Origin of the sequence: Granulicella mallensis MP5ACTX8, assembly GCF_000178955.2 — a bacterium.
GTDB lineage: Bacteria > Acidobacteriota > Terriglobia > Terriglobales > Acidobacteriaceae > Granulicella > Granulicella mallensis.
On the sequence record NC_016631.1, the window covers coordinates 3,504,640 to 3,619,982 of the forward strand.

Below are 115,343 nucleotides of genomic sequence, written 5' to 3' on the forward strand. Positions count from 1 at the left end.
AGCGATCCCCTGCCGCTCAATCGGAAGACCTTCGACCTCCTGCTCTACCTGATCGATCACCGGGAGCGAGTGGTGGGCAAGGAGGAACTGCTGCAGACACTTTGGCCAGAGCAGTTCATCGAAGAGAGCAACCTGACCCAGCATATTTTTCTGCTCCGCAAGGCGCTCTCCCGGCACGAGTCCGGTCTGAAGATCATCGAGACCGTTCCCGGACGCGGCTATCGCTTTGCAGTCGTGGCCACTGCGGTCAAGGGGCAGCAGCACCCCGGTGATCAGAGGGTGATCAGTGCCAGCGAGTCCATCACTCGCATCACTCTTGAAGAAGAAGTGAACACGTCAGAGCCGGCTTCCCGAGGACTCGAAGTCACTCAGCCACTGCTGTCCACTCCTCTTGGAAAGCGCCGTCTCTATTGGGTAGTCGGTGGATCTGTCGTCGCCGTGGCGCTTTGCGTCGCAGGCTGGTTCGGCTGGCAGAACTGGCTCGACCGTTCGGGCGGTACGCCAGTGCAGGTTGTGCTCACTCCGATGGAAGGCACGACCGGCGACGCCATCCTCGATAAATCGCTGACTCAGGCTCTCCGCATGGATCTGGCACAGAGCCCTTACGTATCGGTGGTTCCGGACTCAACCGTTAAGGCGACCTTCACTCAGATGATGCACAAACCCGGCGATGTCATGACGCCGGCGATGGCACGCGAGGTCTGCGAGCGCACCAACAGCCAGGGTGTGTTGTCAGGCAATATCGCGAAGGTCGGGCGACACTTTCTCATCACGGAGGAAGCCAGTAACTGCGTCGATGGATCGGTGGTAGCCTCAGCCAAATACGAAGCGGACAAGCCGGAGGATTTGCCCCGCAGCATCGACAGAATTGCCGCGAGCCTCCGCCGGAAGCTTGGTGAATCGCGCCGCAGCATCGCCCGTTTCGATACGCCGCTCCTCCCAGCGAACACCGCCTCACTCGAGGCGCTCAAGGACTACACCCAGGCACTCCTCCTGGCGAACCAGGCGAAATTCGCCGAGGCCATTACGCTGCTGAAGAGCGCTCTCCAGCTCGATCCGAATTTTGCCGCGGCGCGCTATGGTCTTGCAGCCTACTACATCTCTTCGAACGATCTTGTGAACGGCCGCAACGCTATCGTGAAGGCCTATGAAGTAAGAAATACGGCGAGCGAAAACGTTCGTCTATCAATCACCGCGTTTTACGATACCTATTCCACTCAGGATCTCTTTGCAGCCGAAAGAAACTTCCATGCCTGGACCGAGCTTTATCCTCGCTCCGTCCAGGCATGGAATGGTCTCTACTTTGTCCAGCGAGACCTTGGCCACCATGCCGATTCAGTAACCTCTGGACTGAAGGCTTTGGCACTCATGCCGAATAACCAGACCCTGTATGAGGATGCTGCCTCCGCGCAAATGACTTCCGGGAACATACAAGGTGCGCGCGCCACGCTCGACAGCGCCATTGCTCACAATCTGGATGGTGATCGCATCCGCGCGGGTTATCTCGACATCGCCACCCTGCTCCACGACCCCGAACTTCTACGCACGGAGCTGGCATGGATCGAGGCCCACCCGGACGCTTCTTTTTGCCGGCTGGAGCAGGTGTATATGGCTGTCCAGGACGGCCGCTTCGCCGATGCCCATCGCCTGCTTCAACAGGAGACGGCTCTGCTCCGTCAACAAGGGCTTTCCGGACTTGCCGACGCTCTCACGAAAGACATAGGCACGAATCTTATTGAGGCTGGCGACAGGGAGGCGGGCATCGGCATCTTCCGCAGCGTCCCACTCGACCCTGAAGACGGCGACGATCTGACGGGGTTGGCAAAGGCAGGCGACTTCAAGACCGCAGAGGCGGATCTGGAGGCGGTGCGGTCTAAATACCCGCAAGGGACCCTATCCCAGCATTCCTTTGGACCACGCGTGGAGGCTAGCATCGCGCTCGCCAATCATCATCCCCAACAGGCGATTACCCTCATGGAAGCGACGCGGCCGCTCAATGACCGCGGCCTGGGCACGCGCAAGTTTCGCGGCGATCTGTATCTATCCGCGGGTCAGCCCCTTTTGGCGGAAAAAGAATACCGCACGGTCATTGCCCATCGCGAGATCGAATCGGAATCCGTGGACTACCCGCTCTCCTGGCTGGGCCTTGGCGAGGCTCTTGCCGCTGAAGGCAATCGCGCTACGGCTATCGATGCCTATCAGCATTTCTTTACCCTATGGGCTCACGCCGATTCCGATGCTATGTACCTCAAGCAGGCCAAACAAGAGTTCGCAGCTCTGCAAACGGTCCCGTTGACCCAATAAGTCGTCCAGGGACAAAACTGAATACCTTTCCGACACTAAGGGATAGCTAGCTAGGCTATTGACCGCGGTCGCGATCTCCTGCTCCGACCCAAGATACGGCTTAGTCGCCTGGATTGAGGAGTACCGAAGCAGGAACTTGATCTGCTCAAGGTCCCCGCGAGCCTTGCAGCGCGGTTTCGCGCAGATGCGCCGAAGGTCATTGGCTAGTGTGGTGTAGTTTCACATAGAGAAGTGGCCCACTCAAGCGAAGCTTGAGTGGGCCACTCTCGGTTTTGTGGTGATGGAAGCTATTTCTTCTGTAGCAGAGATCGTAACGTGGCGGGTAGCTCAACCTGGTCGAGTGTTACAGACGACTGGGAAGCGAGCTTTAGTTTTGGCTGTTCGGCGAGCCTCACCAACGGCGAGAGCGGTGTCGATGGATGCTCTTGTAGTTCGAATACGCTGAGGGTGACCTTCGCTGGATCGACTCCACGCAATGCGCCGATCGGCACCCGGACGACAAACTCGACGTTCTGCCTGACCGAGATGTGATGTCCCCCGGGCCCATGGCCCGGCTCCTGGAAGGAGTGCGAAACGCTCGCATCAGGATGAGCACCGACGGCGACTCGTTGGTCGTCGACCGACACCTCGGATACCAGGCCGTTCGTGAGTGTGTCCGGCTGCACGAGTGGTCCCTGAACCTCGTGGGCTTCCAGAATCGATAACTTGCCGTTTTGGAGGCTGACGTCCATTCTCATGTACCCATCACCTGGCGCGTTCGGGCTCACGTTTGGACCTCCTGCCGGCCTGGCTAGCAAGTACGGCTTCGTCTGCGCGCTCATCGCGGCGTTGCATACCGGGCAGAAGGGCGGAGTGTTCGAGTTCATCCGGCAATTGATCACGGGTCGATAGATTCCCGTAGAATAATCCGCCGAGCCCCCCTGAAAAAGTCCCACATCCTGGTTGTCGTCCCAACCTTTGGGCTTCGGCGGCGTGTAATCGTCGTTGCCGGTTGGAACGGGCGTCGTCGTTGCGACATACGAAGCCCACTTCAGTTTTGTACGGTCTGTGTTGATCGTCACGTTCGGCTGACTGGGTTCCGAGCCGGTGTACGCTTCGTTTTCTAAATGGTACTCGTCAGCGAGGGCCCCAAGCGCGTGACCACACTCGTGCGCAACGGTCGACCAGGTGACACCCAGTGGCAGCGTCAACCGGCCTCCCCCGCCACTCCCGCCGAATCCCGGATTATTGAGCAGCAGGAAGATGAGGCGGTAATCCGGCACCCACTGGTTCAATAGATCGGTTAGCAGTTTCGCGGTGTTAGGCCCATCCTCAACCCAGAAGTGATTCCAATCACCGTTGTAGATTGCTCCGAAATATGTATCGCTTGTGGTGGTGGAGACCACCTTGCCGGTAGAGTCGTCGTACGTCTTCGTGCTTACCCCCGATTGGTTGGAGTTCACATTCAGTCGCACAAGGTTGAAAGCTGACTTATTTGCCGCGTAGAAGTCCTGCGTAAAAATACCATTCGTAAGCAGAGCGTCTACACTGCTGTTGTAGTTATCCTGGTCCGCTACGGCGAACCCATCGCCGACGACAACCATCGTGACCTTCGAGCCGAATGGGCCGTTGTCGATCAGCCTCGTCATCGATACATCTGGCCCGGGCCAGTACGTGCTCCAAATGTGGCTATCGTTACCAATGATGAACAGGTCGAGATTGCCCGCAGCACGTGATACCGCAGCAACCTGCTGCGTGGCGAGATCGAACACTGCCTGCCCTGGTAGTGGAAACCAGTCGGCGCTCCAGCCGGCACTGTCATTCCAGAAGGTAGACCATACATGGCTGTCGTTGCCGACGATGAACAGGTCGAGATTGCCCGCAGCGCGTGATACCACGGCAACATGCTGCGTGGCGAGATCGAACACCGCCTGCCCTGGCAGTGGAAACCAGTCGGCGCTCCAACCGGTGCTGTCATGCCAGTACGTCGACCATACGTGACTATCATTACCCACAATGAACAGGTCGAGATCGCCAGCGCCGCGGGAGACCACGGCAACCTGCTGCGTGGTGAGATCGAACACCGCTTGCCCTGGTAGTGGAAACCAGTCGGCGCTCCAGCCGGCACTGTCATTCCAGAAGGTAGACCATACATGGCTGTCGTTGCCGACGATGAACAGGTCAAGATTGCCGGGCGCACGGGAGACAGCCGCAACATGCTGATGTTCTAGATCGAACACCGCCTGCCCTGGCAGTGGAAACCAGTCGGCGCTCCAACCGGTGCTGTCATGCCAGTACGTCGACCAAACGTGACTATCATTACCAACAATGAACAGGTCGAGATCGCCCGCGCCGCGGGAGACCACGGCAACCTGCTGCGTGGTGAGATCGAACACCGCCTGTCCCGGCAGTGGAAACCAGTCGGCGCTCCAGCCGGCGCTGTCATTCCAGTAGGTTGACCATACATGGCTGTCGTTGCCGACGATGAACAGGTCAAGATTGCCGGGCGCACGGGAGACAGCCGCAACATGCTGATGTTCTAGATCGAACACCGCCTGTCCCGGCAGCGGAAACCAGTCGGAGTTCCAGCCGCTGCTGTCATTCCAGTAGGTTGACCATACATGTCCGTCATTACCGACGACGAACAGATCAAGATTGCCGGGTGCACGTGAAACTGCTGTGACGTGTTGTTGATTGAGGTCGAATACCGCTTGACCCGGTAGCGGAAACCAGTCGTAGTTCCATGTCGACATTTCAGTACTCCTTTAAATAGGTGATTTTCAGGTTTCTAGTGGTGAGCGATCATGGCCGAGATGGCATGGGAATTCTCCCTTAGAAGATATGCACTAGGCCCAACCCTGTTCTCCCACAGCTGCCGGACTGGCGTCCTCAATTTCAGCTCAATCGCCACTCAATTGAGGCTCAATCGTCCTATGTTGAGAAAGGTAGGCTGAAGCGGGACAGCTGCGAATGGAATCGGCAATTTCGAACGTTGAGTACGAAAGACTGCTTGCTGAAATCAAGCAGCGATTCAGTTCAGCTCAAATGCGAGCAGCATTCGCCGTAAATCGTGAACTGCGGCTCCTACACTGGCAAGTCGGGCTACAGATAGCCGAACGTCAGGAAATTGAGGGCTGGGGAGCGAAGGTGATAGATCGTTTGGCCGCAGACCTGAGGAGAGAATTTCCCGGAATAGAAAGGTTTGGCGCTCGCAATCTTCGCAATATGCGAGACATAGTCAAAGAATGGCCGGACGCTTCAATTGTGCAACAGCTTGTTGCCAAATTGCCGTGGGAACACAATATTCAAATTTGCGTGTGCCTGCTGGGCCCGAGCGCGAATGGTACGCTCATGCAGCCATCGAGTATGGCTGGAGCCGCGCAGTACTAGTGCATCAGATTGATGACTAAGCTTTTCGAGCGCCAAGGCGAGGCGGAAACGAATTCTCCTTGAACTCTCCCTCAAGCCCAATCTGATATGGCGCAACAAATACTGAAGGCCCTCTATCATTTTGATTTCTAACCTCGGGAGCAACCACCTCATTCTGGGCACGACCTTCGACGGAAATACCTAGTTTTATCAACTACCCAGATGAAGCTACAAAAACTGCAAAACATTTATCCGTCGGTTCGATCCCGCCCCGCGTCTCCAAATTATCTCAACACCTTAGCGTGTTGCTTTGGGAATTATTTGGCTCGCAGTCGAAGTTTGCCTATGGAAGGCGCACTCAACCGCGGCGCACTTTTTGGAATGTAATCCCGAGAATCGCTGGACGCGGCGGTAGGTCCGCAACTCGAAGCCTGGAACCAACGTCAATTCTCCTGATTAGTCCAATTCAACTGTTGAATTAGGGCTTCCTGTGATGAGACTCAGGCAGCGTTGAGAGAAGTTTGTGGCGTTGGCTGTGGGCAGCGAGTCCGTAGGTCGGATTCTGGAGGAAGTCCTCGCCCCATGTAGTGAGCGATGTAAACGCGCCGTCCGCACTTAGCCTACGATCCGGGTTCTTATCAGGACCCCAAGACCATGCGAGCCATCCTATTTCGTGGTGAAAGGCGGCTGCCAGCAAGGCCTGATAGGTGAAACCATTTGGAGCGGGAGGCCAAGGGTTCCTGCCTTCAGCATCAAGCGAGTAGTAGGTGTCAGCCGTGTCACCGTCCTGAATATTGGAGATCTCGCCGAAGACGATGGGAAGGGCGGCGGAGACGCAGGACTCGATCCAGTCGAGTCCGTTGTATCCCGCCCAATAAGCATGTGCGCTTAGAAGGATGTTATGGAGAGGATCGACCTCGATGAGCTGCTCGCCGATGGTGAGGAAAACATCCAGTGACGAGCCGCAATCGGTGGCATCGATCATGAGGGGAACGTTGAGTCCCACAGCGCGGATGCTATTGATGGCCTTCGCATAGTCAGACACATACGCGGCAAGCACATCGGATGAGTTGCCAGCCCAATGATAGTAGCCGACCTCGTTGCCGATGTTGATGATGAGGTACTCTGCGTGTTTTTGCAGCACGGCGACCACGTCCGGATTGGTCCACCAGGCGACAAGCGTCGAGTTGAGCTGGCTCGTATCGGAAGAGCAAGTGAGATCGGCGAGCATAAGAATGGGAACCATCTGAGCTTGCGCACAACGATGGAGAAAGTTATCCAGCGCTGAAAGGGGGTAGGGCCCTCTTTGAGGGTTTGGAGGTGCTGGCTGCGGATATTGCTTGTACCACTGGATCCGGATGGCGTTGGCGTTGGATTGTGTTACCGCATCGAGGTAGTCCGAACCAGGAAACTCCCAATCATCCAGGAGCGGGAGATTGATGCCGCGAAGAATAAGCTTCGACCCAGAACGCGTATTTAAGAAACGTCCTGAGACGTAGAGATTTGAATTTGTTGTCATACTTCCCTTTCTTCAGCCAGAGATCCAGAGCCGTTCCGTCGCCGGAGTATTGACACGATCATGCCGCTTACTTGTGGGGCAGGTAGTGGATGCAACGACGGATTTTGGCACGACGCTTGCAGAATCACAAGATCAGGGGTGACCGAGCGCAAATTCAGGAGCTGAAGTGGAGGGAGATGTGCGTCCTTGAAGATCTCCTTAGGGAGTCGTTCCATCTGTCCAGCGGTCGCCTGCTTGCCGACGAGTGAGGTGCCGAAGCGGTTGACAGCGACGCAGTCCTCGGCATGGAGCCGCAGGATACCATCTGCGGCGTGAGCGTTCCCTGCAGCATCCCAAGCCGTGAGGAACTCCTGAACATCCGCATCGACGGATTGGCCCATTGGCGGAAGAGTCACGGTGAAGGTCAACAAGAGCAAGATAAAGGCAGTGGAGAGCAGAGAGTTGCGTGACCGGAAATGGCGGCTCATGGGGAAACTCCTGAAGTGGAAGTCAAAATTCGTGTCTGAGTGTGCGGATCAGCGGAATGACGCTCCGCCCCGTTTCGTAAAGGCCCCACGCCAACGGCAGCAGTACGACTGACCAGGCCAGGACTAACTTCAAACGCGATGCTCTCTTTGCTTTGGATGAGGAGCTGAGTTGCTCTTTAGTAGTGTTTTGAAAGTGTCTTGGAAGAAGGTTGTGTGAAGACCAATCAGCAAACTGGGCCTCTTTGGTATCCTTCTCGCGAGGCGTTCGCGGTTTCGCCGGGTTATGAGTCAGTGGCATACTTCGGTTATGCCACACGCCTCGCAATTCCGCCCTCAATCTGTTCTCAATCCCGGATCAATTCCCGATCAATCGACTTATGCTGCTGGAAATAAATCACCTAATTCGATTTGAAAACTATGTAATTGATCGCCCCGCTTGGACTCTTCAGTGGCGAGGAGAGCCGATTGCGTTGAATCGCAAAAGCTTCGATCTGTTGCTTTATCTCATCGATCACCGGGATCGAGTCGCCAGCAAGGATGAATTGCTGCAGTCTCTCTGGCCAGATCAGTTTGTGGAGGAGAGCAACCTGGCCCAGCATGTCTTTCTGCTGCGCAAAGCTCTCTCACGGCACGATTCAGGACGAAAGATCATCGAGACCATTCCTGGACGCGGCTACCGGTTCACTGCGGCATTGGAAATCGAGCGGCACCCGGATCCGCAGGAACAGGTTCAGCAACAGATAGTGTTCAACACCAGCGAGTCGATCACTCAGATCACCATGGAAGAAGAGGAGATCGAGACAGACGGCGATGTATCGGCTGATCTGCCGCTCCCTGCGGGGGCAACCAGCCGGGCTATCGCGATGCTGCCAAGTTCCTTGACGTCAAGCGCGGCGACTGTCGCTGGATGGTTCGGCTGGCAGCGCTCGCTCGACCGCACCGTTGGTCCGCCTGCCACGCGTTGGTTGCTCTGGGCTGCGGCAGGGGTGGTATTGCTGGCTGTGTATCTTGCGATCAGATCGAAGCATCCGGCCCATCTGCACATATCCACGTATACGCAAATCACAGATGACGGCCGCACTAAGTCCATCGGCGGAACCGACGGAAGCAGAATCTATTTCACCCAACTGGAAACGAGCGGTATCGAAGAAGTCTCAGTCGCTGGCGGAGCGGAGGCGCCCATCCACGTTGCGATAGAGGAACCATGGAGCGGGGACGTTTCGCCGGACGGATCCACTCTGCTGATCATCTCCCAGGCAGGCGGCCAGGGCCCCGCGTCTTCGCTGTGGAGTTTTCGCTTGGTAGGCGGCTCTCTTCACCGTCTTGGAAGTGCGGTTTCCTCAGCAGCCTGGTCGCCCGACGGAGAGAAGATCGTTTACGCCTCGGCGAGTGGCGATATAAGCGTGATGCGGCGCGACGGCTCGGAGGCACATCGAATCGCCTCATCCGGAGGCTATGTGAGGTCCATAGCATGGTCGCCCAATGGGGACACGATTCGGTTTTCAAAAGACGGTTTGTTATGGGAAGTTTCAGCGGACGGAGCCAATCTACGCCAGCTCTTGCCCGGATGGAGTAAGTCGTCCACCCAGTGGAGCGGAAAATGGACACCGGATGGAAGATTCGTCTTCGTAGCCGACGGTCAGATCTGGCTCCTTGAGGACCAACCAGGATTCGGTTCGAACCGACCTTCAAGTCCAGTTCAACTCACCTTTGGCCCCACCGTCTGGGATCGGCCCATTTCAAGCCCTGATGGGAAGAAAATCTTCGCATCAGGACTCACTAAACGTGGTGAACTTGTTCGCTTCGACATAAAATCCAGCCAGTTTAAGCCCTTTCTCTCCGGCATCTCGGCAGAGTTCGTCTCCTTTTCGAGCGACGGCAAATCGGTGGCATATGTCTCCTACCCCGCGGGCATTCTCTGGCGAGCCAATCTAGACGGCAGCAACCCCATTCAACTGACCGAACCTCCCGTGTACCCGAAATCGGTGCGCTGGTCCCCCGACGGGTCGCAGATTGCCTTTGTGAACCGCACCGCGGACGGCGTCGATGTCATTTTCGTCGTTCCCTCAGATGGAAGCGGAAAGCCGCAACGCATTTCGCCCGATGATCGCCAGGCGGAGACGGATCCAAGCTGGTCGCCCGACGGGCGAAGGATAGTTTTTTCCACGTCGCCCAATGTCGGCGCAAGCGCCAAGTCCGACCTGCGCATCCTCGATATCGCGAGCCACACAGCCGCGATCATTCCTGCTTCGGACGGTCTCCTAGTACCCCACTGGTCGCCCGATGGCCGTTCAATTGCCGCCATGACTCTCGACACTATGAGCATGAAACTTTTCAACCTATCGAGCGGAAAATGGACAACGCTGTATACCGGCGCCGTGGCTTTTCCCGAATGGTCCCACGACGGCCGGTGGATATACTACGTCCGGTGGACGACCGATCCGGCAGTCCTGCGCATTCGCGCCGAGGATGGGAAACAGGAAAGCGTTGCCGATCTGAAAGGCGCGCGGTACACCGGCACTTATACGTTGTGGATGGGCCTTGACCCAGCCGACGCACCAATGCTGCTTCGCGACGAAGGAACCGATGACATCTATGCCCTGACGTTGGAGCGGAAATGACGATTCTTGCCAGGAAGTCGATTCATGGTTGCCATATTCAGAGGAGAAGACCCTAAACGGAATTTCAAGCACGCTAAGCCCGTGCTGACAGTTTTGTTCATTTGGTGCACACGCCCAGTGGCCGAGGCTGGCCGACATTTTGACGATCCAATGTAACGTGGGTGCTACAAAAATTCCAAAATTATGGCATCCAATTGGCAGTCAATAAGGGACAAAACGGTATTAAACCCACCCTCTTCGGGCACTACTTTCGACGAAATTTCCCAGTTTTATCAACTGGTTAAATGAAACTACCAAAACTGCAAAACCTTTATGCGTCGGTTCGATCCCGACCCGCGCCTCCAAATATTCAGTAGCTTAGAACCCATCCTCTGCGGATGGGTTTTCTCTTGCAGGGGAAAGTGACGGGACTGCGAACTTTCAGTTTCTACACAAGATGCAGCTTCAAAAGAAAAAGCCCGCTCTGAAGAGCGGGCTTTCACGCATCGCAGCGACTATGACTTCAGCGCAGACTCGATCGCCGAGATCACCTCTGGCGAATCCGGCGTCACGGCAGGCTCAAAGCGAGCGATCGGCTGTCCGTTGCGCGCGATGAGGAACTTGGTGAAGTTCCACTTGATCTCGCCGCCAACGTTCGGCGCCGCAGTGAGGTATTGGTAAAGCGGCGTCTTATCGTCGCCCTTTACCGAGACCTTCGCCATCATCGGAAACTTCACGTGGAACTTGGCGCTGCAGAACTCCTTGATCGTTGCATTGGTGCCGGACTCCTGGTTGGCGAAGTTATTCGCCGGCACGCCGACGATCACCAGGCCCTTGTCCTTGTACTTCTCGTAGACGGCCTCGAGGGCCGTGTACTGCGGCGTAAATCCGCAGGCGCTGGCGACGTTGACCACCAGCAGCACCTTGCCCTTGTAGGCACCCAGCGTGGTGGGGTCACCATCGATGGTGCTCAGTTTGAACTTGTAGACGGGCGCGCCGCCATCGGCCACAGCCACGCCACTCAGGAACAACAACATCAGCATCAGGAAGATCTTTCGCACGGGCGCCTCACAAAAATCGTTACATTCCCAGTGTACCCGTGCGGCTGACTTAGGCGACAGCGCCGTCGCCGATGTTCGTACCGAGTGCCCTGCTCGGTCGGCAATTCCAGCGATGATCCATGCAGCGCGCCAGAGTTCTGCAGCGTCACCAGCAGCACTGCCATTAGGGCAGCCAATTGACGTTAAGTCCGGATTCATCAGCCGAGTAGGCCGCCTCAGACAAGAGGAGGAACTCGACGCCTGCCACTCAATCCGGCGAATGGGACCGGTAATTATTTGCCGAAGCCGGGCACATCGACACGGCGAACGACGTGGTCCTGAATCCAGTGCGCGTCCCACCACTCTTTGGGGTCGATCTGGACCCCATCGAGTTGCATGGCAAAGTGAATGTGGTCTCCGCCAGCCATCCCAGTCATGCCGCTCAGTCCCATGATCTGCGAGCGCTTGACCTCGTCGCCCACATGTACGTCGATCCGGCTCATGTGGCCATAGATGGTCTGCAGGCCATATCCATGGTCCACCACGATGCAGTTGCCATAGATGCCCAGAGGCGACGCCCAGACGACACGGCCATCATTCGACGCCTCAACACCAACATGCTGGGTAACGGCGAGGTCGTAGCCGAGATGCACCTGCTGATCGATTTTCTGGCCATGGTAGATGTAGCTGCGCACGTCAGCAAAGGTCGCCTCGGCCTGCGCGTGCGACTGACGCGCGAAGGGCTCGTGCCAGAGGAAGTGGTCGGCAGTCTTGAGACGCAGGTCGGACAGCGTCTTGTTATTGGCCTGCCGCATCTCGGTATTGATCTTCACGAACCGAGCGACAGGATCGCCCGTGCCATTGGGGTCCAGCTCGCCAAGCACCTTCTGCATGAACTGATCGGAGATCTGAATCTGGTGCTGCGTGTACACGGGCTGTTCCCTCTTCGGGAAGATGACGGTCAGCGGCGTAGTCACGTCGTTGCCGGAGCCGTTTGAAGCATAGGCCAGCGGAGTCGTACTGGCAGGCATATTCCACGCAAAGGCAAACAAGGAGAACAAGCCAGGTTTACCGCCAGGCATCGGCCACGCACGGAAGGTCTGGTCGCCGACCCGGATTCCAGCAGAGGTGTAGTTGCCGGTGATGTTCATGGTAGCCAGGTCGGCCATGCCCAGATAGAGATAGTGCTGGTCGGAGTCCGCGCTGACAAGAGGCGGCTGGGTGACCACGTTGACGTCGCGTTCCCAGCGAGAGGTGCCGTGGAGCAGGCCGCCGGACGTGGCTTCGAGGACCAGGTGGGCAGGGCCGTCATGCAACTGGGGAGTAGTCTTAACGCCGACCTGAAAATTGAAGGTCGTATCGATGTTTTTGGATGTGGCGTTTGTCTCCCATGCCTGATACTTCGCGCCGTTCTGCGTCACCGTGGCAGTGAGCCTGCTAACACCATGAGGATCGTGGATGTGGACGGCAATGGGAGTCGCCGGCCCAATAACGGTCGGGGAGGAGAGCACATCCAAAGAAGGCTTGCTGCAGCCAGACAGAGTCAGCAATAACGGCAGCAGAAGGATACTTGCATTGTTGATTGGAGTTCTCACAAGTCGATTCTAGCCTCAAAGCATGTCCGTGACATTTCTTAGTTTGTCAGCCCGAAATCCGTAGCAAACATCGAGATCTACATCCTTCAATAAAAGATTGAATGGCGAAATGCACATACCGTCTAGAAGGTGGTGTTAAGGCGGAGGCTGAAGCTTCGCGCAGGACCGATGGCGTTGCCGGAGAAGAGGCCGCCAAAGTCGATGACATTCAGACGGTTGTTGAGATTGTCTCCATCGATTTGAAAGCGGGAATTGATTTTTTCACTCTTATAGACGGTTGCGCCAAGCGATGCCTGAACGGAAAGAGACGGGTCTACGCGACCGCGATCGAAGTTGAGCCGATTGACGACATCAGGACCATATTGAGCCAGAGCGTCATCCGGTGAGCCTTCAAATTCGAAAGGAAGGCCAGAGCCGGAGAGGAGCCCGGCGGCAAGCCAGATGCGGGGCATAAGTTGGTATTTGAACCGTATGCGGAGAGTGTTTCGCTGGTCCTGAGAGTCGGGAAAGTGGCCGCTGAGCTGGGTAAGAGCCGAGTTAACGTCATCTCCGAGAAAGAGGCCTCCGGTTACCGGGAACCAGACGTTGCCCACCATGTACGAATAGCTGACATAGCCGGTGAGCTTGCCTAAGTGCACCAGATCCAGCTTGCCTTCCGCGCCGTAGATGACAGCCTTATCAAAAGCGATGGGATAGCTTACGCCGGTATTGAGAAGCTGGTCGTCGTCAGCATAGTTGCGGACGTCGCGGCGGTAGACATTCACGTCGAGCCGCAACCTTTCCGCCACAGACTTGCTTGCACCGGCCTCAAAGTAGTTGCCTTCGGAGGGTTTGACTGGAAGCTTCAGGACTTGAGGATCGACGGACTGAATGTAGCCTGAGCTCGAGATGAGAATGTTTTCGTTGGAGGGCGTCTGGAAGATGCGGTCGTAAGAGGCATGGACGACCGTATTGATCGAGGGAAGATAGCGCCCGATAGACAAGCGCGGACTGACGGCATTTTGGTTGAGGAGAAGCTGGTAATGGTCCCAGCGAAGACCACCGCTCAAAGTCCACTGTCCGAGACGAATGAGGTCTTCGACAAAGGCAGATTGTTCGAGGTCGGGCCTGCTCTGAATGAACGGCGGAAGTGTGGTGGGAGTGCCGTCGTCGAACTGTGTGGGGTCAGTGATGGTATAGCTGAAATCTTCATGCAGGAAGGTGGCGTCGGATTCGACACCCGCCTTGAACTCCTGATGGCCATGGTGAAAAGATACCGTGTCCTTGAAGTAGCCTTCACGGAAGTCGTTTTTCTGGAACGCGATGATCGGAGTAGACAACGGGTTGGAGTAGAGGTCGTTAGCATTGTCGCGAACCATGCCGACGAGGCTGGTGAGCAGGTTAGGCGAGAAGGTGTGCTGATAGCCAGCGGTGCCGATCGTTTCGAAGTTATCGCCGTTCTGGATCTGCCCGGCCTGTTCCTGCAGGAGTTCGTTGGGAACCTGAAAGCGCGACAACTCATGCCGGACACTCAGGTTGAAGCTGTCCCTGGGGCTAAAGTCACGCTCATATCTAACGGCGAAGTCTGCGGTCGTGCCTTTATTGGTGAAGTTCTCCAGAACGACAGGGTTGAGATAGTGACTCGTGACGCTACCTGAAGCAGAGGCGAAGAGAGAATTCTTACCCCAGGTGTCCTGTAACTGGCCGAAAGATTGAAGGGTGTCATAGCTGCCGCCACCAAGAACCAGCTGGCCATGCAGGCCGGAAAGCGGCTGGTGCGTGGTGTTGAGTTCGACTACGCCACCAAGTTTTCTTCCGTACTCAGCAGGAAAGCCTGCGGTATAGACACTGATGGAGTCGAGGTCATCGGCCTCAATCTCGGGACCGAAGCCGGGGGAACGGTTGTCCGTGAGAGGAACGCCGTCAACGATAAGTTGGGTTTGATACTCCGAACCGCGAGGGTGAAGGACGGCGTTGCCTTCATAGAGCCAGCCGGGTTGCGAGTTGACGAGATCCTGCACAGAACGGCCGGGAAGCGAATCCACTTTGTCTTCGATCTGCGCCGAGCCAATCCTCATGATGGAAGAGGGGCCGTTCGGATCGATGAGAGAGCTACTGGCGGAGACATGAATGACGGTGCTGACAGGAGAAATAACGAGCTGAAGAGTTTGTTCGACGGGAATTGCGGATCGTATCTCAAACGATGTCGCTACCGAAGCGAAGCTCTCTTTCTCAACCTTTAGACTGTAAACCCCATAGGGCAGGGTTTTGATCGTGATGTTGCCGTCTTTGTTCGTTACAAGCCGTCGAAAGTATTGGTTGGCTTCGTTGGAGAGCACAACAGAGCTTTCGACCCCATGTCCACTAGGGTCCGTAAGGGTAAGACGAAGTTCTCCGGTATTAACCTGGGCCAGAAGGGGGGCCGAGGCAAAACAAAACAATAAAACAAATAGGGAGATTTTCTTCATCATCAATAACCGGTCTAATTTTCAGATTTGTGCTAAAGCTTACCCCTCGGAAAAGCAATCATCTTCTGATCTTCGCTAATACCTAATCCTCACTCTTTTTCACTGGAGGCTGCTCAGGCGGAAGCTTTGCAAGCGCCGAGTTCACTTTAGTTAACCAGCTCGGAAAGGGACGCGAGAGAGATTTAGCGTATTCGAGAGAGGGACGGTCGCCCTTTGCGATAAGCAAGTTGACATAATTCTCGAGGCTCACATGACTCCATGGCGAAATGGGGCGCTGAGTAATATCAGTGAAATACCATTTGCCAAAGAGTGTCCATCGATCCGTGTCCTTGGAACTGTTCACCTTCACTCGAATCGCCTCTATCCTGGCGAGATCCGGCTGCATCGTGTGATCGAAGTTATTCAGTGTGGACGCAAAGTCGAGCAGATCGGCGACCCACGACGGAGCCTCTTCATTTGGAGGCAGATCGATCACCCAGCCAGACGAGCCGCCTGCGATCAATAGAGATAATCCATCCGGGCTAAATGAGAAATACGGAGGTCCGTCAGACAAAAGGGTCGGAAGCTGAATCTGTTCCCCGGTAGACGTATCCCAAAGTCGAACCGCCTTATCCCCTGCAACCGTAGCGACTAACTTGCTGTCGAGACTGAACGATGCCCGGCCTACAGGAGCCGGATGCTGCAAAGGAGGTACAGTCAATTTATCGCTACTCGTACTCCATATACGTACAGCATGATCCTTCGAGGCAGTAACGATAAGTGAAGCATCGCTGTTGAACTCCGCCGACCCCACTCCAAATCCATGACTCATGACGCTCCCGATTGGCGTCCCGTTCTGGGCGTCCCATATCTCCGCCGTAGAGTCCGCGCACGCCGTAACAATTCGCTTGTTATCGGGGCTGAATTGAGCGCTGTAAATATCGTTGCCACGACGCAATTGTCGGATACGTACCCCGGTGCGGGGATCGCGGAGATCGGCGAAGTTATCTCCTGTTGCAATCAAAAGTGCCTTTCCATCACTGCTAAAGCTCACATGGTAGGCTGCCTCATGATACTCGATCAGGGGGGACAGCGGCTTACCGGTCGCTGCATCCCAGGTACGCGCCTTCCCTTCATCGGACGAGGCAGCGACGATCTTTCCATCCGGGCTAAAGCTCACAGACCAGGCGGACCCGATGAACTGCATAGAGGTGGCTAATCTTTTGCTGGTGCTGGCATCCCAAACCGTCACCTTGCCGTCCTCTGTACCGGTCGCGATTTGTTTTGAATCGCTGCTGAAGACTCCAGAGACCACCTCATCATCGTGGTCCAGCGATGGCGTCAATTGAACTCCGGTACGAGCATCCCACACTCTGGCGGTATGGTCCTTTGAAGTGGTCAGGATTTTAGTTCCATCAGGACTGTAGCTGGCCGATGTGATAACTCCTGTATGCCCCTGAAGCCTGAGCGCGGTATTGGCTCGCTGTTCAGCAAGCAGACGAAAAGCGAAACGGGACGCTACCAGGTTGCCAGGTTGCAGACGCAGGCTCTCCGCCACCAACCGAAGCGCCGCAGGTTTGCTGCCGGTCTCAGCCAGTTCGAACGCTTTCAAATAATCGATATACGACTCGGTAACTGCCGCCGAAGTTTTTGTGGCACCGACAGAAACCGACGGCCCTTGATTGTTGTTTGCGATGGCCTGAGCAATCAGACTGCCACCTCCCTGGGACAGGACGAACATTAAGACAGGGATAGGAAGCAGTTCCTGACGCCACAACCACTTATAAGGAGAGAACATCCATTCCTCTTCGAGTATTAAGAGTTTTATAAATCAATTTGAGGGTCTGCGGGGATGAACTCCCCGCAGACCCTCGAAAGACAACAGCCCAAAACCGCCCAGGTGCTACCGGATCTCGATTCCGTTCACCATCGGCTGGTCGTGCGCACCATTGGTAAAGGCAATCACGATCTGGCCGTTGACCGGCGTGATGTTGGGGAAGGTTTGTACAACCGCCGTAAAGTTTGCGCCTCCGGCAGCGGCAAAGATATCGAAGTTCGGCAGTACCTGGGTTCCGTTGATCGATACATTGAACTGACGAGAGTTTGCGGTCGTAAAGAATAGTTCCGCAAAGTGCAAAATTACAGTGTAGGTCTTGCCTGCGGTGAGATTTGGAATGGTGTATGTCATAGCGCCCTGATGGGCGTCCGCATACACTGCAGCCGGTGCGGCGATCGTTGCAATCGCCGCCGGGATAGTGATGGCGTGGTTGGGAGCATCGTCGTTGCCGCCATTGAAGTCGGTGTCGCCGATGAAGTTGCCGACTACCGTAGAACTACCCGCATTAATGGCGATGACGTCCGCAGACGCAGCAGCCGTTGAAGTTGAAACCTGCTGCGACGACGGCGAAAGCACTCCGGTGCTGGTAGTCGCTTCAACAATGTAGTAGTACAGGGTTGAAGCAGTGAGTGCGGCATCGGGGAAGCTGGTTGCAGTGAGATTCTGTGCAATCCGATTCGCCGTCGAGGGAGTGAACCCAGCTACAGTGCTTCGGAATACAGAGTAGGTCACCCCTGGCGTGATGCTTGCTGTCCAGTTGAGATTGACCTGGGTCGATGAAGCCGTCATGGCTGTCAGCAGGGTCGGAGCGGACGGCACAGAGGCGCCACCCGTCTGAATCTCAATACCGTTCACCATGGGTTGATCGGCGATTCCGCTGGTAAAGGCAATGACGATCTGGCCGTTGACAGGAGTAATGTTCGGGAAGCTCTGAACAACCGCGGTGAATTTAGCGTTCCCGGCGGAGGCAAAGATGTCGAAGTTCTGAAGCACCTGAACTCCATTGATCGACACATTGAATAAACGGGAGTTCGATGACGTAAAGTACAGCTCAGCGAAGTGCAAAAGCACGGTATAGGTGTTACCAGCCGCCAGGTTTGGGATGGTATATGTAACGACGCCTTGATGTGCATCGGCATAGACCGCAGCCGGTGCCGCTATGTTTGCAATAGCCGCAGGAATGACGATCGGCTGCCCTGGAGCATCGTCATTACCACCAGCAAAGTCCGTATCGCCGATAAAGGTTGTATTCCCGGAAGCGCTAGTCACAGCTGCGGTGCTGCCGGCGTTGATTGCAAGCACTTCAGTGACCCCTGAGGCAGCCTGCGTCTGAGCCGAAGCCTGCAGCGAGTTTGTGAAACCAGCACCGTTGACTGCCTGCACGATATAGAAATACGTTGTCGCTGCAGTAAGGCCCGGATCGGAGGCGGTTGTGGATGTCAAACCTTGCGCGATCTGATTGGCTGACGACGGCGCAAAGCCGGAGTTTGTGCTCCTGAAGACGGAGTACGTTACACCCGGAGTGGTACTCGCTGTCCAGCTTAGGTTGATCTGGCTTGCCGATACCGCCGTCGGCGTGACGCCGGTAGGCGCTGCCGGCAGAACAGGAGCAGCGTTGCTGATGGTAAGGACCAGCGTTGCCGTGCCGGTCTGGCCAGTGGAGCTAGTCGCAGATAGAGCGACATTGAAGGTTCCAGCCACTGTCGGTGTGCCCGAGATCAATGCCCCGGTACGACCAAGACCTGCGGGTAAGCCGGTTGCATTGAAGCTTGCAGCGGCAGGATTCGACGTGATGGTGTAGCTGAAAGGCTGACCAACAGTTGCAGCCGCTGAGGTAGCGCTGGTAATCACCGGTGCTGCCGCGTTGACGGTCAGAATCAGATTTGCGGTACCCGTCTGGCCAGACGAGTTCGTGGCTGAAAGAGTGATGCTGAAGGAACCGGCCACCGTCGGCGCACCCGAAAGAACTGCGCCATTAAGGCTCAATCCAGTGGGCAAACCGGTTGCGTTGAAGGTCGAGGCGGCCGGGTTAGAAGTAATGGTGTAGCTGAAAGGCTGACCAACAGTTGCAGTCGCGGTAGTCGCACTGGTAATCACCGGCGCCGCTGCTTTGACTGTCAGGTTAAGAGTAGCCGTACCTGTTTGACCAGTGGCGCTGATGGCCGACAAGGTGACGGGGAATGATCCAGTCACCGTAGGCGTGCCCGAGATCACCGCGCCCGTCAGGCTCAGTCCCGCTGGCAAGCCAGTTGCCTTGAAGCTGGAAGCGGTCGGGTTAGAAGTAATGGTATAGCTGAACGGCTGACCGGCGATTGCAGTCGCAGTAGTAGCGCTGGTAATCACTGGCGCCGCCGCATTGACGGTCAGGTTAAGGGTAGCCGTGCCTGTTTGACCTGTAGCATTCGTGGCCGACAAGTTGATGGTGAACGATCCGGTCACCGTAGGCGTACCCGAGATGACTGCTCCCGTCAGGCTCAGTCCTGCAGGCAGGCCGGTTGCATTGAAACTCGAAGCAGCCGGACTGGAAGTGATGGTATAGCTGAACGGCTGACCAACAGTTGCGATGGCAGACGTAGCGCTTGTGATGGTTGGTGGCGTAGCACCTGCGGACGCGAAAGACCCAATGACCTCGAAGTCTTCTAACGAGTAACCGAACGTTGTCGTCCGGCTCGTGCCGCACATACGGACAAAGCGGCCATTGCCATTCAGGCCACTATAGGTCTTGATACCGCCACTCGTATTACCCGTAACGTTCACGAGGGTCGTCCAATTCGGCGAGCTGCAGTTTGGAGTAGCCGCTTCAGGGAAGACCGCAGGATTGTTGCTTACCTGCAGCACGTAGTTGGCCCCGGCAGCATTTTCCCAATCCAGAACAATGGAGTGGATGTTTGCAGCACTATTGAGGTCGATTACAAGCGATTCAGGATCGACACCCTGCGTGCTCTCCCAGCGGGAGTTCTCACTGGCGATGTTATCTACCGCAAGTGCGGCAATGTTGCCGCCATTAGAACTTGATGCACTGGTCTGCTTGAATGCAGCCAGAGACACGTCCGTCTGGATAGGCAAGCTTGGTCCAGCGAGGCTGGCCGCCAGGCTTGAGTCCGTTGCATTCACAATTCCATCAAGATTCAGATCGAATTGTGCATTAGCTGACGTGATCGCGGTGATGGGGTTGTTGTTATTGTCTGTGATAACAGTCGTAATGGCACTGGCATCGGCGTTATCGACGATATGATCGCCCGTAACGTCTCCCTCTAAAACATTGAAAGGAAGATCGTAGGATTCATTCTGCGCGGCCTCGCTCGTGACGCCGGTCAAATGCAACTGGAGCGCCTGGGCGTTTGCTACATTGGCAAGCACCACCGTAACGATCATCTTGGTTGGGTCGAGTGTGACCGAGCTCACGCTTCCCTGCACCGCCTGCGTGGAACCCGGCTGAGCGTTGAGCACGGCCGCGGGAGTGGATGAAAGCGGCTGCGCAAAGTTCAATTGGAGAGTGTAGGTGCGGTTAGGTGCAACGCGCGCCTCAGTCGTGGGAAGTCCAGACGGCCCGAACGGATAGAGTGGAACACCCACGGGAACTCCCGCGTGAGTCTGAATCGAAGAGGCCTGATAAACGGTATCCGAGAATTCATTTAGCAGTTGAGCCGAAGTGAGAGCGGTGTTATAGACACGGACCTCGTCAATATTGCCTTGGAAACCGTCCGTGGAGGTCTGGTCATTGGGGCCGTTTGGAAAAAGATTTTGCTGACCAAACCACAGATCACCGCCGCCATTGGCATTCTGCGCAGTTCCCTGTCCAGCAAGCTTGCCGTTTACATAGAGGTACCGCTTGTTATTGGGACCGTCTTGTACGAGTGCCAACTGTGTCCAGGCTCCAGCCGTTGCCGCCGATCCGGTGATGACAGTTCCAGCACCGCCCGGAGTTCCGCTGCGGGCCTCCCATTGGCCGTTGAGATTAATCCAAAGACCATACTCGCTTCCCTGGTCTCTTGACTTTACGATGATCGAAACACCATCAAGACCGTTCGTGCCTGACGGACCGCCGAAGCCCTGCAGGGTCGTGGGGTTGACCCAGGCAACAAGACTGAAGCTCTGGCTCGCAGTAAATTGCAGGTCGGAAGCATTCCTGACGACGAGCCGGTCGATGACCGTAGTGCCGTGATACTGCCAGGAACCACCGATATAGCCACTGGGAGTCGATTCAATCTCATTCGACCCACCGGTCTCATCCTTTAACGCGGTATGACCATTCCCGGTAAGGTCTACGGAGCTGTTCGCGCTCTCTCCCTGTAGGGTTCCTTCGTCCATCGGCCAGTAGGCAACCAGCCCTGGTTCAGAGTACTGCGGGAAGGTGGTGGCTGAAGCGATGTTGCTCGAGTTTGAAGAGCCTGCGTTGTTGGTCGCCTTGACCGTATAGAAATACGTCGTATTCGGCGTCAAATTAATCGTGGAGGTTGAACCGTTCGTCGCGGTAACGGTCTCAAGACCGGTGTCGACAAAGCTCAAGTCTGAGGTCGACGTGATCTGAACAGGAACGCATGTGGAGCACGTCGCGCGAAAGACATTAAAGCCGGTGTGCGCGGTCGCCTGGCCGCTATCCGGATCGGTCCAACTGACAGTAATCTGCGACTCCGAATCCGCCTGTGCAGACACATTGAGAGGAACCTGCGTCGGAGCTCCTGGCGCAACTGGCGCCTGGCCGTAAACGAAGAGATATCCGGGCTTATTGTCCGATGGCTGCACGAATGTTTCCGGAGCTCCGCTGGAAGAGGTGGTCGTTCCGGTCGTGGTTGGATTTTGATAGCAGGAGAAAAACACATTTCCGCCCGACACAATCGGCAGCGAGAATGTTGGAGTGATGCACGGATTGCCCGAGCCGTCATCCACCTGAATGTTGTTTTGCGAGAAGATAGCACCCTTGGCCAGATTGCTTGCATCCCAGGCACGTATGCCGTTTGCAGTCTGCCAGACTAGCCCGTTGGTCGTGCCATTCGCCGAAATGAATACTCCGGCATTCTTATCGACAGGGCCCTCCGGCGAAGCATCCTCCGTGCTGGAGATATAGGTGTTCGTAGTTTGGTTGAAGCCAACCGCACGTGATCGCGCTCCGGAATTGCCTCCCGAAAAGTAGATGCGATGATTGAAAAGGGCCGGCGTATTGAAGAAGCCTGTTCCGTTGGGAAAGGTGATCTCCTGGACAACATTGTCATCCTGAAAGTCGACCGGGATGCTGCTACTGACCGCGCCACCTTGCGACGTATCGATGCCGCCAAGATTCGTACGGTCGAGGACATACATAACGCCCGCCTTACCGCCACCGATCAATAACTGTTTCGTGCTGCCGTCAGGAGCGGGAGTGTCGAAGAGCAAGGGGCCGCCTGCACCGAGATCCTGATCTCCATTATTGAAAGAGTCCCATTGTGCCGGCGTAAACCACACACTGGTATCAGTAAAAGGAACCTGCAGTTCGTTTTGACCTCGGTACGCTACGGTTCCAGCCGGAGTCGTATCGAAAGCAAGCACGCTCATCGGCCAATTGGTTCCCTTTGAAAATACATTGCCTTGACTGTCCAGGCCCATGGCGGGCAAAGGCTTGTTATTAGAGTCCTTATTGTCCCAATTGCCGCCGTTGCCGGTAATTACATACATCTTGTTTAACGCAGGATCTATCGCAGGACTGGCGCCCGCCATCCAAATTCCGGCTTCAAAGGTATTATCCGGCATTGTCGTAAATTCAGTTGTCTGCTGCAAAGTAGTCGCGTTGTATCCAACGATGAAGCCGGAGTAAGGCTGTCCATCACTATGCGACGCGTAGGCCAGATAAAGCGTGTTATGGCCGTTGAAATTGTCCAGTGTCAGCGCTGATCGCAGATGCGAATGAAGAGGATAAAAAGGGATGGTTCCGGCGGGAGCGGCCGGCTCATTATCATTCTCGCAACCGTTGTCGCTAGGCGTATTGGGTACGTGGTTCGCCTGAGAGCAAGGGGTGCGATTGTCACCGCCAAATACGCCATTGAACTGAGGGTTGATCACAACGGGGCTACCGTTCACAGGCTGCCCTGTCTTCAGGTTGATAGCCCAAAGCAGTTGCTCATACGGATGCGAGGCCGGGAGAGCTCCGGTGTCCTTCAGCGCCGACACCACGTAGATGATTCCACCTTTGGGATCGATCACCGGTGTCGCGGTATCGCCAAACAACGGCCTGATGTCCAATGCGGAATCAGTGTCTATCTGAGGGATTGGCACGGCTGTCTTGTTACCCGCCGGAACAAGATGCAGGCTCCAGATCGGGTTTGAAAACCCAGTGTTAGGCCGGTAATTAGGTTCTTGATCGGCGTCGAAGGCGTATAGAGTCGCATTCTCCGTAACAACGAAGACGACATCCTTGTGCTGCTGGCCATCGGCCCAATTTCCCGGAAGCTGGCCGCTCGTCGCACCACTTAAATAAAGAGGTTGCGCGAAGATCTGTCCGTCCACCTTCTCGGCATAACGAACAACGAGGTTGCCGTTTGTGCTGACGAACGAAGGAGTGAGGACAGTCTCATTTGCGTTCACGCCCGTATGCTTAGTGTCGACCTGCCAAGTGGTGATGTCACTCTGCGCCGATACAGTAGAGGCGCAGAATAATCCAATAAGGCAGAGGAATAAGAAGCGTGCAAGCGATAAGATTCGCAAAATTAATCTCCGGTAAAGCGAGTGAAGGCACAAGCCCATCCTGCTCGGCTGAAGCCAAACAAGGCACTGGACAGTTAGCTCCCAGGGAAAGACCAGGGAAACTGAAATGAGAATGTGTTGCGTGGTGCTAATCCGTAACAAAAGAACGCAAAAAGCTAATGAATGTATGGGTAGAGCAAATCACACACATCTATAAAACAGCGATGAAGTCTGGAAAGCATCTCCGCTTACGCTATGTCAGCAATGATGGAGTCTATCGTACAAGCTCTAGATCGCCTCTTTCGTTCTCTGGGTTGCACTTCAAATGATTTTCATGGAGGGTTGCAAATGTAATCTAGCACGTCAGACTATGGATTCAATCCGCCGCAATGTCACTTTTTTGTCACTTCTGTCGTAGTCTTATCAACATCGCCTAAAGATCAGGCTCTACCGCTCCCATACGTCCTTGTGGAGATATCAGATACCCCAACCAGCCACCAGTTTGAGACTGGTTGGCGCTGACGTTTCTACAATATGAATGCCAAACAATTGCGCACGATCGCAGCACTTCAGAGTTAGCTATCTGATCCCTTATGTTTTCTTCACACTTCGCCCTTCGAGCAACAACCACGCTGCTCAACGAATGACTCTAAAATCTATGGACAAAGGCTTCTATTAAGAGAAACACCATAGATGCACATTTATTCCCTGGTTAGAATCTTTAATGAGGCCTCTGCTCTCGCAGATGTTGCGCCAAGGAAACACGGATTCTGCATCTTCCCTGTTTCATGGCAATCTAAGTGGAGCATCTGTAACTCAGGAGCATGCATGTCCAACACCGTAAAGATTGTCCGCTTTCATAAGACCGGCCCCGCCGAAGTCCTTCAGTTTGACGAACTCGCCCTTCCCGAACCCGGCCCGGGCGAGGTTCGTCTCCAGGTCAAAGCTCTTGGGCTCAACCGCGCCGAGATCATGTTCCGCAACGGACAATATCTCGAGACGCCTGTTTTCCCGGCAAAGAACGGTTACGAGGCCGCAGGAATCATCGAAGCCGTTGGCCTAGGCGTCGATTCCAGTTGGATCGGCAAGACCGCCAGCACCGTTCCCGGAACCTTCAAACTCAACGCTCATGGAGTCTACGGCGAAGTCGCGGTCGTTCCCCTTCATGGAATCGCCGAATATCCTTCAACGCTCTCGTACGAACAAGGCACATCCATCTGGATGCAGTACCTCACCGCATACGGTGCACTCATATGGCTCGGCCAGATCACTAAAGAAGACTTTGTTGTCGTCACCGCAGCCAGCAGTAGCGTAGGTATCGCGGCTATTGAGATGGTCAAGGTCGAGGGCGCCACAAGCATCGCCGTCACCCGCACCGCAGCAAAGAAAGCCGAACTCCTCAAACGAGGCGCAGATCATGTGATCGTCACTGACGAAGAAAACCTCGTCGCCCGCATCAACGAGATCACCTCAGGCAAGGGCGCGCGTATCGTCTTCGATCCCATCGGTGGCAAGATCCTCGAATCGCTCGCCGAAGCCACAGCCTCCAAGGGAATCATCTTCGAGTACGGAGCACTGGCACCGGAACCCACTCCCTACCCTCTTTTCACCGCACTCTCCAAGTTCCTGACCGTCCGGGCCTACACGCTCTTCGAAATCCCCCCCGATCCAGTATTTCCCAAGGCGAAGCAATACATCTTCGACCATCTCGCTTCAGGCGCTTTCAGCCCCCTCATCGATAAAACATTTCCCTTTGCTGAAATCGTTGAGGCCCACCGCTATATGGAGTCGAACGCTCAGATCGGCAAGATCGTCGTCACGCTCTAATTTGCACGAGATGCTAGGGACCCGGCGCCCGGCAAATCGTCTATAGCTCCAACTGCAAACGCTGAGTCCGCAGAGGACGCCAAGTTGACGCAAAGAAAACTCTGCGCAAACTTAGCGTACTTCGCGAACTCAGCGTTTGCAGTTGGAGCTACCCATGACCGTATTCAGTGTTCTCCCACTTCACAGACACCCCCTCTTAGAAGCTGGTCTGATTCCAAACCGCCAGAATCTTTGGAGATATATATTTCTCCGCAGGTTTAAAGTGTTCCCCCTTTGCCAGGCGGAAGTTCAGCACCGCGTTCCGTTGCAGTTTGTCGTAATCATTCTTGTCCGACAAAAACGCATCGGCCATAAAAGAAGCTCCCAGATAGAAATAGGCTGCTCCCTTCTTAGTCCCGCCCTGCTTTAGATAAAGCGATATATCGGCACGTGCTTCTTCGAAGTTCGATTGACCATAGCTGCGAACCCCCTTGATCAGAGCATCTTCCAGGTCTTGAGGGTCTTTCTGCATCGCGCCCATCAGCCGTAGTTTTCCTGCAACTGCGGTCTGCTGCTGAGGATCGAGAGCCAACACCTGGTCGTAAGCTGAAATCGCGGCTGGCGTATTCCCTTTCGCTTCGTCTTCCTGGGCTTTTGCAAGAAACTCCTTGATCCTTACCACGTTATCGACCGGCTTGGCCGCTGGCTTGCCGTTGTTATTGAGGCCCTGCGTGCCCGGATCAGGAGTCGTTTTTGGCTTGCTGTCACTCTCTGCAACCTGTGGCTTTTCCGCCGCAGCCAGAAGTGTTGTGATTCGCTGCAACTTGTCTGCGGGATTACCCGGACCATTGTTTTTGATTACCAGGGCAAAGCTATATTTCTGCTTCGCAGCGGCGTATTGCCCTTGCTGCAGATAAGCATCCCCTTCATTCATCGACTCGTTGTAGACCTGAATGTTGGTTACAATCTGCTTGAGATACGGGAGGATGCTGGTATCCGTTATAGAAGCGGCTACGGTGGACGCCGTAGAAAAATCGCCGCTTTCATAGGCTGCCTGCACCTGTTTCAATTTCTGCATCCCGGTGTCTGCAGGCTGCGACAGATGATTCAACAAACTAGTTGCCTGCTGAATCAACTGCTGTGCTTCGTCGTGGTGTGGACCAAAGGAGATCTTCTGCAGATCGCGGATTCCACCGACATAATCTTTCTTCTCGAACTTAGTCCTGCCATCGAGAAATAATTTGTCAAATTGGGGCAGCTCTTTTGCAATGGCTTTCTGCACGCCCGCGCACTTCTTCTCGTACTTGCCGGGATCCAGCTTTGCCGCCTGGCAGATATAACCTGCTGCGCGGTCAAGCTCTTTCCTCTCCAGAGCAGCCTTGTACGCAGCATTCAGGTTGTCGAGGTTATCGTCTGCGTGTAGAAAGGCTGGCATCAACATGGCAAGAACTACCAGGCATGCTCCATAAAAATAGACCTGTTTCATGGCTGATCTCCTGACAGCAGCAGCTTTATATCCGGCTCTGCAAAGGTGCTGGTGCAAAGATGCTTCTCCAGCGTAAGTTGACAATGTTCCACTTGATTATTCTGATCTGCGCTCTGAAAGGTAACCTGATAGTCGCCGACCTGCAATCCTTCCAGGCGCATCGGCGTACTATGGTCTCCCGCAGGAAGTTCCACACGATGTCCCTTCCCATCCGTAACCTGCTGAACAACCGCCCATGGCGACGCATTCAACTGTAGATAGGTCGTCGCTAGAGGAACCGGCACGGAAGGACGCACACTTCGCCGCCATACGAGCCCCAGAACTACCGCAAGGATCAGTCCTGTAGCGATATATGCCCAGGTCCAGGACCTCCCCTTTACAACGTTCGGAAGAGCTTTCTCACCAGCACTCGGCTTCGTGCTCGGAGTCTTCGACGCCATCTTTAGCTGAAGCTTCCAGTCGGAGCGCACCTGCGCATCCGCATACTCCGTAAGCTTCTCTGGACGGCGCAATATCTCCCGGGCTTCTTTTGGCTCATTGCGCAACAAGGCTTTGCTTGCTTCGTCCATAGAAGCCGTAAGGGAAGCATTTGCAAACGACAGCCTTTTGCCTTTTGCTTCAGCGATTGCCTGCGCCAGCTCAGGCGACTCTCCATGCGTCCGTCGCACCGATTCGAGAGCATCCATACTTCCCCGTAAATCCTGCTTTGCCAGGGATGTCTCAAAGTGGACGATCGCCGCCTGGATCGCTCTCTGGATATTCGCTTTCTTATTGAGCTCCTGCCTCAGTGCGCTGATCTTACCGTTCGAGATCACCTCAGGAGGTTGACTCTCCAGCAGCCGAAGAGCTTCCTGTAGATCTGTTTCAGCTAAGGAACGCACATGGGATTCAATCGACTCCAAACGCTGCAAGGCTTCTTGTAATGCTTGCTGCGCCTGTACGAGGAGTGCGTTAAGCCCGGGATCTTCCATATCTGCAGCCACGGGCTCGAGCTTTGCAATGGCGGCCTCATACTTCCCTGCGCTCATAAGCGCCTGAGCCTCTGCGCGTGTCTCGTCGCTCCGCCGCTGACGCGCCAGTGCCTGTTTCTCGGCCCTTGCAAATTCGAGCAGCGAGGTTACATCTTCTGTAGTGCCGCACTCGATCCGTACAGACTCGAGAATCTGGATTGCCTTATCAAACTGCGTTGCATCTATCTCCGCTCGAGCCAGCTTCATCGCTTGAGCCAGCAATTCCTCTCGCTTCAGGCGCTTAATCTGTTCTTCCAGGCGGAACTTAAGCTGAACCAGCCGCTCGTCGCCCGGCACCTGTTCCAGCGCGGTTTCTACCACGGCAAGAGCTTCCGCTGGCGCATCCGAAAAGAGATTCTGCGCCTTTTGTGCTGCGGCCTGCGCCACCTGCTGCGCCTGGAACTCTCGTTTCTTCTTTTCCGTTTCCACCTTCAAGCGAAGCAGGAGCGTCTCGGTCGGCAGCTTCTCCAACGCCCGGTTTAGCTGCTTGAGGGCCTTGTCGAAATCCTCGCGATAGATACAGTCCTGCACTTCGGCAGCGACCTGCTCGTTTAGTTTGCGGCGGATCTCCTGATCCTGGCGATTGACGGCTTCATGAAGGAGTTGCTGCACCTCCTGATGGGTTGGATCCAGCTCCGTTGCTTCGCGCAGACGCGCAATCGTATCCGTATAACGCCTAGAGATATAACTTTCGCGAGCTATCTGCAATAGTTCCTGCAGCTTTTCCTCGTTACTTTTTCTCTCGATCTCGCGGAGAACAGTCGCATAGGCATTGCGAAGGTCGGTGTTCTTTTCATCCAAAGTGATCGCCTGCCCAAGCAGGTCCTGCGCTCCAATCAGGTCGCCACGTCCACGCGCGCTCACTGCCTGCTGCCGAAGCAGGTCGATTCTGTCGTGTTTCTCCTTCAGGCCCTGAATACTTTCCAGTCTCTCAGCGAGCTGAAGTGTATCCTCCTGGTCGAGCTTGATGGCCTGCCTGTAAACCTGAATTGCTTCGTCATAGCGCTGCGAATAGACAGCCTCTTCCGCTTGCTCGACGAGCTGTCGCACCTGTTCGGTCTTCTGGGTTCGGCTAAGTTGTTCCTGCACTTCACGCATCATGCGCCGAACATCGGCATCCTGCGCATCGATCCGTTGCAGATCAAGCAACACCGTTCGCGCATGGGCAAGCTGCCCCTGCTCCATCAGGCGTTTGGCAGAGACCATCAGATCGCCCATACGCTCTTTTTGCAGGCTGCCAGAGATAGCTTGCAGATCGAAGGCCATCTCCTCCGCTGTGCTGTAGCGGTCATCGGGGTTCTTGGCCAGCGCCCGCTCAACAATTGCAATAAGCTCTTCGGGAAGATCCTGGTTGTAGTTCCTCAGAGGAGGGTAAGGCTCGCTGATGACCTTGTAGAGGGTAGAGACATTCGCCCCGTCAAACGGCAACTGACCAGTAATCATCTGGTACAGGATCACGCCCGCAGACCAGATATCCGAACGGCCATCGCTCATCTCGCCCTTCAGACGTTCCGGTGCGATGTAATGAAAGGTACCAATCAACGCATCGGTTTTCGTGAGACGTGTTGTCTGATCCGCCAATCGCGCGATGCCAAAGTCGACAATCTTCACCCTGCTGTCCGGTTGTAAGATCAGGTTTGCTGGCTTGACATCGCGGTGCTGTACCCCATTCTGGTGCGCATATCCAAGCCCAGAGCAGAGTTGCTCAATGGTCGATAGCGTTTCCAGCAGAGAAGGCCTCTTGCCCGTGCGGAGAATCTTTTCCAGCGATTCCCCAGCGACATACTCCATGGCGATGTATGGATTGCCTTCGTATTCGCCAATCTCATAGATCGTTACGATATTCGCATGGTTCAGTATGCCCGACCTGGCCTCAACATAAAACCTCTCGCGCAGGTCCGGCGTCGTCTCGGTGAGAGTTTTAATCGCTATCTCACGGCCGATGAGTTTATCTTCTGCCCTATAGACAATACCCATGCCACCGCGGCCAAGTTCACAGATCACGTCGTATCGTCCAATACGAGTGGCGGTGGCGGCTGACAATGGATTATCGCTCATATTTAACTCTTGTCCTCAGATCGTTGGATTCCTTGCAATAGGAAGGGGTTACAAGTGTCTTCGTGTCGTTCCTGCTTCGTGTTATCGATACCTGCTGTATTTCAAAGTTGAGGGCCGCCATTTATGGCCTCATCAATCCTCACTAGACACAACCCATGAGCGGCTGTTTTATTCCCTGCCTCCAAATGGAATCGAGCGTGCCATGCCGGCAGCGGCGAAAACCACTGCACCGCAGTCCACGCGAGAACCATTGAGAATGTGGAAAAGTCAGAGCCTGCCGACGAGCATCCTCCCTCTCCGGCTCCAGGAAACGAGAGTTCCCGTGTACACAGCCAGAAGCAACGCTGTCGACCGACCCAAGACTTTCGGTAAAGGATCGCTGCCGTTGTACTGCAAACTACCCCCCCTTTCCCACGGAAAGACCGGCTACAACCCCACCGAATCCTCCCGCCCCCGCCGGAGGCGACCCCATCTCACCGATCTCGCAGGTAAGAGAGCCCATCATAATCGCGCCTCCGAGGGTTGTCTGATCGCCGACACGTGCGGCCGGCAGATGATTGATGAACACCCCCGTCGAACCTCGCACAATGGGATCATCACCATCAGCAGTGCATGCCGTCTGCCAGGTGACTGTCGCCGCAGGGAGATGATCGATAAGAACGGTAATTTCACCGGATGGAACGATCGGCCCTCCGCCTCCTGGGCAAATGTGTGGATCTGTAGCTCGAGCCGCTGGTGGCATCTTTCAATCTCCTATCTAAGACCTTCGGTTGCATTTTGTCCCGCTCCGCCCTGTTCAGAAACGACCTGAAGTCCTTTGAGAAAGGTATCGTAGTCAGGACGCACGGCCTTCAACGCAGAATCGGGGGTTGTGAGCGTCACGATACCAACCCAACGCCCAAAGCGGACATACGTCTGCGCATGAAGCATTGGGCCTGCTGCATCGGGTGCATGCCGCACCAGGAAGAGCGATGCTTCCTCTGCCTTAGGAAACGATATCGGCTGCGGACCAGCCATCCTCGGCGAATCAAGATACTGGCCTAACAGTTTGGACTGAGCTTGAATATAAGTCGAAAGTGTATCTTTGCCTTCCAGCTGGTCCTCTCGAAGAGAGACATTTGCAGGGGTACTCCCGGAATCGGGCAAGTCTTGGCGGATTCCGAAGCCCGCAATATAGCTCCACCCTTTTGGCAGCACCGTTATCCGCCAATTTCCTACCGTTTCGAATTGTTCCATATCTCTCGTCAAATCACATCGCAAGTAAAATCACAGCTACTAAACAGGCTGGGAGAAGGCGTTTCTACATCTTTCCACCCTTTGTTCCGTCATCTGCTTCATCAGGAGCTTCCGGAGTGCTGATCTGGACCGCAGTTCCGGAGCTTGCACTCCCTCCGCTGTTGATCAGCACCATTGTCCCGGAGATACTGACGCCAGTAGGGCCGATAGTGATAAAGCCTCCCGCGGCCTTGAGGCATATCTCCATGCCGCTCTCGATGACGAGATTCGTGGCCGCCTTAATATAGACCTCCGACCCAGCCTCGAGAGAGTAATTATTACCGACCTTTTCTCCGTGATCCTGCCCGACCTGCAGCGAATAGTTCTGAGCTACCTTTGCAACCCGATTCGCCTTGACGTTACTTTGCAGATCGCTGTCGATCTCGTCATAGCGGCTGCCTTTAACGATGAGCGAATCCTTTCCGCCGACGTATCTGCGATGGTCCATCTCGATTCGATGGTCCATATCTTTCTCCGCATTCATGAAGATCTGCTCGCTCCCCTTTTTATCTTCAAAGCGAAGCTCGTTCGCATTGGCAGCCGTGCCATTCTTCGAGGAACGCGTCAAGATACCTGAGCGCGTATATTCGGTCGCCGGATCGTATTTTGGTTTATTCACTCCGTTATAGAGCGAACCCACGACAATAGGAGCATCGGGATCGCCCTCGATGAAATCAATCAAGACCTCATCGTTGACACGAGGCCAGAAGTAAGTGCCCCACCCGGAGCCTGCCCAGGCCTGTGCAACACGAAGAAGCGTATTGTCTGTCTGGTTGGGCGGCCTGGTGCGATCCCACCAGAACTGCACGCAGACACGGCCGTACTTATCGATGTATGAATCTTCACCTGCCGGGACAACAACTTTACCCGTAACCACACCATTGACACGTGGCTTCGGTATGGTGCGCGCCGGACGGTAGACCAGCGAAGCGGGTTGTGCGGTAAAGGTATTACGATACCCCTCCCCTATACCCGTGCCGTCAGTGCGAAACGGCGGCATCTGCCGGCCATTGTGCTCGACACTCAACACCAGGTACTTGGTGTTCTGCACCTCGTCCGGGTGCATCGCCAGCGTGAAGGTATTACCCGAATCAAGCAGGCTTGCGTTCGAAACACCGAAGATCTCGACGGAACCCGTATCGCTGCGATCGCGCGCGATGTCCTGAAGCTGACTCTCGACTGTTTGAATCTTGCCATCGCTGCCATCCGTCTTCGCCCATGCGGAGGGAGCGTCAGCGTAGTCGTACTTCTCGTGCTCGTTGTCTCCGGTAACAGCTTTGCTTATAGAAGACGCAGGACTACTCGGCTGCCGCGCATACTGTGTGAAGCGGTAATCCCAGAGCGTGTGCTTGCCCGTGACCATCGCAGTGCGCACATCGAAGGCATGCACATACATGTTGTAGAAATCTCCACCATCCAGATCCATCTGCGGCATGTAGTTGAAGGTGCTCTGCACCGGACAGGGAGAAAGCTGAGCGGAGTTATCTGCGAGCACCATGATGTGGTCGCTCTGGGTGTGGATGAAATAGAAGAAGATACCGTGCTGCTCCAGAAGACGTGCGACAAAATCGTAATCCGTCTCACGGTACTGGGTGCAGTAGTCGAGCGGCTGGTAAGTGGCCTGGGTATCGTCCTTGGGGGTAATACTGTAGACGCCAAGCACAGCCTTTACGATCTCGATCACAGTCTTGTTCTGAAAGACACGCGTCTGTGAGTTGAGTGTCAGCAGCCACAGATTCGGTACGACTTCAGCCTTATAGACCAGAACCGGCGTAGTACTCTCATCCAACTGCCCATCGTGGCTTATCAGCTTCAGGCTACGCACGATTCCGTTGAAGTAACGCTGCCCACTCAAGTTATAAGCAATACCAAGGGTAACGCGCTTGCCGATAAAGGAAGCCGGCTGAATTGGATTCTCAGGAAAGCTGAGCAGTTCCAACTCCAGCTCCGTCAGTGAAGAGATTCCCTCGTGTCCTGAAAACCTCTCGACCAGAACTGCATCTTTGCCCAGTGGAGTCGTGAGCGAAAGCAGACGTCTATCGTGTGTGTAGGTTGGCATATCTATCGCTTACGCTTTCTATTTACTGAAGGTAGGCCAGGGCTACAGATCAGCCCTGGCACTTCCTGTTTGTGTACTAAGCAGTTGCAGCGGCAAGCTCAGGAGCGTTGTCCTCTAAGGCAACAGCGCTCCCCGTGCTCCATTGATAGGTGAATGCCCCAGCCTCCCCCACGCCTACCGAGACGGCAGTACCTGCATCTCCCTGCACCATGCGCAATAACAGCTCACGCGAGATCTCGGGGAGCATGGTATTCGACAGGATGTTATCTACGTTGCGTGCTCCACTTTCGACCTCAGTGCAGCGGCTTGCGATCTCGCTCAGCAAAGCGTCATCGTAGCGCAAAACGATCCTGTGATTCTCCTGCAGGCGACGGACAATCTTTCCGAGTTTAAGGCGGATGATCTGCTTGAGAGCCTCATCCCGAACCGGCAGGTAGGGAACGATCAACATGCGTCCGAGAAACGCGGGCTTGAAGATCTTGTTCAGCTCCGGCTTGATCGCATTCACCAGCGCCTCTGGGAAAGGCATCGTCTCAGGATCTGCCGTCAGCTTCATCATGGTATCGGTAGCGGCATTGCTGGTGAGAATCAACACCGTATTCTTGAAGTTGATGACGCGCCCCTCTCCGTCCTCCATGCTTCCCTTGTCGAAGACCTGGAAGAAGAGCTCCAGCACATCGGGATGCGCCTTCTCTACCTCGTCGAGCAGGACGACAGAGTACGGCCGGCGGCGCACAGCTTCGGTCAACACACCGCCCTCGCCGTACCCCACATATCCCGGAGGCGAACCCTTGAGTGCGGAAACAGTATGCGCTTCCTGGAACTCCGACATATTGATCGTAATGAGGTTGCGTTCGCCGCCATACAACAGGTCAGAGAGCGCCAACGCAGTCTCAGTCTTACCGACGCCGCTTGGCCCCACGAGCATGAACACGCCGACAGGCTTTCCTGGATCGTCGAGACTGGCGCGCGAGGTAAGTATGCGCTGTGCGATCGCGTCCATGGCATAGTCCTGGCCGATCACGCGATTACGCAGGTGAGAGGAAAGTTCCAGTACCGTCGCAAGTTCATCCTTGACCATCTTTCCAAGTGGAATTCCGGTCCAGGCTGAGATAACTTCCCCCACTATCTGCGCATCGACCGCAACTCTCATCATAGGTGACTCACCTTGAACCTCGGCCAACTCACGCTCGAGCGCTGCAAGTGCTACACGCGAGGGCGCTGCGGTGCTCTTATCATGATCGCCTTCGTTAGCGTCTTCCAACTCCGTCCGCAATGCACGAATCTTTTCAACCAGAGCAACCTCTTGCTGCCATTGAGTATTGCTGGTTACAAGCTTCGCCTGCTCGACAAGAAGCGCATCGGCAATCTCACGCAGCCGCTCCACGTGGTTCGCTCCAACAGCCTCTTCGCGACTCAGCATACGCGTCTGTGTCTCGAGATCCGCAATCCTGCGCTGCGCATCTTCGATGATGCCAGGGGTTGTGCTCTGGCTGAGCGAAAGACGCGCACAGGCTGTATCGAGCACACTCACGGCCTTATCGGGCAACTGCCGCCCGACCATATACCGATGCGACAAACGCACCGCGGCGGTCACAGCCTCGTCCAGGATGCGCAGCCCATGATGCTTCTCAAGCGCTGGGATCAGGCCACGCAGCATCGTCCCGCATTGCGGCTCGATCGGCTCCTCAACCTTGACGACCTGAAAACGTCGCGCCAGCGCTGCATCCTTCTCAAAAAACTTCTTATACTCGGACCAAGTGGTTGCAGCGATGGTGCGAAGCTCTCCACGTGCCAGAGCAGGCTTCAGCAGATTGGCAGCATCATTCTGCCCGGCCTGGCCACCGGCGCCGATCATCGTATGCGCTTCATCAATGAAGAGAATGATCGGATGAGGTGAGGACTTTACTTCCTCAATCAAGCCCTTGAGCCTGTTCTCAAACTCACCTTTTACGCTTGCTCCTGCCTGCAACAGCGCGAGGTCCAAAGAATGAAGCTGAACGTTGCGCAGCGGCGGCGGCACATCGCCAGCCGCAATGCGCAAAGAGAAGCCTTCCACAACCGCGGTCTTTCCTACACCAGCCTCGCCGGTCAGAATCGGGTTGTTCTGGCGGCGACGCATCAGGATATCGATCACCTGGCGAATCTCCACATCGCGGCCCAGTACGGTGTCTATCTTTCCCGCTGCGGCGTTTGCCGTCATGTTCACGGTGTACTGGTCGAGATGAGGCGTGCGGCGTTGCGTACCGGACGCAGCCGTTCCAGAGGCAGGTCCGGACACATCCTGCCCAAAACCGATAGCGGTAGTCTCTTCGCGAGACGAGCTAACAATATTGAAGAAGTCTTTGCGCAGAGCTTCGACAGAGATCAACTGCAATTCAGAGCTGATCTCGCGAACGGTCCGAGACAGATCACTGTTCGTCAACAGAGCCAGAAGAGTAAATCCCGAGCGAATCTGTCCTGCCTCGTAATCGAGCGTAGCCAGCGTCCAGGCTTCGGTAAACATGTGCAGCAACTGAGGGCTCAATGCCGGCGAGCGCGCATTTCCCGTCTTCAGCTTGTCGAGCGAACGTTCGAGTTCGCGGGTCAGTCGTGACCGGTCCACACCATACTGCTTCAAGATGAGAGCGATATCGCTATCCGTCCCATCAAGCAGCTTGAGCAGATAGTGTTCGATCTCAATGTCGTAGTGCGTGCGCGAGACACACAGACCTGCGGCGCCTTCCATCGCGCTGCGGCAGGTGTCGTTGAGTTTCGCAATCAGGGATTTCAGGTTCACGTATTTGCTCCTTTTTCTTTAACGCTTGCGGCAATAACTAATAGCTAGTGCAGGCGGTACACAGCGTCCTCTGCATCGTGCAGAAACGGACGATTCTTCAACCAGCTTTCAAAGCCGAGCCTGCCCATTCCGTTTTGTTCCGGCGTTAGCAACACTCCCGGCACCTCTTCGCGTGCAAGCACCAGTCGCACCGCAAAGTCGAACTCTCCCTGTCCGAAGAGCCGCAACCAGGCTTCCAGTTGCCTGGCCGCAACACCTCCGGGAAGAAAGTCTTGGTACTGCTTCAGCGGCATAGGCCCTAGACGTACCGTCACTGTGCCGTGCTGGTCCCATACCGCATCGCCCACAATCGTGCCGATGCCCAGGGACTCTGATTGCAGCCCGGTATCGTTCAGATAGGTAAGATCCTCTTCCGGCAAAAGGTTCCAGTTTCCGGTAAACTCTTCGATTCGTACCGGCACTTCAAAGAAGTCGCTGAGCAGCTGCTTCAGCGCCTGCGAAGTCGGCACATTGCGTCCCAGCAGACCTGCGTAGTAAAGCATGGCCTCATCGGGCACGGCAGTGCGTTGCAACAAACCAGCAGTGCCGAATCCAAGCAAGCTATAGAGACTAGCCGTGACCGGGTCTCCACTAACCTGCCCACGCGTCTTATCCAGTTCGTAACCAATAAAGAAGCGATATCTCTTCCAACTACGATAGAAAAGAGAGACAAAGCGGTGATTGAAGAGGTTGAAGAAATCACCCGGGGCATAATCCTTCGCGCGCATACGGTCCAACAGATGCTCTGCATAGGGATGCGGCAGCGGCCCGTTGACGGTAGTCAGGCCGAGGAAGTTGACCTCCATGTCATTGGGTCGCGAGTCATTTTCACGAAAGCTTTGTATTTCGCTCGCAGGAAAGTTAAGTGACGTGCGCGAGGAGAAACGCACGACTTCGCTCTGAGGAGAGACGAAATAGCCTACCGGCTTCCGCTCGGGAAACAATCTCTCCAACAGGCGCACGGACTGAAAGAAGCGGAAGGAAAAGGGTTCTTCACTCAGCATATGGAATAGCGCTTCATGCTCGCGGGTACTTTCAACTTCTATAGCAGCACTCGACTGCCTGCTCGTGGCATCCATGTTCCCAGTCCCTCCTTTCGTAGATTGCTTTCTGCTCGCAACTGGCAAAAACTGTTCATCGACACATAGGAGCCGAGAAATCTCTCCAGCACACTCGCAAAGAGATAAGCTCCGCCATTAGCAAACTGCCGCTCGTCGAGTTCTATTTCGACGCGCGTCCCTCGTGCCGGAGTATTGCCGTAATCGGCACGCATGATGGCGAAGTGCCGTTTATTTCGCATGGCAATCAGTCCGGCAATCTGCGACTCCACCTGCGAGGATTCAGAGAAGTTATGAATGCGCAGAATCTCCTGCAAAGCCCCCAGACCGCCTTCGCCGAGCGAAAGGTAATTGAGCGATAGCTGCGAGATGAGTCGCCACAGCTGGCCCTTGCCGGCAGGCGGATCGAGCGAAGACGTGGGTCGGTGTAATGCTCGAATGCGCTGTACACCCGCAAAATTCACTGCCTCGAAGTCACCCTCCGCGGCTCCGAAACTCAGTTGCGATGGCAGGTCATGGTTAGAACAGGTGCAGTGAACCGTCAGCACTTCCGCGCCCGGCTCGGTGAGTGAACCGTTCAGATCGACCAGCGACAGAAACACGGACGAAGGCTGTCTCTCTTCAAAAGATGAATACCGGCGATTGGCATGCCAGAACACTCCCTGCTCCTGCGCGATCGTGTTGTAACGATAGGCATAGAGGGGTGCGAGAGGTGTAGTTTGCCGTTTGCTCGGGCTGGTTGCGAGCACGTCGTCGATTGAAAAGACTTCCATCATGCGGGTATAACGCGCATCGGCCGTCACGCGGTACTCATGTTGCGTCTGCGTCAGGAGTATCGGTTCGGCCGCCTGAGAAAACAAATTAATAGCCGGAGTGCAGCCAAGCCGCAGAGTTTCATTTGAGACACCGACCTCGAGAACTTGCTGACGTTCCGGCCTCTCGAATCGGCTGAAGTGAAACAGCAGTTCAACCTCATCACTCGCTGCGAACGCTGACATAGCTTCCAATCCCGAGAGGTCGAAGAAGAGAAACTTCTGCGGAAAGGCAAAGTACTCCTGCAGGAGCCGGTAGCCGTCGAACGAGCGCCTCGGATAAGGCAGCAGGCTCTCCTCTTCTTCAAAGCCCACAGGCCTGAGCGACGACGGCGGGATAGTGATCGTTCTTCCCTCAGGGGCACGAGGGTCTCTTAGCAGAATGGAGATGCACTTACTCGCCAACAACTCATACAGCGTGAAGACGACGTTGCTGTCACCAGAGATATAGAAGCGCAATGAAGAGATACCGAGTGCCCCAGGCTTAACATCCTTGCCACCGCGCAGCACCATACGTAAAGCCGCTGCAGCACCTGCAATCCTTACCGGACGCGGCAACTGTTCGGGCATACGCCAGGAACATTCCGCCACGGTGATTGGCCACAGTTCGACCGGGTAGGTGGTGCGAAAGCGGCACGTCATACCATCCACGTTTCTTCGCGTATTGAGCATCGTCCCCTCAGGCATCATCAGAGAGGAACTTTGTTTGCCAGCACTCTCAGCCTCGATCTGACATTCCACAACGGTCATCGCCGGAATGGGCCGCAGGTAATGCGGATAAATAAGGTTGAGGAGAGAGGAGGTCAGCTCCGGCAGATCGTCATCCAGGCGCAGATGAAGCCGGGCCGCCATAAAGGCGAATGACTCGATCAACCGCTCGACATGAGGGTCTTCGCAGCGATCCGGTTCGAGCAGCAGCCGGCTGGCCACGCGTGGGTACTTGCGGCCAAACTCCGCCCCCATATCACGGAGATAGGCTAGCTCGCGTTCATAAGAATCTAGTAACTCAGGTCGCATAGTTTCAATCCACCTGATATTCGCCAGTAGCGAGATCCAGTACGGTGTCGAAGGCGATCTCCTCCGGCAAAGGCTTCATCTGCATGCGAGCGCCAATGTGGAAGCGCAGCTTCTTTTTCTGCAGGTCTCCGTCTTCAAGGCGCACCTGCACTTCTTGCAAACGTGGCTCAGAGTGCTCCACCATCTCGGCGATTCTCTGCTGCAGGCGCTTCTGATCATCGGTTGAAGCGAGACTAAGCGAGCCAAGATCCAACAACCCGTAATAAAGAACCGTATTACGAGCAAGAGGATAGCCTTCAATACCTTCGATAGGAGGGCGACGCGTATTCAGCAGCCATTCAAGATTGCGTTTGATGCTGTCACGTAAAAATCGAATGGATTGCGCGCGGGTCGTTGGCCAGTCTTCAGTCGTGCTCAACCGGTCAAGTACAGATTGCGTTACCAATAACTCAGGCGCTCGTGCCATGTTCGTCTCCTTTCTTAGCTCTGTGCGGGTGGGGTAATGGCAAGCGCAACGCTCGGATCGATGGCGCACAGCCGCGCAAAGAGTGGGGCAGCGTCGAGCGTCACCGCGGAAGCACACTGCAGCAGCAGCACATAAGGCTTTGCGACGATCCCGCGTGGCTCCCAGCTTTCAAGCTTGCGGTCTTCCACTTCGCGTATAAGCTCCTGCAACATCGGCACTGCAACAGCACTATTGCCGCTCTGCAGACACAGCTCTGCGATCTGCAGGTTGCGGCTGTATCGCAGACGCCCAATCGATTGATGCTCCGCATCGCGCGCTAACATCTGAATAGCACCCTGAACCTGCCCCCTGGCAGCAAGCTCCTGAGCCGTATGGAAGAGGTCTTCTGCCTCTGCCGCGCCGGAGGACTCGCCTTCAGATACCAGTGCGACCACAGGCATGGCTATCGCAACAGGAGCTGCTGCCGAATGCTCCTCCTCATGATTGCCGTGAGCTATAGGAGGAGCAATCTCTTCTGCAAGCCAACGCATCGTCTCTGCATTTGCAACCGGTGTATCGTCATTCAACGTCCATTCCCGCAGCTCTGGCAATTCACGCAGTATCTGCTGCATCGCGACGGCGATGGAAAGCTGTTGCGCCTCCCAACCCATGGCTCTGCAACTTGTCCAGAGGTAACGATAAAGATCAAGCCATCCGCGGCCACAGGGAGTTCCAAGCGCTTCAAAGCTCTGGCGATGCAGTTCCAGCCAGTCCCCAGAACCAGCTACTCCTTTAAGGGCCTGCCTCAACTCCGAAGAGGGAGCTATCAGGTATTCCATCTGCCGACTTACGGAAATCCCACGCAACTCAGCGAGACGCATCGAGCTTCGTAGCAGAAATGGCAGAGGGCTGCTCGGATCCTGGCCACCCATATAAGTCACTGCAGACTCGATATGACCAAGAGCGTCGTCCCAACTTTCGCATGCCGATGTCTGCCTTTTTTCGGAGCGTAGTGGCTGTTTCGAAGCGGAGTGGGTGGGAGCCTGCGCAGACTGATCGTTTCCTTCGTCTAGGGAGGCCGTCAACGCGCTGGAAGCTTCACCATCAGAAGCATAGATTTCGCGTTCGATCTCTCCACCCGATGTATCTTCCGCCGGGTCGGGTTCCAGCCGACGCTTGTCACGCAGCAAGGAGCCGACGAGATTTTGTACCTCTTCGAGAGCCTCCCGCAGTTTGCGAAACGAAGGAGCCTCCTGCCCATAGCTCTCCTCGCAATAGACATCCAGTTCACGCAGCACTTCGATAGCGGAGACCAACGATCCATCGAGAGCCACATAGAACGCCTTCGGCGTAGCGGCAATCGCTTCATCTACCTCTTCACTTGTGAGCTTTCCATCAGCGATCGCTTTGGCGCGGACTTCCCGCTGCTGCTCGCTATTGTTCGCGTCTTCTTCCCTGCCGACAACACGTGCGGCTTTATACTCGAAAAAATTAATGGGCTCCAATGTAAGCCCGGCACCATAGACAAGCGCAGCATAGCGATTTGCGGCCCACTGCAAAGGGACAACGCGCAGGCCCGGATCGCCTTCATCAATCTCCGGGTATAACGTCTCCCAAAAGTTCTGCTGTAAATCAAGACAAAGCTGCAATATAGATGTCAGCGGAGAGATGCCCTCCTGCTTGAGGAGAGCTTCTCCCAGCCAGACAGCAAGGTGCAGGTCCTTACTCCGATTTGCCAACGCCTCGCCGGCTAACTTCGCAACAACCTTAAAGTCAGCACGTTTGCTCTGCCGCTCCCAGGCACCCGTCGGAAGAGAGTCGTCATCCTCCGTACGAGCCTCTTTGATCTGGTCATAGACCCGGTCATAGCGGAGGCTTGCGCCTGCTGGATTATCCCCGGCAATAGGTGTCAGTAGATCGTCACGCAGTGGCATTATCTTTCCTCTGCCGTAAGCGATGAATTACGGGTAAAAGTGAGCTCGCGCACGGAGAGTAAGGAGTGGGCTTCACCATCGACAAGAAAGCTCTTCTGCCCCAGAGGAAGCTCGTCCTCTTCGTTGCCTGTGTTCTGCCATACCGTTGTGCGCCCCAGACGCACCAGATCATCAGGAAAGGTTGAGCTGCCCGGAGAGAGCACGGGAAGCAGGACTTCTCCAAGATCCTGCAAACGAAAATCTGGAGTTGTCGTGAGGATAGCCGTAGCCCAGAGCAGATCCCGCAGGCGCTTAGGCGGCGCGATCTCTACCCGCTGGATATATCGAAAAGGAATGAGGGTATAGCTGCCAGCGATAAAGGCCTCAAGGTGAGTTCCAAACCGCGAGTCCTCATCCTCAAAAGAGCTAAAGGCCGTCCCGTTCAACGAACCTGAGACCGGACCAGAATCAGAATCTCTGGCTGGAAGCTGCCCACTAAGCAGGAGTTCTTCCCGAGTGCGTTGTGCATGTAGCGCAGCACGGTACAACAGCGCGCCGGCAAAGGCATCCTGATTTGCATCAGCAAGAATATCGAGTTGTTTCTCCGCACGATCATAAGCACCCGCGAAGCAAAGTAGTTCGAAGAGAAAAGTGCGCAGCCTGGTGTCACCAGGCTGCGTACGAAGCTCAACACCAAGGGTCTCAATGGCCGGGCCCAATTGCCCGGCCTTGTAAAGTGAAAGTGCATCCATAAGTGCTCTATACCTAGCTGCTTACCTGTGTCGTACGCGAATAAGAAACAGAACCCGTCGAGGTGAGAGTGCCTGTCGCCGACTGCATGTAGTACGTGATGGTGATTTGGTTATAGGACAGGGAGATGCCCAAATTGGGCATGGAAGACTGGCCACTGAACTGCGTGCTGGACACATAAGCCTCTGTCAACGCGAGAGTAAAGTAAGTTCCAGGAGAAGAGCCGGCCGTCTTCAATCCGGTCAGCGTAGCCGTAGCGAAGTGGGTACCCTTTGTCATTCCCTGAAAAAGCAGTGGGCCGCCCTTATCCATCACCAGATCGAGATTGAGATCGCCGCAGATTACCTTCCCCGACGACGAACCCGAGGTTGCATCCACGCTGCTCACGGAGTTGCCGCCGAAGCTGAAACTATTCACCTTGATCTGGTTGGTAGCACCCGAGGTCTGGGACTCACCCTGGCAACCTGGAATATTGAGGTAGTAATCAAGTTCGCCTGCATATGGCATAGAAATTCTCCTAATCTATTTGTTCTATTGGGAAGGGTTGTAGAGAAGTACTGCGCGAGGTTTAGCTGCGCGCAGACTCAGGAAGATCCGCAACAAGGCGGAGGGAGATGGTGAGTTCATCCAACTGGAAGTGCGGCTTGAGGAAAGCAACCGCACGGTAGGCACCAGGCTTGCCGGGAACCTCTGACACCTGAATCGAAGCTTCACGGAGTGGCAACTTCGCTTTGGCAGCGTGGGTCGCAACATCGTTCGACAAGACATAATGCGAAATCCATTGGTTCAGGAATATCTCGCATTCGTCACGCGACATGAAGCTGCCAAGCTTATCGCGCATAATCGCTTTAAGATAGTGCGCAAATCTCGACATCGCGAGAATGTATGGGAGCTGAGCGGAGAGCCGAGCATTCGCATTCGCCGCATCTTTGTCGTAGAGCTTCGGCTTGTTGCCGGACTGAACACTGAAAAAGGCCGCGTAGTCTGTGCCCTTGCAGTGCACCAACGGGATAAAGCCCTGATCGGCGAGTTCTTTTTCGCGACGGTCTGTAACCGCAATCTCCGTGGGGCACTTGAGTGCGACATCACCCTCATCGGTACGGAAGGTGTGTGCCGGAAGTCCTTCCACAAGGCCGCCACCCTCAACACCGCGGATCGCAGCGCACCAGCCATACCTTGCGAATGCGTTTGTGAGACGCGCACCCAAAGCATAGGCTGCATTGCCCCACAGATACTTGGAGTGATCCGTACCATCGACTGCTTCTTCGTAGTCGAAGTCGTCGACAGCTTTCGTCTCTTTTCCATAGGGCAGACGCATCAGAACGTGAGGCAGCGTCAACCCTACATAGCGCGAGTCCTCAGACTGGCGGAAGCTCTTCCACTTGGCATACTCGGTCGTATCGAAGATCTTTCCGATGTCGCGCGGGCTTCCAAGCTGGGTAAAGTCCTCGAGGTTAAGCAGATTAGCCGAGGCAGCAGAAAGGAACGGAGCATGAGCGGCTGAGGCCACCTGCGCCACTCGTTCCAGCAGCTCGATATCTTCGGGTCCACGTCCGAACTCGTAGTCACCGATCAGTGCAGCAAAAGGTGCACCACCGAAGACTCCGAACTCTTCTTCATAGACCTTCTTGAACAGGGAGCTTTGATCGAACTCCGAAGCTCTCTGCAGATCCTTGAGCAGCTCCCGCTTGGAAACATTGAGAACCTTGATCTTCAGCATGGAGTTGGTTTCGCTCTGGTCCATGAGGTACCGGATCCCGCGCCACGTTCCTTCAAGCTTCTGAAAAGACGGGTGGTGAAGAATTTCATTCAACTGCAGCGAGATCAACTGGTCGATCTGCGCAATGCGCGTCTGAATAGTAGCTTCAGCATCCCGGCTCACGGTCATGTGGCCTTCGAGTACCTGGGCCACAAATTCCTTGATCATGTCGCGGCCACGTTCCTGGCTCGCAGCATCCTTGCTGAAGCGTCCTTCGGCAACAATCTGATCAAGAAGAGATACGTCCTGTGCTTCGCCGTTCGCAGCGACCGTAGAGGTCGCTGCTGCAACTGATGTCTTGGTTGTGCTCAATTCGCACCTCCACTGGTGACTTCTTTACGCAGCTTGTCGCGCGTTTCCGTATTGGAGACCGCAGCCAGCAGCATCTCATCCAGCTTGTCGTTGCCCTGGAGGGTGCCGCGAAGATCCGAGAGACGCGTGCGCAGCTCGAGCAGCTCGCGCAGCGGTCCAACCTGCCGCGCAACATTTACCGGCTCAAAATCTTCGAGCGACTCGAAGGTCAGATCGACTTTGATCTGCGCTCCGTCACCCATATCGCTCAGCTTATTGGCGACAGAATAGGCCAGGTGCGGCTCCATACCCTTGAGCACGGTATCGAAGTTGTCGGGGTTGATCTCGACAAACTTGCGTTCCTTGAGAGCCTCGAGCGGGGTCTTCGGCTGACCGGTCAGGTCTCCGAGCACACCCATCACGAACGGCAGCTCCTTCAATTCGATCGCATCACCCACCTCGACGTCGTAGGTAATCTGAACGCGCGGCGAACGTACGCGATCAAGCTTATGCTGTGTACTTTCTCTTGCCATAGCGGCACCTCATGAAATCTGGTTGACTGCGCATTACAACTGCACGGAGGAATTACGGAACGAGTTCAAGCCTCACCCGAACAGTAACGATTGGCATCTGGACGAAAATATGACCATCGCCGATGTCGAGTAGCTGATTCCTTTGAACTTTGCTCCTTTACATCACGTACCTGCATGTCTAAACCCGCCCCGTCGCGGTTTATTCCCACTCATGCGATTTATTTTGGGTGTCGCCCTCAAAAAAATCGCGATGAGGTTTTCATGCTGCCCGGGCTTACAAGAAAATCAATTTGAGATTTATGATTCACGCATGGCACTGTTGCCCTGCCCCCCTTCTTCGGGGATAATCGTAACCAGCTTTGCAGGTCTGACATCGCAGGCAGCTACCAGACGCTCCAGAAGCAAAGCAAAACCCGACATGACGCCGCTCAGTAGTTGTGCTTATTCTGCAAATGCACATGGGGCCCTGTTCAAACGCGCGCAAGGAGCGCTTCACAATGTCTAAAATGCTTCCTGTTGTGTGGACAAAGGGCGTATTTCTATCTCCACAGCACCTTCAGGCACAAGATCGGTTTTTCCAGGACCTGCTGAGTTTTCGCGTCGACTCGCTCACATTCCGCAGTTGGGGTTTCATGGAGCTTGCCATCGACGGTGGCAGCGTAGCAGGTGGCAGCCTCGAGATTACCTTCTGCAGTGGTCTCTTCCCCGACCATCTCGCCTTCGACACAAATCACGGCAGTCCTTTGCCACGCGCCCGTTCTCTCGAAGAGTGTTTTCCAGAAGGCCGGCAGCGGTGCGCCTTCTTTCTGGCCATTCCGCAACATCGCGAAGGCGGTCTGAACATTGGATCGGAACGCGGAGGGCTGAGCACTCGCTTCTTTTCTGAGTTGCAACTGCTTCGTGACGAGACCGGACAGACGGCCAGCGAACGTCCCGTGGCGCTGGCTCGCAACAACCTCGCCATCCTTGCTGAAGGCGAGACGATGGAAGGCTCGGTACTTCTGCCGCTCGCGCTTGTAGAGCGGACGGAAGCGGGTCTCTATCAACTGAGCTCTACGTTCGTTCCGCCTCTGCTCGATGTCCACGCCAGCAGCTATCTGCTCGGCATTCTGCGCGGCCTGGTGGAGTTACTCGTCGCACGCAGCAGCCAACTTGCAGGGGTGCGCCGGCAACGCAATGAAAGTCTTGCCGACTTTAGCGCATCGGATATCGCAAACTTTTGGCTTTTGTACACCCTCAACACGGAGTTGCCTGGCCTGCGGCATCTGTTGGGCGCAACCAGGGTGCATCCTGAGACGCTGTTTACAGCGATGCTGCGACTCGCCGGATCTCTTACGACCTTTTCAACCACAGTAGAAGCACGCGATCTCCCGCGCTACGATCATGAGAATCTCGGAGCTTGCTTCTCGGTGCTCGATGCCTTGCTGCGTGAGTTGCTCGACACGGTTGTTCCCAGCAACTTCATCGCACTGCCACTGAAGCTGGTGCATCCAACGGTGTACGCGGCCGTGATCGACAAGGATGAATATCTTCGTTCTGCGCGGTTCTATCTCGCCGTATCTTCCACAATAAGGCGGGGAGAACTGATCTCACGCTTCCCTATGCTCTCAAAGGTAGGCTCAGGCACCCAGATTGAGGACCTGATTCGGCAGGCGCTTCCTGGTCTTCGGCTCGTCCATGTGCCTGTTCCACCCCGCGCCATTCCTGTACGCCTCGATTACCAGTATTTCTCCATCGAAGCGAGCGGACTGATGTGGGAATCGGTTACACGTGCACGCAACATTGCCGTGTATGCTCCAGGCGAACTTGGCGATCCCCAGATGGAGTTGATCATACTGCCGCAGTAAGATCCTGCACCTGCGCCAGCACCACTGGATCAACTCAGTGGTGCTGGTGCAGGAGAAACAGCGATACCAACACGGTAAGCAACACCAACAGTACACCGTTCATCACAAGCAGCCAGGGCGCGAGCCTCTCCAGCAAAGTACGAGCAGCAATTGCAGGAAGCGCGGCAGGAGTCATATGCGGCGCAACCTGGAGAACATTCACCGCCGCGCCTGCTGCGGCGTTATTTTGTTGTGGCGGCGTTGCAGGTGAAGCTGATGGTTGTGAAGGAGCAGCCTCACTGTTCGATCTGGCAGCCGCACTCTTCATGACGCGTGTAAAGTCGCTGGAAGCTTCCGAAGTGGGATTATTGTCTGCGACGTTGCGCTCAGAAGAAGGAGCCAGTGCAGGCAAGGAAGGGGTGGGTGTGGGGTTACCTCCCGGCCTGGGCTCCGGGGGGCGCTGGAGACTCTGAAGCAACTGCGTGAATTCGCCCGGTCGCGGAGCAGTATCCGGCGCAGAGGAAGAGGCAAACGAGGCAGAAGACTGAGCAAAGGAGCGATCCCCAAAAGCACGCGTTTCATCCGAACGGCGCGCAGGCGATGCGAAAGATGACTTCGCCGCATCGACGGGAGCATTACTTGAGTTAGAGCCCCTATCACTCCCAAGGGAGTTGAGCAATTCGGTGAATCCACCGCTTGCAGGCTGGCTGCGTACAGGATCGGAAAAAGCCGAAAAGGGCTGGGGTTGGTACGTCTCGGCAGGCACAGGTGTACCCTTAGCGAGAGGCTCTGTTGCCGGAGATAACCTGGAAGATCTGCCCGAATCGACCGAGGATGTCTTGGCCGGTTCAAGTGTCTGAAAAAACTGAGTAAAACTATCTCCTCCAGAAGAAGTCGAAGGAGCAGGCGGGTTTGCAGCAGGCAGTTCGCTAAGGATGGCAGGTTGCGCCGTGCGTGGTGTGGGTAGCTTCGTGAAGATACGAGTGAAATCCCCCGGAGCTTCGTTGCGCGGCTCCTGTTGCGTAGGAGGTATTGCCGGAACCTCGCGGCTTTTGCTCTCAGAAGCGTTCATGCCGGGGACTGCAGGTGGCTGGCTTTCCTGTTTCCCTGCATCAGGTTGTACCGCCGCAGCAGGATTCGACTCGGCACTATCCTTCACAAGAGAAAAAAGCCGGGTCACGCTGCCTTCAGCCTCAGGTCGCGAGCTCCGGATGTCGAGCTGCCCTAATAGCTGCTCGAAAGAGGCTTCTTCTTTCAAAGGATTAGTACCTTTGGAAAAACCTGCTCTGCTCTGCTCAGAATTGTCTTTGAAATCTTCTTTTTGATCGCCCACGCTTACCTACTCCACTAAGTGCTCCTGCAGAAAAATCATACTCTCCACTGCGTTTGGAGACACCCAAAGCCAAAGATAGTTGCGCGTTTATTACAACGCGTTTGCTATAAGTCTGCCACAAAATATAGCTCATAAATTGAGCCATATTTTTGCGGTTAGATTTCTACGTAACTGCAAACGCGGTAAAGTAGGTGTGGTATGAAGCGAAGGACAGCAAAATCGAATTGGCATAGTGGCGCATCTAAGGTCATCAAGCAGCACGTCATCAACTCCACACATGGGAAGAGCAGGAGAACCGCCTGACTATGAAGTCTCTTAGCAGAGTGGTCTGGACCGAGGGCATGTATATGAGCCCCCAACATTTCCAGGCACAGAGCCGATTTTATGAAGACACCGTTGATTTCGTCACACGGAGTCTATGGTCTGAGCCGTGGGGCCTGCTCCACGCACGCCTTGATGAAGATGCCCTGGGGAACGGGCGAATCGTGTTGCTTGAGGCAGCAGGCGTATTTGAAGACGGCCTTGCGTTTGAAACCCGCGGAAAAACTCCTGCAGCAGCACCACGCAGCGCTGAAGAACTCTTACTTCCGACAGACGCCGCTGTACTCCTGCATCTGGCAGTACCGGGCACGCATGCTTCTGGCCAGGTCTACAGCGTGCTCGATTCGTCGAAAGAAGGGCACGATCAGAACTCCTTCCGATTCCGTACGATAGCGCGCGTTTTGCGCGATAACACGAATGGAATCGATGAACGTGAAGTTTCGCTCGGAGAAGGAAACCTCTCATTGCTTACGGAACGGGAAGTGACTCCGGAGATGTCGACCATCCCGCTTGCGCGCTTGATGCGTGATGGCCGGGGTGGTTTGCTGTATGACCCTGAATACATCGCTCCTACACTGCGCATGTCTGCCAGTCCCGCGCTGATGTTGCTGGGCAAGCGTCTGCTCGAAATTCTTGCCGAAAAAATGGGGCCGCTCTCACGCGCCATGCGCCCGCGCGGGAGGTTTGAAGCCGGCACCGCCCCGCTCGACGTAGCGACTTACTGGTTTCTCCATGCACTGTCCACCTCTGCGCCTGTATTGCGGCATCTATGCGCTACACGCCATGCGCACCCCGAGCAGTTTTATCTGGAACTCGCGCGACTGGCAGGCGCACTCTCAACGTTTGCTACGGAAACTTCACTCGATGAGCTGCCTGATTACGACCACCGCAACCCAGGACATGCGTTTCGGGCACTCGATGCACACATTCGCAAGCATCTTGAGATGATCATGCCGACCAACACGATCACACTCACCTTCACACCGGCTGCTCCTTACATTCAGGAAGCTGATGTTCTGGACGAGCGGTGTCTGCGGCGCGCCCGCTGGATACTGGGCATTCGGGCCAATCTCGGCGAAGCGGACCTGATCGACGGTGTGCCAAGACTCATCAAGGTTTGCTCCGCGCGCTTCGTACCCGAACTGGTGCGCCGTGCTCTGCCTGGTCTCACCCTGCTGCATCTGCCTGTGCCGCCTTCCGCTATTCGCGCAGAAGCGGACAAACAATACTTCGCGATTGATCTATCAGGCCCCTGCTGGGAACACATTCTGCAAAGCAAGCGCGTCGGCGTTTATATTCCCGGAGAGATTGCCGAAGCGGACTTTGATCTCACAGTGGTGGTCGAGCCCAACGTCTGACACTGCAAAACCTGTAAACCTAAGCGCGGTACAAGGCGAATAAGTCCTGACAGCTCCATTTCCTGGGGATGTCAGGACTTATCCGTTTGAACGGACCTGCCTCTACTTACGCCTGTTCCGTAGGCCAAAGATTTATTTGGTCAATCCCTGGGAATAAAAGATTAGCTTAGGTGTTTTACCTGCAGGACTGCTTTGTTCGTCGAGGGATTGCCTGGAGCAATCTCAAGGGAGAGCCTTGCGCGTAAAGCAGAACCTGGATGCCGGAGTCTATGCAGCTTCAATCGATGACTTCTCATTCCTCATATTCGATCTGGCGACAGGAAGATAGAAAGGCGCAAATTATCTATGGCAGTTAGTTCACCTTCGGCGGCTGCACCACCTGCTCGACCTGCTGCGGCAGCACACACGATCGCCTCTCTCTTCAGCGAAGTCTTGACCGCAATTCTCCGCATTCGCTATGGCAAACAGACCATTGGCGACACGCATTCCTTTCGCGAGCACATGCGCAGACTGCTGCAGACCGCCATGCAGGAAGCTCGTAGTCTGGGGTATTCGAGCGAACATATCCAGATGGCAGTGCTAGCCACCGTCGGCTTTCTTGATGAGAGCGTGCTGAACCTTGCCAGCGCGGCTCCCGCGGATTGGGCCCGACGCCCTATGCAGGAAGAGCTTTTCGGTGGACACGTCGCAGGCGAGACCTTCTTCCAAAACTTCGCTGCCCTGCTGCGCGAAGAAAACAGCACGAAGGTAGCCGATGTGCTGGAGCTGCACTGTCACTGCCTGATGCTTGGCTACAAGGGACGCTATGCCTTCGGGAACGCGGGTGAACTTGCGCAGTTGCTGCGCGCCGCACAGGAGAAGATCGTTCGCGCTCGTGGAGGAGCAGGCACTTTGCTGCCAGGCCCTGCCACGCTGCCGCAGCCCGCTGCCACAGGACGCGATCGGTGGAGCTACCGCCTGATGATCGCGGCGATGGTGCTGGCAGCAGTGGTAATACTCTGCTTCGTGATCTACAGCCTGTCTCTAAAGGTGGGTGCAGCAGGACTCGCGCAAAACAAAATGATGCCAGGCCCCGTGTTACAGCATGGAACCCTGCAAGTTCCAGCGACAGATGTGCGGCCCGAGTGGCGAGGATAGTGATGCGAAACAAAACAGCAAATACGAGCATGCTGGATGCGCTACTGCGCGAAGCCGAAAACAAGCTTGGTTCCGCGGGCCGCAAGGGCAAGACACTACACACACTGCCCATGTTGTACCTGTTGGGCGACACCAATGCCGCCAAGACAACAGCCGTCCTGCGCACCGACTGGAATGCGGAATTGATCGCCGGCGAAGCAATGCGTGATGGCGAAGTCTGCCCGACCTCCACCCTGAACCTTTGGTTTGCCGATGGCGTACTCCTCGCCGAAACAGGCGCCGCGCTCAACGACTCCCCTGCGCAGAGGCGTCGACTCTTCGCCAAAACGCGCCCCGGTTCATGGCGAACCTCTTTTCGCGGAGACGCTCCTCTGCGCGCTGCCGTGGTCTGCGTAAGCTGTGAGCGCCTGCTTGGGGCCAATGCAGCCTCAGAGCTTGCGGCACTGGCCGCAAAGACAGGTGAGCAACTACGCGAGCTCGCAAAATTTCTAGGGACCGCTGTGCCGGTCTATGTACTCTTCACGAAAGCGGATCGCATCCCCTTCTTCGCCGCTTGGGTACGCAACCTGTCGACTGACGAGGCAAGCCTGTTGCTGGGTGCCGCGCCACGAGATTTTTCTGTACGTCCGGGCAGCACATGGGCAGAAACAGCTTCAGCCACCATCCTGCAAAGCTATGATGGGCTACTATCTGATCTCCAGGGAACAAGGCTTCCGCTGCTGGCGCGTGAGACCGACGGCCCCGTCGCTGCGGAAAACTATGAGTTCCCTCGTGAGATGCGCAAGCTGCGTAACTCACTCTCAGCATTTTTGATCGAGTTAGTTCGCCCCAGTCAGCTTCATGCGAGCCCTCTATTGCGAGGCTTTTATTTCACCGGCGTTCGCGCGCACATGGTGGAACAAATCATCTCAGAGGCGGCAGCAACTCCAAAAGCAATAGCCCAACAGGATGCCGGCGCCACCCGAATATTTTCGGCCTTATCTGCACAACAAGGCGCAGCATCTGCGGATTCTTTTGCTCCGCGTACATCCTCAAAGAAGACGGCTCAGTGGACCTTCCTGCCGCGTTTCTTTCCTCAGGCAGTGCTTCGCGACGCGGCGGCGCTCGCCGGAAGTGGCACGACACGGCAGGCTTCTCTGTTTCAGCGCTTTGTATACGGGACAGCTGCAGCTCTCTTATTGTTGCTCCTGATAGCATTCACGGTCTCTTACTCGAACAACCATACGATCGAGAAGCAACTGAACGCCGCAGACCAGCAACTCGCGCACAACGAAGCTGTAGGAGGAGCAAACGAGCTCGCGGCCATGTCTCAGCTCGAACAACTCGATATTCTGCGCTCTCACCTGGTACAGCTTGAGCAATGGCAGCGCGAAGGCGCGCCCCTGGGATATCGCTGGGGCCTCTATCACGGCAATACGTTGCTTGCGCCAGCACGCCGGCTGTACTTCGAGCACTTCCGCGCACTGCTACTCACGCGAACCCAGAATAACCTTATCGCAGAGCTCGGCGGACTGCCGGCCACGCCGCCACAAAATGCCGACTACAACAGCACCTACGAGGCCCTGCGCGGGTACCTCATTACAACGTCTTACCCGCAGTACAGCACCTCAGCCTTTCTGGCTCCTGTATTAACCAACCACTGGCAGAATGGCGCGACCATATCGTCCGAACACCGCGCTCTGGCACAGCGTCAATTCGCATTCTATGCGGATGAACTCACGCTGAACAATCCTTATTCGATAAGACCGGTCGACACCTCCGTAAATCAGGCGCGCACTTACCTCGCAGGCTTCGGTGGCTTCGAACGTATCTACCAGAGCATCCTGACTGCGGCCAGCAGGCAAACTGCCTCCATTGATTTCAATGCACAGTTCCCCCACTCTGCGGAGACGATTCTGGAACCACATATCGTCTTAGGAGCATTTACTCCATCCGGTTATACCTTTATGCAAAACGCTCTTGCTCACCCCGAGGTCTACTTCCGTGGCGAAGCCTGGGTACTCGGCGACAAGGCTCCGGCAACCATCGACACCGGTTCACTCAAACAGCAATTAACCACAAGATATGACACGGACTATATAACGACGTGGCGAGCCTTTTTGGACCAGGCCCATGTAGTAAAGGCCCGCAGCCTGGCGGAAGCGGGAACGAAGCTGGGCATCGTCTCCGGAACAAACTCGCCGCTTCTGGCACTTATCCAAACAGCCTCCTACAACACTTCTGTGCAGGATAAGTCCATCTCCGATGCTTTCCAGGCACCGCAGACACTCGTACCTCCGGCAAACAAGGACCAGTACCTTACAGCCAGCAATAAAAATTACGTGGACGGTCTATTAACTCTGCGCAGCAGCATTCAACAGGTAACAGCATCGCCTAGCGGCGCGCTCGGTCCTGCCGCAGCCGCCCCGATCGCCTCCGCAGCCTCTGCCGCGCATCTTGCCGCACAACAAACGGCGCAGGCCTTCCATATCGATGCGCAGGCACACACGGATGCAGTAACACTCGCGCTGATGGAGGCTCCGATCACCTCCGCCGATGCGCTTCTACGTGGCCTCGGACCGGCAGAAGCCAACGCAGGCAGCAGAAGTTTCTGTTCTGTCGTCAATGGCCTGTTCTCGAAGTTCCCATTCAACCCTGCAAGCTCTGTGCAGGCCACGCCCGCCGAGGTGACAGCCGTGCTGCAACCAAACTCGGGTGAGCTATGGCAGTTCTACAACACGAATCTGAAATCGTTGCTGGTACAACAGGGTACCCACTATAGCGAAGCACCGAACCCACCCATACGGGTGAACCCTGCATTCCTGCGCTTCTTCAACCGTGCCGCGGATCTTTCAGCCGCATTCTTCCCTGCGGGCGCCACCGCACCTTCACTCACCTTCACGCTGCATAACCTCCCGAGTAACGGAGTGCAGAAGGCTACTTTGAAGGTAGATTCGCAGACGCTTGCCTTGAAAGATCCGCCCAAGCAGTTCACCTGGCAGGCAGCCAATGCAGCCAATGCCAGCCTTACGGCGAACGATCTTCCACTTACTTTTACTGGGGTATGGGCAGTCTTTGAGATGCTCGACAAAGGAAAGATCGAACGCAGTATCACGCCAAACACTTACGATCTAAGTTTTGCTTTGGAGCTTGCCAATACTCCGGTGCGTGCGCCAGACGGAACGCCCATCGTAGTGGACTATGAGCTCTCGGGACCCGGGGCTTCGGTACTCGCCCCGGGATCGATGAGTGGCCTACGCTGCGTAGATAGCGTGGCAAGATAAAAATACTTACTGCCTACTACTCAAGCCAGTTGAGTAGTAGGCAGGTAACATTATCGGCTCCTCCGCGATTGCGGGCGAGCTCGATGAGAGCAGCACACGCAGCATCGGAAGCTATGGATGGTGAAGCCATAGCGGCAATCTCTTCGTCGTGAACATAACGCGTCAAACCATCGCTCGCAAGCAATATTCGATCGCCCGGCTCAAGCTCTGCTGCAAATAAATCAGCCTCTACTACAGCTCCAATACCGATCGCACGTGTGATCGTGGACTGTAATGGTGAGTTAGCTGCATCCCTGGCCTGGATTGTCCCTTCCCTCACCTGTTCCGCGAGAAAGGAATGATCGAGAGTAATCTGCGTTGCAGTGTTCTGGCGCAATAAATAGGCACGACTGTCCCCTATATTCGCGATAACTGCGGATGTACCTTCGACAGCAATCGCAACGAGTGTCGCCCCCATTCCACGTAGAGAAGGGTCGCTTTCTGCGCGCGCATACACGGCTGCATTGGCACTGGCGACGGCATGGTAAAGCGCATCAGAGATCGAAATTGCACTGCTAGTGGAATGATGCAGCAACCGATAGGCAGTAATCAGCTGTTCGACAGCCATCTGGCTTGCAACCTCACCGCCTGCACACCCACCCATTCCATCCGAAACGGCAAAGATGCCCAACGGCAGGTCATAGGCAAAACGATCTTCATTATTCTGCCTATGGCAGCCTATGTCGGTCTGCGCTGCTAATTCAATTCCATTACATATCTCTGTCGGCACTTTCCGCAGACCTCCGCTAACTCGATTTTACATCCATCACATTCCTCGTTAGACCTGTAGCTTTCAAAAATCAGCAAGAGTATTTCATTCGCAACATCACACGAAACTATCGTAAACATCTTGTTTCTACAGGGAAAAATCGCAATCAAGCTCGCACCGACACCACAGAAAAATATGCAAAACGCTGAGCCGAGGCTTTCAATATAAGCATATGAAGCAATTGAAAAGGATGAATTACCGGAACCTTTTTTGTAAAAACACTTACATTCCGAAATCGAGCTATGCAGATCGTTTTCTGAGGCAAGCCCTGAACAAGGGCCAGGCTGAAACAGGAAGATTATTTTGGACACTTCCGGCACAAAATATAGGCAAGTGGCCCCATACGGTTGAACCATCATCGGCTGTCGAAAAATGGACGGTTTCAACCTCGAAACAAGTCCCCAAAATTCGAAAGGCCAGCCACAAGTGACCGACCCTTCGTTTGACTCCGTAATTTCAGAAAATCAGGCAGCAGCTCTTCGTATTACTTAGCCGCTGGCTTTTCAAGATGCCCACCGAACTCATAACGAAGTGCGGAGAGAATTTTATTGGAGAAGTCAGCCTCACCGCGCGAAGTAAATCGCTCGTAGAGCGAAGCCGTCAGCACGGGCGTAGGCACACCTTCATCGATTCCGGCTTTGATCGTCCAGCGTCCTTCGCCTGAATCCGAGACACGGCCTCCAAACTTTGCAAGCTCCGGATCTCCCGCCAGCGCGGACGAAGTTAGATCCAGCAGCCACGAAGCGATCACGCTGCCACGACGCCATACTTCGGCAATATCCGGCAGATTGAAGTCATATTGGTAGTGCTCCGGGTCGCGCAGAGGCGTCGTCTCCGCATCGATCTCATGCGTGTGCTTGCCAATGTTCGCAGACTTCAACACACCCAAACCCTCGGCATAGGCAGCCATCATTCCGTATTCGATCCCGTTGTGCACCATCTTGACGAAGTGTCCGCCACCGCTGTCGCCACAATGCAGATATCCCTGCTCCGCGGTGCTGACCACGTTCTCGCGTCCTGGCGTGTGCGGAATATCTCCGATCCCGGGAGCGATTGTCTTGAAGATCGGATCGAGATGCTCTACCGCAGCCTTCGGTCCACCGATCATCATGCAGTAGCCGCGCTCCAGTCCCCATACGCCGCCGCTGGTTCCCACGTCGACATACTGGATTCCCTTCGGAGCTAGTTCCTTGGCGCGCCGAATATCATCGATGTAGTAAGAGTTCCCTCCGTCGATCAGGATGTCGCCAGACTCCAGGTGAGGAGCGATCTCGGCGATGGCCTTCTCCACAACGCCCGCCGGAATCATCAGCCAGATCGCACGTGGCTTCGCCAGCTTGCTCACCAGATCCGCCATAGAGGAAGCTCCCGTGACGCCCTTTTCCTTCGCCAGTTCTTCCACAACCTTCGGCGACATGTCGAAGACCGTGCATTCATGTCCATGCGCGACCAGCCGCTTCACCATATTCGCGCCCATTCTTCCCAGTCCTACCATTCCAAGTTGCATCTGATCTTTTCCTCTTCCCTTCGTCTGGTGGATCGTTGAACATCGACATGCGTCAATCGTGATCTCACATGTCCTGCTGCAAATTGAGTACGCGGATCGTAAGATTTCCCGCCACTATCTTTCGGTTGGATGATACAACGTCGCCTTGTTCTGCCTGTAAGACGCTTCTTTACAACAGTGCGATTATGGGAAGGATTTACCCGCAAACTGGCTTATTTGGTTTAGCATCGTCCCAGACGCATGATTATGTATTCAAGTGCTTTGAACATTCAACGCATGCGGGGTTAAACTGCTTTGCCACTCTTCTCTAAATGTCCGGCAACAAGCTCCAGCCAGGGCGAATTCCATCGCTCCGCTCGCAGTCTTGTCTTTGCCTCCGGGATTGCGGCTTTCGGCACACCTCTCTTTGCCGTCACAGCGTCCGCACAGTCTCCCACCAACATCTTTGCGCCCGCCGCGACACCAGCGCATTCCATCTTCGGACTTTCGATGCTGGTGCTTTCGGTTACCTTTGCCATCTTTCTTATTGTCGGAGGGTTGCTGCTCTATGCGTTGATTCGCTACCGGCATCGCCCCACGGACTCCGAGCACGAACCGGCGCAGATCTATGGCAGCAACCAGATTGAGCTCTCCTGGACGGTCATTCCCATCCTGATCGTCGTGATGCTCTTCCTGTCCACCACGCGTGTCATCCTCAGGACCGAAGCGATTCCCAAGCCCGACAACACCATGGATGTAACGGTGATCGGACATCAGTTCTGGTGGGAGTATCGCTACCCGAAGCTGGGAATCGTCACGGCCAACGAGCTTCACATCCCCATCAGTGATAAGACGAGCCCTAAGCCGACCTATCTCACGATGTCGTCCACCGATGTGTCCCATAGTTTCTGGGTACCGCGCCTGGCAGGAAAGATGGACGTTATCCCCAACCGGGTCAATACCATGTGGATGGACCCCACCGAACCAGGACTGTATCTCGGCCAGTGCGCCCAGTACTGCGGAACCCAGCACGCAAAGATGCTGCTGCGAGTCTACGCGCAGTCCCCTGAAGACTTCGAGGCCTGGGTTAAACAGCAGCAAAAACCCGCACAGCATGAGTTCCCCGGCAATCCTGCCGCCACCGAAGGACAGACCGTATTCATGCATAATGCCTGCATCAACTGCCATACGGTCTCGGGGTCAGCAGCGACAGGAAGGTTTGGGCCCGATCTCTCCCACCTTGCCAGCCGCGACACTTTTGCCTCCGGAGCGGTCAAGAATACTCCGGAAAACCTGAGGAAGTGGATCGACAATCCAGATTCGATGAAACCCGGTTCGTTGATGCCGCCCATGCACTTGAACGAACATGATCTGAACGTGATTACCGCCTATCTCACAGAGCTTCACTAGAAGGAAGCGCAGCATAATGGCAACCCCGGTGATGGAAGCAATCGATCAAACGCAGTCTCCCCCGCAGGGCCCCCCAAGGCCGAATGTGATCTATGCGTGGCTGACAACGGTCGATCATAAAAAAATCGGCCTGATGTACATCGCCTACGCGCTGGTGTTTCTCCTTGTCGGCGGCGTTGAAGCGGTGTTGATGCGCATTCAACTCGCGGTTCCCAATAATCATTTTGTGTCGCCGCAGGTCTTCAACCAGCTCTTCACCATGCACGGCACGACGATGGTGTTCTTCGTCGGCATGCCGATCCTGTTCGGGTTTGGGAATTACCTGGTTCCCCTGATGATCGGAGCCCGGGACATGGCGTTCCCACGGCTCAATGCGTTCAGCTTCTGGGTCTCCGCCTTTGCCGGACTGCTGCTCTACTTCAGCTACTTCGGCGCAAGCGGTCTCTATGCCGCCGGTTCAGCGCCGGACGTCGGCTGGTTTGCTTACGCGCCCCTTACAGCCAAGGTATTCTCCCCCGGTCACAGCACGGACTACTGGACACTGGCGGTCTTTCTGAGCGGTGTCGGCTCAATCGGCACGGCGCTCAACATCGTGACCACCATCCTCTGCATGCGCTGCAAAGGGATGAAGATGAGCCGCATGCCCCTGCTGCCCTGGCTCTATCTGGTCATGGCAAGCCTGGTCTTCGTTGCAGTCAGCCCCCTGACCGCCGCGCAGATCATGCTGACCCTGGACCGCTACATCGGTTCCCACTTCTTCGACACGCAGGCAGGCGGCTCGGCCGTACTGTGGATGCACTTCTTCTGGATCTTCGGGCACCCCGAAGTCTATGTACTGGTGCTGCCGGCGTTCGCGTTCGTCAACGAGATCGTTCCTGTCTTCTCCCGTAAAGCCATGTTCGGCTACCCGGCGATGGTGGCGGCTTCGGTCTCCATCGGCTTTATCAGCTTGAGCGTATGGGCGCACCATATGTTCACCGTCGGCCTGGGCCCGGTCGGCAATACGTTCTTCGTCTTTGCCACCATGGTGATCTCAGTGCCGACGGGGATCAAGATCTTCAACTGGTTGGCGACGATCTGGGGCGGGAAAGTCATCTTTGCGACGCCGATGATGTTCTGCGTCGGCTTCCTCTTCCAGTTCCTGATCGCCGGGCTTACCGGCATCATGCTCTCGGCCGCCCCGTTCGACTGGCAGTTGGGCAACTCCTACTTCGTGGTGGCACACTTCCACTACGTACTTGTAGGGTCGATCCTGTTTGCGATCTTTGGGGCCTTCTACTACTGGTACCCCAAGGTAACAGGCCGGATGATGAGCGAGACGCTGGGCAAGTGGCACTTCTGGCTCTTCATCATCGGCTTCCACCTCACCTTCGACTTCATGCACGTCCCGGGATTGCTGGGCATGCCGCGCCGCATCTACACCTACGAAGCAGGCCGAGGCTGGGAGTCGTGGAACCTCATCGTCAGCATCGGAGCCATCTTCCAGGCAGCCGGCATTCTGGTCTTTTGCTACAACATGGTGCGGTCTTACTACAAAGGGAAGGAAGCCGGACACGATCCCTGGGATGCGTGGACGCTGGAATGGTCCACGCCCTCTCCCCCGCCCGCCTATAACTTTGCTATTGAGCCAACGGTCAATAGCCGCCGCCCGTTATGGGACCTGAAACATCCTGAAGATCCTGACTCGGACTACGAATGATGAATACATCAAGCACAATTCCCGTCGCCGGCTCGAGTGAAACACCCTGGACGCTGCCCTACCGTGGCACGATCGGGATGGCCTGCCTGATCCTGGCGGAAGCCGCGATCTTCATCATCTTTGTCGTCGCCTACATCTTTTACATCGGCAAAAGCCTCAGCGGGCCGACCCCGGCGCAGGTACTGGAGCTGCCGATCTTTGGCACCATCTGCCTACTCTCGAGCAGCATCACCGTCCACTTCGCCAGCAGTGCGCTGCGCAAAAACAACCTGCGCGGCTGCACAGCCTTTCTGGCGGGAACCGTTCTGCTGGGAGCGATTTTTCTCGTTACCACAGCTCTGGAGTGGCATCACCTTATCTACGATAAGGGCCTGACCATCCAGACCAACCTCTTCGGAACGACCTACTACTCGCTCGTCGGTCTGCACGCGACCCACGTCATTGTGGGTCTCATCATGCTCACGCTCACGCTTCTCTTCGCCTTGACCGGGCACCTTAAAGAAGAACATGAGAAAAAACTCGAAGTGCTCTCTCTTTACTGGCACTTCGTCGATGCAGTCTGGGTCGTCGTATTTTTGGTCGTCTATGTTTTGGGTAGATAGTTTGTTGATTTTTCAGGGACCGATTTTTCAAGGACAAGGAGGAGCGCTATGCAACAGGACAACCTGATAAACCAGCACGAGCCGCATCATGGCCAGGAACACCATGACGACACCGTCCTCCTTCCAGCGCCAACGCCCTGGCCTATGGTGCTTTCGCTCGGCCTCGCGCTTTTGATTACCGGCATGGTGACGCATTGGGTCGTCAGCCTGCTCGGCCTCGTTCTGACGCTGCGCTCGATGGTCGGCTGGTTCTTCGATGTCTTCCCCCACGAGAAACATATCTACGTCCCAGTCCAGGCTGGAATCATCGAGATCACCAGCACTCGAACCACCCGCTCTCAACTGCCGGTCGGTGTCGATCATCGCAAGTTGATTCCGATTGAGACCTTCAGCGTTACCGCCGGACTCAAAGGCGGCATCGTAGGCGGTATCGCGATGATCGTGCCCGCGGCTCTCTTCGGCCTCATCCGGTATCACAGCGTCTGGTACGCCGTGAACCTGCTGGCCGCGGGCGGCTTTGTTCATTGGGCAGGTGAAAGCGACGCCTTCCTGGCCCAGTTTCATTTGTATGGTCTTCTCGCCGCTACCGCCATCCACGGCCTCACTTCGATCCTTATCGGCCTTCTCTATGGCGCGATGCTGCCCATGTTTCCTCGCAAGCCCATTCTTACAGCGGGCTTTGTCGCCCCTTTGCTTTGGACAGGCATTCTCTACTCGGCGCTGGGAGTGATCAGCCCCATCCTCAATGCGCGCATCGACTGGCTCTGGTTCGTCGTCTCGCAGATAGCCTTTGGCCTGGTCTGCGGCTTCATCGTCAACCTGCAGGTCAAGGTGCGGACGCCGCAGTTCCGAGCGCTGCCTTTCTCTGTCCGCGCCGGTATCCACAGCGACCAATCTCACAAGGAAGATCCCTCTCATAAGGAAGACCAATGAGATCGTCCCAAGAAATTCGTCGCCTGAGACCTGCGTCGCGAAGACTTAACGTGCTTGGCGCTCTCATGCTGTCTGTGGGCGGCATGGCCCTCACCGGCTGCAACCACATCCATGGCCGTCCCGGCCCTGGACCCGAGGTCGTACGCCCTGAAGAGGTTCTCGACTTCCCCACCCTCTACAAAGAGAACTGCGCTGCCTGCCACGGAGCGACGGGCAAAGGGGGAGCGGCCCTCGCGCTTGCCAACCCGGTGTATCTTGCCGTAGCCGGAGAAGACAACCTGCAGCGAACGATCTCCAAAGGAGTCAACGGCAAGTTGATGCCCCCCTTCGCTCAGAGTGCGGGTGGCATGTTGACCGATCAGCAGGTCGCAGTGCTGGCGAAGGGCATTCTGCAGACGTGGGGAACGCCGAACGTTCTCGCGGGCCAGAATCCTCCGCCCTACCTCGCGACTCTGACGGGCGATGCCGAGCACGGACAACAGGCCTTTACCACCTCTTGCGCGCGATGCCACGGAGCGACGGGTGAAGGAAGGTCGCAGGGGACCAAGGGCAAACTCGGCTCCATCGTCGATCCCTCCTATCTCGCGCTCATCAGCGATCAGGATCTTCGCAGTCTCATGATCGCCGGACGGCCTGACGAAGGAATGCCCGACTGGCGCACCGACTCCTCCCAGCCCCTTACCGATCAGCAGATTACCGACATCACAGCGTGGCTTGCCTCGAAGCGTGTTTCCGACCCGGGCCAGCCCTATCGCACACACCCTTAAACCATGGGTCGAATAAATATCGCTCAACACGAAGAGAGCACAGGAGCAAAGACGCGATGACACCGAGCGAGCAGCAAATTCCACCGGGAGCCCCCCTGACCGAGCCGGCGAATCCGGAGAGCCATAAGAGTGCCGGCCACTCGCGCCGCGTATTCCTCTTCAAGCTCTCGCTGTTGGTGAACGGAGCGGTCGGCGCAGTTCTGGCCGTGCCCATCCTCGGCTATCTTCTGGGGCCTGCGCTGAAGAAGACCTCTGACGACAACTCCTGGATCAACCTGGGTCCTCTGGCCGATTTCCCCGAGGGCGAGACCCGTCTGGTCAACTACCGCAATCCTGTTACCACCTCCTGGGACGGCCAGACCGGCGACATTCCCTGCTGGGTTCGCCGCATCTCCGGAAATACCTTCCAGGTATTCGCGATCAACTGCGCGCATCTCGGCTGCCCCGTCCGCTGGTTCGCCCAGTCCCAGCTCTTTATGTGTCCCTGCCATGGCGGCGCGTACTATGCCGATGGCTCCCGCGCCTCGGGTCCGCCGGAGCGCGGTCTCTTCGAGTATGAGTACCAGGTCGTCTCGGGCAGCCTGGTCATCAGCGCCGGGAAGATGCCGACGCTCGCCAACCAGGCCAAGAACGAGTCTCCTCTGGTCCAGCTTGAAGGGGCCTCATCAACAGATGCTCCATTACCCAAACCGAGGTGCAGCTCATGTCAGAGCTAAAGCGACGCAGCATCGAGGTCTATAACTGGTTCGAGCAGCGGCTCGGGCTGGGAACCCCTGTCATTGAAGCGGCGGAGCACGAAGTCCCGGCTAACACCGCCAGCTGGTGGTACGTCTTCGGCAGCGCCGCGACGGTCATCCTGGTTCTCCAGGTCATGACGGGCATTCTGCTCGCGCTGGTATACGCTCCGACGGCGGGCCACGCCTGGAACAGCCTTGAGTTCCTCGACCACAACGTCAAACTCGGCTGGTTCCTGCGTGCCATGCACGGCTGGGGCTCCGACTTCATGGTCGCCATTGTGCTGATCCACATGGCACAGGTCTTCCTCTTCGGCGCCTACAAGTTCCCTCGTGAGCTTACCTGGATCATCGGCGTCTTCCTGCTCCTTCTAACCCTCGGCATGGCCTTTACCGGGCAGGTGCTGCGCTTCGATCAGGACGCCTACTGGGGCCTCGGCATCGGAGCCTCCATCGTCAGCCGCGTTCCCCTGATTGGCGCTCCTCTCGTCGGCCTGATGCTGGGCGGCCCGATCATCGCCGGTCCTACGCTCTCCCGCTTCTTTACGCTGCACGTCTTCGTCATTCCCGGTATCCTGCTGGCGATGGTCGGCCTCCACATCTGGATGGTGCTGCGCCTCGGCATCAACGACTGGCCGATGCCCGGTCGTCTCGTCAACCGGAAGACCTACGTCAGCGAGTATCACCACCTCACCGAAAAGACCGGCATCCCCTTTGTTCCCGATGCGGCCTGGAAAGACTCGCTCTTCGCCGCAGCTATCATGCTCGCGGTGATGGCCTGCGCCCTGTGGTTCGGCCCCTTCGGCCCCACCGGCCAACCCGACCCCACTATCATCCAGACAGCGCCTAAGCCTGACTTCGCCTTCCTCTGGATCTATGCGGTACTGGCCTATCTGCCTCCGAGCCTTGAAACTCCCGTGCTCTTCATTGCACCCATCCTCGGGATCGGAGCCATGCTCCTGTTGCCTCTCCTCTCCGGAGAGGGAGAAAAGCACTGGTCGCGCCGTCCTGTAGCTGTCCTGATGGTGGCCGTGATCGCCGTCATCCTGGGGGCCTTCACCCGCCTTGGCATGTACACGCCGTGGAGTCCGGTCATGAATGCCTGGACTAGCGACCCTATCCCCGCAGCCTATCTGAAAGATCGCACGCCTCTTGAACGAGAGGGCGCCCTCGTCCTGCAGAACAAGCAATGCCGCAACTGCCATTCCATCGGCGGAGCCGGAGGCATGCGTGGGCCTGCACTCGACGCTGTTGCCTCCAAGATGACGGAAGACCAGATCATCCGTCAGGTTCTGCAAGGCGGAGGTAACATGCCGGCTTATGGCAATGCGCTCAATCCTTCCGAGACCACCGCGCTCGTCCACTTCCTGACAACCTTGCGCGGCGACGATCTATCCCCTGCCATCGATGCCTCCCAGCATCTGGTGTCTTCCAGTGAACAGCCCGCAGGCCCTCCCAAGGAGCATTAGCTGTGTGTTTCCCCTACGCCCATGCCTCCTGAGTGCCGGGCTATCTTTGCAGAGTGGTCGCCGCCCATCTTTCTCACGACGGCGATCCTTCTTACCGCCATCATCTACACTCGCGGCTGGTTTGCCATACGCAAGACCCGGCCGGAGCTCTTTCCGTCCTGGCGGTTAGGCACCTTCCTGCTGGGCCTTGCGACCATCTGGATCGCGATTGGCTCGCCGATGGACGGCTTCGCCGATGCACTCCTCAGTGCACACATGGTGGAACATCTGCTTCTGATGTCCTTCGTTCCGCCGCTGCTGCTGCTTGGCTATCCCACGGTGCCGCTTCTGCGCGGCCTGCCTCGCGGATTTACGCGCGGGCTGGGACCGTTGTTCCGCCTGAAGTTTCTGCGCCGCCTGGGCCACTTCCTCACCAAGCCCGTAGTCGCCTGGATCGCGATGAACTTCATCTTCCTCGGCTGGCACGTTCCCGGGGCCTATGACTTCGCACTGGAGCACGAGCATTGGCACGAGTTCGAGCACCTCTGCTTCCTCGGCTCGTCGATCCTCTTCTGGTGGCCCCTCATCCGCCCCTGGCCGACGAATGCGCGCTACCCAGGCTGGTACATCTTGCCCTACCTGGTGGCTGCGGACATCGTCAACACGGCGCTCTCAGCCTTCCTGGCCTTCTGCGACCGTCCGGTCTATAGCTACTACGTAGAGCAACCGAACCCCTTTCATGTATCGCCGCTCTCCGATCAAACGGCAGGTGCGGTGATTATGTGGGTCGTCGGGTCGATGGCCTTTCTGATTCCAGCGTTCGTCATTACGCTCCGTCTGCTGCACCAGGAGACAAGATCTCGAGCCTGACAACAATGCAGACTCCTGCTCTGTTGTTAAAAGTGAAAGGCCCGGGCTATCCCCGGGCCTTTCTCAGCACTAACGGCAAGATCAGCCGTCTTCGATTCAAAGCTTAGTAGGATGGCGAATACAGCGCCAGCCACAGGATACAAGTCACCCCAAACAGAATCACCAACAACGGCCACCAGCGTTCCAACCAAGACGACTCACTCGATGCACTCATCCCAACATTCTCCTTTTCCTACCTCTCGATCCTACCCGAGAACAAACGCCTCGCTCAACCTGTCCGCTTCAGTGCGGGGCCTCGCCATCGGAAATCTTACTTTTTCTTGTTCACGACAAAGCGCAGAAGCCGATCGGCAGCTTTACTGATTCCAATACGGGGTGTGACGTCGATGTGATCCGGACGGTAGCCGTCATCGAGTATCTGCAAAGGCGAACCACGAAGCGTAACGTCAATACCGTTGATCGGTGCGCGAGTGATGCCCAGGGCCTGGGTGAGACGGCCGGGGCCTCCCGTCAACAACTGCGGCTTCACACCGCTCGGCAGGCCACGAAGCTGAGCCATCGTCTCGAGCCCCTCTACCGGCTCCAGCGCTCGAAAGAGCACACCTCCGGGCTGGCCGTCGGGAAGACAGGAGACATTCAGGCAGTAGTGCATTCCGTAGATGAAATAAACATACGCAAACCCCGGAGGCCCAAACAACACGGAGTTGCGGTCTGTACGACCGGCGTACGTATGGGATGCCGGATCGGCGAAGCCTAGGTAAGCTTCAACCTCGGTAATACGGCCCGTCAGCCGTTCTCCGTCACGATGGTGTGTGATCCGTTTGCCCAGCAGAGCACGCGCAACGAGCTCCGGGGAATCCAGATAGAAGCTGCGTGGAAGAAGGACCGGTTTCGGCAAGGCGCGAGTCATTTGTGTCGGAGCACTCTTTGCAGGATAACGGCTTCATTATGCGCTTCATCCTTCGCGCCATAAAGCAGAGTCACCGGCCCTTGCGACACCTTCTGCTTCAGCAATGCGAGCGGTTCCCCCTTCGACTTCAGCTCTTCCGAATAGCGCTCCTGAAACTCCACCCACTTCGCCGCATCATGGGCAAACCATTTGCGCAGCTCCGTGCTTGGGGCAATGTCCTTTAACCAGAGATCGACCTTTGCTCTCTCCTTGGTAAGGCCTCTAGGCCACAGCCTGTCGACGAGGATGCGAGTTCCATCGGCATCTTCAGGTTCCAGATATACCCGTTTGATCCTGACATTCATCCCTGGCGACCTTTCGAGAATGTCGAAAAGATCCCCAGGGATGATGCTGCACCGTTATGGCTGAAGAAGCGCCCCATTCGCACTATCGTAGTGGAAGACCGACGAGATTTTCCCATCGACCGACTCTTTTATCTCTCCAGTCTTTAGATCGTCTTCCACCTTGATTACTTTCTTTGGAAAGGGTGGGCAGCTTACCTGGATACCACTCTGAAAGCCTTGCTCCAGTGGGCGCAAAGAACATTGCAAACCGTCGTAACGAGCGAAATTAAGTCCGCCTTCCGGCGTGAGGATCAGAGAGAATACAGGGCGGCCGAGCATATCCACCGCAGTGAACTTCTGGTTTGCCTTGTAATCAAGATTCGACAGATCGCCAGCCCCGGCATAGGGTCCCACCAAAGAATGCGAGATCAAACCTTCTGGAGTGAGATACAGATGAGGGATCAGACTCCCTGTGCCACGATAATTCCCCAGCCATAGCGCAAGATGAAAGTGCGGTGGGGAGTCGAGATGTCCATGCGGATAGTTTGTGTCGAACCCCATGAGAAAGAGCCGCCCCAGATTCTGGTCGTCGACATAATGATCGAGTCCCAGCTCGCGAATCGCTTCTAACAGGCCAAACTCCAAATTGTTTGCGGCTTCGCGTTGCACCGCTGGAAACTCGCCTGTAGCGTAGGTACCAGCGCGCCTGGACGGATCGCCATGTTCGAAGCGCAGCTCTACTCCCTGCCAATAGAGGTGTGTCTGAAACTCTCCCGAGTTAGGCCGGTCGGCAATCTGCGAGGGCACCGTGAAGTGAATGCCGCTGGAGGTCCGTTCAAAGGAGAGATCCGTGGTCTCAAGCAGGACGCGTTCGAAGGCCTTGCCCTCTGTGTCCACCTGGAGATCGATAAAGGTGGAACGCGGAATACGCATCGCCAGAATTACCTCGCGAGCATTTTGTCTCGCATAAGTAGGATCATCGATCATTTTGCAATCACTGCAGCTTGCGGGGAAATGGATCGTGCTGGGCAAATCCGCTGGCGCATTCGCCGTCTTAACGAGTTTGATTGTGACCAGAACGGTTTCTTCCGCATGAACGACGGAAACAAGCAGAAACAACGACAACAAAGTAGTCAGCAGGTATTTCATGGATCTCCGGAGAGTGACGGCAGCATCCATCAGGATGCTGCCGTTTGGGGATGGAGCTGGCGGCATAACCGCCAGCTTTGTTCTGCGGTTCGATTTAGAAGGCCAGGCGAAGTGCTAGCTGAACCTGGCGCGAAGGAAAGGCGCTGGAGCTACCGCTGAAGGTGCCGAAGCTCGCATTGGGGTTCAAGCTGCCTGTAGCGCCTACAGTGCCGATGTTGGTAGTCGGGCTGATGAAGTTCGTTGCATTCAGAACGTTGAAGGCCTCCACACGGAACTCGAGTGTTTGCCGGTCTGAATGCAGCGAGAACTTCTTGTGAGCTGCAAGATCCAACTGGCCGAAGGCGGGTCCGCGAAGATCATTGCGCCCCGCATTGCCAAAGAGCTGCGCCCCGGCTGGAGCCGATACGGCCGCAGGATTGAGGTACCCGCCAAGAGCGCTGGCGGATTTGACCAGCTTACTTCCGTAGACAGCTCGGGTCGTACCAATCAGGTTTGGCCTCAGGGAGTAGACAGAACTCGTAGTTGAAACCACCTGGTTGGTGTTAGCCGTGTAGGTCAGGTTGATCGGCACACCACTGGTAACAATGTTGATGCCCGTCAACTGCCAGCCGCCCAGTATCTGCTGCTGCCAGCCCGGTGCACTTTGGCCCCAATGTCGTCCATGTCCGAAAGGCAGATCGGCGATGATCGAGGTCGTATCATTCAACGGCTGGTTGTAGCCTGAAGGACCGCGATCCCCTGCAGGATTAGCAATGTTGACTACGGCTCCATCGCCGTTATTCGCCTCGAGATCGGCCGAGGAGTTATTGATTCCGCGCGACCACGTAAAGGAATTGATGAGGAACAGACCATTTTCAAAGCGGCGCTCAAGCTTGGTCTGCAGTGAGTTATAGCTGAGGAAGCCGGCATTGCTCTCCGTCAGAATATCGGTGAAGTTCTTAATCGGCCTGCGATTGAGCAACGACGCACTCCCCGTTGCAGAACAGCTGCCGCTGGTAATTTCAACCGCCGTGCAGAGCCGTGCCTGATTGGTGTCCTCGAGAGCGGCGATGTGGACCGCGTGATTCCCAACATAAGAGATCTCAAGCGTTGTCTTCAGCGGCAACTGCTGTTGAACGGAGAAGTGGAAAGCCTGCACATAACCATTCTTGAAGTCCTTCGGTTGATAGCGGGTTTGCGCCCTGGTCGTCGTAAAATTGGTCGGTCCTGCGAAATTAGTCTGGTATCCGTCCTGGGTGCGGCGGAAGCACGTCGTGGGGTCCTGGGTGAGTGAGGTGCAGATACCCTGGCTGGGCGTCTGGTTGACCGGCAGAGTTGCGGAGTAATTATTCGGACCGTTATAGGCGATCAACCCTTCTCCACCGAAGCGGAATAGATAGGCATACCCAATGCCATAGCCACCACGAATCACGGTTCCAGGCTGTGCTTGGTAAGCAAAGCCTAGACGTGGGCCGAAGTCTTTATAATCCGGGTTGACCAGCGCCCGATCGGCCAGCGAACTACCGCCGACATAGTGAAGCTTATAGACGTGCCCAGGAGTAGTGCTATTCACATCCGTACCGGTACCGGCGTGCAATAGCTGTTGATTGACCGGATCGAAGTTGAGGATATTGTTGTTCTGCTCGTAATTAGGCGATACAAACTCATAACGCAGACCAATATTGATGGTGAGACTGGGCAGAAACTTCCAATCATCCTGGACGTAGCCCATGTGCCAGTAACGAAGATAGTTCACTTCGTTGACGGCATTCAGTGAGTAATTATTCCGTGCACCGAAGAGAAAATCGCTCAGATTTGCCGCCTGCGACGTGGTCGCAGAGCCGGCTGAACTGTACTGGCCGGCATAGGAATCCGAACCGAATTTAGGGTGAAAGTCTGAGATGGCCTGCGACAGCCAGCCATACTCATAACCAACCTTGAGACTATGCTTTCCCTTGATCCACGTGTAGTTCACCTTAGGGTTGGCCTGCGTGGGATTCGTAAACTGGGGACTCGTCCCCTGCTCTCCGAACTGTGTATAGCCCGTGACTGTCTGCGTATTGAGGCCGCCGGTATAAGCCGGGTCCTGGGGAACGTTGGGAATTCCCGCAAGCAGGTTCGGCTGTCCAAGATAAACCGGCTGCTTGCCGCTCGCTGTCCAGGTCTCTCCAAAGCGCAGTTCCAGAATGGAGTTCTGCGAGAGAGTCCAGTTATAGCCTGCTGCCAGTTGGCGTGTGCGTGCATAGAGCGTTCCACTGCTGTTTCCACCTGCCGCACCGGGGAATGGCGGCGGCTGGAAGGTCACATCGGCACGCTGGCTGTAGCGAAAGAAACCGCTCTGAGTCGGGCTCAGAATAAAGTCGGCGCGAGCGTCTCCCTTATCGTCTGTTGTCGTTGTGGCTGGCAGGTATTGGAAGTTGTTCGCTGTCAGTGCCGCACCGGGAATATTCGGAGTTGGCAAAAGCTTGAATACGATCAGAGCAACAGGGTCGATATTAGGATCTGTAAGCGGCACCTGCCCGTTCTCATAGACCTTTCCGGTGTAAGGATTTTTTACCGGGACGGGGGTACCTGTCGGAGTGCCATCCGAAGTAAATAATCCCCCGAGCTCTGTCTGGGTAGGCAGCACCGCCGTAGTCAGCAGGTGAGATACAGAGCGAAGCCCTTCATAGTCGACGAAGAAGAAGAGCTTGTCTTTAAAGATCGGGCCACCCAATGTTCCGCCAAACTGGTTCTGTACAAGGGTGGGCTTGACGCCCGTCCCATAGAAGGGACCGAAGGCATTGAGGACGGTATTGCGCAGATAGTCGTAGGCTCCGCCGTGAAAGCTATTCGAGCCGCTCCGGGTCGTAGCGTTGATGATGGCGCCGCCAGCCCGGCCGTACTCGGCAGAGTAGTTATCCGTCTGAACCTTGAACTCTTGAATCGCATCGGGAGACGGAATCATGGCCTGGTTGGAGAAGCCCTGATTGGCCTCCTGGTAGGCATTGTTGTCGATACCGTCAAGCTCGAAGTTATTGGACTGCGACGTAAGTCCATTGACGTTGTACGAGGCATCGCGCGGAGGATTAGCAACGACAGTGCCATCCAAAGATTTGCTGACACCCGGCACCAGTACGGATAGATCGGCGTAGGCCCGGCCATTCAAAGGCAGTGTGACGGCCTCGGCTCCCTGCACTGTCTCGCCACGATCGCTGCTGTCAGTCTCAAGCAGGCTGGCCGCACCCGAGACTGTAACGCTCTGGGTGTCCGCCCCGAGTTTCAGTGCGAGGTCTACACGCTGCCTTGCTCCCACATTCACAATAAAAGGATCGGTGATCGATTTCTCAAAACCAGCAACCGTAACGGTCAGGGTATATTCCCCGGGCTGGACGTTCGTAAACTCATAGTCTCCGTGTCCGTCCGTCTGCCGCGTGGCAGTGATTCCCTTTCCTCTGTTGGTTAGCACAACAGAAGCAGTAGGAACGGAGGCTCCACTGGGGTCCTTGATCGTGCCCAGTACGCTAGCCGAATCAAATTGGCCCCAGGCTGAAACAATCGCCAGATTGGACAAAAATAAAAGGACGAAGAGTCCCAGAATTCTGCTCATGGAAAAACTTCGATGGAAGGAGAATAAGTGGAGATGATTCTCCTCTAGCGCTCCTTTAAGGGGCACGGAACTTTGAACCATGGCTTTGACTCCTATAAGTACGACAAATGAATTCCAGCGTGCTGCCTGGTGTGTTTCTGTTGGCAGAACTAACACCATTGCCAGAACCCACCAAAGCAATTCACTGCGACGACACCGATACATGCCACAACATCATGTGAATCAGCATGTTACCGCCCATTCTCTGTAACCGATACAGTGAATAGAGTGTTTCAAACCTGGTTTACGCTATATTCATACAGACCTGATTTACTTGATTTACTAAAGCTGAGGCACAATATGGTCTCCATCGACACGGAGGAGATAGCTCCTACTGGTTACGCGATAACCCATAGCCGGCGAGCCTTGGTAAGTCGCGTGATTAGCTCTTCTATATTTGCCAAGAGCGAACGGCTTTCGAGTTTTCTCTCCTGTGTCTGCGAACTAACTCTCAACGGCAGAGCCCATGAGATTAATGAGCAGAAGATCGGTACCCTGGTCTTTGGCCGGCCAGAAGATTACGACTCTTCTATTGATGGAATTGTGCGTACCCAGGCTAGCCGTCTGCGGCAACGGCTTGATCTCTACTTCAATGGGGAAGGTGCGGATGAACCTATACGCATCGTCTTACCCAGGGGAAGCTACGTCCCGCTCTTTGAGCGGAGGCTCCCTGCAGAGGCTATACCCGATCTTCCGCTTATTCCTGCTGAAAATCCGCCGCTCTTACCTCCGACCAAGCTCGGCACAATAGAGAACACAGGTCGCAGCGCAAGGCTCCCGTGGATACTGGTTACAATTCTCTCAATCGCGATCCTGGCCATCCTGATCAGAAACAGAGAGGTTTCATCCCGAGGGTCTTCGCCTATAGCACCACACCCACTCTGGAGCCTTCTCTTCCTCCCGGATCAAAGCACCATCGTCGTGCCGGGCGATAGTGCCCTGGTGATCTGGCAGGGGCTGATGAAGAAAAATGTAGGGCTGGCAGACTATCTCAGCGGAAATTACCGCAAGACAAGATCCGGAACAGATGCCACAGTCAGTCAGGCCTCTGCCGTCGAGCTAGGCAGCCGGCGTTATACTTCGATCGTTGATCTGGACATTGCCAGGGCTCTCTCCCACTTTGGAGACCTAAGGAAAAGTTCCGTTGAACTACGATATGCGCGCGATGTCAGGCCAAATGATCTGAAGCAAGGCAACGTTGTGCTCATCGGCGCCCCAGAGGCAAATCCATGGGTTGAGCTATTTGAGCCCAACATGAATTTTGTCTTTTCCAACGAACGAAGCCGCGAGATCTATTCCGTGCTCAATCGGAAGCCTGTTGGAACTGAGTCTGCAAAATGGGATTCCCAATATAACGACCCCCTGCACCGCGTCTACGGGGTTGTGGCCTTCCTGCCTAACCTGAGCGGCAAGGGTAATGTGCTCATCCTGGAAGGAACCTCGATGGCTGGCACCGAGTGCGCCTGGGACTTCGTTGCTGACGATTCGGTGTTATTGCCCTTCCTGAATCAAATCATGCGCGCCAACGGGACCATCCCCTATTTCCAGATCGTGCTGGCTACCAGCAATATGAATGGCAGTTCGGTCAAGAGCAACATCCTGGCCTGGCGCGTCACGAACTAACGCAAGGGCAAGCCTCCTTGACATGCTGCGAAGCTTCAAGAGTGGTCAGGTATCTGCGCAACCGATTCATTCAGTTCGAGAGTCTCAAACGCATCGGACAAGGCATCCCTTTACACTCGCAGCCAATGGTGAGTAGAGTCAGAGTTTCGGCAAAAGCTTAACCTCGCTTCGGCTGTCCACTTCCGCCGATTCTGCGACAAACTTCTATAATGGGTTGTCTGACAGGAAGAACCAGGAAAACTTCATGCAAGTGATTTCCAAGCGTTTTGGCGTGATTGGCGGGTTTGCGTTGATGTTGCTCCTGCTAGCCATCAACACCGTCACGACGAGGCATCAGCTGGCTATCCAACTCGACTCCCAGGCGTGGGTGGCACACTCACGGATGGTACTCCTCGAGCTGGCCAAAACGGAATCGCTGCTGAAGGATGCAGAGACAGGACAACGCGGCTTCCTCTATACCGGAGACCCTAAGTACCTTGCCCCGTATCAATCAGCCATTCACGAGATCAATTCACACATCGACAGGCTGGCACAACTGACTGCGGACAACCCGCAGCAGCAGGCCAGAGTCGCGACACTACGCGAGTTCTCCGATGCGAAGCTGAACGAACTCGCCCAGACGATCGCCCTCTACAAGTCGGGCAAAACAGACGCAGCCAAGGCATTCGTATTATCCGACGCTGGGCTCAAAAAGATGGATGATATCCGGAGTTTGATTGGTGAGATGGGACGAGAAGAAGACTCTCTCCACACCACTCGTGCTGCGGCCTATCGAAAGAGCATCCAGGGGACGATCTTTTCGATCTATCTGGCGAGTGCTGTCGCAGGGCTCGGCCTGATCTTCCTTGCTTATTACATCCTTCGCGAAATGGACCTTCGGCAAAAACATGCCCGGCAGCTCCTTGACCGTGAGGAGTGGTTCCGAGTGACGCTCACCAGCCTCGGCGATGCCGTGATTGCAACCGACGAGCTCGGCAGCGTTACCTATCTTAATCCTCTGGCGGAGCAACTCATGGGGACCACCATGCCTCAGGTTGTCGGACGCACCATCGAGGATGTCTTTCCCATCTTTAACGAGATGACCCATGCTCCGGTAGAGAACCCCGTAACGAGAGTCATGGAACTCGGACGCATCGTAGGCCTGGCCAACCATACCGTCCTTCAGCATACTGACGGCTCGTTGATTCCTATCGAAGACAGCGCCTCTCCGATACGGGATCGCCACGATCAGTTGATTGGCGTTGTCCTGGTCTTTCGCGATGCCACGCAGGAACGCAAGACGCAGGAACTCTTGCGCGAGACTGAAAAGCTGACCGCCACCGCGCGCCTATCAGCTACCGTTGCTCACGAGATCAATAACCCGCTGGAAGCTATCGGGAATCTGATCTACCTGGCCAAGGGCACTCCCGGCATTCCCCTTGACGCCGCTGAACACCTGGAGACTGCGGAGCAAGAGCTTGAGCGTGTGTCTCACATCACCAAACAGACGCTCGGGTTCTATCGCGAATCCAAGGTGCCGGAACGCATCGATCTTCCGTCATTGATCGAATACGTACTCAAGCTCTGCGCCAATAAGCTCAGGGCCAAAAACATCACGGTCCTGCGCGAGTACGAGGAATGCCCGCACGTCCCCGGCATCTCCGGCGAACTGAAGCAGGCTATCTCCAACCTCATCTCCAACGCCGCCGATGCCGTAAACGAAGACGGAACGATCTGGATCAGATTGGCCTGCGTGGAAGACACCGGTGGCAGCTTCGTTCGAGTGGAGATTGAAGATGACGGTCCGGGAATCTTACCCGAACACATAGATCGAATATTCGAGCCCTTCTATACGACCAAGAAGGATGTCGGCACAGGCCTCGGATTATGGGTCACAAAAGAGATCGTGGACAGGCACGGGGGAATGATTCACATTCACCCTCAGAGCAAGGATGGCGCGCGTGGCGCTGCCTTTAAGGTCTCTCTCCCCTGCCAGCCAAGCGAACCCGGCAACACAGAAACCAGGAACGGAAGCTTCCCACCCGGAGCATAAGTGAGGTTATCGGCATCCTTTTGCGGCAGCCTAAAATGTTGCTATGGATTCAAGCCCCTTCTCCCCCTACGGAGAGTTAGCTCACCGGCTGCTACCGTCATTTCCGTCTTCAGGCGATGGAGCCCATGACGTCTCTCACCTTGAACGGGTATGGCGTAATGCCATGGCAATCCACGCTGAAGAAGGCGGAGACCTGGAACTGCTGGCAGCCTCTGTCCTGCTGCATGATTGCGTTCAGGTTCCAAAGAACTCTCCCCTTCGAGACACCGCATCCAGACTGGCAGCCGACGAGGCGCGAAAGCTGCTCCGAATCCTGGGATGGGCAAAGCCTCGCATCGAGACAGTCGCAGGTGCCATAGAAAGCCACAGCTACTCTGCCGGAATCACACCGGCATCTCTCGAAGGCCGCATTCTGCAGGATGCAGATCGACTGGATGCCATCGGCATGACCGGAATTGCTCGCTGCTTCTATACGGCAGGCCGCATGGGCTCCAGCCTTTATGCCCCAATCGATCCCCGGGGCGACACGCGTCCGTTGGATGATCGTCAGTTCGCACTCGATCACTTTCCCAGGAAACTACTGAAGCTGGTGGACGGCTTTCAAACGGCAACGGGCCGGCATCTTGCCCTGCAACGGCAGCGCGCCTTGCAGGAGTTCTATGAAGGCATGCTCGCAGAGATTGGCTCCTGATTAGAGTTCAGTTCATCATCTTTATCAGCAAACGTTTGCTAAACTAATGCTGGATTCCGGGCATTCTCAATCAAAAGCCAATCTCGCCAACCGGATGACTGAGGATTTTTCATTTTGTAGCAGCTAACGGGCCCCTCATCAGGAAGCCTGCTCAGGAAGCTATGCCCACACTTCTTCCTACCTTCGAAGCTGCATAGTCCTGCCTCACGCCGATGCACATTTTGCGGTAGAAAACCGGGAGTGCCCCCGCAATCCATCAGTGAACGAAGGATTTTAGCGGGGCTTTCGCTTGTGCCCGCACCGCGAAACGAAATCCTTGACAAACGACATCGCGCAGGAGTATCCCTTTTCACGAAACTACTTCATAGATTGTTTTGACATTTGAGTAAACGTTTTCCAGTCAAGGCAAAGTCAATTTGAATTCTGGAGGCAACTTTGAGGCTATCGAGAGAACTTAAGATCTGGCATTTTTGCGTAGGGCTATTGGTCGGCTTAGCCCTTACATCAACCGCCGCAGCTCAATTGGACCAGGGTGCGCTTACCGGCGTGGTGAAAGACTCCTCAGGAGCCGTCGTGCCTCATGCATCCGTCACCCTGACTGAAACCGATACCAACTTCACCGTGAAGTCGCAAAGCAATGGCAACGGCGTTTACGTCTTCGACCCCATCAAGATCGGCCATTACTCCATCACTGCTACCGCACCTGGGTTCAAGAGTACGGACTTGTCAGGGATTGAAGTGCATGTCAATCAACGACTGGAAGAGGATGTACAGCTTCAGGTAGGCGGTGCAAATGCGACCGTGGAAGTAAGCGCAGCGTCTACTCCCCTTCTTCAGACCCAGGAGTCCAGCGTTGGCCAGGTGATGAGCCAGCAACAGATCAACGACATCCCGCTCAATCAGCGCAACTACGTCTTCCTTGCCCAACTATCTACCGGAGTTACCCCCACCAATGGCGGACGAGGTGCGGGAAATGGCGACTTCAACGCCAACGGTGAACGCGAGACACAAAACAACTTCATCCTGGATGGCGTCGATAACAACTCGAACTCCATCGACTTCCTGAACGGAGCCAGCTACAGCATCAAGCCTCCTCCGGACGCCCTGCAGGAGTTCAAGATCCAGACCTCGAACTCCAGCGCGGAGTTCGGGCATTCAGCCGGTGGCGTGGTCAACGCCAGCATCAAGTCAGGAACCAACCACTTTCACGGTGATTTATGGGAGTATGCACGCAATAACGATTTTGGTGAGGCCCCTCCCACAGAGTGGCAGTCTCCGACCATTCGCGCGGTTCAACCTTACCATCAAAACCAGTTCGGCTTTACTCTCGGCGGACCGATCTTCAAAGACAAGCTCTTCTTCTTCGGTGATTACGAAGGAAATAGGATCATCGAAAACTTCCCGGAGATTTCGAGTACACCAACGTTGTTGATGCAAAGCCAGCCAGGCAATTTTTCCGAACTTCTGAATACCTCCCTGACCGGCAACAGTCAGCCATGGAGAGTGTATGAGCCTAACTCTGGTGGCGCAGCCCCCCTGGGCTCGGCATGCGGAAATCCGGTTAATGTGATGTGCCCTTCCGAGATCAATCCGACGGCACTGAAGCTCTTTCAGGCAGCGTACCCCAAGCCGAATGCTGGTATCCCCGGACAAACCTATAACAACTACGACTGGAGCCAACTGAACTCAGACTCTACGAATCAATTCGATATCCGGGTCGATTACAACCTGAGTGCAAAGGATCAGGTCTTTGGCCGAGTAAGCTGGTCGCACGAAAACAAGTATGTGTCTGCGCCCCTGGGCCCGGTCTTCGACGGCGGCGGTACAGATAATGATGGAACCTTTATCAATCAAGGCAAGAATGCCGCTTTCAGCTGGAACCACGTCTTCTCGCAGAACCTGATCAATCAGGCCCGCTTTGCCTATAACTGGGGATATTTCTCCTGGTTCCAGCAAAGCTATAACAATGGAGGCCTGGACGCCCAATACGGCCTGGGAGGACTTGCTCCCTACTCCGCTTCCCTTGGAAATGGCGGCCTGCCGCAGCTCTACGTCAATGAGTTTCCCGAGATTGGGCCACCCCTCTTCCAGCCTTCTCCTGAACACCAGAACGGCTATCAGATCATCGATGACGCGACGAAGGAATATCACAACCATTCGTTTAAATTCGGCGTTGACTTTCAGAACATCCGCTACTCCGTCTATCAGCCGGAGTTCGGAAAAGGAGCCTATAACTATGGCGGAGGTCTGACCAGTCTTCCTGGCAGTTCCTTCCCTTCCGGTTATGGTCTCGCGGACTTCCTGGCCAATGAAATGGATGAGGGGTTTGTATCCAATCCCACTCCCTCGAATCTGGGTCGCTGGTATCGTGCAGCCTACTTTCAGGATGACTGGAAAGCAAGCCAGCACCTCACCATCAACATGGGACTTCGCTATGACTATTTCTCGCCGCCGGTCGAGCGCCTGGACCATCAAGCCGAGTTCTACAGCACAGGTCCCCTCAATGTGCCGGCAGGTGGATCGGGAGTCTACGAACTGCCCGAGTCTCAGAGAAACGTTCCTCTGAACCCGGCCTTTCTGGCCTATTTGATCCAGGACAATATCTCTGTCCAGTACAGCAACAACCGTTCCCTGCTGAATGCCCAGCATGCCAACTTTGCACCGAGACTGGGAATCTCCTATCAACCCTCTAGCAAAGTAGTCGTTCGAACTGGGTTCGGACTCTACTATGCCGGAATCGAGAACGTAGGAAACTTCGTCAACCTGGGAACGAACTATCCCTTTGACGTCGAACAGACGTTTCCCCAACCTTCGTGTCTCTTGAACAATTGCCCCTCCGACGGTATCAAGCTGGAGACCGGGCCTCCAACCACCGGACTAGCGCTACCCACACTTGTCGGTTGGGATCATGACATCAAGACCACCTACAGCATGCAGCAAAATCTGAGTCTCCAATACGCGATCACGAACAACACGAGCGCAACGATCGCGTATGTGGGTACGGAATCACGTCATCTGGGCGTTGTAGTATTTCCCAACGGCTCGGCTGCGCTTCTTCCTCCTGGAATAAGTGGTGTTCCGTATGAACCATTCCCTGCAATCGGCAGCATCCACCAACTTACGTTTGGGGCAGAGGCCAGCTATAACTCCATGCAGGTTAAGCTCGAGCGCCATCTTAGTAACGGCTTGAGCTTTGTCGGATCGTATACGTGGTCCCATAATCTCGATGACTCCAGAGAGCCGCTCCCCGACAGCTCCGATGGAGGCAATCGGTCCTACAACATCCTGGGCCTTGCACCGGATTACGGAAACTCGCCCTTTGATGTCCGGCAGCGTTTTACCTTCACCGGCACCTACCAGCTACCCTTCGGAAGAGGCAGGAAGTATCTGAACCGCAACAAGCTGGAAAACATCGTGCTGGGCGGCTGGGATACGACTCTCCTCTTCCTTTCACAAACCGGCACGCCCTTTACCGTTGCATCCAACACGCCGACAGTCAATGGAGCGGGGGCGTTTCCTTACCTCATAGCCGATCCTTTCAAAGGTGGAGGAACACCACCGGCGAGCAACCCAACCATCACTTGCCCCACCCAGGTGCGGACTCCGACGCACTGGTATAACCCCTGCGCCTTTGCAGATCCAGCCCTCCCCACCGTCATTACCGCCCCCGTAACGGGCGCCGGCAATATTCTGCAGTACCTCGGCAGTCCACGGTCGCAGATCTCCGGCCCTGGATATGAACGAGTCAATATGACCTTCACAAAATCTTTCCCGACCATCAAGGACCAGTATCTGCAGTTCCGTGCGGATGTCTTCAACCTTCTCAACACTCCCTCATGGGGCGCACCCTCTAACCAAAGTACCGGGGTACAGGGTGGTCTGATTACAGGTCCGGCGTTCTTCGGGAACTACACCCCGGATGCCCGGTTCTTCCAGCTAGCAGCGAAGTATTACTTTTGAAGTAATCTTATTCCCGACCGCTCAAGAGCTTCTTTAAGCTCTTGAGCGGTTTCCTTCACATCCAGAGAGGAAAACATGTCCAGAAGCTTCCGAGCAGGCTCCCTTGTCCTAGCCGCGATCGCATTCACCGCCGCAGGTACAGCCCAGAGCCCCAAGGCGACACTTAACATTCAACTTGATAAACCGCTCCACGCAGTAAGCCCAACGCTCTATGGGCTCATGACAGAAGAGATCAACTACTCATACGATGGTGGGTTGTATGGGGAGCTGGTACGCAACCGGACGTTTCATGATCACGACTGGTCAGGTACAGCGCGCTGGGACCTGGCGCATACGGGCGACGCAGAGGTCACCATGGCTATCGATGATACCGACGGCCCCAGTGAGGCACTGAGCAGAAGCTTGTTGCTGGATATCAAGCAGGCCGACCCTGCCAATCAGGCAGGTGTGAGAAACGAAGGCTACTGGGGCATGGCCGTCCGGCCAGACACCACCTACAAAGGATCCTTCTATGCCAAGGGGGAAACCGGCGATATGGGACCGGTCCATATCACTCTGGTGAACGATAACTCGGGCGCCGTGCTGGCAAGCGCTACCAGTGAATCGCTAACGGCTGGCTGGCAGAAGTACGAATTTACGCTCAAGACAGGCAAAGTTGAGACTTCCTCGGAGAACCATCTACAGCTCACACTAGGTCATACAGGCAAAGTATGGCTGTCGCTAGTCTCGCTATTTCCTCCCACCTATAAGAACCGGGAAAACGGCAATCGCATCGACATCATGGAAAAGCTGGCGGCGATGCATCCGCAGTTCCTGCGTCTGCCTGGCGGCAACTACCTGGAAGGCGACACGATCGAAGAGCGCTTCGACTGGAAGGCCACCCTTGGCCCCCTGGTGGATCGCCCAACGCACAGAAGTCCATGGAACTATCAATCCTCCGATGGGCTGGGATTGCTGGAGTTTCTGGAGTGGACAGAAGATCTGAATATCAAACCAGTGTTAGCTGTGTACGCAGGCTACTCCCTGAAGGGAGCGCATGTACCTCCAGGCCCCGGATTGCAGTCCTATGTGAATGATGCTCTGGATGAGATCGAATTTGTAACAGGCGATGCCAACAGCACAAAGTGGGGCGCTGCACGCGCGAAGCTTGGACATCCGGCTCCCTTTCCACTGACCTACGTAGAGATCGGCAACGAAGACTGGTTCGATCGTTCCGGCAGCTATGAGGGCCGGTATGCGCAGTTCTACAAGGCGATTAAGGCCAAGTACCCGCAGCTTCAACTCATCGCAACCGCACCCCTAAAGCGCACGAAGCCGGATGTTATCGACGATCACTACTACAAGCGGGCAGATGAGTTCTTCGATTTCGTGAAGCACTATGACGACGCTGACAGGAATGGGCCGAAGATCTTCGTAGGAGAGTGGGCAACGCGTGAAGGGAGCCCGACTACAAACTTCGGAGCCGCTCTCGGCGATGCCGCATGGATGACAGCGATGGAGCGCAACAGCGATCTGATCGTGATGGCCTCCTATGCTCCGCTCTTCGTCAACGTGAATCCCGGAGGAATGCAGTGGGAGTCCAACCTGATCGGCTATAACGCGCTCAGCAGCTATGGAGCTCCCAGCTACTACGCACAGTCAATGTTCGCTGAATATCTCGGGACAGAGGTGCCGGCATCCACGATTGAAGGAGAGGGTCATCGCTTCTTCTACTCCGTTACACGAGACTCGGCTAAGGGTAAGGTCTACCTCAAACTCGTGAATGCGACCTCCGCACCAAAGCCGGTCCAAATCAATATGAGTGGAGCAGGCACGATATCCGCATCAGGCATGCTGATATCGCTCAGCGCGACAAATCCGGCTGAGACGAATACCATCTCTGCACCGACGAGAATCGTTCCAGAAAAGACAGGGCTGAAGAATCTGAGTTCTAACTTCAGTCATACCGTTCCGGCCTATGCGGTACAGGTTTTGGAGATTTCGACGAAGTAATGCTTTCCCAACCTGTTCGTGCTGGAGAGATCCAGCACGAACAGTAACGACACGGGACTCTACGCACCTTTCCCAGATCCTTGTCTGGTTCGAGGGACGAGGGCAGGCCTTCGTAATAGGCCAGAATTGCCAAAGGGAACAGCCTCCAATTCTGAAATGAATCTGCAGAACCTGCTTAGCCTGACGACCTAGTAACGGAGAACGCAGATGAGATACCAGATAACCGCCTTCATTTTATTTGCAGCTATCGCTGGATCAAGGGCTCTGCCTGCCCAACAGGGAAAGAGTTCGGACGTTGGCATAGCGCAAACACCCCCCATGGGCTGGAATAGTTGGGATTCCTATGGACTCACCATCAACGAAGCTCAGTTTCGCTCCAATGTGCAGGTTCAAACAGCAAAGCTGAAGCCCTTTGGATGGAATTATTCGATCATCGACGAAGGATGGTTTCTTCGCAATCCGCAGGACCGCCCGCATCCGGAACTGCTTCAGTTTGAACTCGATGCTTTTGGACGTTACATCCCAGTACCCGCGAGATTCCCTTCCGCCCTGGATGCCCAGGGTCGGAATGAAGGATTCGCCGCGATGGGCCGCTGGGTACACGCACAGGGATTGAAGTTCGGCATTCATATCGTGCGCGGCATTCCACGGGAGAGCGTACGGCAGAACCTGCCGGTAGAAGGTTCTGCGTTTCATGCGATCGATGTTGCCGACCAGACCGATGCCTGTCCCTGGGATCCGACCAACTGGGGCGTAAAGGACAATGCAGCCGGACAAGCCTGGTACGACTCTTTGCTACATCAATACGCTGCATGGGGTGTCGATTTCCTGAAGGTCGATTGCATCGCGGACCACCCTTACAGGATCAGCGAGATTCGCCAGATACAACTCGCGATCGAACACAGTGGCCGGCCAATCCTCCTTAGCCTGTCTCCGGGACCGACGGATCTAAGCCATGCAGCAGAGATTGGTTCGCTGGCCCAGATGTGGCGAATCTCCAATGACATCTGGGATGTGTGGAAGAGCGACAGACCCTTTCCACGCACGGTGGATAGCCAGTTCGCGCTGGCTGCGGCGTGGGCTCCCTATGCGCAGCCGGGAAACTGGCCGGATGCCGACATGCTCCCTTTCGGCGAGTTGCGCCCCAAGCCGGACGTAGGACCGGGACCCCGTAAGACCAGGCTGACGATCGATGAGCAGCAGACGATGCTAACCCTCTGGGCCATGGCACGCAGTCCGCTCATGCTTGGGGCTAACCTGACGATGCTCGATGCCGAGACACTTCAACTCGTTACAAATCGTGATGTTCTTCAGATCGATCAAAAGGCACTTGCGAGCCGCGAGATTCTTCAAGAGGGCGACATGGTCGCGTGGACGGCGGATCTCGGAAACAGAGAACATGTTCTGGCAATCTTCAATCGAGGCGACGTCCCTCTCCATGTAACGAAAGATCTGGCCAGCTTCGGGCTTGTCGTACGGACATGGAAGGCACGTGACGTATGGCAGAGGAAGACGGTGACACCTATCCATTCCGTGGACCAGATGATCGCTCCTCACGGATGTGTGCTCCTGATGCTGCAGCCATAAGAGTGTTACCGTCCCAACTTGCAACGGAGAGTTTGATTGCCTGACAGAAAAATACGAGCGATCGTCGCAGCACTGGGTCTTGCACTTGGAGCCGGAAGTGTTGCGGCACAGTTACCAGGGGTGAAAGAGCCTGCTCTTCCTCGCCAAAGGCTTGCAGAAGAGAACTTCGGTAACGATGCTCCGTGGTTCCTGCAGAACATTCCCTTTCTCGAGATCGACGATCCTGCGATTCAGCAGATCTACTACTATCGCTGGAAGCTCTTTCGTTCTCACGTCCGGGAGATCGGCGCACAAGGCACAACGGTGCTGGAGTTTCTGGACGATGTCCCCTGGGCACGGCATCCCTACACGGATCTGAACGACTCCGCATCTTTTCATCTCATGGAAGGACGTTGGCTGCGTGATCCCGCAATTGTCGATAACCTGATCGATCATCTGTACAGCGGTGGCGGCAATGACCGCCACTTTTCAGAGTCCATTGCAGCCGCAACGGAGAGCACCACCTTCGTGACCGGTGACCCTGCACCAGCACTGCGGCATCTCGACACCATGCAGTACATCTATAACGAGTGGGACGATCACTTCGACCGGGCACGCAATCTGTACTGGATCGAACCTCTGCTGGATGCGACGGAGTACACGATCTCTTCCATCGACGCCTCGGGTGCGGGCTTCACCGAGAAACCCAGTACCGACCAGAACCACAATGGATTTACCGGAGGTTTTGCCTTTCGGCCTTCGATCAATAGCTATCAGTATGCCAATGCCCTGGCTATTGCGAGACTCGCAGTCCTGGCCGGAAGGAATGACGTCTCCGCAGACTACACCCGACGCGCGGAGAAGATTCAAACCGCGGTACTCGATCAGCTTTGGAATACCCAACTCCAGCACTTCACCGATCGATATCAACGGTCGACTCCCACTGTCAGCGCTGGAGAGTTTATTCGTGGGCGAGAGCTTGTCGGCTATGTCCCGTGGCTCTATGAGCTCCCTCCAAAGGACGTATCCAGCATAGGAAAATACGTAGTCGCATGGCAGCACGCGCTCGCTTCCAATGAGCTTGGAGGACCGCACGGGCTTCGTACCGTCGAGCCGAGTTATCCTCGTTACCTTGCGCAATATCGATACGATCAGCCTACAGGCCAACCAGAGTGCCAATGGAATGGACCTTCGTGGCCCTTGCAGACCTCGCAGGCACTCACGGCGCTCGCCAACCTTCTGGACGACTATCAGCAGTCAAGCATCACCAAAGCTGATTATCTGCGGCTCCTGCGGCAGTACACGCAGCAGCATTTCTTATCTCCGGGACACCCGGATATTCAGGAAGACTACAACCCGGATACGGGCACGCCGATTGTAGGATTGCAGCGTTCACATCATTACAATCACTCGACCTACATCGATCTGATCCTGAGTGGGCTGATAGGTATTCGCCCCCGTGCGGACAACACGCTTGAGATCGCCCCTCTGCTCCCTACCGAAAACACCCGAGGGGAACCGCCGATACGTTACTTTGGCCTGCAGCATCTTGCGTATCACGGTCACGACGTGGGCATCTTCTACGACCTTGACGGCTACCACTATGGGATCGGCACTGGGCTTTCTATCTATGTGGATGGCAAACGCAGCTATGGTCCGAAACCGCTTGTTCCCGTGAAGATCACGCTTCCACCTACCAGGCTAAAAACCTCAGCCCTTTCACCGCAGGTGGATCTCTTCGTCAACCCTGGCGTTCCCGATGGCCCGATCGCAACGGCCTCTTCGAGCATCACGCCGTCTGCTATAGGACAGGCCCTCGATGGCAGACTATGGTTCTTCCCGGAAAACCCAAACGGCTGGACACCTGCACCAGAGAACACTGGACAGCCTAGCTGGTACTCCATCGATCTTCGACAGAACCGAACTGTCGGCTTAGTAAAGCTATATTTCTTCTCGGATGGAAAGCAGTATCAAGTCCCTTCGAGATTTCAATTACAGGCTCTTACTCCAAGCGGTTGGAAGGATATTCCGGGTCAACAGCATTCCCCACGGCAACCACTAGCCAATGGGGAGAATGACATTACATTTCCGGTCATCACGACACAGAATCTGCGCGTTGTGATTAGTAATCCAAGTACTCCTGCAACATTCCGCCTCATCGAGATCGAGGGTTTTGCTCCCGAGGTGAATCAAGACCGCTTTAGCGCTGAACACCAAAGGTAAACACCGTTTCAGAGTGCATTGTCTGGCCGGGCTTCAAGAGTGTCGATGGGAATTTCGGTTCATTGGGTGAGTCGGGAAAGTGTTGCGTCTCCAGGCAGAAGCCGGCATGCTTCGAATAAGCTACGCCAAACTTCCCGGTCTTTGTTCCATCCAGAAAGTTGCCTGAGTAGAACTGCACTCCTGGCTCGGTAGTCCTGATCGTGAGGGTACGTCCGCTGGATGGATCATACGCATGCGCTGCAAGATGTAATTCACCAATCTTACCGTTCAAGACAAAGTTGTGGTCATAGCCGCCTGCCCGCTTCAGTTGCTCATTCGTCGCATCGATGCGGCGGCCAATGGCCGTTGCTGTGCGAAAGTCGAAGGGCGTCTGCGCTACCGGAGCCAGCTCGGAGGTAGGAATCAGTCCCGCATCGACAGGCGTATAACGATCGGCAGGTATCGTCAGGACCTCATCGAGGATGGTTCCCTTTCCATCGCCAGCCAGATTGAAGTAACTGTGATTTGTAAGGTTAAACACCGTCGGCTTGGTCGTCGTGGCACTGTAGTCGATGTGCAGCGACTCTCCCTCGACGGTATAGCGCACATGAGCCGTAAGCGTGCCAGGAAAGCCCATATCGCCGTCGGGACTGACCAGCGTCATCTCTACGCCGTTGGGGATTTCCTGCCCTGTCCACACCTTGTGGTCGAAGCCGATAGGCCCACCGTGCAATGCATTGGCCTTATCGTTCAAAGGAACATGGAACGTTTCGCCGTTGATCGTAAACGTCCCCTTCGCGATACGGTTGCCATAGCGTCCGACAATAGCCCCGAAGTAAGTGCTCTTGTCCGCCTCATACTGAGATACCTTGTCGTAGCCCAGAACAACATCGGCCTTCTTCCCACTACGATCCGGAGCTTCGATGCTGACGACACGCGCGCCGAAGGTCGTGATGCGCACTGTAAGGTCACGATCGCTGAGCGTGAAGATCTCGACCGGCTTGCCGTCCGCAGTCCTGCCCCAGCTTGTCTTGTTCACTCCAGCGTGTGCAATGGAGCCTGCCAACAGAACTGCTGTGCCTATGAGTACCGTGCTCTTCAACTGCATTCGCAACCTCCCTAAGATCGAGCCTTCCCTTCGAAGATCTACGAAGGATTTCCCTGTCCATACGTCGCATCTTTTCCGTGCTTACGGAAGTAATGACGATCCAGCAACCCCTGCGAAACCTCTCCAGCATTCGCCTTGAGGCCTATTGTGCGATAGGCCATACGCGCCACAGCCTCCAGCACCACGGCATTATGCGCGGCATCATGCGCTGTCTTTCCCCAGACAAACGGGGCGTGCCCCGCAACCAGGCAAGCAGGCACGGCCAGTGGGTCGACCGGCGATGAACCGTCCAAGCCCCGAAAACGAGCCACAATCGCCAGCCCCGTTTCATGCACATAACGGCCGCCAATCGCAGCGTCCGACAGCGGCGCAGTAACTGGAACAGGGCCGTAGAAATAATCCGCGTGGGTCGTGCCGAACGCCGGGATCGGCAAGCCGGCTTGCGCAAAGCTCGTAGCAAACTCCGAGTGCGTATGCACCACGGCGCCAATCTGCTCGAACTCCCGATACAGCAGCGTATGCGTATCAAGGTCCGACGAAGGACGCAGTGTTCCCTCGACGATCTTGCCATGAAGATCTGTAACGACCATGTGTTCCGGCTTCAGCACATCATAGTCAACCCCCGAAGGCTTGATCACGACTAATCCCTGCTCACGATCCACCCCGGAGGCATTGCCAAAGGTGTACAGCACAAGGCCGCGCCGCACCAACTCCAGGTTTGCTTCCAACACCTCTTCGCGCAATTGCTTCAGTAACATCGTCTCTCTCCCATTTCCCAACTAGCTTATCGAAGCTGACGGCGAAACTCACGAAGGCGTGTCTCCGCATCGATCACAATAAGCTCAACACCCGCTATCTCAGCAAAGTCTTCCATGTGTTCCATCGTCAAGGCCTGGCTGAAACCCGTATGATGCGCTCCGCCTGCATAGATCCAGGCAGCCGCAGCAACCTTCAGATTCGGTTTCGGCAGCCATACCGCACGTGCCACCGGCAGATTTGGCAGAGACTGTTCCGGCTGGATCACATCGACTTCATTCACGATGAGACGGAAGCAGTCTCCCAGGTCAATCAACGAAGCAACGACGGCCGGGCCGCTCGGAGCCGTGAAGACCAACCTCACTGGATCAGCCTTTCCGCCAATGCCGAGAGGATGGACTTCGAGCGAAGGCTTCTCCTCTGCAATCGACGGGCAGACCTCAAGCATGTGCGAACCGAGAATCTTCGGTGTTCCGCTGAAGTCATAGGTGTAGTCCTCCATGAAGGAGGTTCCACCCAGCAGTCCCTGAGCCATCACCTTCATCGTGCGAACCAAGGCTGCCGTCTTCCAATCTCCTTCACCGCCAAACCCATAGCCATCGGCCATCAGGCGCTGCACAGCAATCCCAGGAAGCTGTCCGAGCCCATGAAGGTCCTGGAAGTTGTCAGTGAAGGCACCAAAGCCACCTTCTTCCAGGAAGGCACGAAGCCCCAGTTCAATCTTCGCAGCAACGCGAAGCGCCTCTGGACGATCATGTTGTTTGGCAATCGAATACTGTTCGCGGTACTCCGCAATCAGCTTGTTTGTCTCGGCATCAGTGATCTGATCTACCCGCGCAACGAGATCGCCTACACCATAGGCGCTTACGCTATATCCGAGTTGGATCTCCGCCGAAACCTTGTTACCCTCTGTCACCGCAACATCGCGCATGTTGTCGCCGAAACGTGCAACCTTGAGGTTCTGCGACTCATGCCAGCCCACCGCCGCACGCGTCCAGGCAGCGACCTCGGCAATCGTCTCGGGATCTTGCCAAAAACCAACTACAACCTTCCGTGCCAATCGCATCCGTGCCGTAATGAAACCGAACTCACGATCGCCGTGCGCGGCCTGGTTCAGGTTCATGAAGTCCATGTCGATGGACGACCACGGCAGCTCGCGATTGAACTGCGTATGCAGATGCAGGAACGGCTTTGTAAGTGAGTTGAGGCCTGCGATCCACATCTTTGCAGGTGAGAAGGTATGCATCCAGAGCACAAGTCCGATGCAATTGTTCTGGTTATTTGCCTCACGGCACAAAGCACGAATCTGTTCCGGCGTCGTCAGCACAGGCTTGAAGACGATCTTGAAAGGAATAGAGGCTTCCGCATCCAGAGAGGCAGCGATATGCTGCGAATTTTTAGCTACTTGAGCCAGGGTTTCTGGACCGTAGAGATGCTGACTTCCGGTCACAAACCAAACTTCCAAACCTTTGAACTTTTCCATACTTCCCCCCTTTTACAATCCCCCAGTTACAACGCTCACGAAATCTTGCCTGAACGAGGCCGAAAGCGAACCGTATAAAACCCACCAAAAACAGTTAGCAGCAGTCCCCACCAGAAGGTGGGATGAAGATGATGGAGCACGGTCTGGGCCTCATGCTGTCCGAACCATGCCCACGCTCCATAAGGCAACAGCACAACGCCATACAGCAGCGTCAACCCACCTACGAAGAAACCGATGAAGATCACGACGACGAAGTACAAAACAAGGATCAGGATGTCGACCGGTGCTAGATGCGTCAGTTGATGGGGCATCAGGAAAGCGGCCATGCCATCTACATGCGGACTTGGGATCACGAGGCATTCTCCAGCAATCAAGGAAACGTTTTCTTCAAACACACCCTATACGGCGCAATGATGGCCTGTCAAACAAACGCAGTAATCTAAATCGGGCTGCAAAAGAAAACGCCGGTATACGTTTTCTCAAAATGATGGGCGCCGGCACAAGCAAGCATCCGACAGAACGGAGAAAGCGGCATAAACTCTCTCGTGAGACAAGATTCAAGCGGCGACTCCCCACCGTTCTACGCCTTGGGTTCCCTTACCTGGGCGGCGATTTTGCGCAGCTCAGGCAGCACGTCAGCCAAAGTATCGGAGACACTTCCGCGTTGCCCGAAGGCGAAGTACACCTCACGGTAGAGCCGGAACAGTTCGTTGTAGCGGGCTGTCGCAACAGGTTCCGGTTCGTAGACTTTGAACAGCAGGCACATCTTTTCCTGGGCTTCTTCGATGGAGGCAAAGACCCCGGCCGCTACCAGCGCAAAGATTCCCGACCCCAGGCTGGTCGGTACCCCATTCGGGACCAGTACCGGTTTGCCAAGCACGTCTGCGTAGACTTGATTCAGTACGGCATTGTTCTGAGGAATGCCGCCGGCGTTGATGACGCGGTTCACGGGGATGCCATACTCGGCCATCCGCTCAAGGATGATGCGCGTATGAAACGCTGTTCCTTCAATCGCCGCAAAGAGCTCATCCTTCGCCGTGTGAATCAGGTTCCACCCCAGCGTGATGCCGCCCAGCTCAGGATTGACAAGCACCGTGCGGTCGCCGTTGTCCCAGCTCAGCCGCAGCAGGCCCGTCTGGCCCGCCTTGTACTCTTCGAGCCCCTGGGACAGCGTGCGAACGTCTGTTCCAGCGCGCCGCGCAATCGCCTCGAAGATATCGCCGGTTGCGGAGAGACCGGCCTCAATCCCGCTGTAGGCCGGATGAACACTTCCTGGAACCACGCCGCAGACACCCGGCACCAGCCGTGTCTCGCGGCTCATGGCGATGATGCAGGTGGACGTACCGACAACGTTCACGACATCGCCTTCACGGCACCCAGCACCGATCGCATCCCAGTGCGCATCGAACGCCCCCACAGGAATGGGGATTCCGGCGCGCAGGCCCATCTGGCTGGCCCAGTACTCGCTCAAGGAGCCCGCTACAGCATCGGAGGTGCGATAGTTCCCTTCCAACCTGGCACGAACGCCGTCAAAGAGCGGGTCGAGCTTTGAAAGAAATTCCTGCGGAGGGAGACCGCCCCAACGCGGATTCCACATCCACTTGTGCCCCATGGCGCAGACACTGCGCGGCGCAAGTGCGGGATCTGTAATACCGATCAGTGTGGCCGCCACCATGTCGCAGTGCTCAAAGGCCGAGGCGAAGCGAGAACGCTTCTCAGGATTATTGCGGAGCCAGTAGAGCAGCTTCGCAAATCCCCACTCATGCGAGTAGACGCCACCACACCACTCGATGGCCTCCAGATGCTCGGCATGCGCGAGTTCGGTAATCTGCTGCGCCTCTTTGTGAGCGCGATGGTCGCACCAGAGCAGATACTCATCCAGCGGTTGCATCTGCGCATCGACCGGGATCACGCTCGATCCGGTGGTGTCGAGCGCCAGTGCGACGACATCGTCAGCCGCAACACCCGTCTGTGCCAGCACCTCGCGCGTAGCCTGCACGAGGGCCTTCATCTGGTCGTCATGCGATTGCGTGGCAAAGTCGGGGTCGTCCTTGTGGCGATGCAGAGGGTAGCTCGCGGAGGCCGTTCCCAGCCTTCCCCGCTGGCTGTCCAGCAACGTAACGCGAACACTCAGCGTTCCAAAATCCACCCCTGCGACAATCGGCATCATAACCCCTTATAAGTCGTTCCTGTAGCATCTTTATAGCAACTAGCGTAAACGTTTACCAACACTCGAACATTAGCGGCGGGTCACAGGGATGTCAACTTAATCTTAAACTCTCGTCAGAAAGTACTTACAGCCGTATGCTGTCAGTTATGCCGTTCCGGACCCTTCTCGTATGAAACGTTCTCAAAGTACCCCTAAGAGCGAAGCTGCCCGCAAGATCGACATTCGCGGTGTCGCCGCCAAGGCTCGTGTCTCCATTGCCACGGTCTCGCGCACCATCAACCATGTACCCACGGTTGACCCGGTCCTCGCAGCCCGCGTCTGGAGCGCCGTCGCGGAGCTTAACTACTTCCCTAATACTCAGGCGCGCGCGCTGGTTTCAGGCAAGAGCAAGCTACTGGGACTGATCGTCTCGGAGATCACCAACCCCTTCTTCCCTGAACTCATCCAGGAGTTCGAGCAGGTCGCCGTAGAGCGGGGTTACGAGATCCTGATCGGGTCGACGAACTACGAGAAGAAGACGATCGAGCAGTGCGCGCGACGGATGCTTGAGCGCAAGGTAGATGGCGTAGCCGTCATGACCTTTGGCATCGAGGAGGTTCTCTTCGAGCGTTTTGCCGTCGATAACATCCCGGTCGTATTCATCGACGCCGCGCCTTCACGGCCGCTGAGCAGCGTGCTGGCGGTCGACTACCGCACCGGCATCTATGAAGGCGTACAGCATCTCGCCGTCCTCGGCCATCGCAAGATCGGCTTCATCACGGGACCGCTTCGGCTGCGCTCGGCGGAGGCTCGCAAGGCGGCCTTCCTCGATTGCCTGCGCTCCACAGGACTCAAGGCCGACCCGGCATGGATCATTGAGGGAGATCACACGCTGGACGGCGGACGGGATGCGATGCAGAAGATCCTCGCCCTGCCACAGTGGCCTACAGCCATCATGTGCTCCAACGACATGACGGCTATCGGTGTGCAGCATGCTCTCTTCGAAGCGAAGCTGAAGGTGCCTGATGATTTTTCATTGGTTGGCTTCGACGATATTCATCTGGCCGAATATACGATTCCACCGCTTACGACGGTACGGATGTCCTGCAAGGATCTCGCACTGAGAGCCGTCAACGATCTCTTGTCGCACTTACAGGATTCGCCGGCCAAGCCAGAAGCACCCAGCAAGATCATTACGAGATTGATTGTGCGGCAGACTACTGGATTACCGAAGGATGCGCTGGCGGATCTTCCAGGGAAAAGTACGCGGAAGAAGAGTCGAGAGTAGGTGAGGATTAGCACAGGAATAGATAGTGTCTAGCGAACCTGGAACGACAACGAATCACGTATTTTGCTCCCCCCACAGAGACGTCATCCTGAGCGGAGCACCTCGCGTTTTTTGCGAGGTGTGGAGTCGAAGGACCCCGAGGGACTTGATCTCACCCAGGAGGTTGGGACCTTTTCCAGCACGAGAGTCCAGGCTCGAGCGCTCGAGGTAGAAAAGATCCAAAGGGTATAGGCAAGATAACAACCATCGGGGTCCTTCGACTCCGCGTCCCAAAAAACTGGGACGCTTCGCTCAGGATGACGAGTCTGTGGTGAGACAGAACAAAGAGCTATGAATGCATCGTTTTGGTTGCGGTCTAAAACGGGATCTCAGATTCGGCCCTTCAACATATTCCGAAAGGCGATCCTACTTCGCGCTATCTCCTTCTAACGCCGCTTCGGGCCAGCCGTCTTTCCAACCCAGGGTCGAGATATGCAAGGCGGGATGGCCATCCGTCGCGCTGTAAGCGTGAAAGACGATTAGGTCTTCATGATCGAGATGCAGCAGAGACTCACCCCCTGGTCCAAGCCATTGTCCGTTAGCCTGCAATAGCGGCGATCCTCCGCCCTCCAGCATCGGCTTTCCATCGCGATCCACATACGGTCCAGTGACAGAGGTAGACCGGCCGACCATCGTGCGGTAGGTGCTCTTCAGGCCTCGGCAGCATAGGTCCCAGGAGACGAAGAGGTAATAATACCCTCCGTGCTGAAAGACAAACGGTGCTTCGATCGCTTCCGTGTCAGGGGGGAGATTGGGGTTACGGGGTTGAGCCAGAGATCCTGGCCTGCGCGAAGCCAACGAGTAGAGCTTCTCATCTGTCTTTGAGAGCAGTCCGGTATGGCGATCCAGGTGGCGCATCTTTATGCCGGTCCAGAAGCTGCCGAACGAGAGATATGCCTCGCCCTTGCTATCGAGAATGAGATTGGGATCGATAGCGTTGAAGTCGTCCGTCGCGAGCGAACGGAGTACCAGTCCACGGTCTACCCACGTGTACTTAGGGCTTGAGGGATCAAGCGTTTCATTGGTTGCCAGCGCAATGCCGGAGGTGTTTTTTCCGAAGGCCGAAAACGCGTAGTAGAGGTGGTACAGGCCATCGAAGTAAGAGACGTCAGGAGCCCACAGCTCCTGCGTCTCCGGACTCATCTGCTGAATCCATATGGGGATCGAAGGAAAGATCGCGCCACATCGCTTCCAGACCTTGAGGTCGGGCGAGCAACGAATCGCTAGTTGCGGCAACTGGGCTGTCGAAGGGCGTGCAGTTCCAGGAACCGGCGGTGCCGGAGGAGCGCTCTCGACACGAGGTGGCCGCACCGCGCCCGTCGCAAAGACATAGTACTTTCCATGGTCGACGGCGATGGAGGGATCATGCGTTCCCGCGTACTCCCCCGAAAGAGTCAGTGCCTGCGGAGCACTCCCCTTCTCTTGTGCGAGTGCTCCCTGCAGTGCAAGCGAGGCGCTCGCAAAAACGATCAAGGTACCAAGAGTTCTGTTCATGCTCATTCCTTTTCAACGAGATAATCCAGAGAAGAAAAGCAGTACGAGCAGGCTGAACAACAGCCTGCTCGTACTGCCCTGTTAGTAACGGATCTTCAGCACAACCTGCATGCTTCTTGGCGCATCGTTCAGGCTGGTGACCTGTCCGAAGTTGATATCGTTGATACCCGAATCAGGCTTCCCCCATCCATGCCGGTTGAAGACGTTGAAAGCCTCCAACCGCAGGTCGGCACTGATCTGATTATGGATCGGAATGTGCTTATTGAGGTTTAGATCTTCATTGAAGAAGGCCGGTGTACGCACCTCCGCCGTATTGCGAGGCAGGTCGCCGAAGTGGAAGGGACCGGTTCCGCGATGCGCTGCATCGTTGACGTCGATGAACGCATTGCGGTTCCAGAAGCCGGTGGGATTGTAGAGGTTCGTATTATTCCCAGCCGGAGACACATAGGTAAGCGGATTGTAGTGTCCGCTCGCTGCTGCGGGCGTCTCGATATCGGTGCCTACCGCGCGGCTGAACCGGATTGCGCCATCGAAGTACGGTACTCCCAGAGCGCCAAAGAAGCCGATGGGCTGGCCGCTCAGGTAGCGCTGAACGCCTCCGACACGGTATCCACCGATCAAAGCATTGACGAACGAGTTTGAGTTCCCAAGGAATTTCTTGCCCTTGCCTACCGGCAGCTCATACAGGTAGCTGATGACGAAGTTCGTTGGAACATCCTGTGTGCTGAGAGCCCGCTCGGCCTTGAGGTTATAGGGATTCTGCGTTCCACTCTGCCCCAGCACCGTGGCCTGGTAGGGCTGAATGGAATCGGCATCCGTATAGGTCTTCGACCAGGTATAGGACATCAGCACATTGAGGCCATCGCGGAACCGGCGCTCCAGTTTTACTTCCATGGCGTTATAGGTCGACTGCCCACGGTCCTGCAGATAGCTATCGTTATTGAGATAGCCATACTGCGGGAACGGCAGCAGTGCCTGGCCTACCAGCCCATTCGTGATGTTGAAGAAGTTAGCGTAGGGTGCAGTGATCCCGGCAGCAACGGCTGCGGCAGATTGCACCGGAGCGGTAATGGTATCTCCCAGGCTAAAGTTCGACGGGTTGATCGAGTTGGCCCAGTAGACCAGCGACCGAAGCCGTGTTCCACGTTCTCCGAGATAGCCAATCGTCAGGATGAGGTCGGGTGCGAGCTGGGCTTGTGTCTCGAGCGTCCAATTCTGCACCATCGCCGGCTTGCCGTCGGTCTTCGCCACATAGTCAGCAACGGAGGCGCCGCCAACCAGGAGCGCTGGATCAATCGTCGGCGTCAGCGATAGAGGAGGAGGACCGGCATCCAGCGCGCCGGAAGGAACAAAGCCATCCGTATTTTCTCCAGGAGTTACTGTCGTAAAGCCCGCGCTCAGGCCCTGCCCGTAGTCGGCATAGATCAAAGGACCGTACATGATCGAGTACGCGGAACGGATGACAAAGCTATCGTGCAACCAGCCCGGAGCATAGGAGAAACCGATGCGGGGTTCGAAGTCCTTATAGTAGGTCGAGGCAAACTGCTCGTTCTTATTGCCATCGCGTCCCGGGCCAACGCCGCCGAACCTCATCGCACCGAGAATGCCGTTTGCCGCGGGGTTGGGGATCGTCGGATCGAAGCTGGAGATATCACCGTCGGCCTCGTGCCGTGGAGTGTCGATGCTGTAGCGGAAGCCGAGGTTGACTGTCAGGTTCTTCCGCGCCTTCCAGTCGTCCTGCGCATAGGCTGCGTAGTAGTGCTGAATCCAGCGTGGAAAGTGAATCTGCAGCGAGCGGCTGGTATTAGCCGGAGCTCCCAACAGGAAGCTGGCGATACCGTTGCCGCTATCGGCCTCGGCGTTCACCTGATTGGTACCGGCTGTCTGTGAACGAGCGAAGTTGAAGGTTCCCGCTGCCGGGCCGTTGTTGATGTAGCTGAACTGCTGCCAACGGTAGGTGCCGCCAAAACGGAGGCTGTGCTGCCCTTTCTGCCAACTTACGTTGTCGTCCAGCAGAAGAGCGTTGTCGACGTTGTCGTCAAAGTTCGGGCTTCCCAGGCCAGGCAGGTTCTCGCCGATATTGAAGGTCGGGAACGTGGTACCCGGAGAGGTGGTGTTTGGAATACCTAGCTGTGCGTCGTAGTTGATCCCCAGGAGAGAAGCCGGAGCGCTATTGAAGCTGTTGATGCGATTGCCGCCAAAGGTGACCTGGTTGATGAGGTGCGGCGTAATCGTGAAGTCGTATCCGATGCGAAGCAGTTTGGCATAGAAGTCCTGCAACTGCGATCCGCTGTTCACCGGCCCCGGAAGATCCGCGACGCCGGAGTCGAAGTTCTCACGAGCGCTGCCGAAGGCGAAGAGGTGATGGCGCGTGCCGAAGTTCTGGTCGATGCGCAGTGAATTGGCAACCTGATTGACTACCTCATTGGTCGCGTAGGAGTAGTTCTGCGTTCCGCTACCGACATAGTTCTGGCGCGGAATCAGAGCCAGGACCTCCGTTGCGATCTGGCTGCGGCCGATCGGCACCTGGTTATTGACGAAGGGCATGCGGCACTCGACGCCATTCACTCTAGTAGTCGTCGTGGGGTCGAAGATTTGTCCGGAGAGGATTGGATTTCCTGTGCAGGGATTCGTCAGACCGGCGACCGGCGCGCCGAGCGTGGCGGAAAAATCACCGATCGTTCCGTTACTGCCGTTAAGCAATCCGCGTTGCGCGTCGGTCGGAACCGTGGAAAGAACGGTATGGCCAAAGCTGCTGGGAACCTGCTCGAAGCTGAAGAAGAAGAAGGTCTTGTCCCTGCCGTTATAGACATGCGGGATATAAACCGGACCACCTAACGTTACACCGTAATCCTGGTGCATATCGGCAGGGCGGCGGAAAGCCTGCAAGGAATCCTGCGTGCCACCATTGATGATCGCGTTGCCCTTATTGAACCAGTTGTTCGCGTCGAAGATAGTGTTCTTGAAGTAGTCGTACACCGTACCGTGATACGAGTTCGTGCCTGACCGGGTCTTGAAGTTTGCGATACCTCCGGTGGTGCGCCCCAGGTACGACGGCAACGCCAGAGTCTCTACGCGGAACTCTTCGATGGCATCGAGAGAGGGCGTCATCTGGTCGAAGAACCCTGTTCCATTCTCAGAGCGCTGCGTGCTGATGCCGTCGAGCAGGTTATCGCTGCCGAAGGTCTGGCCGCCACCAATCTTGACATAGGTTGTGCCGCCATTCGTACCCGTCCCCACCGCTCCAGGAGTCAGGAGGGTAAGCGCCACCAGGGAGCGCATGGCACCCCCAGCAAGAGAAGGCAGATCCTGAACCTGGGCTTCCGTCAGCACCGTGCCGATGTCGGAGGTCTCCGTCTCCAGCGATGGACCGTTGGCGACCACCGTCACGGTCTCGCTGACCGCTCCGGCCGACAGCGTAAAGTCATGCGAGGCACGTGTGGTTACATAGACCGGCAATCCCGTGACCTGCGCTGCTTTGAAGGTGGGCGCGGTAACGCTGATGTCGTAGTTACCTGGACGCAGCGAGGTGAAGACATAGGCACCCGAAGACGAGGTCGTGGTCTTGTAGACCGAACCCGACTGTCGCTCAGTCGCAGTCACCTGGGCTCCAGGAATGACGCCGCCTCCGGAGTCGGTCACGGTTCCAGCCATCGATCCGGTGTTGATCTGGGCTGAGGCGATCATCGAGCCCAAACAAAGGAGGATCAGGAACACTCCTAATTTCACTGTGGTTTTATAAAAAACAGTCATAACACTCCTCTAAAAAGTCCTTGCCACGCAGCCCAGTGCCCTATGGGAAAACATTTACTCAGGTAAGTTTCGGATTGAATCCCAAAAAGACAGTCATGTTTCAAAACTCTTAAGTAAACCTTTTCTCAAGTGACTGGAGACGTTCTCTCGATGGAACATTTCCGCGTTTCTTCTAGCGCGATTTTTATATCGGCTGCCAACTGCGAGTGTCAAGCGGGTTTCGAAAAGCCTGCAAAATCGGGGCTTGAGTTCCCTTCTGCACGGTCTACAGCGAGCGAACCATGGCAGTCGAGGCTGGCGCAAATATACTGAAGGCACCGATGCCGACCACAGTGATCGTCGTAGAGTACGATCCAAGCTGGCCTGCGCTCTTCCGGTTCTTTTACGAGCGGCTGGCGAGGACGCTTGGCAGTATGGCTGTCACCATAGAACATGTCGGCAGCACTGCCGTTCCGCATCTGGCAGCGAAGCCCATCATCGATATCGATGTGCTTCTGGCAGATGAGGCAGACCTACCAGCAGCTATCAATCGGCTTGCAAACATTGGCTATGGTTACCAGGGAGACCTTGGCATTCCAGGGCGTGAGGCTTTCCTGGCGCCTGCGCAGGATACTCCTCATCATCTCTATGTTTGCCCGCCACAAAGCCGAGAGTTTCAAAGACACCTGGCCTTCAGAGACTATCTTCGAGCCCACCCTGAAGAGGCGAAAAAATATGGCGATCTGAAGCGGGCACTTGCGTTGGAATTCAAGGACAATCGCTCTGCTTATATTGATGGAAAAAGTGAATTTGTAGCCAGGATGACCGACCGAGCGATGGCGGCCAAGGCAAGAGTCTAGCGATTTCGAGTTGCGTGTGACTTGGCAGCGGCGATAACTTCCTACAAGCCGACTTCTGAGGACCAACACTCCTTGAATATCTTAGGCACCGGTCTCGTCCTCCTTAGTGGGCGATGGGCTGGATAACCTCGAAGAGGTTACCCCAGGGATCGGCAAAGAACGCGACGCGCAGACCCATTGCGGGTACGTCGTGTGGCTCGCTGGCGATGGTCACATCGCGGCGTTTCAATTCGTCGATGACGGCATCCACGCTATCGACGCTGAAACCCGGGTGATGCCACCCAGACATGTTGTAGCTGTCATGCAGATCTTTATAGGCAAGACGTTCTGCTGCGCCCTGGCCAGCCATCAACTCGAAATGAAAACTATCGTCTCCGGCAGGATAAAGAAAGCCGAAGTTGAGCCCGGCCACTGACACTGTCTGCTTCGACCGAAAATCGAGCTTGTCGGCATACCAGGCAACCGCTATGTCGAAGTCCGGCACGCGAATGGCTGCGTGGTTGATCTTCAAAGAAGCAAGAGGGCTGGAAGCAGGTGGCGTGCTGAGTGTGGTCATTGTTTTTCCTTAGGGAATGCCGTTATCGCCAATTAAAGCGCCTTCATTTCGAGCCAGGAACGCATGGCTTCGGTCACTTCCGCCTTGCGTTCGAGAGGCAGCCAGTGGCCCGAAGGCAGACTTGTCACGGTGAGGTCCTGGCACGCGCCGCGCATCGGCTCTCCGAACCGGTTGTGGGTGATATCGCAGAGACCGTCGAACTCGCCGTTAATAAACAGCACCGGCTGGCGCAGCCTGCCGCCATCCGGCGCCTTGTACGCGTAGGCGATGTTGGCGTTGTCGTTCAAATACCAGGAGTTTCCGGGCCGGAATCCGGTGATGCGGAAGGCTTCGACCAGAGTGTCAAAGTCAGCAGATGGCCAGAGTGCGGGGTCAGGCTGCACGGCTGGAGCATGATGCGCCGATCCGAACCAACCACCATTGCGCGTAATGATCGCAGACCTGTACACCTTGCCTACGGATTCGGGGTTCCCGCTGCGGTATATCGCCGCGAGAGTCGCCGGGATGTCAGCATCGAAGTCGGTGACCGTCTGGTCGAAGTGGCTCAGGTAGAAGTGGTAATAGTCCCACTGCCCGTCCGGATACTGATCGGCGGGATAGAGCTCGCGGTCGATGAGCGGCAGCTGATTGGGTAGCGCGAAGCCTTCCGGTACATAGGGGACAGAGATAAAGACAACGCAGCGGCATCGTTCCGCGTGATGCGCGGCCAGCGCTCCGACAACCGGGCTTCCGAGGTCATGCCCAACCCAGATGGCCGGGCTAGCGCCTAGATGATCATGCAGCTCGGTCATGTCGTCAACGATCTCTTCCAGCGTGTAGACCTCGGGGGCGAGCGGCGCAGATGAACCTCCATAGCCGCGCATGTCGGGCGCGATGCAGTGCCAGCCTTCGGACGCGAAGGCCTCGACCTGCGCGCGCCACACCAAGCCGATCTGTGGCCAGCCGTGGAGGAAGAACATCAATGGGCCACCGGCAGGTCCGGCCTGCCAGTAGTGCGTTGTGTGACGTGGTGAACTGAAAGTGGTGTCAGTGAGTGGGAAAGATGTTGCCATCGCGAACTCCTTAGGAAGGGTTCACCGTACGCAGGAACTTCACAAGCTGTTCGTTGACTTCGGCGGAGGCCTCGTGTTGTATCCAATGGCCTACATTGTCGAGTTCCAGGTTCCCGACGAGCCCCGGAAGCCCGGCCCGCAGCTTTTCGGCAGGGGGATAAAGCGCCCTCAGGCCGTCGGCCTTTCCGGAGATGTAAAACGAGGGCTGGGTGATCTTCGCGCCTTTCCATGCGGCGGACAGACCGAAATAGAGCTCGGCGGCACGATAGTAGTTCAGCGCACCGTGAAAGCCGGTGTGCTGGAACTCCGCTATATTGTGAGCCACATAATCCGGGTCCACCCATGAGGGCAATGGCTTAGGAGCGGGACGGTGAAGACTTCGTGCAAGATCCAGAGGGTTCCATCGCGTGTCAGCCGGAGCAGAACCCGATGCCCAATACAAGATCCCAGGAATCGTAACGGCAGCATCTGCCCAAATCTGGTCTGCTTCCGGTTTGATCTGTTCGAACATATAAAAATCGTTTTCATGCCCGGTCGTGCGCATGCGCTCGAAGACGCTGACATCTCCGCGCGGAAAGTAAGGCACGCTCAAGCAGAATACCGCTGTGAATCGATCCGGTCGCATCATGGCGGCATTCCATGCATGCGTCGCACCCCAGTCGTGACCCACGATCACAGCACTGGAAATGCTTAGCGCATCGAGGAGCCCGACCAGGTCACCCGCCGTATGCAGCGGAGTGTACAAAGCGGGGTCGCGTGGCGCTGAGCTGCGCCCGTACCCGCGCATATCCGGAGCGATCGCTCGATAGCCGGCTGACGCGACGGCTTTCATCTGCTGTCGCCACGTATAAGAAGTGTCCGGAAACCCGTGACAGAAAAGAACGACTGGCCCGGCCCCCAGCTCGGTTACATGCAGGGAGATGCCATTCGCGGCGATATCGTACTCTTTGAGTTCCATCGTTCCTCCAATTTCCATCATAGAAGGCGACCATCGTCCTGTAGCCGCAAAGACAGGTACTGAGAAACGCGTTTATCGTCAGCAATAAATCACTGATGAGAAGCCGACTTGTGAGGTCTCCCAACAGGGGGATAACTCTAGTTCGCGGTAGGGGTCTCCTCCATGTGGTCGATCACCAGAACCGGGTAGGGACGTTTGGTCTTTTCTAATTTCAGGCCCAGCTGTCTGCTAATAGCGTCGAAGACGGAGAGGGCGCCATTGGGGTCTGAGCTGTTGGGGTCGGCACTTCCGCCGGTATTGGGAAGGATCTTGTCGGCGGAGCTGAAGCTGAGCGTGAAGTCGTAGGAGCCCTTGAGGCCGGTGCCGTCGACGACGGGATTGTAGATGTACCCACCGGCTACGTGCTGGAGCTCGTCGCCGATCTGGGGGATAGTCATATTCTGGCAGGTGATGAGCCGGTTGAGGACGGGACTCTCGACCCGAGGGTCTTTGCCGTCAGGACCTGGGCCCTCCTTACATCTGGTACGCTCGGTCGGGTCGAGGGTGGGCTTGAGTCTGGGCTTAATGGCTATCAGAGTGTAGGCGGTGACCGGACGATCCTCCATGTGCCATTTCATCTGAAAACGCTCGGCGATCAAGGCCCGAAGCATACTGCGGAGGTCTTCAAAGTTGATCAGGTTGCCGGAGGCGAATTTGTCGACGCGAACGTTGGCTCCGGCCTTGGCGAGGAAGTCGAACTTAGCGGTGTCGAGCCATTTGGGAGCGTTAGCGATACTCTCTTTGTTGTTCGGATTGAGGTCCCAGCCGAAGGTCAAGAGAAACATGAGAGGAATCGCGCGGGTCTCAACCTGGTTGCCGGTGATGCGGGCATAGCCCTTCTCATCGGGAGCGCTGGGTTTGATCACGGCGACTTCGAAGGGTGCCGCAGGCGGCTCGGGAAGAGCTTCGGCTATATTGGCGGCGTTGGGAGTAGGAGTTTCGTCAACGCTCGCAACCTGGAAGACGGGGCGGGGTGCCGTTTTGAGTTCCAGCTTGAGGCCTAATTGCTTTTCTACGGCGGCGAAGATGGAGATGCCGTCGGCACCCTGCTTCTCAAGCTGATCGCGCCCCGTCCACTTGATGGTGAAGTCCCAGCCTCCGGCAAGGTTGGTTTCATCCACAACAGGTTGATCGAGATATCCGCCTGCGAAGGTATGAAGGGTATCGGCGAGAGACGCCATGGTGAGGTTCTTGCAGCTGACGGTGATATAGGACGGAGCGCCGGCGGGAGGATTTTGCGGCGGAGGAAGAGGGACACAGGAGCTTTCGCCGTTCCCTTCCGACTCGGTCATCTTCGGCTTTCCGGGGGCAGAGAGGATGTAGGTCGGCATAGGAGCAGTGCCGGTTTTGACGACAAGGTGAAAACGGGTGGCGAGCAGGGTACGAAGCATGAGCTTGACGTCGTCCTGTGTGGTCTTGGGAGGGACTGTGGCACGGATATCGTAGCGATCGCGCTCGAGCCAGGTGGGACCTCCGTTCACGTTGACGGCATCGACTCCATAAGCGGTGGCAATGAGATCGACCATGGTGGCCTGGGTGAGAAAGTAGCGGTCGCCCTGGATGGAGTTGCCGTGCATGAACGGGTTGGACGTGAACGGACTCGTGTGGACGTCGGCGATGACGAAGGATTTGGAGACGGCAGCGGGCTGGGCCATTGACGAGACCGAGACTGAAAGAAGCGCGAAAAGGGCGAAGGCTGCTCGCATGGAAACCTCAGGGGTGATGCAAATTGAAGACTGAATGCAACCGGACCAAACGCGTAAGGGGCAGGTTAAGATTGCCCTGGATAACAGCGGTGTTGAGTTTATCCCTATAAGCAGTGCTTTCGACGACTGTACTCGGTGATAGACGCTGAGGGATCGGATTCGTCTTGAGAAACGCTCTTCTTGTCAGTATGTATAACAGAGCTTTGTTTCTTTTGATCAGCGGCTCTATGGCTTCTCCGGCCAGGAGTGTCTTGGGTATCGACGCATCAATTCGCGGCGCACCTCGGGATAGAGCCTCTCCCAGAATCCGGCCAGATCGGTTGTTGTCTGCACGGCCCGTTGATTCGGCGCGAGCAGATGAACGACGACGGGAGTTCTATCCGACCCGATCCTTGGAGTCTCACGCATGCCGAAGAAGTCCTGCAGGCGCGAAGCGATCCAGGGAGGCTTGCCGCGTTCGTAGTGAATCTTCGTCTGTCGCCCACCTTGCAGCCGAACGCTGACAGGCGCAAGCTCACGAAGCGCTCGCGCATCTATTGTCTGTTCGAGTGCGGGGATGAAATCTTTTGCGGCATCTTTCAGTTCCGCAAAGCTCTTCAGCCCGAGGCACAGGTTCTTTAATGCCTGCTGCAGGTCCGGCGGCTCCAGGCCTGCGAACTCGATACGCGCCATGAAATCGGAGAGCACGTCTCCCTCGACAAAACGGTCGAGGCCAACCTCCATCGCCTTTTCGGAGAGCAGATCGGCGGCGGCTTCCACGTCAGGGATCGCGTGGCGAGCCTCCTGGATCGTCAGGTCGTCGTAGAACAGAGCACTGACCTCCTCCACCCTCTCCGACGTGCGATTCCACGTCACACCGGATTGCTCGCGCACACGATCCGGGAACAGGTCGATCAGCCACTCCGGCTCAATGCGTGAGGTCATGCGAACCAGCGGCAGCGGCTTCTCTTTGCGGTCTTCGACATCGATCGCGACCATGAATTCATAGGCCGGAGGTTCGCCCGCAACCTCCGCCGAAACTCCCGTTGAAAGTTGAATCTGGCTCCCTGCCCGCCTACGGGCCACACGATCTGGAAAGCCAAGCAGCACGGACATCAGGAGCGCATCGTCCTCGTGGCTGCTCTGTCGCGGAGGACGAGCGATTCTGCGGAGTTGCTGTATCTGTTGCGTGGTCCGGTAGTCCATCGGCTGCTCCATTGCAGCGAGGAGATCGTTCTTTTCAGAGCGCGCTCCGGAGCCAAGCAATGCGGCCACAGTACAGCCGTCTTCCCCTGCCTTTCGTTCCATCGACTCGACGAGGACGCGCGACAACCTTGGCGACAAGGGATAGCGCGACAATCGTCGAGCCATCTCCCCGCTAGCCCCGAGGCGATCGAGCAGCAGCTCGGCGTTTTGGACCGCTGCCAGAGGAGGAGCATCGAGCCAATCCACCTGGCTGAAGTGCTCGATACCCAGCACCCGCAACGACAGGCAAAGCTCAGAGAGATCGCTGCGTAGAATCTCCGGCGTATCGTGCTCGGGCCGTCGCAGAAAGTCTTCCTCCGGATAAAGTCGCAACACGCGACCCGGTCCTGTGCGTCCCGCACGACCGGCCCGCTGCTTCGCCGATGCCCTGCTGATCCTGCCGATATGCAGGGTCGGTAACCCTGTCCACGGAGAATAGGTCGCAAAGCGTGCCTGTCCACTATCGATGACCGCGCTGACTCCCTCTACAGTGACGGAGCTCTCCGCGACATTCGTGGCCAGGATCAGCTTTCGCTGCGGACTGGGGGAGATGGCTCGATCCTGTTCCGCAGGAGAGAGGTCTCCATGCAATGGAAGCACCACTAACTCATGCTTGCGTGCAATGGGCTCGCACTCGCGCATCGTGCGCCTGATCTCGGCGACGCCAGGCAAAAAGGCCAGGGTGTGGCCCTTTTGCCCGTCTGCCAGTAATAGGTCCATGGCGTTCCTTACCTGCACAGGAAGCGGCTCCGAAGAGTAGGCCAGATGTTGGATGGAGAGTTCGAAGAGTCTTCCCTCCGACCGCAGAGAGGGACAGTCTTCCAGATATCGAGCGATGGGCGCGGCATCGAGAGTGGCGGACATCACTACGATCCGCAGATCGGGACGTGTGCGCTGCAGGCGCTTCAAGAGTGCGAGTGCGAAATCGCTGTCGAGATGGCGCTCGTGGAACTCGTCGAGTACGACCGCGTCCACTCCTTTCAGACTGGGATCGGAGAGCAGACGCCGGATCAGGATTCCTTCGGTAACAAACCGCAGCCGTGTGCGTGGCCCGCTGACGTCTTCAAAGCGGACCTGGTAGCCAACGGTTTCGCCAGCCTGCTCGCCAAGTTCCGCCGCCACTCTCCGCGCAGCCAGACGAGCCGCGATCCGGCGCGGTTCCAGGACTACGACTTCACCTTTTACGGAGGCGAGAATGGCAGGCGGCACGCGGGTCGTCTTGCCCGCGCCCGGTGGGGCTTCGATCACGAGGTTGGGATTTCGCTCAAGAGAGGCAATGATCTCCGGTAAGAGAGCGTCCACCGGAAGAGAAGGTCTGGAGTTCACTGATTTCATCGAACCACGGCGCTTCGTCGCCGTCAATCTATCGATGGATAGTGGGAGGTGCTTACTTTCTCCCGCCAGGAGTGCTTTGCTTGTACAGCTTGGCATAGAGATGCTTGGTCACCTGGTAACAGTCGCAAGCCGCGGCTTCGAGATTTTCGCGATTGAGGATCTTCACCCGTCCACGCTGGTATTCGATCAGCCCACTGCGTTGAAGAGATCCGGCCACCAGGGTAACGGTCGAACGCTGCGCTCCAAGCATCATCGCCAGAAACTCCTGCGTGAGGTTCAAAACATCGGACTGGGTCCGGTCCTGCACCATGAGCAACCAACGCGCCAGCCGCTCCTCTGCTTCATGAAAACGATTACAGCCAGCAAGTTGGCTAAGGCTCAGAACCTGCTCCTGGATGAATTCGTTCGCACGATCTCGTACGTCTTCTGACGATCGAAACGCCTTCTTCAACTCCGAGAAGGGGATCTTGAGTCCGGTTCCATCCAACTGCATGAAGCAATGGGTGGGAACAAGCCCAGGCCCCAAAAGCTGCAGGCTACCTACGATTCCCTCTCGTCCGATGATCCCCACCTCTGCCGTCGCACCACTCGACATCGTGCTGACAACCGAGGCAATGCCCGAGGTCATGAAGTAAGCATGCGAGGGAACCTCCTCCGCGTTGTACAGCACCGTCTTGAGAGGAAGAGTAACCGGAGTGGAGCGTTCCAGAAGAAACTCGCGGTTTTTAGGGGAAAGTGAAGCCAGAAAGAGGTTCGCGTGCGATGCAATCATTTCAGTCCTTTGAGTCAGTTCGCAAAGGACGCCCTTTCGAGGAAGGGGCTGGTTACCTCTTTGATTTGGAACGAGTTAGTCTCGCTGACTTGTGATTGACCATATACCTCGGAAGATGGGAACTCTGTTCGATACCAGACCAAACGACCCTCGAAAGAGAGGGTAAATCGAAAAAAATTGCTTTTAGCATTTGCGGCAATATTTCGTCTGTTCGATATGCAACATAACGCTGCTTCATGCCGTCCTATTTGTAACGAAGCCTTACTGGTCTGCGGAGAAAAGGTTCTCTAAATAAATTAGACACCGCGATTGCCTGTGTTCTCTTCAGCGCATCATACGTGGGAAGAACGGTGGGAGAACCGTAATGGATGTAGCTACTATTTCGGGTCTGCAGTCCAAGCTGGGGTTACTAGCCGATGTCTTGCAAAAGGTGGAAGAACGCGCCACGGCCGGTCAACTGGCTCTTGAGATGATCCACGAGATCAAAAATCCTCTCGAAGCGCTGGGCCACCTGACATACCTTGCCTCTCAAGAGGCCGATAATCCAGAAAAAGTAAGAAAGTACATGCTTCTGGCCGAAGAACAGATGATGACCTTGGACCATGTCGTCGGACAGACGCTCGGATTCGCGAGGTCTTCTCAGGCTCCAAAACCCATTGATTTGGCGATCCTGGCAGAGGCAGCTCTTCGCATTCATCAGAGAACGATCGACACGAGAAAGATACGCCTTGTAAAAGATCTGCCCCAGGGCCTGGTAGCCGAGGTCTATCGTGGGGAGATCCTGCAGGTCATCTCAAACCTGATCGTCAATGCGCTCGATGCCCTTCCCGCTGACGGTGCTGTGTGTATCCGGCTTCGCAAGCGTCGGGGCGAAATTCATGTCATCGTCTCCGATAATGGTCATGGCATTCCAACCGAACACAGGGACGAGATCTTCCAGCCCTTCTTCACGACGAAAGCCGATCGCGGCACGGGGCTGGGCCTGGCGCTCTCGAGAAAGATTATCGAACACCACCATGGCAGGATATGTATGCAAAGCCGCGTGCACCCGGGCCGAAGCGGCACGATCTTCAAGATCTGTCTTCCGGCAAAAGCCGAGTCCATCTGCTGATCTAGACCGTAATTCCACTTTCGAACTCTGCGTAGTTATCGAGATGGTCCTTGATGATGTGGTAGCACTCGCAAGCTTTCTTTTCGAGTCCCTCAACATCGAGGATAGAGATTGCCCCCCGGTTGTACTCGATCAATCCCTCTTCTTTCAGATGGCCGGCAGCTAAAGAGACCGTGGGCCGAGTTGTTCCCAGCATATCTGCGAGAGATTCCTGCGGCATCTTGAAATGGTTCGTATGCGCTCGGTCCGCGCAGAGCAGCAACCAACGGGCCAGGCGCTGCTCCAGATTATGCTTTGCATTGCAGCCCGTCGACTGGGCCGTCTGCACAAGCTGCGCCTGAACATATCTCAAGGCCAGGGATTGGAAGGTTCCACCAGCACGAAACTCCGCTCGCGCAACCTCGACCGGAGAAGAGTATCCGTGACCTGCGATCTGCGTATAGACGCGATTGAGGCTTCGTTTCGTTCCCATGAGAGCGGAGACGCCGATTACCCCTTCATAGCCGAACATCCCGACCTCAACCTGCGACCCATCCTTGAAGGTTGTGGTCATAGAGGCCATCCCCTCCTCCACGAAGAAGACATGGTGGATTGGTGCGCCAGGAAACTCGATCTCGTGTCCCAATTCAAAAGTGACTGGAGACAGACAGAGGCGAGCGATTACCTCTGCTTCGAGGTTTCTCAAAAGCGAGTTCTTGAATGTGTAAGAGCGCAAGCTAGAGCCTCGCAGCCGGATAGACCCGTTCCCCCAGTATGCGCTTCTATGGCTGAACGCAAAGCTTCAGACTCAGAGCCCGGCGATGAGGAAACGCGGATCCAGAGAAATCAGGCCAATCTCTTCCGCATAAGCCGATATCAGGGCTTGGGGAGATCGCTTGCCAAGCCGCTTCTCCACCCAGACAACCCGTCCCTTGCTTAGAACCCCACCATCTGAAGACACCCCCCGGAGGGAGTCCACTTCCACCTGGTAAGGGGTATTCCCCATGACTGTATAAATCTCGCGATACTCTTGTGGCTTCATAAGATTCGTCACGCCTACTCACCCTCTTTTAAACGTAGATGTAAGTCACTATCACTAAGGATGCCCGTCTTTTCCAGCGTCCTTTTCGAAAATGTTTCTACAGAGAAAAGACAGTCCTTAAAAAGCCAACGTCTGGTATCGTACAGACACTAACTAAAGTCGATTGATATCTTGGCGTACAAAGCACGGCGTAAAATCCCATCTAAATCTGTCCGAAGCTTTACAGAAGTTTCGGGAAAATGCAATGAAAAAGCTCGAGGATTTCTTGCAATGTGACTATTTATTCGGAGGCCCAAGATGGCTGAGCCTATTTCTATTCTGCTATGCGGTCAGGATTCACTCCTTCTCCAGACCAGGCAATGGGTGCTGGAAGCGGCTGGCTACCAGGTCCAGACGACAACGGACTTCTCAGAAGTTACGCTCGTACCCGACCCTGTCGACCTTCTCATTTTGTGCCACTCCCTTTCACTTGAAGAGTGTGGGCGCGCCTTTGCCCTGGCATCTATCCGGTGGCCCAAGATACGGTGCATCGTTCTTCCTGAAGGAGCTTCAGCCTGCTCCGAGCAAATGCTGTGCTCCGTGCTGGATGCGACCGGAACTCCGGCAACGTCTCTTCCAGAAACACACCCTCATCCTGAAACCTACCGCAGACAACTCTCGCCTCAGTTCTGGAAATTACCTCTAAGCCGTTGAACGAGGTAGTTGGCGTTGCAGAAGGTTTACTAACGCAACCTCTTCCCTCTTTAACCCACGGTATTGCGTAGCAAGCTTCTTTTTCATAGGCCTCTTCGTTGCTTCCATCAGGGCTCCTGCCATATAGCAATCAAGAACAGCGGGATGCACATAGCACTTCCGGCAGATGGAAGGTGTATTGCCAAGTTGCGCCGCTACAGCTTTGATCGCTTGCACTACGTCTCTTTTAGCCTGCGTCTCCGATTCAAACACTTCGCACCCGCAGAGAAGACTGCAGGACAATACGGTTCCAGCCCATGTCCGAAAGTCCTTCGCGGTGAAAGGCTGGTCGGTGATCTCCTGCAGATACGCATTTACATCCGCTGAATCCACCGTATGGTGCATTCCTTCGTGGTCGAAGTACTGAAACAGCTCATAACCCGGAATATCCTGACACCGCTGAACGATCTTCGCCAGCCGGCGATCGTGGATGTCTACGGTGTGATGGATGCCACTCTTGCCCTGAAAATTAAACGTAATCGTCGAACCATCTACCCGCACATGCTTCTCGCGCAGAGTAGTCAGCCCATACGATTTATTTTGCCGCGCATACTCGGAATTTCCGACACGGATCAACGTAGTTTCCATCAACCGCACAAGGGTAGCCAGGACTTTCCTGCGCGGGAGCCCCGGCAATGCCAGGTCTTGCTCTACCTGTTTGCGGATCGTTGGCAAGGTCGCGCCAAAGAGGAGCATCCGTTCGTATTTGGTTTCATCCCGCACCTCTCGCCAATGCGGATGGTAGAGACTCTGTTTTCTACCTCGGGCATCTCGGCCCGTGGCCTGTAAGTGCCCCTTTGCATGAGGACAGATCCAGACCTCGGACCATGCGGGTGGAATGACGAGTGACTTGATGCGGGCCAGAGTTTCAGCGTCGTGTATGACACTGCCGTTGATGTCGATATAGCGAAAACCGTGATGCCATTGTTTCCGTTGCAGGCCCGGCCTGGCATCGGAGACATACCTCAACCCCGCGGCCCTCGCTGATTCCACAGGATCCGCCAGCACCTCTGGTTTTTGTTTTTTCGCTGGCAATGGCTCCACCCTGCCCTATCCTGCTGATCCCTTTATGCAGCCTTTTAGCTTTACCTTACGAGGCCCTCTACTTTGGTATGGATGCTTGAAGACTTTGCGGGGTAGCCCTTTGTACGCGACTTCTACGATTCGCATCTATGAACATACAAAGCCGGTGCCGGACAGGCTAACGGTGATGGAGAGACTATGCCTGAGATACGCGTAATGAATACGTCTGAACTGCCCTGTGGGCATAAGAAGACCGTCAAACTGGGCGAAACCGAGATTCTGCTCATTCACTACGAGGAGGGTCTCGTTGCAGTCCAGTCGCAGTGCCCGCATGCCGGAGCACCGCTGAAGGAGGGAGCTATCTGTAACGGGAGGTTGGTGTGTCCCTGGCATATGGGCACGTTCGAACTTTCTACAGGCGCCCTGGTGGAGCCTCCTCCGATGGAGTCGCTCAAGATGTATCCAGTGAGAGTGGAAGGCGGCGAGATCCTGGTCAACCCCGAACCTCTTCCGACAGCCACAAGCACCCCCGTTCAAAAGGAGGAACTGGTTTTGCTGGTGGGAACGGGTGCCGCAGGAGCGATAGCCGCGACTACTTTACGCCAGGGTGGTTTTGCGGGACGCATCCTGGCGGTAGATCCAGTGGAAGAAGAACCAGTTGACCGGACAGTCTTATCCAAAATGGCACTTAGCGGCGAGATGCCCCTGGACCAGATTGGATTAAGTACCTTCTCGTCCACAAAGGTGGAACGCATCCATGCTGCCGTCCTGGAACTTAGCGCCGCTCAAAAGGAGGCGCACCTGAGTAATGGCAGCGTCGTGAAATTCGATAAGGCGCTCGTAGCTACCGGAGGCAAACCAAAGCAGCTAGAGATTCCAGGCGCTGAACTGGCATATACGATTCGTCATCCTAGGGATGTCCAACGCATTCTCAAGGCAGCAGAAGGCAAGAAGGAAGCCGTCATCGTTGGAACCAGCTTCATCGGACTCGAAGCGGCCTCGGCCCTGGTACAAAAAGGTCTTCGGGTTACGGTAGTTGGTAAAGAAAAGCTACCCTTTGCGAAGTTATTCGGCGAGGAGGTCGCTCACGCGCTGAAGGCATTGCATGAGAGCAAAGGAACTCGCTTCCGGCTTGAGGTAGAAACCTCCAGCTTCGACTCTACCTGGGTAACGATTCGAGCGGGAGAGAAAGACGAACGGCTGCCAGCCGATTTAATCATCGCAGGCGTCGGTGTTCTTCCAGATCTCGAGTTCAAGCACGATCTACCTCGAGCTAAAGACGGGGGCATCGCTACAGATGCATCGCTGCGGGCAAAGGATGAGGTCTGGGTAGCCGGCGATATTGCCAGCGTCTCAGGCACACGCATCGAACACTGGCGACTCGCACAACAACATGGCAGGGTGGCTGCACTTGCAATGCTGGGGCAAGATTCAAGATATGAAGGCGTACCCTTCTTCTGGACCTTTCATTACGGGAAGCAATTGGAATATCTCGGTCACACAGAAGACTGGGATGAAGTAGTGATCGATGGAGATCTGAAAGAACTCAACTTCATGGCCTTCTATATCAAGCAGGAACGCATAGCTGCAGTGTTGAGTTGTGAACGCGAGACACAGACAGCGATGCTTGCTGAGGTCATGCGAAGCCATCCAACTCTCGAACAGGCACGTCAGGCTATCGCTTGACCGAGCCGGAGTTATAAGAACTACCTGAGAGGGGCCCGAATCTTATTCGGGCCCCTCTCAGAAACAACTAGTCTTCTTCGTTCGTCTTCCAGATATAGAGAAAGTCGTCATCGCTTGAAGTGGCGAGATTGATCTTTCCTTGCCGCGCGGCCCGGCTTAGCGCGGAGCGAATGTTCTCCTTGGTATCCGGCAACTCAGAGAGGGGAACCTTTAGAGCTGTACCTTCGCCTAGCTGGGCGATGTCACTCAATAGCTGAGTGATGATCGCTTTATGCTTCCCGTCCCGCCCTTTTGGAACATTTACCTGGGGCACCGATTCGAACTTCATCGGCTCCGAAACTGACTCATCGTTTTCCACGATTCCTCCTAACGCAAAGGTGACGCTAAACTAACGCTAACGAGATCATAAACTGATCCTCCAATCAGTTGTCAAGCCAAGGCGCTCTACAGAAGCTAAACCTCTCTTCATCTGACAGATGCAAAAGAGTTGACCCGTAAAGACAGAACAGGTCTACGGTCGTTACAGAGGTATTTTAGATGGCTGCCAAATCAAATTTCCAAGTCGTTCCGCTCGTTGAAGTACCCAAAAACGACGCGGATTTTTACACCAGCAACCGTCGACCGGTTGTCTTAATTGTGGACGACGAGCGAGTCATCGCGGATACCCTCTCCATCATCCTCAAGAAGAATGGTTTCGCGACGCTCACTGTCTATGACGGAAAAGCTGCCCTGGAGTTAGCCAAAGCGGAGTTGCCCGACCTGCTGATCTCCGACGTCGTCATGCCTGGGATGAGTGGGATCGAACTGGCCATTTCCCTGACTCAAAACGTCCCGGAGTGCAAGATTCTATTGTTCTCGGGACAGGCTGCCACCGTCGACCTGCTGGCAAAGGCCCGTGAGATGGGCCACAACTTCACCACCCTGGCCAAGCCGGTGCACCCTAAAGACATGCTGCGGCGCATCTCGGAGTGCCTGGAGGCATCAGATCATATCCCTGACCTGGAACCGCCCCCCCGCCAGCATGCTTATCCTTTGCAGTAAGTAGTAATAAACGATGGCGCGGTCGTGCTGCGAAAAGATGTGACACAACGCGCCGTGGTTATCCTCCGCTGATCAGTATCCTGCGCAAAGATGGCAGCCGCTCTGCCTTATTGACGATCCTGAAGACAGCCAGCCTTCGACACGCGACCATACCACTCGCCTCGGAGAGGCGTACATGAAGCTCTCCGATATATTGTCTAGAAAGATTCTGACTGCATCGCGTGCCCGATAGCGCAGAGGTGCGTTCCAGCAATCTTGAGAAAACCTACAGGCAAGGCGGGAGTGGATTGAACAAAGAATATCGCTCAGGGAAAACCGGCTTTCGGCTTCTTTCTTCGTGGTTTGCGGCCTTCACGCTGCTTCTTTCACCGCTATCCGGGTATGGAGCAGATTTGATTAAGCCGAAGGTTCTCGTCATCGCAACCTACGAGACCGGCAAGGACCGCGGAGATGTTCCGGGCGAGCTGCAGTACTGGGTAGAGCGGGAGAACCTCGATCAGCCTATCAAAGTTACTGGGATCGATCATCCGCTATTGACCAACGGAAAAGGCCTCTATGCCATGATCAGCGGGACGACCTCGCGTTCCGCCATCCAGATGATGGCGCTGGCCATGGACCCGCGATTCGACCTGCGACAGACTTACTTCCTATTGAGCGGAATTGGCGGCGGCAATCCCCATCAAGTCACCGTGGCAAGCGCTGTGTGGATACGGCAGATCGTAGACGGAGACCCTGCCTTCGAGATCGACAGCCGGGAGACGCCCACCTCCTGGCCCTATGGAACCATCGCACTGGGAGCGACCGAGCCAGGCAAGGTTCCTGACAATGTCGATTCCGCGCCAGCCGCTGGAGTCTCCGACGACGGGGCTGGAGGCGTGGGACGAATTGCCTATCGCCTCAACCCCTCTTTGGTGAACTGGGCCTATCAACTGACAAAAGAGATAAAGCTCCCGGACAACGCGGCTCTGGCGGCTCAACGGGCTCTCTTCAAGGACTTCCCAGGAGCTCAGCAGAATCCATCGGTGATGGAGGGCGATAGTCTTGGCACGGACCACTTCTGGCATGGAGCCATCATGACTCGATGGGCCGAAGACTGGGTGCGACTCTATACAAAGGGCACCGGCTCCCTGGCCGTATCGGATTGCGAAGACCAGGGAGTTGTACTCGCGATGCAGGAGTTGGATCGGCTCGGACGAGTCGACATGAAGAGGTTTCTGATTTTACGGACGACGAGTAACTTCGTGATGCCTCCGCCGGGCGTCCATGCGGAGAAGAGTCTCTTTGATAACCTAGCAAGCTCGCCAGGTTATCTCCCCGCACTGGACGCCAACTATCGGATCGGCAGCATCGTGGTATCGAACCTGCTGCAACACTGGGATCAATACAAGAATCAAGTGCCGTGATTTTTCCGATCAGGCATTTGCATTGAGCAACTAGTTAGTGCATTTCATCCCACAGGCCTCATCCTGCTGACCACAACCTGTTGAACGATGGATATAACGTTGCCGAAGGACCAGTAGAGAGCAAGCCCGGCGCCAACCTTCCAGGTCATGAAGAAGCCTAAGACAGGCAATACAAGAGCCATCATTTTTCGCTGCACGGGATCAGTTCCCGATGAAGGGGTGAGAAGCTGCAACAGAAACATGGTGACAACGAAGAAGACGGGAAGAACATGGAGTGGGTCAAGCGACGAGAGATCATGCAGCCAGAGCCATTCCGCATGCCTGAGCTCGATTACGTTCTGGAGCATCCGATAGAACCCATAGAGCAGAGGCATCTGCAGTAGAAGAGGCAGCATTCCGCCGAACACGTTGATGCCCTCCTTCTTTTGCAGATCGAATATCTCCTTGTTCATCTCAAGGAGATGCGGGTCTCCCATCTTGCAATCTTTGAAGCGAGCCCTGATCGCGTTGATCTGCGGTTGAATATGCTGCATCTTTAGCTGGGAACGCATGGACTTGATCCGCGTAGGCATGAGCACCAAGTTGATGAAGAGCGTCAATATCAGAATCGCCCAACCCCAGCTATGAACAAGGTGAACATGAATCCAGTTGAGTGCCAGGAAGAGTGGCTTGGCAACGATGCGTAAAAGACCAAATCGCACAAGCGGCTCCAAATCAGGTCCAGTAAGCGATCCATCTGGCGCCAACGCGTGTACGGAGCTGAGAAGCTCGATGGCCTTGGGTCCGGCAAAGAGTCGCAGGCGAATATGCCCCTCTCCATTCCCCACAGCCACGCCTGGAACAGAGACTACATCGGAGAGAGCTGAATGGGTTTGACCATTCGTTCTCGGAATGCTGATCTCGTTACGCAGGTTGAGGACAGTTGTCTTTGTGGAGTGCTCGGGCAGGAAGATCGCCGCGAAATAAAGGTCGCTAACGCCCGCATAATCGTAACTGCCTGCTTGTACGACGCCAGTGGTAATCGACTTTACAGTTTGACTAACGAACTTCCCATTCAGGCTGGCATCGAACCGCCCGTCCACGTTGTAGTTTTGTAATGTCTCCTGATCACCCAATCCAGAAGGCCAGCAAAGAGAGGCGGCAACGGGCATCCCATGATCTGTGACGAGGATATCGGCTCCCACGATGTAGCTCTGATCAAACGTGAATGTCTTGATTACACTCACCCCTCCTTCTGAATAGGTAAAGGTGAGCTTTCCGGGAGCGACAAGTCTTCCGGATGAAGAGGGTTCATAGAGAGCCTCGGCAAGTTGCTTCGTCAGCCCAGCTTTCTGTGTATAGAGTGAAAGCGGATAACCATGCAAGGATGCAGCCCGCTGATTGACGAGATCCAGCGGTTTACCGGAGTCATCCGTATATTGCTTCAGTATCCACGACAGAACCTGTCCCCCACGATTGGAGAAACGGATCCGGTAAAACTTGTTTTCGACGATGATTTCGCTTTCGCTTGAGGCCTTCATGCTCTCCTGATTTGCCTGTGCAGCGGCCACAAGAGTATTTGGCGCTGCAGGAATCACGGTGCTGGATGGCTTCGATTTCGACTCAACAGGTTTCTTTTGCTGGAAAGCCTGCACTCCGAGAAGCGCTAGAAAAAAGACTAAAGACAAGGCAAGAATCGTGTGCACGTTCTGTCGGCCAGACTGCTGGTTGGGATTCTGTAGTTCTGCCAATGGAATTCTCCTGGATATCGACGCCCAGAGTCTGAGCGATGCCTGCTGGATCCATAGATCGCAGGCGATCAAAGCCACCTGCATTGCCAGAGCTTCTACAGAGCTGGCAATG

76 protein-coding genes (1 of these 76 running past the window's edge) are annotated in these 115,343 nt (G+C 55.7%); 29 read left to right on the forward strand and 47 right to left on the reverse strand.

All coding sequences use genetic code 11. The features are described 5' to 3' along the window. Positions 1-2,304 carry the 3' portion of a winged helix-turn-helix domain-containing protein gene (locus ACIX8_RS14175; protein WP_014266033.1) on the forward strand. The gene continues 78 nt to the left of window position 1, outside the view, so the window shows 2,304 of its 2,382 coding nt (coding positions 79-2,382); its start codon lies off the left edge, out of view; the stop codon is at positions 2,302-2,304. 287 nt (positions 2,305-2,591) lie between these two features. Here ACIX8_RS14175 and ACIX8_RS24625 read toward each other — a convergent pair whose 3' ends face one another. Continuing rightward, positions 2,592-5,036 (reverse strand): Peptidase M64, IgA, encoded by a 2,445-nt coding sequence (locus ACIX8_RS24625; RefSeq protein ID WP_014266034.1) that lies wholly within the window; start codon positions 5,034-5,036, stop codon positions 2,592-2,594. A gap of 217 nt (positions 5,037-5,253) precedes the next feature. On the opposite strand from ACIX8_RS24625, the gene ACIX8_RS14185 reads away from it, so the two are divergent. After that, positions 5,254-5,673 (forward strand): DUF1016 N-terminal domain-containing protein, encoded by a 420-nt coding sequence (locus ACIX8_RS14185; protein WP_052310617.1) that lies wholly within the window; start codon positions 5,254-5,256, stop codon positions 5,671-5,673. Positions 5,674-6,130: 457 nt separating this feature from the next. Here ACIX8_RS14185 and ACIX8_RS14190 read toward each other — a convergent pair whose 3' ends face one another. The 3 genes from ACIX8_RS14190 to ACIX8_RS26680 are packed head-to-tail and all read right to left on the reverse strand — an operon-like array spanning position 6,131 to position 7,936. Further along, entirely contained in the window at positions 6,131-7,171 is a 1,041-nt protein-coding gene (locus tag ACIX8_RS14190; RefSeq protein ID WP_014266035.1) for a cellulase family glycosylhydrolase, read from the reverse strand. Beyond that, positions 7,168-7,638 (reverse strand): Cif family virulence factor, encoded by a 471-nt coding sequence (locus tag ACIX8_RS14195; RefSeq protein WP_014266036.1) that lies wholly within the window; start codon positions 7,636-7,638, stop codon positions 7,168-7,170. The genes ACIX8_RS14190 and ACIX8_RS14195 overlap by 4 nt, the downstream gene beginning before the upstream one ends. Positions 7,639-7,660: 22 nt before the next feature. After that, complete coding sequence (locus ACIX8_RS26680; RefSeq protein ID WP_449548006.1) at positions 7,661-7,936, reverse strand: MFS transporter small subunit; 276 nt, start codon at positions 7,934-7,936, stop codon at positions 7,661-7,663. Positions 7,937-8,015: 79 nt separating this feature from the next. Here ACIX8_RS26680 and ACIX8_RS14200 point away from each other — a divergent pair, with 79 nt between their 5' ends. Beyond that, positions 8,016-10,259: a winged helix-turn-helix domain-containing protein gene (locus tag ACIX8_RS14200; RefSeq protein ID WP_014266037.1), complete on the forward strand. Its 2,244-nt coding sequence runs from the start codon at positions 8,016-8,018 to the stop codon at positions 10,257-10,259. Between the two features lie 494 nt (positions 10,260-10,753). Here the strand turns inward: ACIX8_RS14200 and ACIX8_RS14205 are convergent, their stop codons facing one another. The 5 genes from ACIX8_RS14205 to ACIX8_RS14225 all read right to left on the reverse strand — a co-directional run bounded on the left by ACIX8_RS14205 (position 10,754) and on the right by ACIX8_RS14225 (position 23,814). Further along, entirely contained in the window at positions 10,754-11,299 is a 546-nt protein-coding gene (locus tag ACIX8_RS14205) for a glutathione peroxidase (protein ID WP_014266038.1), read from the reverse strand. Between the two features lie 272 nt (positions 11,300-11,571). Beyond that, positions 11,572-12,873: a M23 family metallopeptidase gene (locus ACIX8_RS14210; protein WP_014266039.1), complete on the reverse strand. Its 1,302-nt coding sequence runs from the start codon at positions 12,871-12,873 to the stop codon at positions 11,572-11,574. 122 nt (positions 12,874-12,995) lie between these two features. Beyond that, on the reverse strand, positions 12,996-15,323 hold the full coding sequence (locus ACIX8_RS14215; RefSeq protein WP_223295338.1) for a TonB-dependent receptor: 2,328 nt from the start codon (positions 15,321-15,323) through the stop codon (positions 12,996-12,998). 79 nt (positions 15,324-15,402) lie between these two features. Continuing rightward, on the reverse strand, positions 15,403-17,097 hold the full coding sequence (locus tag ACIX8_RS14220) for a WD40 repeat domain-containing protein (RefSeq protein ID WP_014266041.1): 1,695 nt from the start codon (positions 17,095-17,097) through the stop codon (positions 15,403-15,405). Between the two features lie 105 nt (positions 17,098-17,202). Next, a complete protein-coding gene (locus ACIX8_RS14225; RefSeq protein ID WP_014266042.1) occupies positions 17,203-23,814 on the reverse strand; it encodes a malectin domain-containing carbohydrate-binding protein in 6,612 nt (2,203 codons plus the stop codon). Positions 23,815-24,621: 807 nt separating this feature from the next. Between ACIX8_RS14225 and ACIX8_RS14230 the strand changes: the two genes are divergently transcribed. Next, on the forward strand, positions 24,622-25,620 hold the full coding sequence (locus ACIX8_RS14230) for a zinc-dependent alcohol dehydrogenase family protein (protein ID WP_014266043.1): 999 nt from the start codon (positions 24,622-24,624) through the stop codon (positions 25,618-25,620). Between the two features lie 196 nt (positions 25,621-25,816). Here ACIX8_RS14230 and ACIX8_RS14235 read toward each other — a convergent pair whose 3' ends face one another. The 14 genes from ACIX8_RS14235 to tssB form a co-directional block, all read right to left on the reverse strand. Then, on the reverse strand, positions 25,817-27,142 hold the full coding sequence (locus ACIX8_RS14235) for a tetratricopeptide repeat protein (RefSeq protein ID WP_150110608.1): 1,326 nt from the start codon (positions 27,140-27,142) through the stop codon (positions 25,817-25,819). Continuing rightward, positions 27,082-30,153 carry a serine/threonine protein kinase gene (locus ACIX8_RS24630; RefSeq protein ID WP_014266045.1) on the reverse strand — a complete coding sequence of 1,024 codons (3,072 nt, stop codon included), beginning with the start codon at positions 30,151-30,153 and terminating at the stop codon, positions 27,082-27,084. The genes ACIX8_RS14235 and ACIX8_RS24630 overlap by 61 nt, the downstream gene beginning before the upstream one ends. A 397-nt stretch (positions 30,154-30,550) precedes the next feature. Further along, a complete protein-coding gene (locus ACIX8_RS14245; protein WP_014266046.1) occupies positions 30,551-30,895 on the reverse strand; it encodes a PAAR domain-containing protein in 345 nt (114 codons plus the stop codon). A gap of 11 nt (positions 30,896-30,906) precedes the next feature. After that, positions 30,907-31,389, reverse strand: a complete 483-nt coding sequence (locus tag ACIX8_RS14250) for a hypothetical protein (RefSeq protein ID WP_014266047.1) — start codon at positions 31,387-31,389, stop codon at positions 30,907-30,909. 64 nt (positions 31,390-31,453) lie between these two features. Beyond that, positions 31,454-33,487, reverse strand: coding sequence for a type VI secretion system Vgr family protein (locus ACIX8_RS24635; RefSeq protein WP_014266048.1), 2,034 nt, complete (start codon positions 33,485-33,487; stop codon positions 31,454-31,456). 76 nt (positions 33,488-33,563) lie between these two features. Next, positions 33,564-36,266 (reverse strand): type VI secretion system ATPase TssH, encoded by a 2,703-nt coding sequence (tssH, locus tag ACIX8_RS14260; RefSeq protein ID WP_014266049.1) that lies wholly within the window; start codon positions 36,264-36,266, stop codon positions 33,564-33,566. 44 nt (positions 36,267-36,310) lie between these two features. Further along, complete coding sequence (gene tssG / locus ACIX8_RS14265; protein WP_014266050.1) at positions 36,311-37,384, reverse strand: type VI secretion system baseplate subunit TssG; 1,074 nt, start codon at positions 37,382-37,384, stop codon at positions 36,311-36,313. Further along, positions 37,348-39,192 (reverse strand): type VI secretion system baseplate subunit TssF, encoded by a 1,845-nt coding sequence (tssF, locus tag ACIX8_RS14270; RefSeq protein ID WP_014266051.1) that lies wholly within the window; start codon positions 39,190-39,192, stop codon positions 37,348-37,350. Before tssF ends, tssG begins: the two co-directional genes overlap by 37 nt. Positions 39,193-39,196: 4 nt before the next feature. Then, positions 39,197-39,658 (reverse strand): type VI secretion system baseplate subunit TssE, encoded by a 462-nt coding sequence (gene tssE / locus ACIX8_RS14275; protein WP_014266052.1) that lies wholly within the window; start codon positions 39,656-39,658, stop codon positions 39,197-39,199. Between the two features lie 14 nt (positions 39,659-39,672). Continuing rightward, positions 39,673-41,571 (reverse strand): type VI secretion system protein TssA, encoded by a 1,899-nt coding sequence (gene tssA / locus ACIX8_RS14280; RefSeq protein WP_014266053.1) that lies wholly within the window; start codon positions 41,569-41,571, stop codon positions 39,673-39,675. Continuing rightward, positions 41,571-42,302 (reverse strand): type VI secretion system accessory protein TagJ, encoded by a 732-nt coding sequence (locus tag ACIX8_RS14285; RefSeq protein WP_014266054.1) that lies wholly within the window; start codon positions 42,300-42,302, stop codon positions 41,571-41,573. Before ACIX8_RS14285 ends, tssA begins: the two co-directional genes overlap by 1 nt. 13 nt (positions 42,303-42,315) lie before the next feature. After that, positions 42,316-42,807, reverse strand: a complete 492-nt coding sequence (locus ACIX8_RS14290; protein WP_014266055.1) for an Hcp family type VI secretion system effector — start codon at positions 42,805-42,807, stop codon at positions 42,316-42,318. A gap of 61 nt (positions 42,808-42,868) precedes the next feature. Then, positions 42,869-44,371 (reverse strand): type VI secretion system contractile sheath large subunit, encoded by a 1,503-nt coding sequence (gene tssC / locus ACIX8_RS14295; RefSeq protein WP_014266056.1) that lies wholly within the window; start codon positions 44,369-44,371, stop codon positions 42,869-42,871. Beyond that, positions 44,368-44,883, reverse strand: a complete 516-nt coding sequence (gene tssB, locus ACIX8_RS14300) for a type VI secretion system contractile sheath small subunit (RefSeq protein WP_014266057.1) — start codon at positions 44,881-44,883, stop codon at positions 44,368-44,370. The genes tssC and tssB overlap by 4 nt, the downstream gene beginning before the upstream one ends. Positions 44,884-45,380: 497 nt before the next feature. Here tssB and tssK (ACIX8_RS14305) point away from each other — a divergent pair, with 497 nt between their 5' ends. Continuing rightward, a complete protein-coding gene (gene tssK / locus ACIX8_RS14305; protein ID WP_014266059.1) occupies positions 45,381-46,730 on the forward strand; it encodes a type VI secretion system baseplate subunit TssK in 1,350 nt (449 codons plus the stop codon). Positions 46,731-46,764: 34 nt separating this feature from the next. Here the strand turns inward: tssK (ACIX8_RS14305) and ACIX8_RS14310 are convergent, their stop codons facing one another. Further along, complete coding sequence (locus tag ACIX8_RS14310) at positions 46,765-47,889, reverse strand: hypothetical protein (protein WP_150110609.1); 1,125 nt, start codon at positions 47,887-47,889, stop codon at positions 46,765-46,767. A gap of 458 nt (positions 47,890-48,347) precedes the next feature. Between ACIX8_RS14310 and tssK (ACIX8_RS14315) the strand changes: the two genes are divergently transcribed. The 3 genes from tssK (ACIX8_RS14315) to ACIX8_RS14325 all read left to right on the forward strand — a co-directional run bounded on the left by tssK (ACIX8_RS14315) (position 48,348) and on the right by ACIX8_RS14325 (position 54,121). Then, positions 48,348-49,721: a type VI secretion system baseplate subunit TssK gene (tssK, locus tag ACIX8_RS14315; RefSeq protein ID WP_014266061.1), complete on the forward strand. Its 1,374-nt coding sequence runs from the start codon at positions 48,348-48,350 to the stop codon at positions 49,719-49,721. Positions 49,722-50,066: 345 nt separating this feature from the next. Then, positions 50,067-50,858: a DotU family type IV/VI secretion system protein gene (locus ACIX8_RS14320; RefSeq protein ID WP_014266062.1), complete on the forward strand. Its 792-nt coding sequence runs from the start codon at positions 50,067-50,069 to the stop codon at positions 50,856-50,858. Positions 50,859-50,860: 2 nt separating this feature from the next. Next, complete coding sequence (locus ACIX8_RS14325) at positions 50,861-54,121, forward strand: ImcF-related family protein (RefSeq protein WP_014266063.1); 3,261 nt, start codon at positions 50,861-50,863, stop codon at positions 54,119-54,121. 16 nt (positions 54,122-54,137) lie between these two features. Here ACIX8_RS14325 and ACIX8_RS14330 read toward each other — a convergent pair whose 3' ends face one another. Both ACIX8_RS14330 and gnd read right to left on the reverse strand, forming a co-directional pair. Beyond that, positions 54,138-54,890: a Stp1/IreP family PP2C-type Ser/Thr phosphatase gene (locus ACIX8_RS14330; protein WP_014266064.1), complete on the reverse strand. Its 753-nt coding sequence runs from the start codon at positions 54,888-54,890 to the stop codon at positions 54,138-54,140. Between the two features lie 523 nt (positions 54,891-55,413). Beyond that, a complete protein-coding gene (gnd, locus tag ACIX8_RS14335) occupies positions 55,414-56,436 on the reverse strand; it encodes a phosphogluconate dehydrogenase (NAD(+)-dependent, decarboxylating) (RefSeq protein ID WP_014266065.1) in 1,023 nt (340 codons plus the stop codon). A gap of 294 nt (positions 56,437-56,730) precedes the next feature. Between gnd and coxB the strand changes: the two genes are divergently transcribed. The 8 genes from coxB to ACIX8_RS14375 are packed head-to-tail and all read left to right on the forward strand — an operon-like array spanning position 56,731 to position 64,878. Continuing rightward, positions 56,731-57,825 (forward strand): cytochrome c oxidase subunit II, encoded by a 1,095-nt coding sequence (gene coxB / locus ACIX8_RS14340; protein ID WP_014266066.1) that lies wholly within the window; start codon positions 56,731-56,733, stop codon positions 57,823-57,825. 16 nt (positions 57,826-57,841) lie between these two features. Beyond that, on the forward strand, positions 57,842-59,524 hold the full coding sequence (gene ctaD, locus ACIX8_RS14345; RefSeq protein ID WP_014266067.1) for a cytochrome c oxidase subunit I: 1,683 nt from the start codon (positions 57,842-57,844) through the stop codon (positions 59,522-59,524). Continuing rightward, on the forward strand, positions 59,521-60,126 hold the full coding sequence (locus ACIX8_RS14350) for a cytochrome c oxidase subunit 3 (protein ID WP_014266068.1): 606 nt from the start codon (positions 59,521-59,523) through the stop codon (positions 60,124-60,126). Before ctaD ends, ACIX8_RS14350 begins: the two co-directional genes overlap by 4 nt. 48 nt (positions 60,127-60,174) lie before the next feature. Next, positions 60,175-61,059 (forward strand): hypothetical protein, encoded by an 885-nt coding sequence (locus ACIX8_RS14355; RefSeq protein WP_014266069.1) that lies wholly within the window; start codon positions 60,175-60,177, stop codon positions 61,057-61,059. Between the two features lie 50 nt (positions 61,060-61,109). Continuing rightward, entirely contained in the window at positions 61,110-61,826 is a 717-nt protein-coding gene (locus ACIX8_RS14360; RefSeq protein WP_223295339.1) for a c-type cytochrome, read from the forward strand. 56 nt (positions 61,827-61,882) lie between these two features. Next, positions 61,883-62,542 carry a QcrA and Rieske domain-containing protein gene (locus ACIX8_RS14365; RefSeq protein ID WP_014266071.1) on the forward strand — a complete coding sequence of 220 codons (660 nt, stop codon included), beginning with the start codon at positions 61,883-61,885 and terminating at the stop codon, positions 62,540-62,542. Then, positions 62,530-64,029 (forward strand): cytochrome b N-terminal domain-containing protein, encoded by a 1,500-nt coding sequence (locus ACIX8_RS14370; RefSeq protein WP_014266072.1) that lies wholly within the window; start codon positions 62,530-62,532, stop codon positions 64,027-64,029. Before ACIX8_RS14365 ends, ACIX8_RS14370 begins: the two co-directional genes overlap by 13 nt. A 21-nt stretch (positions 64,030-64,050) precedes the next feature. Then, complete coding sequence (locus tag ACIX8_RS14375; protein ID WP_014266073.1) at positions 64,051-64,878, forward strand: cytochrome c oxidase assembly protein; 828 nt, start codon at positions 64,051-64,053, stop codon at positions 64,876-64,878. Positions 64,879-65,188: 310 nt separating this feature from the next. Here ACIX8_RS14375 and ACIX8_RS14380 read toward each other — a convergent pair whose 3' ends face one another. From ACIX8_RS14380 to ACIX8_RS14395, 4 genes are all read right to left on the reverse strand, one after another. Further along, a complete protein-coding gene (locus ACIX8_RS14380) occupies positions 65,189-65,788 on the reverse strand; it encodes a DNA-3-methyladenine glycosylase (RefSeq protein WP_014266075.1) in 600 nt (199 codons plus the stop codon). Then, positions 65,785-66,132, reverse strand: coding sequence for a DUF488 domain-containing protein (locus ACIX8_RS14385; protein ID WP_014266076.1), 348 nt, complete (start codon positions 66,130-66,132; stop codon positions 65,785-65,787). Before ACIX8_RS14385 ends, ACIX8_RS14380 begins: the two co-directional genes overlap by 4 nt. A 54-nt stretch (positions 66,133-66,186) precedes the next feature. Continuing rightward, entirely contained in the window at positions 66,187-67,260 is a 1,074-nt protein-coding gene (locus tag ACIX8_RS14390) for a hypothetical protein (protein WP_014266077.1), read from the reverse strand. 94 nt (positions 67,261-67,354) lie between these two features. Next, positions 67,355-70,828, reverse strand: a complete 3,474-nt coding sequence (locus ACIX8_RS14395) for a TonB-dependent receptor (RefSeq protein WP_044176792.1) — start codon at positions 70,826-70,828, stop codon at positions 67,355-67,357. Positions 70,829-71,245: 417 nt separating this feature from the next. Between ACIX8_RS14395 and ACIX8_RS25290 the strand changes: the two genes are divergently transcribed. From ACIX8_RS25290 to ACIX8_RS14430, 7 genes are all read left to right on the forward strand, one after another. After that, positions 71,246-72,490 (forward strand): hypothetical protein, encoded by a 1,245-nt coding sequence (locus ACIX8_RS25290; protein ID WP_223295340.1) that lies wholly within the window; start codon positions 71,246-71,248, stop codon positions 72,488-72,490. Between the two features lie 244 nt (positions 72,491-72,734). Continuing rightward, positions 72,735-74,522 carry a CHASE3 domain-containing protein gene (locus ACIX8_RS14405; protein WP_014266080.1) on the forward strand — a complete coding sequence of 596 codons (1,788 nt, stop codon included), beginning with the start codon at positions 72,735-72,737 and terminating at the stop codon, positions 74,520-74,522. A gap of 43 nt (positions 74,523-74,565) precedes the next feature. Further along, the gene (locus ACIX8_RS14410) at positions 74,566-75,213 is read left to right on the forward strand and encodes an HD domain-containing protein (RefSeq protein WP_014266081.1); all 648 of its coding nucleotides are present in this window, start codon (positions 74,566-74,568) and stop codon (positions 75,211-75,213) included. A gap of 483 nt (positions 75,214-75,696) precedes the next feature. Continuing rightward, entirely contained in the window at positions 75,697-79,173 is a 3,477-nt protein-coding gene (locus ACIX8_RS14415; RefSeq protein ID WP_223295341.1) for a carboxypeptidase regulatory-like domain-containing protein, read from the forward strand. A 75-nt stretch (positions 79,174-79,248) separates the two neighbouring features. Then, a complete protein-coding gene (locus ACIX8_RS14420; protein WP_014266083.1) occupies positions 79,249-81,165 on the forward strand; it encodes an alpha-L-arabinofuranosidase C-terminal domain-containing protein in 1,917 nt (638 codons plus the stop codon). Between the two features lie 207 nt (positions 81,166-81,372). Next, on the forward strand, positions 81,373-82,752 hold the full coding sequence (locus ACIX8_RS14425; RefSeq protein ID WP_014266084.1) for a glycoside hydrolase: 1,380 nt from the start codon (positions 81,373-81,375) through the stop codon (positions 82,750-82,752). Between the two features lie 36 nt (positions 82,753-82,788). Beyond that, positions 82,789-84,954, forward strand: a complete 2,166-nt coding sequence (locus tag ACIX8_RS14430; RefSeq protein ID WP_014266085.1) for an MGH1-like glycoside hydrolase domain-containing protein — start codon at positions 82,789-82,791, stop codon at positions 84,952-84,954. Here ACIX8_RS14430 and ACIX8_RS14435 read toward each other — a convergent pair. The 5 genes from ACIX8_RS14435 to ACIX8_RS14455 form a co-directional block, all read right to left on the reverse strand. Continuing rightward, positions 84,932-86,041, reverse strand: a complete 1,110-nt coding sequence (locus ACIX8_RS14435) for an aldose epimerase family protein (protein WP_014266086.1) — start codon at positions 86,039-86,041, stop codon at positions 84,932-84,934. The two genes, ACIX8_RS14430 and ACIX8_RS14435, sit on opposite strands and share 23 nt — an antisense overlap. A 38-nt stretch (positions 86,042-86,079) precedes the next feature. Further along, a complete protein-coding gene (locus ACIX8_RS14440; protein WP_014266087.1) occupies positions 86,080-86,799 on the reverse strand; it encodes an L-ribulose-5-phosphate 4-epimerase in 720 nt (239 codons plus the stop codon). 26 nt (positions 86,800-86,825) lie between these two features. After that, positions 86,826-88,280 (reverse strand): L-arabinose isomerase, encoded by a 1,455-nt coding sequence (araA, locus tag ACIX8_RS14445; protein WP_014266088.1) that lies wholly within the window; start codon positions 88,278-88,280, stop codon positions 86,826-86,828. A gap of 35 nt (positions 88,281-88,315) precedes the next feature. Then, a complete protein-coding gene (locus tag ACIX8_RS14450; protein WP_014266089.1) occupies positions 88,316-88,633 on the reverse strand; it encodes a hypothetical protein in 318 nt (105 codons plus the stop codon). Between the two features lie 227 nt (positions 88,634-88,860). Then, positions 88,861-90,447 carry a ribulokinase gene (locus tag ACIX8_RS14455; protein WP_014266090.1) on the reverse strand — a complete coding sequence of 529 codons (1,587 nt, stop codon included), beginning with the start codon at positions 90,445-90,447 and terminating at the stop codon, positions 88,861-88,863. 172 nt (positions 90,448-90,619) lie between these two features. On the opposite strand from ACIX8_RS14455, the gene ACIX8_RS14460 reads away from it, so the two are divergent. Continuing rightward, positions 90,620-91,717 carry a LacI family DNA-binding transcriptional regulator gene (locus ACIX8_RS14460; RefSeq protein WP_014266091.1) on the forward strand — a complete coding sequence of 366 codons (1,098 nt, stop codon included), beginning with the start codon at positions 90,620-90,622 and terminating at the stop codon, positions 91,715-91,717. 405 nt (positions 91,718-92,122) lie between these two features. On the opposite strand, the gene ACIX8_RS14465 is transcribed toward ACIX8_RS14460, so the two are convergent. Continuing rightward, positions 92,123-93,250, reverse strand: a complete 1,128-nt coding sequence (locus ACIX8_RS14465) for an arabinan endo-1,5-alpha-L-arabinosidase (protein WP_014266092.1) — start codon at positions 93,248-93,250, stop codon at positions 92,123-92,125. Between the two features lie 81 nt (positions 93,251-93,331). Beyond that, positions 93,332-97,003: a TonB-dependent receptor gene (locus ACIX8_RS14470; protein ID WP_014266093.1), complete on the reverse strand. Its 3,672-nt coding sequence runs from the start codon at positions 97,001-97,003 to the stop codon at positions 93,332-93,334. A gap of 320 nt (positions 97,004-97,323) precedes the next feature. On the opposite strand from ACIX8_RS14470, the gene ACIX8_RS14475 reads away from it, so the two are divergent. Then, positions 97,324-97,842, forward strand: coding sequence for a GrpB family protein (locus ACIX8_RS14475; RefSeq protein ID WP_044178730.1), 519 nt, complete (start codon positions 97,324-97,326; stop codon positions 97,840-97,842). Between the two features lie 103 nt (positions 97,843-97,945). On the opposite strand, the gene ACIX8_RS14480 is transcribed toward ACIX8_RS14475, so the two are convergent. From ACIX8_RS14480 to ACIX8_RS14505, 6 genes are all read right to left on the reverse strand, one after another. Then, entirely contained in the window at positions 97,946-98,398 is a 453-nt protein-coding gene (locus ACIX8_RS14480; RefSeq protein WP_014266095.1) for a VOC family protein, read from the reverse strand. A 32-nt stretch (positions 98,399-98,430) separates the two neighbouring features. Next, positions 98,431-99,450 (reverse strand): alpha/beta fold hydrolase, encoded by a 1,020-nt coding sequence (locus tag ACIX8_RS14485; protein ID WP_014266096.1) that lies wholly within the window; start codon positions 99,448-99,450, stop codon positions 98,431-98,433. Between the two features lie 10 nt (positions 99,451-99,460). Then, entirely contained in the window at positions 99,461-100,408 is a 948-nt protein-coding gene (locus ACIX8_RS14490) for an alpha/beta fold hydrolase (protein WP_014266097.1), read from the reverse strand. 137 nt (positions 100,409-100,545) lie between these two features. Continuing rightward, positions 100,546-102,153 carry a TIGR03435 family protein gene (locus tag ACIX8_RS14495; protein ID WP_014266098.1) on the reverse strand — a complete coding sequence of 536 codons (1,608 nt, stop codon included), beginning with the start codon at positions 102,151-102,153 and terminating at the stop codon, positions 100,546-100,548. Positions 102,154-102,378: 225 nt separating this feature from the next. Continuing rightward, positions 102,379-104,712: an ATP-dependent helicase HrpB gene (gene hrpB, locus ACIX8_RS14500; protein ID WP_014266099.1), complete on the reverse strand. Its 2,334-nt coding sequence runs from the start codon at positions 104,710-104,712 to the stop codon at positions 102,379-102,381. Between the two features lie 52 nt (positions 104,713-104,764). After that, positions 104,765-105,484: a Crp/Fnr family transcriptional regulator gene (locus ACIX8_RS14505; RefSeq protein ID WP_014266100.1), complete on the reverse strand. Its 720-nt coding sequence runs from the start codon at positions 105,482-105,484 to the stop codon at positions 104,765-104,767. 364 nt (positions 105,485-105,848) lie between these two features. Between ACIX8_RS14505 and ACIX8_RS14510 the strand changes: the two genes are divergently transcribed. Further along, positions 105,849-106,595 (forward strand): sensor histidine kinase, encoded by a 747-nt coding sequence (locus tag ACIX8_RS14510; RefSeq protein WP_014266101.1) that lies wholly within the window; start codon positions 105,849-105,851, stop codon positions 106,593-106,595. Position 106,596: 1 nt separating this feature from the next. On the opposite strand, the gene ACIX8_RS14515 is transcribed toward ACIX8_RS14510, so the two are convergent. Together ACIX8_RS14515 and ACIX8_RS14525 are read right to left on the reverse strand one after the other, a co-directional pair. Next, positions 106,597-107,148 carry a Crp/Fnr family transcriptional regulator gene (locus tag ACIX8_RS14515; protein ID WP_223295342.1) on the reverse strand — a complete coding sequence of 184 codons (552 nt, stop codon included), beginning with the start codon at positions 107,146-107,148 and terminating at the stop codon, positions 106,597-106,599. Positions 107,149-108,297: 1,149 nt separating this feature from the next. Continuing rightward, positions 108,298-109,341: a DNA topoisomerase IB gene (locus tag ACIX8_RS14525; RefSeq protein WP_223295343.1), complete on the reverse strand. Its 1,044-nt coding sequence runs from the start codon at positions 109,339-109,341 to the stop codon at positions 108,298-108,300. 228 nt (positions 109,342-109,569) lie between these two features. Between ACIX8_RS14525 and ACIX8_RS14530 the strand changes: the two genes are divergently transcribed. Further along, the gene (locus ACIX8_RS14530; protein WP_014266106.1) at positions 109,570-111,057 is read left to right on the forward strand and encodes an FAD-dependent oxidoreductase; all 1,488 of its coding nucleotides are present in this window, start codon (positions 109,570-109,572) and stop codon (positions 111,055-111,057) included. Between the two features lie 67 nt (positions 111,058-111,124). Here the strand turns inward: ACIX8_RS14530 and ACIX8_RS14535 are convergent, their stop codons facing one another. Continuing rightward, positions 111,125-111,415, reverse strand: coding sequence for a hypothetical protein (locus tag ACIX8_RS14535; protein ID WP_014266107.1), 291 nt, complete (start codon positions 111,413-111,415; stop codon positions 111,125-111,127). A 179-nt stretch (positions 111,416-111,594) separates the two neighbouring features. On the opposite strand from ACIX8_RS14535, the gene ACIX8_RS14540 reads away from it, so the two are divergent. Together ACIX8_RS14540 and ACIX8_RS14545 are read left to right on the forward strand one after the other, a co-directional pair. Next, a complete protein-coding gene (locus ACIX8_RS14540) occupies positions 111,595-112,098 on the forward strand; it encodes a response regulator (protein WP_014266108.1) in 504 nt (167 codons plus the stop codon). Between the two features lie 392 nt (positions 112,099-112,490). Further along, positions 112,491-113,501, forward strand: coding sequence for a purine-nucleoside phosphorylase (locus ACIX8_RS14545; RefSeq protein ID WP_190273667.1), 1,011 nt, complete (start codon positions 112,491-112,493; stop codon positions 113,499-113,501). Between the two features lie 44 nt (positions 113,502-113,545). Here ACIX8_RS14545 and yidC read toward each other — a convergent pair whose 3' ends face one another. Continuing rightward, positions 113,546-115,231, reverse strand: a complete 1,686-nt coding sequence (gene yidC, locus ACIX8_RS14550) for a membrane protein insertase YidC (protein WP_014266110.1) — start codon at positions 115,229-115,231, stop codon at positions 113,546-113,548. Positions 115,232-115,343: the final 112 nt, after the last annotated feature.

What these genes read in the sequence shown, in the direction of transcription:
- ACIX8_RS24625 (WP_014266034.1), bottom strand. Translation starts at nt 5,036, where the DNA reads ATGTCGACATGGAACTACGACTGGTTTCCGCTACCGGGTCAAGCGGTA.
- ACIX8_RS14185 (WP_052310617.1), top strand. Translation starts at nt 5,254, where the DNA reads ATGGAATCGGCAATTTCGAACGTTGAGTACGAAAGACTGCTTGCTGAA.
- ACIX8_RS14190 (WP_014266035.1), bottom strand. Translation starts at nt 7,171, where the DNA reads ATGACAACAAATTCAAATCTCTACGTCTCAGGACGTTTCTTAAATACG.
- ACIX8_RS14195 (WP_014266036.1), bottom strand. Translation starts at nt 7,638, where the DNA reads ATGAGCCGCCATTTCCGGTCACGCAACTCTCTGCTCTCCACTGCCTTT.
- ACIX8_RS26680 (WP_449548006.1), bottom strand. Translation starts at nt 7,936, where the DNA reads ATGCCACTGACTCATAACCCGGCGAAACCGCGAACGCCTCGCGAGAAG.
- ACIX8_RS14200 (WP_014266037.1), top strand. Translation starts at nt 8,016, where the DNA reads ATGCTGCTGGAAATAAATCACCTAATTCGATTTGAAAACTATGTAATT.
- ACIX8_RS14215 (WP_223295338.1), bottom strand. Translation starts at nt 15,323, where the DNA reads ATGATGAAGAAAATCTCCCTATTTGTTTTATTGTTTTGTTTTGCCTCG.
- ACIX8_RS14220 (WP_014266041.1), bottom strand. Translation starts at nt 17,097, where the DNA reads ATGTTCTCTCCTTATAAGTGGTTGTGGCGTCAGGAACTGCTTCCTATC.
- ACIX8_RS14230 (WP_014266043.1), top strand. Translation starts at nt 24,622, where the DNA reads ATGTCCAACACCGTAAAGATTGTCCGCTTTCATAAGACCGGCCCCGCC.
- ACIX8_RS24630 (WP_014266045.1), bottom strand. Translation starts at nt 30,153, where the DNA reads ATGAGCGATAATCCATTGTCAGCCGCCACCGCCACTCGTATTGGACGA.
- ACIX8_RS14245 (WP_014266046.1), bottom strand. Translation starts at nt 30,895, where the DNA reads ATGCCACCAGCGGCTCGAGCTACAGATCCACACATTTGCCCAGGAGGC.
- ACIX8_RS14250 (WP_014266047.1), bottom strand. Translation starts at nt 31,389, where the DNA reads ATGGAACAATTCGAAACGGTAGGAAATTGGCGGATAACGGTGCTGCCA.
- ACIX8_RS24635 (WP_014266048.1), bottom strand. Translation starts at nt 33,487, where the DNA reads ATGCCAACCTACACACACGATAGACGTCTGCTTTCGCTCACGACTCCA.
- tssG (WP_014266050.1), bottom strand. Translation starts at nt 37,384, where the DNA reads ATGGATGCCACGAGCAGGCAGTCGAGTGCTGCTATAGAAGTTGAAAGT.
- tssF (WP_014266051.1), bottom strand. Translation starts at nt 39,192, where the DNA reads ATGCGACCTGAGTTACTAGATTCTTATGAACGCGAGCTAGCCTATCTC.
- tssE (WP_014266052.1), bottom strand. Translation starts at nt 39,658, where the DNA reads ATGGCACGAGCGCCTGAGTTATTGGTAACGCAATCTGTACTTGACCGG.
- tssA (WP_014266053.1), bottom strand. Translation starts at nt 41,571, where the DNA reads ATGCCACTGCGTGACGATCTACTGACACCTATTGCCGGGGATAATCCA.
- ACIX8_RS14285 (WP_014266054.1), bottom strand. Translation starts at nt 42,302, where the DNA reads ATGGATGCACTTTCACTTTACAAGGCCGGGCAATTGGGCCCGGCCATT.
- ACIX8_RS14290 (WP_014266055.1), bottom strand. Translation starts at nt 42,807, where the DNA reads ATGCCATATGCAGGCGAACTTGATTACTACCTCAATATTCCAGGTTGC.
- tssB (WP_014266057.1), bottom strand. Translation starts at nt 44,883, where the DNA reads ATGGCAAGAGAAAGTACACAGCATAAGCTTGATCGCGTACGTTCGCCG.
- tssK (WP_014266059.1), top strand. Translation starts at nt 45,381, where the DNA reads ATGTCTAAAATGCTTCCTGTTGTGTGGACAAAGGGCGTATTTCTATCT.
- tssK (WP_014266061.1), top strand. Translation starts at nt 48,348, where the DNA reads ATGAAGTCTCTTAGCAGAGTGGTCTGGACCGAGGGCATGTATATGAGC.
- ACIX8_RS14320 (WP_014266062.1), top strand. Translation starts at nt 50,067, where the DNA reads ATGGCAGTTAGTTCACCTTCGGCGGCTGCACCACCTGCTCGACCTGCT.
- ACIX8_RS14325 (WP_014266063.1), top strand. Translation starts at nt 50,861, where the DNA reads ATGCGAAACAAAACAGCAAATACGAGCATGCTGGATGCGCTACTGCGC.
- gnd (WP_014266065.1), bottom strand. Translation starts at nt 56,436, where the DNA reads ATGCAACTTGGAATGGTAGGACTGGGAAGAATGGGCGCGAATATGGTG.
- ctaD (WP_014266067.1), top strand. Translation starts at nt 57,842, where the DNA reads ATGGCAACCCCGGTGATGGAAGCAATCGATCAAACGCAGTCTCCCCCG.
- ACIX8_RS14350 (WP_014266068.1), top strand. Translation starts at nt 59,521, where the DNA reads ATGATGAATACATCAAGCACAATTCCCGTCGCCGGCTCGAGTGAAACA.
- ACIX8_RS14355 (WP_014266069.1), top strand. Translation starts at nt 60,175, where the DNA reads ATGCAACAGGACAACCTGATAAACCAGCACGAGCCGCATCATGGCCAG.
- ACIX8_RS14365 (WP_014266071.1), top strand. Translation starts at nt 61,883, where the DNA reads ATGACACCGAGCGAGCAGCAAATTCCACCGGGAGCCCCCCTGACCGAG.
- ACIX8_RS14370 (WP_014266072.1), top strand. Translation starts at nt 62,530, where the DNA reads ATGTCAGAGCTAAAGCGACGCAGCATCGAGGTCTATAACTGGTTCGAG.
- ACIX8_RS14375 (WP_014266073.1), top strand. Translation starts at nt 64,051, where the DNA reads ATGCCTCCTGAGTGCCGGGCTATCTTTGCAGAGTGGTCGCCGCCCATC.
- ACIX8_RS14380 (WP_014266075.1), bottom strand. Translation starts at nt 65,788, where the DNA reads ATGACTCGCGCCTTGCCGAAACCGGTCCTTCTTCCACGCAGCTTCTAT.
- ACIX8_RS14385 (WP_014266076.1), bottom strand. Translation starts at nt 66,132, where the DNA reads ATGAATGTCAGGATCAAACGGGTATATCTGGAACCTGAAGATGCCGAT.
- ACIX8_RS14390 (WP_014266077.1), bottom strand. Translation starts at nt 67,260, where the DNA reads ATGAAATACCTGCTGACTACTTTGTTGTCGTTGTTTCTGCTTGTTTCC.
- ACIX8_RS14395 (WP_044176792.1), bottom strand. Translation starts at nt 70,828, where the DNA reads ATGAGCAGAATTCTGGGACTCTTCGTCCTTTTATTTTTGTCCAATCTG.
- ACIX8_RS14405 (WP_014266080.1), top strand. Translation starts at nt 72,735, where the DNA reads ATGCAAGTGATTTCCAAGCGTTTTGGCGTGATTGGCGGGTTTGCGTTG.
- ACIX8_RS14410 (WP_014266081.1), top strand. Translation starts at nt 74,566, where the DNA reads ATGGATTCAAGCCCCTTCTCCCCCTACGGAGAGTTAGCTCACCGGCTG.
- ACIX8_RS14420 (WP_014266083.1), top strand. Translation starts at nt 79,249, where the DNA reads ATGTCCAGAAGCTTCCGAGCAGGCTCCCTTGTCCTAGCCGCGATCGCA.
- ACIX8_RS14425 (WP_014266084.1), top strand. Translation starts at nt 81,373, where the DNA reads ATGAGATACCAGATAACCGCCTTCATTTTATTTGCAGCTATCGCTGGA.
- ACIX8_RS14435 (WP_014266086.1), bottom strand. Translation starts at nt 86,041, where the DNA reads ATGCAGTTGAAGAGCACGGTACTCATAGGCACAGCAGTTCTGTTGGCA.
- ACIX8_RS14440 (WP_014266087.1), bottom strand. Translation starts at nt 86,799, where the DNA reads ATGTTACTGAAGCAATTGCGCGAAGAGGTGTTGGAAGCAAACCTGGAG.
- araA (WP_014266088.1), bottom strand. Translation starts at nt 88,280, where the DNA reads ATGGAAAAGTTCAAAGGTTTGGAAGTTTGGTTTGTGACCGGAAGTCAG.
- ACIX8_RS14455 (WP_014266090.1), bottom strand. Translation starts at nt 90,447, where the DNA reads ATGCCGATTGTCGCAGGGGTGGATTTTGGAACGCTGAGTGTTCGCGTT.
- ACIX8_RS14460 (WP_014266091.1), top strand. Translation starts at nt 90,620, where the DNA reads ATGAAACGTTCTCAAAGTACCCCTAAGAGCGAAGCTGCCCGCAAGATC.
- ACIX8_RS14465 (WP_014266092.1), bottom strand. Translation starts at nt 93,250, where the DNA reads ATGAACAGAACTCTTGGTACCTTGATCGTTTTTGCGAGCGCCTCGCTT.
- ACIX8_RS14470 (WP_014266093.1), bottom strand. Translation starts at nt 97,003, where the DNA reads ATGACTGTTTTTTATAAAACCACAGTGAAATTAGGAGTGTTCCTGATC.
- ACIX8_RS14475 (WP_044178730.1), top strand. Translation starts at nt 97,324, where the DNA reads ATGCCGACCACAGTGATCGTCGTAGAGTACGATCCAAGCTGGCCTGCG.
- ACIX8_RS14480 (WP_014266095.1), bottom strand. Translation starts at nt 98,398, where the DNA reads ATGACCACACTCAGCACGCCACCTGCTTCCAGCCCTCTTGCTTCTTTG.
- ACIX8_RS14485 (WP_014266096.1), bottom strand. Translation starts at nt 99,450, where the DNA reads ATGGCAACATCTTTCCCACTCACTGACACCACTTTCAGTTCACCACGT.
- ACIX8_RS14490 (WP_014266097.1), bottom strand. Translation starts at nt 100,408, where the DNA reads ATGGAACTCAAAGAGTACGATATCGCCGCGAATGGCATCTCCCTGCAT.
- ACIX8_RS14495 (WP_014266098.1), bottom strand. Translation starts at nt 102,153, where the DNA reads ATGCGAGCAGCCTTCGCCCTTTTCGCGCTTCTTTCAGTCTCGGTCTCG.
- hrpB (WP_014266099.1), bottom strand. Translation starts at nt 104,712, where the DNA reads ATGAAATCAGTGAACTCCAGACCTTCTCTTCCGGTGGACGCTCTCTTA.
- ACIX8_RS14505 (WP_014266100.1), bottom strand. Translation starts at nt 105,484, where the DNA reads ATGATTGCATCGCACGCGAACCTCTTTCTGGCTTCACTTTCCCCTAAA.
- ACIX8_RS14510 (WP_014266101.1), top strand. Translation starts at nt 105,849, where the DNA reads ATGGATGTAGCTACTATTTCGGGTCTGCAGTCCAAGCTGGGGTTACTA.
- ACIX8_RS14515 (WP_223295342.1), bottom strand. Translation starts at nt 107,148, where the DNA reads ATGACCACAACCTTCAAGGATGGGTCGCAGGTTGAGGTCGGGATGTTC.
- ACIX8_RS14530 (WP_014266106.1), top strand. Translation starts at nt 109,570, where the DNA reads ATGCCTGAGATACGCGTAATGAATACGTCTGAACTGCCCTGTGGGCAT.
- ACIX8_RS14540 (WP_014266108.1), top strand. Translation starts at nt 111,595, where the DNA reads ATGGCTGCCAAATCAAATTTCCAAGTCGTTCCGCTCGTTGAAGTACCC.